This is a genomic window from Bifidobacterium sp. LH_416 (assembly GCF_056357055.1).
Genome location: NZ_JBKEVJ010000004.1, coordinates 230,685 through 315,025 on the forward strand (window position 1 = coordinate 230,685; position 84,341 = coordinate 315,025).

Here is an 84,341-nt window from a genome sequence, read left to right on the forward strand (position 1 = left end):
TTGCGCCTACGCCTGTTGCCGCCAACGGCGATCGAGTAGAGTCCATCAAACGCATGAGCCCTGAGCAGTTGGCTAAGGTCAAGCAGCAGATCGCATTGGCGAAAGCTGGTCTTGCCGCAGCAAGCTTGGGATCTGGACTAGGCATGCATACTGCCAGCGAGCCCAAGGAACAGAAGTCTGCGACTTCCAGTCATGCCGAAGAAGCTGAGGATGCCCATCGAGGGTCTGCGCAGCTTCCTGACGACGACCCTTGGGCTAAGCCGACAGGTGCGTCTCCGGTACAGAACCAGCCATACGCGGCCGGAAACCTTAGCACACCGGAACCTGCAGAAGAAGAGCATCATAAGAAGCACGTTGCAGTACCTGATACCAGTGATGGTATAGACCCCTGGGCTCAACCGGCCACGGCTCAGCCTCAGCCCCAAGCCAAGTCTCAGCCGGCAGTTCCGGATGCTATGCCTCCATCGGATATGGATCCGTGGAATCAGCCCAGCCCTGCGGCCACTGCGGACAATGATCCGTGGAACCAGCCAGCACCTCAAGCTCCAGTTGCTTCCGTGAATGATGATCCGTGGAATCAGCCAGCGCCAGCCATGCCGAATGCAGCGCCAGACCCTTGGAATCAGGCTCAGAATATGGCCGGGCCGAGCGGCTGGGAGCAGGCTCAGGAAGCACCGCAATCGCCACAATATAGTGCGGAACCCAGGGTGGAAGCAGACCCTTGGAATCAACAGTCAGCCAACTCCCGCATAGGTTCACAGCAGGATTCATCTCCCGAGCCGCCGATCGACCCGGAAGAAGACGAATACTCGATGAGCGACCAATCGCTCGGTGACTCTCGAGCAATGAGTTTGGACGATTTAAAGAAGATGTTTGAGGTGAAAGAGGTCAAAGAGTTTTCGGCTGATGATCCGCACAATCCTAAGAACATTCAGCCAGCCAAGAAGCACCTCGGCGAATAACGGTAAGGAGCAGTAAGCATGGCACTCGCCTATGATGGCGCCATTCAGCGTTTGATTGATGCGTTCGGAAACCTGCCCGGCATTGGGCCTAAGGGAGCGCAGCGTATTGCATTTTATCTGCTGTCCGCGCCGGACGATGAAGCGCGAGAACTGGCCGAAGCCATTGAAGAAGTGAAAGATAAAGTCCGGTTCTGCGATATTTGTGGCAATGTGTGCGAGACGAGCCCCTGCCCGATTTGCGCCGACCCTCGCCGCGACCACTCCGTAATCTGCGTAGTGGAAGAGCCCAAAGATGTGATGAGCATCGAACGTACGAGAGAATACCGTGGCCTTTACCACGTGCTCGGTGGCGCAATCAATCCAATGGCTAACGTGGGTCCTGCTGATCTTAAGATTCCAGGTTTGCTCAAGCGCTTGGAAACCAAGGAAGTCGCGGAAGTCATCATGGCACTTGACCCGAATATCGAGGGTGAGGCGACTACCAGCTATTTGACTCAGCTATTGCGCCCTGTGGGAGTAAAAATCACGCGTCTTGCCAGTGGCCTGCCAGTTGGCTCTGATTTGGAATATGCTGACGAAGTCACGCTTGGCCGCGCTCTTGCCGGCCGCCGCGAGGCCTGAAACCGCAGGCATAACTCCCCGTGAGGGCGCGGCAGTTACTTGGCGTCATCCAATAACGTATTATTCGGCTCGGAACCTTGACTCTTTTGCCACGGCCAGAATGCCGCATGCCGCATAATACGAGCCACGTGCTTCCTCCGCGCAAGCCACACGAAGAACCAGCCGAGCAGCAGTACGGCCAGTGCTGCTGCAATCGCTATGTTGCGAGCATCATGCACATCATTCGGTTCGGGAGCCGGCAGAGGAATTGCCACACGATGCCCGGAAACCAACAGACGATGAGTGTTCACGCCATACGGGGTGCAGGTCATTAACGTGACGCGATCCTCGCCCTTCACAATCTTGAGCTGTGACGTGTCATTAGGCAGAATCACGGAAATGCGATCGACCTTGTATCCCAGTGTTTGCCCCATAACCTCAATGTAAAAGAAGTCGCCCTTCTTTACCTCATCGAGTCGCGTGAACATCATGGCCTCAACGAGACCACGGTGACCCGTAATCACCGAATGGGTGGACTCGCCGCCCACAGGCAGCGAAGTGCCATACAAATGCCCGGCTCCGGATGCCAAGGCTTCCTCAGAGGTGCCATGGTAAATCGGCAGATTGATTGATTGCTTGGGTACTTTGATTGTGCCCATTACTTCGTCGCCAGTATTCAGCAGCTTCTGATATTCGGTGTCCTTCTTGGACGCGGAATCCTCTCCGCTGGCCTGCGAGCCACCTTGTGCTCCTGAGAACGGATCCACTGCTTCACCCAAAATAGGCTGGCCTGATTCCGCAAGCTTCTTGTTGTACTCATGAGCGGCTTTGAGCGCATCATCAGCTTGCGGGTATGGCCAGTTCGCTACGTTCTGGGCGCTGGTGGCCGCGGTTTTCGCAAGCTCCATACCGGATTGGAATTGCAGTGCCAGGGGGAAGCATGCCACGGCGAGTGCTGCAATAAGCAGCAGGATGGTAATCAGACGCATTATTAGAAGATTGCGCCTCAATCGGCGACGCTCAGCCGCTATATCAGCAGTATCCATCGCCTCATTGAATGAAGTGGGCGTGAACGTCTGCTGTTGCTGGTCTGCCTCGGTTCTGCTCGCGGTAGCCGCCTCACGCGTGTGCTGCATTGTGTGCTTATGCTGCAATGCCATCGCTGAGCCTCCCCTTGTATGTGCAGTCTGCTGCAGTCGTTCGCCACGTTACTCTGTGCCAAAGTCGTAGCGCAAACCCCGTAGCTCTCCGCAAATCTCGTACACACCCCCGATATTGCGTCTATAAACCCCCGAATAGATAGGGCTGTGTTGACCTTGCGACTGGCGCTTTGTTTAGCGGCCCATCAATTCAGTTGGCTGATTGCAATACCGAATGCCCACGAAAGACACTGATTAAAGAATCGATATAGGGGGTAAATACGCTAGGAGGGTAAAACTGCAAATGCCCAGTATTCGATTGACTGAAACCCGGGCTCAGAGCATCGAGTGACAGAACATAACAAAAGGTCCGGTTGCGAGGTGCTGCAACCGGACCTTTGAGAGAAGGAGAGAGGAAGAAGAAAGGGGTTCAATTATAGTTGTGGGGTTTGCCGGCCGGCTGGCGTTTGCTGCGGTCAATCGCCTGCCTTCCGGGAGTGTGCCTCGCCGGTTCGCTGGGCCTGCGGTCCGCGATCCTTGTCGGATCGTTTTCCTTGGGCTTTGCTTGCCGGTAGTTCTTATATAAGCCGGCGAACCTGAGCGGCTTGATGCGTTTGTCTCAAAACCCCAGAGCAATCACCTGAAAGAATCTTGAGAATTGATTTCCTCAGTAGACTCCGTATTTTCGACTACTGCATAGAGCTACTGCACAGTACTACTGCACAGGGCAGCTGCACAGTGGTACTGGATGCAGGCTAGGCAGTAACGCTTACTGTGCAGTATTGCTTGGTGCTTGTGGAGTGGGAGGAACTGGCGCAGACAGCGACTGCTGCGGTGGCTGTGGCTGCGCATATTGTGCAGGTGCAGCATATGGTTGCTGGGTATATTGCTGAGCGTATTGTGGCGCAGCCGGATTGGGCTGCACGGGTGCGGCCTGCGCTTGAGCACGTGCCTGCGCAGCTTCTTGGGCTTCCTCTTCCTCAGCTTTCTTCTTGGTGAAGAAATATTGCGCTACGCCAATAACCAAGATGAGAACGATCCACAGCAATGCCTTCCCAAGCTCGTCGGAGAGCACGCCAAGAATCAGCAGCAGCACGCAAAGCCCGATGATAAAAGGCATCATCTTTTTGGTGCGGCGGAACCTGCCCCGGTAATTCATGCTCCAGTAGTTGAATGAATGATCCTTCTTGCCGGCCATCGTGGCCTCCTTGCTGCTGGGTGGTGCGTCGATTGCAACCTCCACGACGTACTTTAACGGTACGGCGCATGGGCGTGCTATGGAATACGACAAGCCGGGAAACTACGTAAGTTCATGCAGTATTCATGCTGCGTGCTGTCGCTCGTAGCGGCTTGGGATGTCTCTCGTGCCTCATTCCGGGGAATGCGCCGCGTAGTGGGTGCAATTACGCCGCATTCCGGGTATTGCGTCGCAAACGGTATGTTTCATGGTATGTTCCACGGCGCATTTCCCGGAATGCGGTGCGTGAGGGGCGGTTATGCGGCGCATTTCCCGGAATGCGGTGCGTGAGGGGTGGTTATGCGGCGCATTTCCCGGAATGCAGTGCGTGAGGGGTGGTTATGCGGCACATTTCCCGGAATGTGGCGTGCGAGGGGCGGTTATGCGGCGCATTTCCCGGAATGCAGTGCGTGAGAGGTGGCTGTGCAGCACGTGAGAGGCGGCTGTGCAGCGTAAAACGTCCGCATGATGGGTGTGCGTCCATGTGGCAACGCTAACAATCCTTATAATCGTGCCGCTTACGTAGAATGAAGCGCAAAACCCGGGATGGTGAGCGGTACCGAAATATCGGATGAGCCTACCGTCCGCAGCCGAGAGAAGAACGAAGGACAACAGTGGCTCTCATCGTGCAGAAGTACGGCGGTTCGTCGGTCGCCGATACCGATTCGATCAAGCGTGTGGCCAAGCGCGTTGTTGAGACGGAGAAAAAAGGCAACAAGGTGGCCGTAGTGGTTTCCGCTATGGGCGACACCACTGACGACCTCATCGATCAGGCCTTGAGCATCGACTCCAATCCGCCTGAGCGCGAGATGGATATGCTCATGACCGCAGGTGAGCGTATCTCCATGAGCCTGCTCGCCATGGCCATTCACGCCGAAGGTAGCCGCGCGCACTCCTTTACCGGTCAGCAGGCTGGCTTCTTCACCGATGCTCGTTACGGTGCTGCCCACATCAAGTCGGTCAAGCCGGATCGTGTGAAGAACGCGCTTTCTCTGGGAGACATCGCCATTGTGGCAGGCTTCCAGGGCATCAACGCCAAGGGCGATGCCACTACGCTCGGCCGCGGTGGTTCGGATACTTCCGCAGTGGCTCTTGCTGTGGCTCTCGGCGCTGACATCTGCGAGATTTACACCGATGTGGATGGCATCTTCACCGCCGACCCGCGCATTGTGCCTGCCGCACGCCGCATTCCGGTAATCGATTACGATTCCATTCTCGAAATGGCGTCCTGCGGCTCCAAAGTGCTGGCACTGCGCTGCGTGGAATATGCTCAGCGATTCAACATGCCGCTGCACGTGCGCTCTTCGTTCTCGCATCGTCCGGGCACATTGGTGGTGCCGGAGGGTGTGGATCCTCGCACGCTGCCGAATATCGACTGAGTTCGGCCGATTGGTTGCATCGGCCTGCGGTCAATCATCACGATTCGCATAAGACCTAAGTAAACGTAACAACTGCAAACAAGACAAGGTAAGACATGACTGAAGAAGAAGCGAAGTCCATGGGAGAGCTGTTCCCCGATCTTGGCCCTGAGGCTCCGGTAATTTCCGGCATCGCCCACGACCGTTCTGAAGCGCTCGCCACTGTTCGTGGCGTGCCGAACGAGCCGGGTATGGCTGCCAAGGTGTTCACCGAGCTCGCCAGCGCTGGCGTGAACGTGGACATGATTGTGCAGGCTGGCGCATCTGTGGGAACTGCTGATATTTCCTTCACTGTTCCGGAGGCTGCGGTTAAGCAGGTGCAGGATACGCTGCTCGATAAGCAGGAGGAGCTGGGCTACCATTCCTTCGACATCAACACCAACGTGGGCAAGGTGGCCGTGGTGGGTGTCGGCATGAAGACCCACTCCGGTCTGGCCGCCAAGTTCTTCCGCGCGCTGAGTGCTAAGGACATCAACGTGCTGATGATCTCCACGTCCGAGATTCGTATCGCTGCTCTTGTGCCGCTTGATCAGCTCAACGAGGCTGTGAAGGCTCTGCACACTGCGTATGGCCTCGACGCCAAGCAGATTGAAGCCGTGGTGTACGGCGGCACCGGCCGCTGAGTTTGCACGGATATCCGGTTAACTTCACCTGCATATCCGCGGTACAGCATACGAAAGCCCTCCATATGGAGGGCTTTCTTGTAAAGCATTACTTCTTGGTGATGTAGCCGAGTGCCTTGAGCATTTCGGCGCATTCCAGAGCGCCGCCGGCGGCGCCGCGCAGGGTGTTGTGCGCGAGGCCCACGAACTTCCAGTCGAAGATGGAGTCCTCACGCAGACGGCCGATCGAGACGCCCATGCCGCCTTCGTAATCCACGTCCAGCTTGACCTGCGGGCGATCATCCTCGGTCAGGTACTGGATGAAATGCTTCGGCGCATGCGGCAAGCCCAGCTCGGCAGCCTGAGAAGTGTAGTTCACCAGACGGTCGATGAGCTCTTCCTTGGTGGCCTTCTTACCGAAGTTCAGGAACACGGTTGCGGTGTGGCCGTTGAGCACAGGCACGCGAATGCACTGTGAGGTGATCTTCAGCGGACCGTCAAACGGCACGATTTCGCCGAGTTCGGCATCCACGTGGCCGAACACCTTCAGCGGTTCCTTCTCGCTCTTGGCTTCCTCACCGGAAATGAACGGGATGATGTTACCCACCATCTCAGGCCAATCCTTGAACGTCTTACCTGCGCCGGAGATGGCCTGATACGTGCTCACCACCACTTCGCGCGGCTCAAATTCCTTCCAGGCAGCCAGGGCTGGCGTGTATGCCTGAATCGAGCAGTTCGGCTTGACGGCAATAAAGCCGCGGGTAGTGCCGAGACGCTTGCGCTGATGCTCGATCACCGCAAAATGCTCTGGGTTGATCTCCGGCACCACCATCGGCACATCCGGAGTCCAACGATGAGCGCTGTTGTTGGAGACCACAGGAGTCTCAGTCTTGGCGTAACGCTCTTCAATGGCGCGAATCTGATCCTTGGGCATGTTCACGGCGGAGAACATGAAATCAACGCCACCGGCAACCGCTTCGGCATCATCGCCGTCCACAACCACCATATGCTTGGCGTATTCTGGCATAGGCGTTTCCATCTTCCAACGGTCGCCCACGGCCTCTTCGTAGGTCTTACCGGCGCTGTGTGCGGAAGCGGCAAGGGTGACCACCTCAAACCACGGGTGATTCTCAAGCAACGTCACGAAACGCTGACCCACCATACCGGTGGCGCCAAGAATGCCGACCTTCAATTTTTCGGACATGATTACCTTCTGGGTCCAAGGAACAGGATTGATTCGCACGGCCGCGCAGTGTAGCTACGCAGTGCAACTAAGCAGTGCGGCTCCACAGTGCAGTCGGACACGGGTCAATATTGTACGGAATCTCAGCAGTTCCGGTGCCGTGTTTCCCATATGATGATGGCACCTGTGCCGCCACGTTGCTAGTCTGGTAGCCATGTCTATTGCATCAGTAGAGGCGCAAAAGCAGCTTGATCGTATCGTGGCTCTCGGCTACCCGGATGTGGCGGATATGTCTGCCGCCGCATTTCGTGCGCTGGCCCGCCCGCTTATTGGCGCACTCGAGCATTCTGATCTTGGCTCGAATATTCTGCTGGTGCCGACCCGCGAGCTGGTTTCGCCTGAATCGCTGATCGCTCGAACCTCCATCAATCGCATGGCCGGCTTTACCACGATGCCGCCGCGCGATATCGCCAGCTTCCTGCCCGTCAGCGGCTTCACTCCGCCTGAAGGCCCGTTCTATTTGGTGGTCGATCCGCACACTGGAACTTGCTATGTCAATCGTGAGCCGGATGTGGCTCGTAAGCTGCTTGATTCCGATGATCGCCTGCCGCTCACGCTCGAGGAGGGACTTGCCATCGCCACCCAGCATCCGGAATGGTTGATGGTCAAGAATGGCTTCAATCTGTTGGGCTCCCGTTCTGCAGATGGCCGCGTGCCGAGCATTTGGATGAGCCAGAATGCGCCGCGTCTCGGCGCTGTGTGGCCGAATTCTCGCCACACGTGGCTTGGTAACGCCTACTGCGCCGCCCGCCGCGGAGTCAGTCTCTTCCGTTAAAGAAAGCAAGGCCTGCTCATAAACCCTTGTGCTGCATAAGGTGCGCCTCTCCCAGAGATTAGACATCAGACGTCTGATGATAGTAGGATAGGTATGTCAAGGCACCAGCATTTCAAGGAGGAAACTAGCATGCCTTCATTTGTCGTGGGCGCGTATGCGTCGCTTCCTCAAGGGCGGGAAGCCCAAGAGGACTATTACAATCTGCTCGGCCGGCAGCCGTGGATTGCCGGTACCGAGCTACCGTTCCCCGGTGATTTTGCGGAAACCGCAGGCCGCATTTGGATGGCAGGTATTTTGCCTGCGCATTGGCGGGGCAATACCATCACCGTTATTCCCGGAACCATGCAGCACGTATGGAAAGACCCAAACTTCGGCCTCGCCAGCCCCAACGAAGATGGCCGAGCCGCAGCGCTCGCCATGCTGAAGAAAGTGCGGAATGCGCTCGCTGACTTCACGCAATGGCGCGGAAGCCAAGATGTGCGATTCGTCGAAGTGCACTCCGCCCCCACGGCGGCGGCCAGCAAGGACGCTATGGCCGCCTCACTGGAAGAGCTTATGCAGCTGGACTGGTCCGAGGCGTCGCTGGTTATCGAGCATTGCGATAAGTATGTGGAGGGTCAGAAGCCGGAAAAAGGATTCCTGCCCATCGAAGACGAAATCGAGCTATGCCGCGAGGCTGGTATTGGCTTGACCGTGAATTGGGGCAGGTCTGTGGTGGAGGGGCGCACTGCCGCTACCGCCGTTGATCATGTGCGCAAAGCCGCTCAGGCCGGCGTGCTGAGTGGTCTTATGTTCTCTGGGGCTGGTCCTGAGGAAACTCAGTATGGCTACGGTTGGATTGACGGGCATCTGCCGATGAGTCCGGACGAGCCTACCTCGCTGATGGATGCTGCTGCGATTGCGGATACTGTGCGCGCTGCTGGCGAGCAGGAAACTCCGCTCGACTATATGGGTGCCAAAGTGTGTGTGCCAAAGAATGCGACGCTTGAGGAAAGGCTCAGCTATCTGGAGCACATTTACGATGCGGTGGCTGATGCGACAGCCGAGACATCAGCCAAGGCGGGCGATGCATGAGCACATATCTATCGTTTGATATCGGCGGCACCAAAGTCGCCTCAGGATTTGTAACCTTACCGCAGCCGCTCAATGGCGAGCAAGAGCCGGTAGTAACGAATCGTTGTGAAATTCCAACTGAAGCATCGCGCGGTGGCGATGATCTCAAAGCTCGTATTGTGGCGCTCGCTGCTCAGCAGCTGGAGCGTGCATCTGCCGAAGGCATAGCAATCGCAGGCATTGGTATTGCGGCGGCTGGAGTGCCGGATAGCGAAACCGGCGTGATTGTCTCCGCCACTGATATTCTGCCCGGTTGGCGCGGCCAGCATATCTATGATGCGTTTGCTGAAATCACCGATCTGCCAGTGCGCATGATTGGTGATGTGGGCGCGCATGGTCTTGGCGAGGCGAGCTATGGCGCAGGCCGCAACAGTGACGTAGTGCTCTCAATCGGTGTGGGTACTGGCATCGGCGGGGCGATTGTGATGCATGGTGAACTATTCACCGGTGCACACGGTGTTGCCGGCCATGCTGGACATGTGCCAAGCGCGCTCGGGCAGGGATTCCTCTGCTCATGCGGCACTCGCGAAGGGCATATTGAACCGGTGGCATCCGGTACGGGATTGAAAGATCTCTACAACCACCGTTGTGAGGAACTCAGTGCAGCTGATAAGCCAGCGCCGGTTTCCAGTGGTGCTGAGGTGGCTTCGCGTGCCGCAGCGGGGGAGCAGCTGGCTTGCTCGGTGCTGGCCGACAGTGCTCATGCGCTCGGTGAATGCATCGGCGGCATGGGTAACCTTATCGATCCAGATGTGATTGTGATTTCCGGATCGGTGGTAAAGGCGGGAGCACTGTGGTGGGATGCGTTGCGCGCCGGATTTACGGATTCGGCATTGGCGTTGGTCAAGCCCACCCCGCTTGTCGAAGGCGAACTGGGCGGTGACGCGCCACTTATCGGAGCGGCCGCAGCCATAGACCGATATGTGCGAGCGAATCATATGGAACCGAGCAAGGCATAGGAATAAAAAGAGCAAAGGAGCAAGACTATGCATCAGGCAATCGAGCGTATTAAAGGCGGACTGGTGGTGAGCTGCCAGGCGTATCCCAATGAGCCGCTGCGTCACCCGGAAACAATGGCGCAGATGGCTATGGCTGCTGTGCAGGGCGGAGCGGTGGGCATCCGCTGCCAAGGCCTGGCTGATATCGCGGCTATCAAAGGGCAGGTAAGCGTGCCGGTTATCGGCATTTGGAAGGACGGCGAGGAAGGCGTGTACATTACGCCGACGTTGCGTCACGCCAGGTGCTGCGCTGCCGCCGGAGCGGATATTGTTGCTATTGATGCGACCGGCCGCCCGCGCCCAGATGGATTGACGTATGCGGATACTGTGCACGCGCTGCATGATGAGGGTGTGCTGGTGATGGCTGACTGCGGCAGCTTTGCTGATGCTGAACGCGCTGTTGAAGCCGGCACGGATATTATTTCCACCACGCTATCCGGGTATACGGGTGACCGTCCGAAAACCGATGGTCCGGATTTCGAACTGCTCGGCCAGATGATTGCGGCATTCCCTGAGGTTCCAGTGCTGTGCGAGGGCCGTATTCATACGCCTGCGCAACTGCATCAAGTGATGGAAGCCGGCGCATGGGCTGCCGTGGTAGGCACCGCAATCACTCATCCCACAAGTATTACTCGCTGGTTTGTGGCACAGCTCTGATTATCTATGCGATGAGCCAGCAAATTGTCTGATGTCTGATTTCAACACTCCGAGTTTGAAATCAGACATCAGACGTCTTATCATTAAGAAAGTTCGACGACGACGTCAAGGGTTCTCGACTGGACCTCCACCCGAGAGATCGGAATGGTGAGCAACCCACAATCACAAATCACATGACATAAGGAAAGGAACCGTCTCGGTTCGAACGATGGTCCGATATTCACTCAACGACGAGGAGAACACATGATCAGGAGAAATGGAAAGTTCAAGGCTGCCATGGCGGCAACCGTTGCGGGCCTCATGCTGCTCGCCGGATGCGGCGGTGGCGGTAGCACCCAAGGCGCGTCGAACACAGGCACATCAGTTGCTGACACCATTACGGCGCAAGTCGCATACGCAACCCGCGATTTCTCGCCATCCACCACATCCAGCGCACTCGCCATGGCCGGCAACTGGCACGTGACCGAACCGCTGTATGCACTCAACTACACGGATTATTCCGTATTCAACGCACTTGCAGCCGGTGAGCCGGAGCAGGTATCCGACACCGAATACGTGGTCACCCTGCGTGACGGAGCCAAGTTCTCCGATGGCACCGCAGTCACCGCCGACGATGTGGTTTCCTCCTACAAGCGCACCACCGCCGAAGGCAGCCTCTACATTTCCATGCTCGATTTCATCGATTCCGTGGAAGCCAAGTCGGACACTGAAGTGACCTTCAAGCTCACTCGTGCATTCCCGATGTTCAAGCAGCGCCTGGCACTCATCCAAATCGTTCCTTCCTCGATGAGCGATGAGGACCTCAAGGCACAGCCGATCGGTTCCGGCCCGTGGAAGTACACCGAGATCACCGATCAGCAGGTCAAGTTCGACAAGAACGACCAGTACAACGGCGACTACCCTGCTCAGGCAGCACACATGGTGTGGAACGTGTCCGTCGATGACACCGCCCGCGTCACCGCAATGCAGGCCGGCAAGGTCGATGTGATGGAAATGGTGCCCGCCAACGCCTTCAAGACCCTTGAAGCTTCCGGCTCCGAGCTTGAAACCGTCCAGGGCTTCAACCTGCCGTTCCTCATGTTCAACACCAAGAAGGCTCCGTTCGACAAGAAGGAAGTTCGCCAGGCAGTCTTCTACGCCATCGACACCCAGAAGCTCATCGACAACCAGATGTCTGGCCAGGCCACTGCAGCCACCAGCTTCCTGCCGGAGAACTTCTCGAACTACCACAAGGCCAGCAACGTCTACACCAAGAACGTGGAGAAGGCCAAGTCCCTGCTCAAGGAAGCCGGCGTCACCGGTGAGCTGAACTTCACTCTCTACACCACCGACCACTCCTGGATCACTCAGCTGGCTCCGCAGATCAAGAACGATCTGGCCGAGATTGGTATGAACGTGGACATCCAGTCCATGGCATCCTCCGCTCTCTACCCGAACATCACCGACAAGGCAGATGCCGACTTCTCCATGGTCCTCGCTCCTGGCGATCCGTCCGTGTTCGGCAACGACCCTGACCTGCTGATGAACTGGTGGTACGGCGACAACGCTTGGACCAAGACCCGTACCTTCTGGAACGGTTCCGAAGGCTACACCCAGCTCCACGAGCTGATGGATCAGGCTCTGGCAGCCTCCACCGACGATGAGCGCCAGGACTACTGGAACCAGTGCTTCGACCTGCTCAGCGAGGAAGTTCCGCTCTACCCGCTGTTCCACCGCCAGACGACCACTGCCTTCAAGAAGGGCGTGTTCAAGAGCGTCGACGCCATCGGTTCGACCGGCATCAACCTCGTGAACGCCAAGCTCAACGAGTAAGTAGCCGCCGAGCAATCGTCCACAATCCACAACTATCACAGGCCCTCCCGTCCGCAGCGGGACATCTGAACGTCCGCGCGGCGGGAGGGCCTTGCCATTCTTGCACCACCTGACAAGGGAGTCCCATTGAATAACCTGCTACGCCTTCTTGGCAGACGACTGATCGCCTTGCCGTTCATGGCATTCGGAGTGACCTTGCTGGTCTACTTCCTGATGTCTTTCTCTCAGTACGACCCCGCCGTCGCGGCCCTCGGTGAAAACGCCACCCCGCAGGCGCTCGCCCAGTACCGCCATGAGATGGGCTACGATCGCCCCTGGTGGGAACAGTTCTTCTCCTACCTCGGCGGCCTGCTGCGCGGCGACCTTGGCGTCTACGGCGTCAACAAGGATTCGGTGAGCGGCCGTATCGCCACCGCATTCCCCATCACTCTCCAGCTGACCTTCATCGGCTTGCTTATCGCCATCGTTTTCGCTGTTATCTTCGGCGTGCTGGCAGCCCTTTACCGTGACACTTGGGTTGACCAAGCCATTCGCGTTGTTTCCATCATCGCCATTGCCACCCCGTCCTTCTGGCTCGGCGTATTGCTTATCTACGTACTGCAGATCAAGATGGCTTGGCTGCCTGGCGCTGGCGATTTGCCCGCCTTCACCCAGGATCCGGCCGGGTATATGGCCCGTATGGCTATGCCTAGCTTCGCGCTCGGCCTGCCGGTGGCCGGCTCCCTCACCCGTATTATCCGTACCTCCATGGTTGAGGAGCTGGATAAGGACTATGTGCGCACCGCCATTGGTGCCGGCGTGCCCAAGGGTGTGGTCGTGGCCCGTAACGTCTTCCGCAACGCTCTTATCACCCCGGTCACCATGCTCGGTATGAAGATCGGTTACCTCATGGGTGGCGCTATCGTCATCGAGGTCATCTTCGCGCTGCCCGGCATGGGTACCGCAATGTTCGACGGTATTAACAACAACCAGCCGACCCTCGTGCAAGGTGTGGCATTGGTCGTGGCACTGGCCTTCATGGTGGTCAATGTGATCGTCGATCTGCTCTATGTCCTCATCAATCCTCGAATCAGGACGGTGTGACGATGTTCGGAAGCAACAACGCAACCCGCGAATTCAGCAAACCCAATACCAAAGTCAAAGTCAAGCGTTGGTCGAGCATGAGCATCGGCACACGCATCTCCGTTATCGTTATCGCGCTGCTCGCGTTGGCCGCCATCTTCGCGTCCGTCGTAACCCCGCATAACCCGACTGAGATCACCATGAGCTATCAGGCCCCAACCGGCGACCACTGGTTCGGCACTGATAACCTGGGCCGTGATGTGTTCTCCCGCGTTATTTATGGTGCACGGTACTCGCTGGTTATCGGCCTGAGCTCCATCGCATTCGCTTTGGTGGTCGGTTCCATCATCGGTGCCATTGCAGCAGTGTCGCGCACTTGGGTATCCGAAATCATCATGCGACTGATTGATGTCGTGATGTCTGTGCCGACCATTGCACTCGCTGCAGTGTTCGTCTCCATCCTCGGCCAGTCGATGATCGGCATCATCATCTCCATCGGTGTGCTGTACGTGCCTCAGGTGGCTCGTATTGTGCGAGCGAACATCATCAGCGAATATGGCAAGGACTATGTGCGTGCGGTCATCGTTTCCGGTGCTCGAGCTCCATGGATTCTCTTCAAGCACGTCACGCGCAATATCGCCGCCCCGGTGATGGTGTTCACCACGCTGTCCGTGGCTGACGCCATCGTCTTCGAGGCCTCCCTGTCGTTCATCAACGCAGGCATTCCGGAGCCGACTCCGACCTGGGGTAACATTCTGTCTTCCGCAAAGGCAGGCGTGCTCTACGGCTACTGGTGGCAGGCCATGTTCCCCGGCTTGGCAATCATGATTACCGTGCTGTGCCTGAACATCCTGTCCGAAGGCATCACCGACGCCATGGTGGCCGCTCCTACCGCCCCAATCAAGCAGACTGAGGAAGGCAAGGAACTGAGCCGCAAGGAGGATCGCCTGCTGGTGGATCCGGTGGCAGCATATGCTGCTCAGAAGGAAAGCCTCGACAAGCGTCTGGAACAGCTGCGTGAAGCAGAGCTCAAGCGCAAGGATCGCTTCATTCCGCTGTCCACCGCCAAGCCGGTTATCGAAGTGCGCGATCTGTGCATCAAGTTCCCGCGCCACGGCGACGTGAACGTGGTCGATCACCTGTCCTTCGCGGTGCGCGCTGGCCAGACCATGGGCCTGGTGGGCGAGTCCGGCTGCGGCAAGTCCATCACCTCGCTCGCCATCATGGGCTTGCTCGACCCGAGGGCAGAAATCAGCGGTGAAATCCTGTTTGACGGCAAGAACCTTGTTGGTATGAGCCCCAAGGAGCACAATGCTCTGCGTGGCCACGAAATCGCCATGGTGTACCAGGACGCACTCTCCAGCCTCAACCCATCTATGCTCATCAAGGCACAGATGAAGCAGCTGACCAAGCGCGGCGGCACTCGCACTGCCGAGGAACTGCTCGAACTGGTGGGTCTCGACCCGAAGCGCACGCTGGAATCCTATCCGCACGAGCTTTCCGGTGGCCAGCGCCAGCGCGTGCTCATCGCTATGGCCCTGACCCGCGACCCGAAGCTCATCATCGCCGACGAGCCAACCACCGCACTTGACGTGACCGTGCAGAAGCAGGTTATCGATCTGCTCAACGAGCTGCGTGAGAAGCTCGGCTTCGCGATGATCTTCGTCAGCCACGATCTGGCACTGGTGGCCAAGGTCGCCCACTCGGTGACCGTTATGTACGCCGGCCAGGTTGTTGAGCAGGCCTCCACCAAGGAGATCCTTACCGATCCTCGCCACGAGTACACTCGCGGCCTGCTCGGTTCCGTCACCTCCATCGAGGCCGGACAGGGTCGCCTCCACCAGGTTCCCGGCACCGTGCCTTCGCCGGCCGACTTCCCGAAGGGCGATCGCTTCGCACCGCGCTCCTCGCACCCGGACCGCGGACTCGACATCCACCCGGTGATGAAGCGCGTGCCTGGCACTCAGCACATGGTGGCCTGCCTACCTGATGATCCGGATCCAGCACCGGCACCAGCCTTCACCTATGACTGGTTCGCGCCCACGCCAGAAGTGGCCGCTCAGGAGGCTGCGGAAGCCCTGAAGGGAGCACAGCGATGAACAACACAACCAACAACAACGAAACCCCAATCATCGAATTGCGGGACGCCGAAGTTGTGTTCACCACACGCGCCGGAACACTCTTCCACCCGAAGAAAGTGACGGCGGTTAACAAGGTGAACCTGAAGCTCATGCCCGGGCGCACGATCGGCATTGTGGGCGAGTCCGGCTGCGGCAAGTCCACCACGGCCAACGTGATGTGCGGCTTGCAAACCGTTACCGGTGGTCACGTGTTCTTCAAGGGGCAGGATGTGACCAAGCGCACTGCCAAGGAACGCATGGATATCGGCCGCGTGGTCTCCGTGGTGTTCCAGGATCCGGCCACTGCATTGAACGCTCGCATGAGCGTGCAGGACCAGCTCATGGATCCGCTCGTCGTGCATAAGCTCGGCAATGCGGCAGAGCGTCGCAAGCGCGCATATGAGCTCATCGACATGGTCGGTCTGCCGAAGTCTGCGCTGAACGCGTTGCCTGGTCAGCTGTCCGGCGGCCAGCGTCAGCGTGTGGCTATCGCCCGTGCACTATCGCTCAATCCTGATGCGATTATTGCTGACGAGCCGACTTCCGCACTGGATGTGTCTGTGCGTGCACAGATTCTCAACCTGCTGTCTGATCTGAAGAAGTCACTTGGCTTGTCGATGGTGTTCATCAGCCACGACATCCAAACGGTCCGCTATGTTTCCGACGAAATTGTCGTAATGAATCACGGCACCATCGTCGAGCATGGCGAAGCCAAGGATGTGCTGAATAATCCGCAGGATGATTACACGAAACTGTTGCTGGGCGCAGCGCCGTCGCTGTTGCATCCAACGCCAGAAGAGTGCATCTGATCGATAGTCCACTACCAGAACTTTCAACAATAAGGAAACATCACTATGAACACCACTTTCCGCGGCGTGATTCCACCGGTCGTGACCCCATTGACCGCAGACCGCCAGCTCGACCGCGTCAGCTTCAAACGCTCCATTGATAGGCTTGTTGACGCTGGTGTGAACGGCCTGTTCTTCCTCGGTTCTTCCGGCGAAGTGGCCTTCAGCACCGACGCTCGCCGTCGTGAGATCATCGAAGCTGCCATCGAATTCACCGCCGGCCGTGTGCCAGTACTGATTGGCTGCATCGATACGGAAACCGAGCGCGTTATTGAGCATGCCAAGGTAGCTGCCGAACTCGGCGCCGATGCCATTGTTGCTACCGCACCGTTCTATGCGCTTGGTGGTCTACCGGAAATCGAGAACCATTTCCGACTGATTCACGAAGCTGTGGATCTGCCACTGTTCGCCTACGATATTCCGGTCTGCGTGCACGTGAAGCTGCCCGGCGATCTGCTGATTCGTCTCGGCCTTGACGGTGTGCTCACCGGTGTGAAGGATTCCTCCAACGACGACGTGTCCTTCCGCTTCCTGTGCGACGCCAATCGCAAGGCCGGCCATCCGCTGGTGCTGCTCACCGGCCAAGAAGTCGTGGTGGACGGCGCTTACATGGCCGGTGCAGACGGCAGCGTGCCTGGCCTGGGCAACGTGGAATGCACGGGCTATGTGCGCATGTGGCAGGCCTACGAATCCGGCGATTGGGCCACCGTGCGCACCGAGCAAGACAAGCTCGCCGCTCTGATGAACATTGTGAACGTGACCTCCGGCGTCTCCGGATTCGGAGCCGGCGTGGGTGCGTTCAAGACCGCTATGGCACTGCTTGGCGTGTTTGAAACCAATCAGATGCCCAACCCGGTACGCGCGCTGACCGGCGCGAACGTGGAGGCTGTGGCCTCGGTGCTGCGCGAATGCGGTCTGGAACCGGTGCGCACTGCCGAGGAAGTCAGCGCTTCCACTGCGGTCTGATTTGGTCTGATGTGATTTGGGTCTGATGTAATCGGACCCAAATCACAACCTCTCGCGAATCTATTTCTAACTTCATCTCGTCTCTTCTTTTTCCTCCTCCTTAACGAATGCGGGGCGAATCACTCGGAAAAAATTCCGGTGATTCGCCCCGCATTCGTTGTATTGAAGTGAGGATTGGCGAAGAGCCGATTACTCGTTGCCGTCGAGGATTCGCTGCTTCAGAATGGATTCGATTGGCTCGTAATGATCGATGACAGCGCGGCGGTATGCCTCAACATCGCCGGCCAGCGCTGCGTCGAGCATGCGACGGTGGGCTGATGCGGTGCGGTCAAGTTCGCTGGATACTGGCAGTCCGAGCTGGGGGAGTACCGCCATATGAACCAGCCACAATGAACGGACCATCTGCTTGACAATGGTGTTGTCCAATGAGTCGAGAATGCCCATATGGAAGTCAATGTCGAGCGCTAGGAACGTTTTGCCACCTTTGGCCGTTGCGGTCATGGAGTCGGCGAGTTCCATAAGATGCGGTTGTTCGGTGTTCGCCAGCGACGCCACCACTTCGTCGGCGCAGCCAAGGTCGAGGAATCGCCTCAATTGCACCACATCCTGCAGATCAGCGAAATTCTTGCCTACGGACACCATGGAACGGAAGGCCAGTGTTTCCACCATCGGGTCCAAAGACAGTGACCCGACAAAGGTACCTTTGCCGTGTTCCACTTTGACGATGTTCAGAGCTTCAAGCTTGCGTACGGCCTCGCGCACTGAAGAGCGAGAAGCGCCAATGGTATCGCACAGTTGCGCTTCGGTGGGAAGCACGTCACCAGGCTGCAGGTGCTCGTGCAGAATATAGGATTTGATGGCGTCCATCGTCTCATCGCAACGGCTGCGCTGAGAGATAGCGGATGTGCCGCCCTGTAGTGATAGTCGAGCCAACAACGCCAGCTCTTGCTGGGTATAGGTATATTCCTCCGGGGCCTCGCCATTCTGCGGCTGGGCCGACTCCCCGGTCTGGTTCGGCGTCTCAAGTGCGGCCGGACCGGATGGGTTGCTCATGATACGCTCCTTGTCGTGTTCGTCCTTGCGGGGCCGTGACGTTGTTGTCGCGGTTGAGAAAAGCAGTTTCCCCGGTGGTATTGCCCACCACAATAGTGCGAAACGCAAAGGGAAACTAGGTTTTGCGCCTATTGCGATACGGGTTGGCCCGATAGAGGGTGCAACTTGTATTTCGGGGGTGTCTGTCGCTGGTTTACGGTTTGCCGACTACTTGCATGCAATGGTTGGTGTGCTGGGGTGCTCTGCATACTCGTCGTTGAGATGGCAAACATTAAGTTATCAGACATCAGACAACTCTATGGTATCATGAATGAAATATAGCCGCGCGGCCAATCTGTAATCCCGCATATTTCCGGAAGCAAAACGTGCTGTGCCGGTCCTGTGAATAGCGGGGCGTTCAACTGCACTCGCCCCTACACTGAAGAACCATGACAAGCTTGCGATTCCGCGAAGACGGCAGCTTCCGCGTGCTGCAAATGGCCGACGTACAAGACGGCCCTGATGTGCAAAAAGACACCATCCGCCTCATCCGTGAGGCCATCCGCAAAGCCGACCCTGACCTTGTGGTATTCACTGGCGACCAAATCCGCGGTTATGATCCCGCTTATATCGACACATTCCTGCGCCGCCGCGGCGAAGAACCTGGCGCTCGCGTGCGCGTAGTCACCGAAGTTGAAGCCAAGTTGCGTGGAATCAAGCGCCATGCCGAGTCGCAGTCCGCTGCGCAATCTGCTGCACAGCCTGCTGAGCCTACGATGGACGAGCTCATGGATCAAACTCGCGATAAAGTCCGCCGCACATTCGCCGGATTCCTCGGCCCGGTCATCGAGGCAAACGTACCGTTTGCTGCCACCTACGGTAATCATGATTTCCAGTGCGGCATCCTCGCGGATGAACAGGATGATATCTACCGCGAATTCCCCGGCTGCCTTAATCCAGAAGACAGCCTTGAACCTGGCACTTTTGCGCTACCGATTGAGTCATCCGATGGGTCCGGGCGCGTGGCCATGTCCGTCATGATGGTGAACTCGGGCGATTACGCCGCCGACACCGATGCGGCCAGTGAGCGCGAAAATGATGCACAATACCCCGCGTACGTAGTCAACTCACGCGGCCTTGATCTGGCTGATTCCGATGGCTACGGCACTCCTACGCCAGAAGCCTTGGAATGGTTGGGTGCAGTGCAAGATGAGCTTGGCGCTCGCAACGGCGACGGCAAACCGGTGCCGGCCATCGCCTTCCAGCACATTCCGCCGCAGGAGTTCTACGACTGCCTCAAAGAGGTGCCCGCGTGGACTCCGAACGCCGTGGAAGGCGCACGCTCGCACGCCGGCCACTGCTATGTGCTCAATCACGAAGTGTGCCGCCCGGGCTCTCGTCTTGGCGAAGCCATCGGCTGTGCGGACGAAAACGTGGGGGAAGTGGCTGCACTTACCGCAGCTGGCGGATACTTCGCGCTGTTCTGCGGCCACGACCATAAAAACGCGTTTGTGGGCCATGTGCACGGCATCGATTTAGGCTACGCGCCCACCTGCGGATTTGAATGCTATGGCCCGAAGTCCCGTTACCGCGGCATTCGCCTGTTCGAATTCCATGAAAGCAATCCGGCCGGCTACGTGACCCGCATGCTCACTTGGGGTGAACTCGTCGGCCGCTACTCCAGCAACGAGGTACGCGTCTGGTTCGAGGATCATTGCATCACCGGTGCCATCAGCGCTCGCAATGAACTGCGCCGCCCGCAGGTATTCGCTGTGCTCGCCGGAGCAGTCAGCCTGGGCTTTGTGGCGATTATCAAATCATTGATGAAAAGCGCTCGATAACCCAGCTCAAACCGCCGCAATGTGCCGAATCCGCCACAATACGGCGGTTTTCGCGGGTGTTGCCCTCGCTGGCTTGTAGTATGTTTCGTGCACATTAACAAAGCCGCGAAGCTCTTGACAAACCATAGGAAACGAACTTCGCGTACATCAATAGAAAAGGAGGAACGATGGGTCAGGATCAATCATCCGTTTTTGATCTCGCAGCGGTTGCCGCAGCGTCCAATGGGGGTAATAATGACCCGCTGCTGCCTCCGGCACGATTCATCGGTGATCCGCAGAAGCCGAGCCGCATGCCGTACAACAAGTACGTGGCATACGACAAGCAGGTCCCGTTTGATTACCCGGAGCGTACGTGGCCGGGTAAGCGACTGCAGCGCGCACCGCGCTGGTGCTCTGTGGATTTGCGCGACGGCAACCAGGCACTCGTCAACCCGATGGATTCCGAGCGTAAGCTGCGCTTCTGGAATCTCCTGGTCTCCATGGGATTCAAGGAGATCGAGGTAGGCTTCCCGTCCGCTTCTGAGACTGATTTTGACTTTATTCGCATGCTCATCGAGCGTGAGCTGATTCCGGACGATGTGACCATCGTGGTGCTCACCCAGTGCCGCGAGCACTTGATTCGCCGTACGTACGAGGCACTGAAGGGTGCCAAGCGTGCCATCGTGCACTTCTACAACTCCGTGTCTGTGCTGCAGCGCGAAGTCGTGTTCCGCAAGAACAAGGAAGAAATCAAGAAGCTCGCCACGGACGCCGCCGAACTGTGCAAGGACCTCGAATCCGAAGCCAAGGGCATCGACCTGTACTACGAGTACTCGCCGGAATCCTTCACCGGTACCGAGCCGGAGTACGCAGTCGAGGTGTGCAACGCTGTGATCGGCGTGATTAAGCCCACCCCTGAACATCCGATGATCATCAACCTGCCGGCCACCGTGGAAATGACCACGCCGAACGTGTTCGCCGACGAAGTGGAGTACGTGTCCACTCACTTGGACGATCGCGATGCTGTGGTGCTGTCCCTGCATCCGCACAACGATGAGGGCATGGGCGTTGCCGCCACCGAGCTGGCTGTGCTCGCTGGCGCTGATCGTGTGGAAGGCTGCTTGCTGGGCAACGGCGAGCGTACCGGCAACGTGGACCTCGTCACGCTGGGTCTCAACATGCTGACCCAGGGTCTTGACCCGCAGCTGGACCTCTCCAACGTGCCGGAAATCCGCAAGACCGTTGAGTACTGCAACCAGATCAAGATTTCCGAACGTCACCCGTACGCCGGCAACTTCGTGTTCACCGCCTTCTCCGGCTCCCATCAGGACGCCATCAAGAAGGGTCTCGAGGCTCGTCAGGTGGCCGCCGAGCGCGCTGGTGCCGATTTGGACAACTTCATTTGGCTCGTGCCGTACCTGCCGATCGATCCGAAGGATATCGGCCGCACCTACGAGGCCATCATCCGCGTCAACTCCCAGTCCGGCAAGGGCGGCATGGCCTACCTGCTCAAGACCAACCACAACCTTGACCTGCCGAAGCGCCTGCAGGTGGAATTCGACAAGATCGTGCAGAAGTACGCGGACGACACCAAGAAGGAAGTCAAGGACGAGGATATCTGGCGTCTGTTCAAGGACGAGTACCTGCCGGTCGAGCAGTCTGGTATGACTGCCGCTGGCGTGGTCGTGGGCGATACTCACGACGCTTCGCTCGCTCCGTGGGGCCGCTTGAAGCTGCTCAAGGTGGCTATCAGCTCCGGCGAAGACGGTTCCGATACTGTGCTCAAGGCTCGCCTGCTCGATCGCGGTGTGAACGTGGGCGTGGATGAGCCGGTGGAGCGCGAGGTTTCCGGTATGGGCAACGGTCCGATTGCCGCCTTCCTCAACGCCATCTCCAACTTCGGCGTGGATGCCTCCGTTATGGACTACGTGGAGCACACGATGTCCGTGGGCACCAACGCTATGGCAGCCTCCTACGTGGAATGCCAGGTTGGCGAGGCCGATGATGCACAGATCGTTTGGGGTGTGGGTATCGATTCCTCCATCACCACCAGCGCACTGAAGGCCATCATCTCCGCCATCAACCGCTCCCGCCGCGCACGCTGACCCTCCTTCTGGCTCCCCTTGTCAGGGGAGCTGGCGGCGAAGCCGACTGAGGGGTAGTCATCAGCGGTAAGGTCAATACGGCTATAGCCGCATAAAACCCAATGTGGGCTCCTTGCAAAATCTGCAAGGAGCCCACAGTCATATATGCAGCAAAATCGGTTTAAGAATTACCTCCGGTCGAGCTGCCATCCCCTGTTCCGGTGTCGCCACCGGAATCGGAGCCGCTGCTGTTGCCGCCTCCGGATTCGTCGCTTCCACTCGAGCCGCCCGACGAATCCGTACTCTCGTTGCCATTACTGCTATTGGAACTATTGGAGCTGTTCTGGCATGCAGCTGAGCTTGGATTCGTGGAACAATCCGGAGTAGAAGACTGGCTGTTCGATCCAGTGCCGGAAGACGACGAGGAATTGCCCTCGGTAGTGGACTGCTGGCTATTGCTGGACGAGTCAGAGGACGATGAAGAACCGCTGCCCAAGCCCCACGTGCCATCAGGTCCGCCGATTTTACCGGTGTCCTTAGGCGTGGTGAACTGCTCAACTGCAGTGCCCTTCAACGCCTGAGACATATATTCAGTGAACAAATGTGCCGGATATCCGGTAGACGTCACGCCATAGCCGCCGAAAGCGGGCACAACCTGCGGATTACCGTCAGCATCCGGGTTCCAAATAGCCCACACATTCATCAAACTTGGCGTATACCCCACGAATGAAGCGGCAAGCTCATCATTCGCAGTGCCGGACTTACCGGCCACCTGGCGGCCGCCGAGCGCGCGAGACACACTAGATGCAGTACCGGTGGTTGTAGTGCCGAGCATAGCCTTCTGCACAAGCTCGCAATCGTTGGCATCGAACACTTTCTTATTCTCACTAGGCGCTTTGTACAGGTTCTTACCATTCGAATCAAGCACCTGAGACACCATGTGCAGCGTATTTTTCACGCCATTATTAGCGATAGTCGAGTGTCCCTGAGCCAAATCCCATACAGTCAGCGCGTTGATGCCCAGCACGTTGTACGGCGAAGTCTCATCAATATCGCCGGTAATGCCTGCCTCATGTGCGATCTTTGCTGTGCGTTGCGGAGTCAGATGTTCGTTCACATTCATGAACACTGTGTTCACTGAGTTCGCAGTGGCCTGATAGAGGTTGATATTGCCCCAGTTGATGTTCAACGCATTATTGACTTCCGCGGAAATACCGGAGAAATGCTGATGCGAGTTGCCGTTGAACTTCGTATCGAAGCTCACGCCCTCCTGAGCTGCGCCAAGTAGCGCGAACGGTTTCATAGTTGAGCCAGGCTCGAATACTGCCTGATTAGCGTTGTTGAGCGGCTTTGTCAGATAATCAGAACCGGCGTAAATACTTACCACGGCACCGGTTTTTTGCTCCACTGCGATGCCACCAACCTGCAAGGTATCTGGCATGCCATTGACGCGCGCGTCGCCCACAGACTGCATAACATCCTGTTTGGCTTTATCAATGGTGGTGACGATCTTGTAGCCGCCGGTATCCAAGTCTTCCTTGGTGAAGGCCTTGGAATCCACCAATTCCTGGCGCACCATGGTGAGCAGATAGCCGTTGGGCCCCTGATACTCATTCTGTTGCGCTACCGCAGCGGTCTCCGGGAAAGCGGCTGCCTTACGTTCTTTGGCGGTAATGTATCCGTCTTCCTGCATGATGTTCAGCACGCGCTTGAATCGCTGCTTGGCAATATTTGGGTTGTCGGCCGGATCCCATGTGGAAGGCGCTGGAATAATGCCCGCAATCATCGCAGCTTCAGACAGCGTCAAGTCCTTGGCATCCTTATTGAAGTAGGCTTTGGCGGCTGCCTGAATGCCGTACGAATTACGGCCCAGATAAATCGTATTCATGTAATTGCACAGCACTTCTTCCTTAGATTCAGTTTGTGCAATTTTGATAGCCAGAATCGCCTCGCGAGCCTTGCCCGCGTACGTGGTGGTTTCGCCGAGATAGTAGCGTTCAGCGTACTGCTGGGTAATAGTAGAGCCACCTTGGCGGGTTCCCGTGGTCACATTGTTCAGGAATGCGCGGGCGATGCCTTTTAAGTCGATGCCTTTATCCGTATAGAATGTGCGGTTTTCGGATGCCACGATGGCGTTGCCGATGTAATCCGGCAAGTCGGTGCAGGAAATAATCTCACGATTCTGCTCTGCATATGAGCCGATGGCGGTAGTGCCGTCCGAGTAATACACCGTGGTTTTCTCTGCCAGCGCGAATTTTTCCGGCTGCGGCACTTCGGTGGTGGCGTACAGGTATGCGAATACGCCGATGCCGGTCAGAATGCCTAGGCCGAGAAGGCCGAGGAAAATCCGAAGAATCCACTTCAATACGCGATGCTTGCCGTTGCCGCCTTTTTTCTTATGATTGCGGCGGTGGCTGGTGCTGTGGCTGCCGGCGGTCTTGCTTTGTGTGGTGCGCGGTTTGCGAGTGGCGGGGCCATTGCTGCCGGCACGTGCGCGACGTTGATATGAAGCCATGCATGACACCGTAACCATGGGTGCTGAAAATAGAGCTAATTTTTGGGTGATTTCCACCTTGGGCGGAGTGTATTTGCGCCGAATTCTCACAAATTTGATGATTGAACGATGCCTGCTGAAAGGCTGCTGGACGCTGGCTGAAGGCATGGGAGTTGTGGGTGAGTTGTGGGTGGAGTTGTTGATGAAGCCGCTGGTGGAGTTGCGATAGTCCACGCATGTCTTTACACTGAACAAAGCCTCCACGCGGCGCTATGTCACCCAACTCCCCCAGGGCAGGAATGCAGCAAGGGTAAGTGGCCTCTTGCGGGTGCGTGGGGGTTTTCTATTTCCTCGCCTCTCTTTCGCATGTGCTGCGCATTGTGACTTTGTACATCGATTAGCTCGCCCACTAGCGTCTGTTTGTGCGGATTTGGCCCTGAGCCACGACTCTTACACGCCACTGTCCGGGGCGCGGCCGTACAGTCATGGGTATGAATGACGCACAGCATCCTGTAATTCGCGATCCGCACGCGCCTGCAAACATGGTCGGCTCTATTGATTCGATTGATTCCGCGGTCCACGATCCGTTGGCGGCGCTCGGCCCAGTATCGAGCCCGGCTCGCAATACCGACGACGCGGATATGTTCGATCATAGATTGAGCGATGATCTTGACCGAGGTCTTGCCCGACTTGATCCGCTGACCGTTCGCCCGCGCATTTCCAGCCGCGTGCTGTGCGCAGTGTTCGGCGTGCTGTTGATTCTGGTCGCATTCGGTATTTGGTGGCTGTGCGTCTACACCGAAAACGGTCAGTCGTATGACGAAATCGTGTGGAGCCAGCTGCCCGCCCATGTGCCGGTCTGGATATCAGGCGTGATTTACGCGGTGGCGCAATCCTGGCTTGTTATTGCAGTGAGCTGTGTGCTTGGCGGCATTGGCGTGATTATTGCCTTGGTGCGTCGCCGCTGGTGGCTGGTCGGGCAGATGGCAGTATTTGCTGCAGTGTGCCTTGCCGTCACCCAAATCAAACAGCTGCTGCCGCGCCCGTTCATCATTCAGACCGACTCACCGGTCGCTAATTCCGCGCCTTCCGGCCACACCATGCTGGCTGCAGCCAGTGCAGTATTGCTGCTGATTGCCGTGCCGCGAGCCGCGCGTGCGCTGGCCGCTGTAGTCGGCGGCATCTGGTCGGTACTGGTAGGCGTATCAGTGATGGTGGGGCAGTGGCACCGCACATCGGACGTGCTGATGTCGATTCTGCTGGTCGCGGGCCTGGCTTTGATTACATTGGCATTCACGCGCACCTCCGGCATGGATGATCCCGGCCGCCGCGTCTCCTCAGTGAGCGTGCAGATTGCAGGCAGTGTGCTGATTACTGGCGGATTGCTGCTTCTGGCGTACAGCGCGTACGTGATTTGGCAGGTACTGCCGGGCTTGAATATCGAAGCTTCCTGGTCAGTAGAGGGTGCCATTGTCAGTGCTGTGGTGAGTGTGTCTGGTATTGCCGCGCTCGCATTCGGTTTGTTGCTGGCGCTGCGCCATATTACTGCAGCACCGCTGAGCCGACTCGGCTTGATCGGTGCGCCGCCTGCACCGCCAGCGCAGCCGAAGTAATACCCAGAAGTACTGCCAAAGATGCTGAAAACAGCGTATTTGGCCGTCAACCGGCCGCAAATTTGGCAGTTGAGCATAAACCATGAGTATTATGACGCCAGAAACACCGTGCGTTTCAAGGAGATATAAGGAGAGGGCATGGCTACCAAGCTCGTGATCGTGGAGTCTCCAACTAAGGCTCACAAGATCGGTGACTACCTGGGCAAGGGATACACCGTCATGGCATCGGTTGGCCATATTCGTGACCTCGCACAGCCCAGTCAGGTTCCCGCGGCGGACAAGGCCAAGTTCGGCAAGTTCGGCGTGGATGTGAACGACGGCTTCAAGCCTTACTACATTGTGGATGGCGATAAGAAGCGCACGGTCAGTGAGTTGAAGTCTGCGCTGAAAAACGCTGACGAACTCTACCTCGCAACTGATGAGGATCGCGAGGGTGAGGCTATCGCATGGCACTTGGTGCAGACGCTCAAGCCCAAGGTACCGGTTAAGCGCATGGTGTTCCACGAGATTACCAAGAACGCCATCAATGATTCGTTGACCAAGACGCGTGATGTTGATGGCAATATGGTGGACGCTCAGGAAACCCGCCGTATTCTCGACCGTCTGTATGGCTATGAGCTTTCCCCGGTGCTGTGGCGCAAGGTTGGACCGGGATTGTCGGCCGGCCGCGTGCAGTCTGTGGCTACTCGCCTGATTGTGGAGCGCGAACGTGAGCGCATGGCGTTCAAGCGTGCACCGTACTGGGATATTGTGGTGACTCTTGCCGCGCCGGATGCGCAAGGGGAGACTGCTGAATTCTGCGCTCGCATGATTTCCCTTGGCGGCAAGCGGCTCGCCGGTTCCAAAGACTTCGGTGCTGACGGTCAGCTCACGCCGGACGGATTCAAGGCCAATGTTCGCCAGTTGGATGAGGCTTCCGCAACGGCCGTGGCTGAAACGCTGAAAAACGCTGATTTTACGGTGATGTCTATGGAGACCAAGCCATACCGTCGCCGTCCGCAACCGCCGTTTACCACCTCGACGTTGCAGCAGACCGCAGGCAATCGTTTGGGTATGGGCGCTCGCGCGGTGATGCGCGCGGCACAAAGCCTGTATGAGAACGGTTACATCACGTATATGCGAACCGATTCGGTGACGCTGTCTCAGGAAGCTATTGCAGCGGCCCGCAATGCGGTGAGCTATCACTTTGGCGAGGCGTTCCTTTCCGCCGAACCTAAGCAGTATGCGACCAAGACTGCAGGTGCGCAGGAGGCCCACGAATGTATTCGCCCAGCTGGTTCGCGCTTCCATGATCCTGATGAGTTGGCATCCAAGCTGCCGGTTGATCAGCTGCGACTGTACACGTTGATTTGGCAGCGTACGCTCGCCTGCCAGATGGCTGATGCCACTGGTTCTACTGCTACTGTTCGCTTGTCCGCTCCGGCTGGTGCCAATGAGGGTGAAGCTGTATTCCAGGCTTCTGGCACGGTGATTGAATTCCCGGGCTTTATGAAGGCGACCGGTGAAGGGCGTAAGAAGGCCGCGACTGGTGCCGCTTCGGGTTCTGCTGCCGCTGGTGCTGCTGAGGCTGCCGCTAAGACCAAGGGCGATGCCTCTGAGTCCAACGCATCCTTGCCGCCGATGACCGTTGGCCAGCGTGTTGATGCCACCAGCGTGGAGCCGGATGGCCACGAAACCCAGCCGCCGGCTCGCTACACTGAGGCCACGCTGGTTAAGACCCTGGAAGCCAAGGAAATCGGCCGCCCGTCTACGTACGCCAGCATCATCTCCACCATCATGGATCGTGGCTATGTCTATGAGCGCGGACGTGCGCTGATTCCAAGCTGGCTGGCATTCTCTGTAGTCAAGCTTCTGGAACAGAACTTCCCGAAGCTGGTGGACTATCAGTTCACTGCAGAAATGGAAAACGGTCTTGATCGTATTGCTCACGGTGAGGAAACCGGCCGCGATTGGCTGACCCGTTTCTACTTCGGTTCTGGCGAGGGCGCTGCGCATAATGCCGACGAAGCCCATGAAGGCTTGCAGCAGCAGGTGGCTCAGCTTGGCGAGATTGACGCACGAGCCATCAACACCATCGATATTGGCGAGGGGCTTCATGTGCGTGTCGGCCGTTACGGTCCGTACTTGGAAGACATGGAGCATATGGATGCCGAAGGCAATCCGAAGCGTGCTTCCTTGCCGGACACTATCGCTCCAGATGAGCTGACGGTTGCTGTGGCGCGTGACCTGATTGACAACCATTCCGGTGGTCCGCGCGAGCTCGGTACTGATCCGGCCACGGGTGGCACGGTGGAAGTGCGCAATGGTCGATTCGGTCCGTACGTGGCGTTGATTCTGCCTACCCCTGAGGGTGCGAAGGAAGCGCCGCGCCCGAAGATGGCTTCGCTGTTCAAAACGATGAGCCCGGAATCGCTGTCTTTGGAGGACGCACTGCGTTTGCTGAGCTTGCCTCGTGAAGTGGGCAAGTATGAGGAGACCAATGCCGAAACCGGCGAGGTCTCCGAATGCACGGTTTCCGCTAATAACGGTCGTTACGGCCCGTACCTGACCAAGACCGGCGCGGATGGCAAGTCCGAAACGCGTTCGCTCGCTTCCGAAGATGAGATTTTTACCGTTGACCTGAACAAGGCCAAGGAGCTGTTCTCCCAGCCGAAGTATGGCCGCGGACGTGGCCGTGGTGCTGCTAAACCGCCGCTGCGTGAGCTCGGCACTGACCCGGCTACCGGCAAGAATGTGACCATCAAGGATGGCCGATTCGGCGCATACATTACGGATGGTGAAACCAACCGCACCGTGCCGCGTCAGTACACGCCGGAATCCATTACGCCGGATGATGCGTTCCGCCTGCTTGCTGAAAAGCGTGCAGCTGGTCCGTCCACACGTGGTCGTGGTCGCGGACGTGGCGCTGCCGCTGGCAAGGGTAAGGGCAAAGCCGCAGCCGCTCCCAAGATGAGCGCTGTTGAGGCCAAGCGTGCTGAACGCCGTGCTGAAGTCAAGAAGCTGGCGAATAAGGGCTGGGCCAATACGCGTATTGCGGAAAAGCTCGGTTCCACCGCTGCCACAGTGAAGGCCGATATCGACTGGCTCACCGCCAACGAAGGCTTCACCCGCCCGGCAGTAGTAGCCGCCAAGCCCAAGAAGAAATAGCCTCACATCATCTTGGCTCTGCTTCAACAAGTCAACACGCAACTCGGTGCCTAACGCTAAGGTCGGTCGTATGACCGGTCTGTTTATTTCGTTTGAAGGCGTTGATGGCGTGGGTAAAACCACGCAAGTTGAGCGGCTGCGCGCATATTTGGAAGCTCATGGCCGCACGGTAGTGGTCACGCGCGAACCGGGCGGCACGGCGCTGGGAGCGGCAATCCGCCAAATGCTGCTGCACGGCGTTAACGGCTCAGCTGATATCGCTCCGCGCGCCGAAGCGCTGCTCTTCGCTGCAGACCGAGCCCAACATGTAGCCGAAACGATTCGCCCAGCGCTGGAACGCGGCGAAGTGGTCATCACCGACCGGTACTTGGATTCCTCCTTGGCCTACCAGGCCGGTGGCCGCGAACTGACTCTCAAGGAAATCCGCGATTTAAGCATGTGGGCCACCAATAATCTGCTGCCTGCTCGCACATATTTACTGGATATGGATCCGGCGATGTCTCATAATCGCCTCCAGCATGCCGAAGACCGTATGGAATCTGCGGGCGATGACTTCCAATCCCGTACACGCCAAGCTTTCCTCGACTTGGCCGCTGCAGAACCGAACCGATTCCGCGTGATTGATGCCAGCCAATCCATCGAGCAGGTATGGCTCGCCATCGAAACGGATATTTCCGGATTGCTACAGTAATTGGAAGGCGAAACAGCGCTGGCAACGGGGACGGGGGAGACGTAATGAGCGTGTGGGATTCATTGGTGGGGCAGAAGCCCGTCGTGGACATGCTGAGCCGCATCGCGCAAGGTGAGCCGAGTCAAATCACACAATCATGGCTGATTTGCGGGCCTCCCGGCTCCGGCCGTTCCAATATGGCTCGCGCTTTCGCGGCAGCGTTAGAAAGCCCGGACCACGGCATGAGTGCCGAACCTACGCGCGTCACGCAGCAGGTGCTTGCCGGTACGCATCCAGATGTTACGGTGCTCACCACTAACAAGGTGACTATTGGTATCGATCAGGTGCGTGACATCATCACCACCTCTGAGCAGATGCCGGCCACTGCACCGTGGCGCATCATCATTATCGAAGATGTCGATCGCATGCTCGAGCGCACCACCAACGTGCTCTTGAAGGAAATCGAGGAGCCGGCAGAGCGGTGCATTTGGCTGCTGTGCGCCCCCAGCGCGCAGGACGTGCTGCCGACCATCCGTTCCCGCTGTCGCGTGGTGAATCTGGCCGTGCCATCCACTGCTGCGGTTGCTGATTTCCTCACTGCCAACACGGGTGCCGAACCGAAGATTGCTCAACGCGCAGCCCGTCTGTCTGAAGGCCACATTGGTATTGCGCGCCTCTATGCCACAAATGAGCGCGTCATGTCCGACCGTGACGAGCTGATTGTTGGCGTATTGAACCTCGCCCGCGCTTCAGATGCCGTGATACTTGCCGGCAATCTGATTGATAACGCCAAAGGTCAGGCTGAAGCGGATGCCAACGAATGGTCCAGCAAGCAGGAGGCGGAATTCCGTCGTATCAATGGTCTTGCTGAAGGGGAGCGTATACCCCCGAAATTGCGTGGCGCATTCAATCAGGTGGCCAAAAAAGATGACGTGAAGCGTTACTCCACTCGTCGCACGCGTGACGTGCTCGACCGTGCGCTGAACTCCGTGGCCTCCATCTACCGTGATGTGGCCGTATTGCAGAACAATGCTGAGGATTCGGTGGGGCTCATCAATCTTGAGAATCGTACGGCAATTACTGAGCTGTCCGTAAGGCTTAATCGCGCGGGTGCTGTGGCTCGCCTTGACGAAGTGGCTCATGCTCGCAAGCGTTTGGCAGGCAACGGTAACCCTCTGCTCACCTTCGAAGCCCTCTTCTGCGCTCTCATTCCGTAGACAGTTGGTGATTTTTGCTTCCCTCTGATGAGGGAGGTTTGTTCATTTTCGCCCCCATGTGTCCATCTTCCGAAACGGTTTTGACCTCGGGGGGGGGGTATTGTTCCGCCTTAGGAGTGTAGTCACGGTGGCTGCACCCTATTTAAGGGGATTTCCATGAAGAAGATGGGCAAAGTTGTTGCCGTCCTCGCCGGTTTGAGCATGATGCTCGCAGGCGCTGGCACGGCGTACGCCGACGATACTGCCGGCACTGATACCACGCCTCAGACAACGCAGTCGCAGCAGGCCACTGCCGATGCACAGGCCACGCAGGCTCAGACCGATGCCGCTCAGGCACAGGCTGATCAGAACGAGGCCGCTAAGGATGCTGCCAAGACTCCGGCTCCGGCTACCGCTGAGAAGCAGCAGGCCAAGAAGACCACCAAGCAGGCTGCGCCCAAGGCTCAGGCTGCAACTGCCGCCGGCCCGACCATCAGCAATGTTGAGGCTCCGTCCACGGCGCTGATTCACGGTGCGGATTATTCCAACGTTGACCAGTCCGCAGCATTCAAGGTGACGCTGACCGGACTGACTCCAGGCCAGCCGTACGGTGTGCTGTCCACCATGAATAATGGCGATTTGCCGGCACTTGGTGCTTCGGCTACTGCGTATAACTACACCGCTCCGGTATTCACTGCTTCCGCTGCCACTCAGACGGTGGATGTGTTCTATCGCGGCCTTCAGAAGCCGTCATCGACGGTAACGTTCGCCCTTATTTCGGGCGATACCATTAGTGGCAGCGGTGACTATACTTCTCTGAACGGCACTGTAGCGAACATTTTTGGTGGCGTGCAGGTGAAGGTCATCGATTTGGAAGGAAAGACCCCGGTGACCCTTGACAGCCAGTCTGTGGCCGACCTGGGTGTGCACACTGCTGGTCTCAAGGCCCATTACACGGTTGACCCGTCGTTGATTAACGAAGTGTCCAAGATTTGCTACTCCACCACGCTGAACCGCATTTATAGCGTGAACGGTACCTTCAACAGTGATGACTGGGCTATTGGCTGGGCCGTCCGCTCTGCGTGGGATTGCACAACTGGTGCCGTCTCGGACGATGAGGACACCTCTGGATCCATCTATAAGGTTAGTGATATCGCCGCTCCATACATCACCGCTCATTCTCAGGCTGTGATTGGTCAATGGTTCAACCGTGGTAATACGGTGAAGGCTGAAGATCAGTCGAATAAGACTCTGCCCGCTTCTGGCGACATTGAGTCTGTGATTCCAGGTTTGCTGGCAAACACCAAGTACGGCAACTGGGGATACAGCGGTACCGCTGATCCTGCAGAAATGCTGTTCAACACTGCTAAGTCTGGAGCCACTGCCAAGGATCCGGCTTCCATGATGTACTCCGGCATTGTGCTGACCTTCAAGGACGGCTCCCAGTTCGTTCCGAATGCGATGGAAAACCCCAAGGCTATGCAGGAAGTCAAGGACTTCACCACCAAGGCCGCCGCTAATGGTCCGGTTGCTTCAGAGCAGCTGACCGATGCCAACAAGAATGGTGTCGAGGGTTCTAACGACGGCAAGGCCACCGCCGGCTCCACCTACCGCGTGTACGTGGACAGCCTCAAGGACACTGCTGCTTGCCAGGCCGCCATCGCCTCCGGCCAGTACTGCTACTGGACTGGCTACATTTACTCCACGCCGAAGCAGCTGAGCTCCGCCGACGGCAAGGCTTCTGCAGTGCGCGTGGACAAGGATGGCAAGGCCTACGTCGAGTATCAGATTCCGTCCGACACCGTAAATGGCGACCACAAGATCGCCCTCTACGACAACGACGGCAACCTCCTCGGTTGGACCCCGGTAACCGTTGTTGCAGGCCAGAACAATAACAATCAGGGCAACAACAATAACAACAGTGGTTCCAACGACCAGAACAACGGTGGCGATAACAACCAGAACACCACCAAGCCGAGCGGTACCACCAACAAGAACAACACTGCCAATAAGCAGCAGAAGCTGACCAATACCGGCAGCAGTGTGCTGGTGATTGCATTCGCCGCAGTCGCATTGCTGGTTGCTGGCGCTAGCGTGGTGATTTACCGCCGTCGTCAGGCCTGATGCAGTAATTAGCTAGGCAATCATCGCCTAATCACGAGGGTTTCTTCCGCTTGGAAGAGACCCTCGTTTGATATGCGCGACAGTGCCGGCTGCAATATCAGTCGCGCAGAAAGGATGCGAAGCTGTTATCGCAGCAGATTTGGCGGTAACATGCCCCGCGATACACTGGAGCGTATGAAGATTTCCGCTGATTTCACGGTGGTGCCTGACGATTTCGCCAAGGCAGCCGCGCCCGAATATCGGGCGGGCGGCGTCCCAGTCATCTCCTTCCCGTTCTACGTGGACGAGGTGAACCCGGAGGCCCGCTATCTGCACTGGACATTCACTGACCCTGATTCCATTCCGGTCTGCGGCTTTGAATGGATTCATTGGACTGTGGCGAATCTGCCCATCGACGCATTGATGTTCGATTTCAATGATTCGCATGCGCTTGCCATTCCGCCGGACTTCTCCCGCCAGATGCCGGCCATGATTCCCGAAGCCGTGCAGGGCCGCAATTCCTCCGCATCCAAGTTCGTGGGGCGCGATAACGATCCGGCCGTGATTATGCGATACAACGGCCCGCAGCCGCCGGACAAGGATCATGATTACTACCTGCACGTTTGGGCCACAAAGGAACCACTGCCTGGCTTGAATCAGGGATTCTGGATGAACGAGCTGCTGCACAAGCTGCGCGAATGCGGCGAAGCCCCTGACCAGGGCGGCATGTTCGTCACCGGCAAGGCGTGATTTTTATAAGGAATCGGCTTTAGCCGATAGTTTTTCTGCAGGCTTTCGCCTGCTATAGAACTACCCCTCAGTCGCCTTCGGCGCCAGCTCCCCTGACAAGGGGAGCCAAGGTTCTAGAGGGGAAGTCGAGATTAGAAAGGACATAACAGCACATGGCCTGCACCACCATTCTGGTAGGCAAGGATGCGAGCTACGACGGCTCCACCATCATCGCTCGTAACGAGGATTCCGCAAACGGCGAATTCAACCCGAAGCGCTTCATCGTGGTGAAGCCGGAGGAGCAGCCGCGTGAATACAAGTCGGTCATCTCCCATCTGACCATCAATCTGCCGGACAATCCGCTGCAGTACACTGCAGTGCCGAACGCCGACCTCAAGGAAGGCATTTGGGGCGAGGCCGGTGTGAACGAGGCAAACGTGGCCATGAGCGCCACCGAAACCCTGACCACCAACGAGCGCGTGCTCGGTGCTGATCCATTCGTGGAATACACCCCGGCCAAGGGCAATGAGCCCGAAGTGGCCGGCGGCATCGGCGAAGAGGACTTCCTGACCATTGTGCTGCCGTACATCAAGACCGCACGCGAAGGTGTGCAGCGTCTCGGCGCTCTGCTCGAGGAATACGGCACCTACGAGATGAACGGCGTCGCCTTCTCCGATGTGGACGAAATCTGGTGGCTGGAGACCGTGGGCGGTCATCACTGGATCGCCAAGCGCGTGCCGGATGAGGCATACGTGACCATGCCGAACCAGCTGGGCATTGACGAATTCGATCTGGCCGACGCTCTGGGCGATCAGGAAGATCACATGTGCTCCGCCGATCTGGCCGAGTTCATCGAAGCCAACCATCTGGATCTGGCCGTGGAGAACACCACCCCGTTCAACCCGCGCGACGCTTTCGGCTCCCACTCCGATTCCGACCACGTCTACAACACCCCGCGCGCATGGTCCATGCAGCGCTTCCTCAACCCGTACGACGAGGTCTGGGACGGCCCGGATGCCGACCACAAGCCGGAATCCAACGACATTCCGTGGGCTCGCCAGCCTGAGCGCAAGGTGACCATCGAAGACATTAAGTACGTGCTGAGCTCCCACTACCAGGGCACTCCGTTTGACCCGTACGGGCAGCTGGGCGATGAGCGCACTCGCCACATGTACCGTCCGATTGGCATCAACCGTCAGAGCCAGCTTGCCGTGCTGCAGATTCGCCCATACCGCCCGCAGGCATCCCGTGCTGTGCAGTGGATGGCTTACGGCTCCAACCCGTTCAACACGCTGGTGCCGTTCTTCCCGAACGTGGACACCACGCCCGCCTACCTCGAAGACACCACCACCCGTGTGACCTCCGAGAACTTCTACTGGGCCAACCGCATCATCGCCGCCCTGTGCGATGGCGCATTCCGCTCCACCGCCAACGCGGTCGAGCGTTACCAGGAGAAGACCGGCGCAATGGGTCACCGTCTGGTGGCCGCCACCGATGAGCAGGTGGCTCGTCTTGGTCTGACCGCCGCTGAGGAAGCCGCACAGTCGGCTGCCGAAGAGGAGTTCGAGGCAGACAACGTGGACGGTGACGTGCAGCCGATGACTCCGGACGAGATTATTGAAGCCACTCGCAACACTGAGGTGCGCGGTATTCTCGCCGCCGCCAACCAGACGATGGCTGACCAGCTCAAGGAAGAAACTGAGAAGCTGCTTGACTCCGTGCTCTACACTCGCAGCATGGAGATGAAGAACGGCTTCCACATGTCCGATTTTTAATCCGCATCAGATCAAATAGAAAGGCCTATCAATGACCACTATTGAAGACTTCACCAGCCAGTACGGTCTGGTCAAGAAGATCGACGCCTTCGGCTACATGAAATACCTGGCCGAAAACCCGGATGCCCCGCGCAAGCACGGCAAGGTGGTGCTTGTCACCGCCGATACGCCGCTCAAGGCATCCCGTGGCGAGGGCAAGACCACCACCACCATTGCCCTGATTGACGCTCTGAACAAGCGCGGCATTGACGCAACCGCAGTGCTGCGCCAGCCGAGCATGGGCATCACCGCAGCTGGTTCCAAGGGCGGTGCCTCCGGTGGCGGCAAGGCATCCCTGACTCACCCGGAACTCATCGACTGGGGTCTGTGCGGTGAAATGGGCTCTATTGAGGCCGCCCAGAACCTGCTCGTCTCCTTCGCTGAGAAGGCTGTGGACGAAGGCAAGCTGGACGATATTCTCGTGCCGCGCGTTTCCGAAGTGCCGAGCCGCTCCCTGCGCTCCATCGCCGTGGATTACGGCAAGGGCAACGTCAAGGAGAAGATGGTGCTCACCCCGACCTGCGAGCTCATGCAGATTGTGGTGCTCTCCCGCTCTATGGATGAGATCGCCGATCGTGTCTCCAAGATGATCGCCGGCACCAAGGATGGCAAGGCCGTGACCTTCGGTGAATTCGTGGATCTGTGGCGCATCACCGGCATCCTGGCCGATGCCGTCAAGCCGGCCCTGACCGAAACCGTGAACGGCTCCCCGGTCTACGTGCACGGCGGCCCGTTCGCCAACGTGTCCATCGGCATTCCGACCTTGATCGCCGTGGAAATGGCGTGCGCCCTGCACGATGTGGTCATCGTCGAAGCCGGTTACGGCACCGACGCTGGCGCCCAGAAGTGGTTGGATATCGCCTGCCGTGAATACGGCGCTCAGTGGCCGTCCGCCGCCATCGTGGTGACCCGCGCCTCCACTTGGCGTGACGACGAAGAACTCGCATGGCGCTACCCGTTCCATGTTGATCGCTTGGAGAAGCTCGATATTCCGGCATTCCCGCTCATCAACCTGTGGGAAGGCGAGGACGATCAGATTCCTGAACTGCGTGAAACCGCTGCCAAGCTGGAGTTCCGTGACCCGATTATCGGCAACCTGTACCGTGATGGCGGCGATGGTCTCGCCGACCAGATTGACGCTTTCGTGGACGTGCTGACCAACGGCTCCATGCCGCCGGCCCAGCACAGCCACAAGGGTATGCCGATCATCGACAATGCCAAGTGGGTTGCTGAGCATGCCTACGGTGTGCCGGCTGAGCGCGTGCTGCTTAAGGACGGCTTCCTGGATTCCTTGGCTGAAGCCAACAAGCTGTGCCAGTCCGCTGGCATCTCGCTGGATGATCTCGCCTTCGTGGCCGTCAAGTCCCCGGCTACCATGACCGACAACGATCGTGCTCCGGAAGACGAGCGCACCGTGACCCTGAAGAAGGTGGAAGTGCACGCTGGCGCCGGTCTGGCTCACGTGAACCTGACCACCAGCCTCACTACCCCGATGCCGAAGATCGTGTGACGAAGAGCCCAGTGGGCTCTTCGTAGCAGCGAGCAGCGATAGCGTCGCGAGCGTCGCAGGGTAAACGCAGAAAGCCCGCCGTGTGGCGGGCTTTCTTGTATGGAATCGCACTGCGTGCGATGCTGGTTTTCTGCAGGCTGCGCCTGTGCTTCTCTCCCCCACCCGGCTTCGCCGGGAGCCCCCTCGTCAGAGGGGGCCAAGGTGACTGTCATTAGGCTCCCTCTGACGAGGGAGCTGTCACGGGCTCTGCCCGTGACTGAGGGAGAGAAGAGAGCAGGCGCAGCCTGCGGGAAAATCTGCTGTCAGCCTATGGCTGGCAGCTCCGTTCGTCAGAAGGAATCAGAAATTCCCGCCATTCCAGCCCCAGTCGGTGGTGGCGGTGTAGCGGATGTAGGTGCGGTCCTCTGGAATGCCGAGCGTGGAGTTCAAGGCGGCCATAATAGACTCGGTCAGCTTCTCCCATGCGGAGCCCGGCACGGAACGGCCGAACACGTTCACCTCAACATAGGCAGCCGGCTTGTCGTCGGAACCACCGAAGTAAATCGGCATATTGTCTTCAAACGGGCACATCAGCCAGCCTTCGGACTTGCCCGGCACAGCGGTAATAGCCTTGCCATAAGCAGCCTTCAGTGCTTCGCGCTGCTCAGGAGTAGTGGATACGGAAACGTGAGTGTGAATAACAGGCATAATTCCTCCTTGATTCGGTTCGCTTCCTAGTGTAGGCCAATCTCAATTGCGGAGATTATTGGCCGGAAGCCTCGAACATGCTGCAACGGTCAGCCCGATAGTGTTGAATACCCACTGTGAGAAAACTGATTGCACAGCTTATGAAGTTCGGCATTGTGGGTGTTATCGCCTTCATCATCGATTGGGGTATTCTGAACCTCTTGGTCGGCGTATTCCACATGCATAATGTGATTGCCGCTACCATCTCCTTCATTATTTCGCTGATTTTCAACTATCTGGCGAGTATGAAGTTCGTATTCAAGCATCGCGACGATATGGCCCGCTGGATGGAGATTCTCATCTTCGTGGGTGCCGCGATTATCGGTCTGTTCATGAACGACGCAATCATTTGGATTTCCACCTACGGCATGAACCGCGACGCATTCGTCAGCCAGCATGCTGAATACCTGCTGCGCACGAACATCGGCAAGCTGGTGGCCACCGCCGTGGTGATGGTGTGGAACTTCCTCATCCGTAAGTGGCTGCTCGACGATACGCATACTAATGCGATGAACCGTTTGAAGTCCAAGGAGAATCGCCTCACTGCCGAAGAGCTCGAAGCCAAGTGGCAAAACAGCTTCTCTCATAAGCTTGGCGTCTGGTCCATTGAGCACACTCCGAAGGGTTGGCCGAAGTAATCTGCGAGTCTGTTTTCGTTATAAAAGCCCAGTCAATTGACTGGGCTTTTACCGTTTTGAGGCTTTGCCAGTTACTCTGGAATTTCTCTAGAGTGATTTTGACGGAGATTGAATTATCGGACATGTTATCGGACATGTCCGATAACAGTGTCACACAGCCACTTCGGTGAGGGTGGGCTGTTCGGTGGAGGCCTTGATCTGCTTGAAGCCGATTAGAGCAATCACCAGTGAAGCGATAGCCAACGTGGTGACCACCATAAAGCCGCCGTGCGAGCCCATGCGGTCGATGAACTGGCCGGCAATCGCGGAACCGGCTGATGAACCAATGGAATTCATTGCGCCCATCCAAGCCATACCTTCAGTCAGACGAGACGGCGGCACCAAGTGCAGCATCAGCTGATTGCCGTTAATCCAAGTAGGGGCCTGGCACACACCAATCACCAAGTAGATGAGCATAATCACCCACAGATGCTTAGCGAACAGGAAAGTACTGATGCCGATGTTCACCACGGCCAAGCAGAAGTAGAATCGCTTCCACAGTGCAATCGACCAATTCTTAGCGCCATATACCAGCGCACCCATCAAGGAGCTAATCGAGAAGCAGGCGAACACAAAGCCGGTGTACTGCTTCATATTTGATTCAGTGGCAAACGCGATGATGGAAATACCGGTAGCCGACTGGAATGCGCCCAAGCCAAACCAAGTCACGCATACGGCAATCAAGCCCGGGCCCCAAATGGAAGCCTTCTTGCCGCTGCGAGCTTCGGCAACGGCAGTGTCAATAGCGGCCTGAATCTGCTTCTCATCGGTCACGCCTTCGCGCTCCATACGGCGGCGGGCTTCCTCAGCGGCGGTTTCCACCTTCAACGCTTCAGCACGGGCGGCCTCACGCTCACGGTATTCCTTACGAGAGATGCCTTCTGCGCGCGCCAAATCGGTCTGCGACGGCGGCTCGGTAGTCAACTCGGTGAGGAACATCAGCGCACCTACCACCACGCACATGCCGGTGAAGGAGAATGCGAGCAGACCGGAGATCACGGCCAGCGTGGAAGCCAGCGGGTTGCCAACCACCCACATGCATTCGTCCAGTACGCCGCACAGGGAGAGCGCGCGATTCGTGCGCTCGTGATCGCCCTTCAAAATCTTGGTCCAGCGGGCGCGGCTCATTGCACCCCACGGCGGAATTGCGGCGAGGAATGGTGTTAAGCAATACAGCACCCATTCCGGCGCACGATTGGTGATGGAAGTAGTCAGTGCAATGGCGGCGGTAATCCACACGATGATGGTGGGGATTGACACTTGACGCTGGCCGAATTTATCGGTGAGTTTGCCCAGCAGAGGCGTTGCCACGGCTAATGCAATCGCCTGAATGGCGGTGAGCATGCCAGCCAACGAATAATTGCCGTAGTAATGCTGCACGGAAATGGTGATAGTCATGCCCACCATCGGGAAAGGCATGCAAGCGATCACGCCGCCAATGGAATAGCGTGCGGTATGCGGAATTCGCAGCAGTTCAGCATATCCGCCAAAAACCTTATGGCTGACTTCCTTGATGGCGGCCGTAACAGTGTTCGTATTGGACATAACAGCACTACGCTCCTTTCCGCTCCCGATTGGATGTCCCTCGCTGCCCGTGGCGTTGGGTGGCGAAGCCCTCATCGAATGATGTGTTTGTCCATGGTCGCGCAAAGTTTGCGTGGATTGAACTGGCTTGCACGATGGTTTGTTGTGCGCGATCGTCTCGCGAGTCCACCGTGGACCGAACCCCAGCCCGCATATTTGCGTCACGGATACTCTATGCGTTTAACTATGTTGACACGCGGTAATTTAGAAGTTATTCATATGGCTTAAGTCGTATTACTACAATGGCTTACACTTTGTGATTGTTCTGAAGGAAGGCCCCAGATGACCGCAACCACCATCCATTTCGTCCGCCACGGCAAGGTGTACAACCCTGATCATCTGCTCTATGAGCGTCTGCCTGACTTCCATCTGTCTGATGTAGGCCGCCGTATGGCTCAGGCTACGGCCGCATATCTGGCTAATAATCCGCAAACCAATACGATTGCGGCTGTATATTCCTCCCCGCTTGATCGTACGCGCGAAACCGCCGGTGCGATTCTTGAGGCATTGAACACTGTGCGCGAAGACCGCGGCGATGCGCCGCTCGAATTGACGACCGACGAACGAGTGATTGAGGCCGGCAATGAATTCCGTGGCAAGCGCATTGGCCATGGCGAGGGCGCGCTGTGGAAGAACGGCAACTGGAAGCTGGTCCTGAACTTGTACAAGCCGAGCTGGGGCGAGTCATATCAGCATATTGCAGCTCGTATGGATGCGTTCGCGCGTGAAAAGGTCGCGCAGCACCCCGGCCAGCAGATTGTGGTGGTGAGCCACGAGTCGCCCATCTGGTCGTACCGTCATTACTTGGAAACCGGTCATCCGGAACATTGGATGTTCCTGCGTCACACAGCGCTCGCATCTGTCACCTCGGTGACCTATGACAACGAAACCGGCCGTGTGATGTCTATCACGTATGTGGACCCTGCAGCCAACGTGCAGTAACCGCAAACCCTTGTAATTGCAGTGTTCTTGGCTTCCCTTCCCGAGCAGAGCTGTCAGCAAAGCCGACTGAGGGAGCGGGCGTGAGTGAGACTCGCGCTGCACGAACACTACAATCATGAGGTAGACATGGCCGGCCCACTGAGGGGCGTGGGACTTGAAGCAAAGGAGCATTTATGACTGTTGATCTCAATCGTGAGGCAATCGCACGTGTAGCTGCGCTGCCGGAAGTCACCAAAGCCGCTGAAGCTGGCGCTTCGCTGATTGCATTGTGGCCGCTGACCATTGCCATGCAGATGGATAACGATGCGAAGTACGCAGAAAATCTGCAGGTGCGAGTCACTCGCGCATTCGCCCGTATTTTGACCGGTGATGATGTGACTGTGCCGGATGCCGAGTTCGTTTATGAGGGTGCCGATGCGATTCCAGGCCGTCCGCAGGAGATTGTGGATACGCTGCTCGCCGCCAACGACGCCTACGATACGATGCTCGACTACTCCGAAACCGGTAACGCAGCGCTCGTATTCACCGCAGCCGAAGCGCTGGGCGTGGATTGGGATGCGCCTATGCAAACCGAAATTCGAAATACGATTGCCGCAGTCGAGACGCATCTTCAGGCTGATGCTGCGGCTGAGGGGGAGAGTGAGCCTCGTCTGGCTGGTTCTTCCGATGCCGCTGCTGTGGCATCCCGGTTTGCTACCGCGCTCGCTGTGTGCGATACATTGCTGGGCGTAGTGGCTGGTGATAAAGGTACTGCTGCGGAACTTGATGATGCCGCTGCCCGCCGTATTGCCGTCAAATCGCTGCCGATTCTGCTGTATGTGAACGAGCTACGCGAGCAATGCTCGATTCCGCGTATTTGCCTGACCGATGACAAGATTATTGCGCTGGTTAAGGCTCGCGCTGCTGCCGCGGATTCATTGCAGGTCACGGCAACATTCATCGCTCCTCTGGCTGAAGCCGAATGGAACAAGCATCGCGAAGACGTGCTGTGGGATCCTGCCGAAGCCAAGAAGAAGGCCAAGGAAGAGGATGAAAAGCGCAACAAGGAGGCGCTGGCCGCCAAGTTCGCGCATGTGAAGAACGACAATACGGAAACCGTCGAGCTGTAATCAGCAACGCTTCTCGACCAGTTCCTCGGAAACTGGTAACTCTGTGTGACCAGTTGAGGAAGCGCGGAATTCAAGAGGTGTGCATCCGAAGCGCTGCTTGAATGCGGCGCAGAAAGCACTGGTGGAGGAGAAGCCGCATTCCGCGCAGATTTCCTTCAACGTGGCGCCTCCGGTGAGCAGCATGTATTTCGCCGCATGCATACGCGCATTGATGATGTAGGTGTGCGGCGTATAACCAGTGACCTGCTTAAAAACGCGAATGTAATAGTATTCGCTCATTAACGCCATATCGGCGAGCTGCACAAGAGGCAGTGGTTCGCTCAAATGCGTGGCAATGTAGGAGAGCGTTTCCTCGATGGCGTGCTGATTGTAGGCGTTGCCACTACCGCTGCCTTTGCTGCTGCTGACTGACCGCTCGCGCCCACTGCTGCGTACGCTAGCACTTGCATTAATACCGTCGGATAAGCATTCGGTGAGCACTTCGGTGATGATAAGCGACATGCGTGCCTCGTCTACCTTGCGTTCTTCGGCGAACGTGTCATAGACCATGCGGAAGCGACTGATGGCGTAAGTGGCTCGTCTCAACGTAATGACATTGCCGAGTTCGTTATGAATCGTTTCGAAATAATCTTGCGCAAGCTTGCCATCGAAATGCATCCAGAGCAGTGTGCAATCGGTTTCGGCTTTGGCCTGGTACACGTTGGGCTCATGGCAGTCGAGCAATACCAGATCGCCAGTGCGTGCCACCGAACGCTGACCGTTCACCGTGAACACGAACGTGCCGCTGTACACCGCCATCAGAATGAAACTATCGAATGAACCACGGTTCAGCCAATATCCTTTGAGATATCGGTACAAGCCGATGCGCGTGGGGTACAGGAACATGCGCATCGCATTGCGGCTCGGCACATACACGAAATAATGCGAAACCGCCGCGTCCACATGATGCTCAACCGGTGTCATCCTTCGTCCCCTTCCGCAGCTCCATCTACCATATCAAAAAATTGTTCTGATAGTAATGGAAATTGTGGTAAGTGTACCGTGGTAACTATCGAATAATAAGCTCATAATCCTTGATATATCAACGATTATTGATGATTTTCATCATGCTGATGCTGCCGGTACCTGTGTTTCAATAGTGCTGAGCGATATCAGTAGATTGCTGACCGGCGAAGAAGTCGGCAGCAAGAAGAAGGACTAAAAGGAAACAATCATGGCAATTGCGGATACCGAGCTGATGGCAGTGGCGAACCTGTTCCAGTTGGAAGGCGAAGTCGAAAGCGTCAAGCCTTACGGTGACGGCCACATCAACGTAACCTACCTCGTTACCACCAGCGTGCGCCGCTATATTCTGCAGAAGATGAACACCAGCGTCTTCCCGGATACTGAAGGCCTGATGCGTAACATCGCACTGGTGACCAGCTTCCTAAAGGAACGCGGTCAGGAAACGCTCGACATCATCCCCACCACGAGCGGCGAAACGTACGTGACTCGCGAGTCCGGCGCTTGGCGGGTATACGCCTTCATCGAGAACACCAAGTCGTACAGCCTCGTGCCGAATGCCGACGTATTCCGTGAGTCCGGCCGCGCTTTCGGTGAATTCCAGCAGACCCTCGCCGAGTTCGACGCATCTCAGCTCACCGAGCCGATCGCGCACTTCCACGACACCCCACATCGTTTCGCAGACTTCAAGGCTGCGCTCGCAGAAGACAAACTGGGCCGCGCTGCCACCTGCCAGCCGGAGATCAACTTCTTCCTGGAGCATGAGAGCCAGTATTCCGTGGTGATGGATGGTCTGGCTGACGGTTCCATTCCGCTGCGCGTAACCCACAACGACACCAAGCTCAACAACATTCTGATGGATGCCGAAACCGGCCAGGCCCGCGCCATTATCGACCTCGACACCATCATGCCGGGCTCCATGCTGTTTGATTTCGGCGACTCCATTCGCTTCGGCGCATCCACCGCGCTCGAGGACGAGAAAGACCTTGACAAGGTACACTTCAGCACCGAGTACTTCCGTGCGTACACCGAAGGCTTCGTGGGCGCTGTGCGCGAAAGCGTCACCCCGCGTGAGGGCGAACTGTTCGCCTTCGCCGGCAACCTGCTCACCATGGAATGCGGCATGCGTTTCCTCGCCGATTACCTGGCCGGCGACACCTACTTCGCCACCAAGTACGCTGAGCACAACCTGGTTCGCGCCCGTACGCAGATCAAGCTGGTGCAGGAGATGGAAGCCAAGGCCGGCGAAATCAAGGCCATCGTGGCTGACGTGCTGGAAGGCGAGGCTCGCTGATGACTACTGCTACTGCTGAGAACCTGGCCAAGGTGTATGCATCAATCGATGCATTGGTGGCCTTCGCCGAACGCAATCTTGGCTTGGATGAGCGCGATGCCGACTGGACGCGCAACAACATCTTCGCCCTATTCAATCTCGACTCCTATGCTGCGCCCGCCGCTGCCGATACTGATGCCGCTGAGGCTGAAGCCGGCGAATCCGACTTCGCCTACCCAGATGCTCTGATCGCCGACTTCCGTGCCGCAGCAGTCGCAGCCGGCCTGTTCGAGCCTGACGAAGGCCCGGTATACGCGGACATCATCATGGGCTTGCTTTCCGGCACCCCATCTTCCATCGAAGACAGCTTCGAGGAAGAAGAAAGCACGGATGACGGCATGGAAGCCATGCATTGGTTCTACCGTTACTGCGTGGCCAACAACTACGTGAAGAAGGCCGTGCTCGACAAGAACCCACGCTTCGACTCGCACGGCTTGGTAGTCACCATCAACTTGGCCAAGCCTGAGTTCAAGAACATGAAGAAGGCGGCTGCCGGCAATGCGGTGGCTGGCGGCTACCCGAAGTGCACGATCTGCCATGAGAACGAGGGCTTCGCAGGCCGCAATAAGCGCACGCTGCGTACCATTCCGGTTGCGCTCGGCGGTGAGCAGTGGTTCTGGCAGTTCTCTCCGTACGGCTACTTCCACCAGCACGGCATCTGCGTGAACATGGAGCATACGCCGATGCATGTGGATCGTGACACGTTCGGTCACCTGCTCGATTTCGTGGACCGTTTCCCCGGCTACTTCCTCGGCTGCAACGCCGCACTGCCGCGTATTGGCGGTTCAGTGCTCGCGCACGACCACTATCAGGGTGGCGGCGAGCTGTTGCCGATGCACAAGGCTGCAACATGGGCGTCGTTCACTGTGCCGGAGTATCCGGATACGGTTGTAGAAATCCTCGACTGGCCCGGTACTGCGGTACGCGTGGTCTCCAAGAACCGCGATTCGATTGTGGAAGTCAGCGACAAGATTCGCCTCGCTTGGCAGCAGTACGATGATGCGGCAGCCAACATTGCTAGCCATGATGCTGACGGCAATCGCCAGTCTGCGGTTTCCCCGAGCGCCATCATCACCGAGCGTGGCTATGAGATGAGCCTCATCTTCCGCAACAATGCAGTCAGCGAGGAGTATCCGGAAGGTATCTTCCATGCTCACCCTGAGTTCTGGCCGATTAAGCAGGAGCCGGTTGGTCTGATTGAGGCACAAGGTCTGTTCATTCTGCCGGGCCGACTGGTTGATCAGCTTGGTGTTATTGAAGATGCGCTCGCCGCTGGCGAAGCGTTGCCGGAATCGGTGAGCGAGTTCAGCCTGGAATGGGATGAATTGACTGCAGCTTTGAACGGCAACCGTGATCGTGATGCCATTCATGCCGCCGTGCAGGATGAGCTTGGTAGTGTCTGCGAGCGTATTCTTGGTAACACCGCAGTCTTCAAGACCAAGGAGCAAACCCGCGCCTTCCTCACGAACCTCGGTTTTGTCCAAGCGTGAAAACTAGTAGGAGACAATTATGAGCAGTAGTTTTGCTCTTCGTAACCTCAATAATGATCGCGGCAGCGCATCCGTAAGCGATTACGGTGCACACGTGCTGCGCTGGCGTCCGACTGGTCAGGCCGAGGACGTGGTATGGAGCCCGTCTTCGATGGTGCTGGCCGATAACAAGGCGATTGTTGGCGGTGTGCCGATTGTGTTCCCATGGTTTGGCCCGGGATATGCGGACGGTCATGGCCTCGGCAAGAAGCCGAATCATGGATTCGGCCGCATTCGCACGTGGCAGTTGGATGCTGAATCCTTCACCCACGAATACGCGCACTACACGCTTGATTCCTCCGATCTTGAGCCCGGTGATTTGCCGTGGCTTGAGCCGGCTGAGGAAGGCGCTCCGGCTCCGCAGTTCCACGCTGATTTTGAAGTTCGTGCCACAGATTCACTGGAGGTGACTCTGACCGTGGCCAATACGGGTACGGTTGCATTCTCCTATGAAGCGGCACTGCATACGTACTTCCGCGTGAGTGACGTTGCTCAAGTGCGTCTTTCCGGTCTGGAGGGAGCTTCATACGCTGATGCCACCGATGAATTCAAGCCATGCGAACAGGGCGATTCAGCCGTAACATTCGACGGCACTGTGGATCGTGTCTACGAATCTGATGCCACGCTTGAATTGCATGATGATGGTTTGGATCGCACGATTCGCATCGCCAAGTCCGGTTCCCCGCAAACCGTGGTCTGGAATCCTGGCAAGCCGTACGGCATGTTAGTCAACGATGTTGTAGCAAGCGAATGGCGCACCTTCGTCTGTGCTGAAGCCGCCGCCTGCCGCGACCACGCAGTAGTTCTGGCACCAGGCGAATCCCACGCCCTCAACCAAACCCTGACCGTGGCTTGATGGCACCTTTTTGGCTCCCCTTGTCAGGGGAGCTGTCGGCGAAGCCGACTGAGGGGTAGTCCATCCACAGTGTGAAGCGAACGTATCTGACAGTGATACGAAAAGAGTCCCCACCCGAGATAATCGAGTGGGGACTCTTGCACATCCTATGGTTTATTGATCACTGACCTTGCCAAGGCTTCTGCTCGCTGGATTCGTTACCAGTGTTGGCATTGGCGTTGGAAGAATCAGATGATCCATATGTTGGTACTTCCGGAGCGGGCTGGGTATAAGACTGCGGCTGCGGAACCGGGGTGCCATACTCAGGAGTCGGCACTGGGCCATTGAATCCCGGAGCTGGCGGAACCGGAGCCGTAGGAGCTGCCGGAGCGCCATACTGCGGATCATACTGTCCATACTGTGCATCTGCAGGGGCGGCCGGAGCCGGAGCATAACCTGCAGGATCGGCATCCTTATCGAATCGTGCACCTTCGGGCTTGCTCGGCATAGCCATGAACACAATGAACACGATGAGCGCCGCCAGCATAATCACTACACCAACAACAAGCAAACCAATGCTGCCTGCTGCAATAGCACCATAACCCTTGCTGTAGGTGCCGCCGTATGCCATGCCGCCGAGGCCGCCAAAGAGCGCGCCTGCGCCGCCGGCCACCAGCAGAATAAAGGCAACTACAAAAGCTCCGTAGTAGATGGCGATCCACCAACCGGGCTTATTAATATCGTGCAGACGGCGAACGGCAAGTGCCAAGCCGGGCACAATAATGGCCAGGCTCCAGATGTAGCCGAGGAACGACAGCTTGTCATCGGTTACATTGGCGAGGATATCGAGCACAAACGTAATACCAAACTGAGCCAGAACCCACCACCAGTATTCGCTGCGGGAAGCGCGGCCGGAGAAGACGGCGTACTTCTTCCAGAAGCGCAGGAAGGCCTCCGGGAATGAGCAGCCGTAGTACGGCTTATCCAGCGGGACTGCGGCGGCGCCAGGGGCTGGCGTAGACGTGGAATACACAGGAACCGACTGCGGGGCACCGTACTGTGCGTTTGATGCATCGCTGTATGGTGCGTTGCCATAGGGTGCATTACCGTACTGGTTGGCGTACTGATTATCGCCGTACGGATTTGCGTACGTGGGCTGTGTGTACTGCGGCTGTTCGTACGTGGGCTGAGTTGGCTGACCGTAAGCCGGAGTCTGCTGCGGCTGGGATTGCTGACCGTATTGGCCGTACTGCGGCTGGTTGTACTGCGGCTGAGCGTACTGCTGCTGCCCGTACTGAGGCTGTTCATACTCGGGCTGCCCGTATTGCGGCGTTGCAGGAGCGTCCGTGTTGAATGGATTCTGATTTTGTGGTTGTGGAACTGCGCCGTTAGCGTTGCCAGGCGCGGGCACCTGCGGCAACGGCGTATTGTTGGGATCGGTCATTGATTCCCCTTTCATCAAGGACGATATCGTCCCTGTCTATTCTTCCAGCTTTTTTAGGAAAACCAAGCAAATCAGCGGAATATTGTCTGAATTGTGGGTGTAATGCTGTCTTGCGCTGATTGTTATGAAATCGATATCAAACAAAGATGTGCGCTTTTCTGTGATTTGTTATCGTTAAACAAGATTTGCACATGGCTGCGGAGACGGGGCCAGGGAAGCAATGGGTGCTTCCGGTACAGACATGCATAAGGGGAATAGCAATGAACAACGACTACCTGAACGCAAACAGCGTTACTCCTGACTTCCACGAGGTTCGTGAAGACGATTCTCAGGATTGGGCTGAGCTTTTCAGCGGTCTCGCCTGCTGAGGGGTTGCGCGGCCTAGTGCGTCCGGCGCGCGGGGCACAATAGGGGACTATGACTGATGCTGAAAACACCAAACCTGAACTCCCCGCGAACGTTCGTGTTCGCTTCTGCCCGTCTCCGACCGGTACGCCGCATGTCGGTATGATTCGTACCGCCCTGTTCAACTGGGCTGAGGCTCGCGCCACCGGTGGCAAGCTGGTCTTCCGTATCGAAGATACCGACGCCGCTCGTGACTCCGAAGAAAGCTACAATCAGATTCTCGAATCCCTGCGTTGGTTGGGCATCGACTGGGATGAGGGCATCGACGTGGGCGGTCCCCACGGCCCGTACCGCCAGTCCGAGCGCACTGCCATCTACAAGGACGTTGCTGCCAAGCTGCTCGAAGCTGGCTACGCATACGAGTCCTTCTCCACTCCTGAAGAAATCAAGGAGCGCAACCTGGCTGCCGGCCGCCCGGCTGAGTTCGGCTACGACGGCTACGACCGTAACCTCACCGAAGAGCAGAAGGCTGCTTTCCGCGCTGAAGGCCGCAAGCCTGCACTGCGTATCCGCATGCCTGACGAAGACATCGCGTTCGATGATCTGATTCGTGGCACCATCGAATTCAAGGCCGGTTCTGTGCCGGATTACGTGATCGTTCGCCCGAACGGTGACCCGCTGTACACGCTCACCAACCCGGTAGACGACGCGATGATGGAAATCAACGTGGTGCTGCGCGGCGAGGACCTGCTGAGCTCCACCCCGCGTCAGATCGTGCTCTACCGTTACCTCGAAGAACTGGGCATCGCCAAGACCACGCCGCTGTTCGGCCACATGCCGTACGTGATGGGTCAGGGCAACAAGAAGCTCTCCAAGCGCGATCCTGAATCCAACTTGTTCAACCACCGTGACGCTGGCTTCATTCGTGAAGGCCTGCTCAACTACCTGGCTCTGCTCGGCTGGTCTATCGCCCCCGACCGCGATGTCTTCTCCATGGACGAGATGATCGCCAAGTTCGATGTGCGCGACGTGAAGGCCAACCCGGCCCGCTTCGATCTGGACAAGGCCATCTCCATCAACGCTGAGCACATTCGTATGCTCGATGCTGATGATTTCCTGCGCCGCTCGGTGCCGTACCTGCACCGCGATGGTGTGGTCTCCGCTGATTCTTGGGATGCGCTGACTGCTCGTGAGCAGGAGATTCTGACTGCTGCTGCTCCGCTGGTTCAGCCGCGCGTGCGCCTGCTGGGTGAGGTTGCTGGCATGGTCGGCTCTCTGCTCTCCACTGAGGAGTATCTGGAGCCTGCTGATGATGCTCGCAAGCAGCTCAAGGATTCTGCAGGCGAAGTGCTTGACGCTGCCATTGCTGCTCTTGAGGGTGTGGATGAGGCTGATTGGAAGACCGACAACCTGCACGAGACCCTGAACAAGGCTCTGGTTGAGGACGGTGGCTACAAGCCGCGCCTCGCATTCGGCCCGGTGCGTGTGGCTATGTCCGGCCGCCGCGTGAGCCCGCCGCTGTTTGAGTCCATGGAAATCGTCGGCAAGCCGATTTCCATCGCCCGCCTGAAGGGCCTTCGCGCACACCTGTGATTCTTTTGAGAGCCTCCCTCTGACGAGGGAGGTGGCGCGCGAAGCGCGACGGAGGGAGAGAAGGCGGGCATCTGTTGAACAGATGCCCGCCTTTCGCATGCTTAGTGCAGGGTCCGGCCGTTACCGCGTGTTCCAATCGATGGTGGTGGCGCGACGGGTAATGCCGGCTGGCTCAATCAAATCGCAGTGGGCATCATCGGACGTGCCGTTTAGTCGGTCGAACAACAATTCCACTGTTCGATGCGACACTTCTTCGGGTCTTGTCGACACATTCGTCACTGGCCATTGGAATGAGACTGCGGACAAATCTGAACAGTGAGAGACCACAGAAAGATCACGTCCCGGCACGAGACCGCGTTCGTTCAGTGTACGGAGCAACCATTCGGTGGGTTGTGGCTGTCGCACGATAATGCCCAGTCGATCGTCTGCGTGGAATAACAGTTGATCGGTACTGCGCCGAATACCTTCCCAGCCGTCGGCCATACGAGGCACAACGGTGAAATTCAGTCCGCGTTGTTCTGCGCGGTCATGGGCTCCGGAGAAGAACTCGCTGGCGAATCGAAACTCGTTGGCATTCGTTCCCAACTGGGATCCGACCATTGCAATATGGTGATGACCCGTATCTGCCAGTTCGTCAACAGCAAGACGGGCAGCCTCGCGAGCATCAAAATCGACCACGTCGAGTCCCATAGCATTATTGGGGCGGCCTACCAGTACCACAGGCATATTGAGGTCCGTGGCGGTGGGAATCCGTTCATCATCGCACCGCACATCCATAAGAATGAATGCATCGCAGATTGATTTTCCAGCGAGACGTTTCAGCGCAGCCGAGCCTTCGCGCGTGGTATTGATGATGACATCATAGTCATGCTTTCGCGCCAACTTGACGATGGTGTCAATGTACGGTGTGGTCTCGTTGGCGTCAGAGGTTTCATTCATCTCCACAAACAAGGCGATGATGTTGGTCTTACTGGTTTTAAGTGTGCGAGCTACAGCGTTAGGCTGATAATTCAGCTTGCGCATCGCATCTTCCACGCGTCGTCTGGTTGCTTCAGCAACAACACTCTTGCCGTTGATGACGAAGGATACCGTACTTTGCGATACGCCAGCCAGTGCCGCAACGTCTTTGCTGGTGGGAGGTCGGGTACCTGTACGTTTGCCGGTCATAAATCCTCTTGGTTATATAGGGGTGATTATTTTCAATGGTAGTAATACTATTCTTCGCGGGTGAAACGTGGCAGTCTGTTGAGTGGGCATGAGGTTTCGATGGTGGCCGGTCCCTTGATGATTTGCCCGGCATCCGAACGCCAGCGTCCTGCGGGAATAACAACATGGCGGGATTGAGCGTTGCGCTCGACGCAAGGAGCAACGATGATGCCATTGCCCAGCATGAACTGGTCGGTAACGGACTCCATGCCAGGGAAGTGATAAGACATCGGGCGAATAATAGGTTCTCCGGTTTGTGCTGCATGGTTAGCCAGTTGAAGAATCGTGGGAAGATACTGTTCTCGTATATCCAGTGCCTGACGGACAGCCATGAGATGTTCTTCGTCCAGAACTCTGGATGGAGCGACGGAGAACTGCATCATCGGAGCGAGTGCGGCGATTTGTGCATAGCGAACAAAGAACTCCTGATCGACCCCAGAGTGCTTGGTGCTGTTCACTTCACCGCCGCCAATCATATCGGGGCAGACGAAAGCATGCCCAATCATGCCCTGTGCCAGCATCTCGGGAATCAGAGACTGAATGCCCTGCTCATCCCAAGATGACGGTTTGTCTTGAAGCCGCTGAGCAAGCGGCTGGCCGCCCATCTTCCAGCAGGCGCGGAATTCATTGAATGGGTAATCGACGCCGATTTGCGCCCATCGTTCACACATATCGTTGGGGGTCATACTGGCATATGGGCGGTCATCGGCATGGAAATCATAGAGATCGCCGCCGTCGAATTTGAAGCCGTCGACGCCCAGTGCGCATAGTGCGTCGAGCTTTTCTCGAACCCACGCGCAGGTTGCGGGATTGCTGAGGTCGAGTACGGCGCTGAGACCATTCCACCATCGACGGATTGCGGTGCGGCCATACTTGTCCTGAAGCATCAGCCCTTGAGCTTCAAGCTCTCGGAATACTGCGGAATCAGGGCTGACAAAAGGTACCAGCCATACGATGATATTGAATCCTTGCCCGTGCAACTGTTCAAGCATTGATGCAGGGTCAGGGAAGGCTGCTGGATCGAAGGTCCAGTTGCCGTAGTCAGGACTCCATTTGTCGTCGATCATCAGCACGCCGGCGGGCATGCCTGCGTCGAGCATGGAGTCTGCATAATCCAGCACAGCCTGCTGAGTGGGATGGTATGGCATTTCAATCCAAGTGTTGTATTGCGGTTTGGCAAACATTGCTGGTGCGGGAGTGTGGTTGGAAGGTTGGAAATGTTCTTGACAGGCTGCGAGATAGGCATCTCGCAGTGTTCCTCCCGCTGTTGTTTGTACTTCGATGCTGTGATCAGAGCTGATTGTCAGTGTGTCATCACGGAACATGAACATGAATGGATCGTCGTCCCACAGGTATCGCCCGGCCGTGGAAAGCAACAATGGTGCGCTTTGGTTGGAAGCCTCTGGTAGCTGCCCTGGAACATGGTGCCAGGTCGCGAGATTGCATTGGAAAGGTTCTGATCCGTATGGCATGAGACGTCCATCGGCGACTCTGCCTCCCCACCAGCGCTCGCCGGGGAGTAGATGGATTGTGGTGTTGATTGAAGTATTCATAAGTATTCCTGTTGCTCTGTTGTTTTGACAATACGTCAGCGCATCGCCTTTAATACGTATTATTACTTTAATAATATTTACGTGCAAATTGCGGCGTGCCGACTGGCTGGACGTAATCTCCAGCGCAACAGACTTTCGGTTTGAAAATCAATAAAACACTGTAATTGAGCTCTTTCTTAGCGGTTGACAATATTCGACACGCCGTTTTTGCGCTCATATTTCCTTGGTGGCATACTGAAGTCACGTAGTTGGTAATACGTATTAAATAAAAGAAGCTGGCATTGATGGTTTACAGGCGCAGATGCTTGCGAATACTCAATGATCCGCCCTATTTTTTCGGTAGTACCAAAGTTGGTGCTGCCACAGAAAGGAAAGATCAACCATGAAGTTCTCCAAAACTGTGATTGCTGCGGTAGCTGCCGCGGCAATGCTGGTACCGCTGGCTGCATGCGGTAGCGGCACGGCCGGTTCCGGCAAAACCACCATCACGTATTTCGCATGGGAAAACGAAAAGATGACCAAGCCGATCATTGATGCGTTTGAAAAGGCGAATCCAGACATCCATGTAGAGATGAGCACCGCACAGGGCGCGGCTAATGATTATGCGCAAACGCTGACCACTCGTGTTGCGGGCGGTCAGGTTCCCGATGTGTTCCATATGTCTATTGAGACTCGCAATGAGGTTCTTGATGCCGGTTTGGCCCGTGACATCACTGATGAGCCGTTTGTGAAGAACCTGCCTTCCACCGCTACTGATCTGTACACTCGTGACGGCAAGATCTACGGCATGGCACCGACTGCGTGGATTGGCGGAATCGTATACAACAAGGATCTACTCAAGGAAGTGGGGTACGATTCCGTTCCTGAAACATTGGACGAATTCATTGATCTTGGCAAGAAACTGCAAGCTAAAGGCGTCACTCCATATATGGAAGATATGAGTGTGGTCTCCGGTTCCTTCCAGCCGATGCTGGGTGGATACTATGCCAAGCAGGGCATCAAGACCAGCGATTGGCCTGAGCAGGATGAGGGTGGCACCTTCACCAAGCAATGGACTCCGGTGCTGGAGCAGTGGATGAAGCTCATTGATTCCGGTACCCTGCCCAAGGAGAACGTTGGCGTCAGCAACGATCAGATTAAGCAGAGTTTCATGACCGGACAGTTGGCAATGTTCCGTTCCGGTCCGTGGGACTTCGCCGACCTTGACTCATCCGGCGTGGATTACGGCATGGCCGCGTTCCCCGCGGTTGACGGAGGCCAGCCCTACGTGGGCGGTGGTCCGGACTCCCCGTACGTCATCAGCTCCAAGATTGACGGAGACAAGCTCAAGGCAGCTGAAAAGTTCCTGTCCTTCATCAACAGTGAAGAAGGTCTGAAGCTCAAGGAGAAGAACATCGGCCAAATCTCCATCTCTCCGGAGTACAAGGCGAATGTTGCTCCACAGCTCAAGGATCTGTATGACCAGTACGTGACCAGCGGTGATTTCTACTGGGTGAACTGGACTCGTAACGGCACTGTGATGGGCCAGGAGATGGCCTCCCAGTTCCAGCTTCTCGTTCAAGGTCAGGCCACCATCGCTGATGTCACCAAGGATCTTGACGCCAAGTGGGCCGATTCCAAGTGATTGGAGTCGAGGCTAACTGACCTCGCATATCGAATAATCCTTTTATCTCCCTCCTTCTACTCGTCCGGGCAGGTGCGCCCGCCCGGACGAATCCTCTTCAATACTCTTTAGAAAGGCAACGCTGACATGACCTCTCATGACCAGTCGCAGGAAGTGCCTGCCGGTGCACCATCGGCTGGTACTGACAGCGCCAAAACGCCATGGTACAAAACTGGCAAATTTGCGGAATCCGCAGCTTCTACCGGCTTCCTGTTCCCCATCATTGTGGTGTTTCTCGTACTCACCGCCGTTCCCCTTGTACAGACCATTTATTATTCGTTTACTGACTACAACGGTTTCCAGCAGCATCCGAACTTCATTGGTCTGACCAATTACCAAAAAGTGTTCACTGACCCGTCACTGCTTGTCGGTCTTGGTTTCACGGTGTTGTTTGCAGTGGCAACCACGCTGATTACCACTGCACTGGCCATACCGCTGGCAGTCGCGTTGAATTCTAAATTCTATGGACGCTCTTTCGCTCGATCGCTGTTCTTCTTCCTTGGTGTTCCCTCGTTGATTGTGCTCGGCCTGGTGTGGCAGTACATCCTGTCTCCAATGAAAACTGGTGCACTGAATTCGGTGTTGGTGTCCATGGGATTGAAATCAGTGCCGTGGCTGGCCGATAGCAACTTGGCTCGTGGTGCCGTGATTTTTGTGGCTATTTGGGCCGCCGTCGGTTGGCATGCCACCCTGTACCTTGCTTACCTGCAAGCTGTGCCGAAAGACCTGTATGAACAGGCGTCGGTTGACGGTGCGAACGGTTTCCAGCAGTTTATTCACATCACGTTGCCTCAGCTGGTGCCCGGCATCGTAGTATCCACATTCCTGCTGATTACCAATGGTCTAAAGGTTTACGATCTTCCATTTGGCATGACCAAAGGTGGTCCTGGCTATGCGACCAACACCATCACGCAATCCATCATTGTTCAAGGTATTTCGCAATCCCAATATGGCTTGGGTTCGGCACTCGCCGTACTTTTCACCGTCGCTTGCATGATTGTGGTTCTTGGTCAGCAGGCCATTACCGGCATCATCACTAGGAGGTTCGCATGACACCGTCGCAACGTGCACAGGTCGGTAAGATCGTTCGCACCATTCTCATTAATGGCTTGGCCATTATTATGGCCATCCCGCTGTACTACATCGTTATTAACACGTTCAAAACCACGTTCGATATGGCCAAGTCGCCTTTTGGTCTCCCCGAACACTGGACATTGCAGCACTATGCTGATGTGTTCGGCACATTGCCTATTGTGCAGAGCTTCATCAACTCAATCATCGTGACTGTGGTTGCTGTGTTCTTTGAAGTGATGATTGGCGCACTGGCCGCCTATGGCATGATTCTGAAAAACAGTAAGTTCACCGCCGGCGTGGGTGCCGTGCTGATGATTGCATTCTGCATCCCTGTGCAGGCCACGCTGATTCCGCTGTACAAGATGGAGGCGAGGATCGGGCTGGTTGACTCCCTGTTGGGTCTGATTATCCTCTATCTCGCAAACTCAATCTTCTGCTACATGCTCACCATTGGATACATGCGTAAGCTGCCGATGGAGATTTTGGAAGCGGCTCGCATTGACGGTGCTGGCCCATTCCGCATCTTCCGCGTGATTGTGCTGCCGATGATCACCCCAATTCTGGCTACTGTGGTGGTCTTCCAGACGTTGTCCACATGGAATGACTTCATGCTGCCGAACATCTTCCTGACCTCCACTGACCTGCGCACCGTGATTTTGCAGGTGTACAACGCCATGGGGCAGTTCACGACCGATTGGCCGGCCTTTATGACGATTACGGTTATCGCGCTCATTCCGGTAGTGATTTTCTTCATCTTCTGCCAGCGATGGATTGTTTCCGGTCTGGTGGCTGGTTCGGTCAAAGGCTGAGTTGGTCGAGGCGGAGGGATGCAATGAATCCTTCCGCCTTTTATGTATTTCGGGATTGTGCATGTCGAGATGCACGGAAGAGAGAGGGGGTTGTATTCCCGTCGATGAAGACGGGTTGCGGACAATCGCAATCACATTCAATACACAATAATTACGCCGCAATAACGTAGCGTAATGAGAGCAGGAAGATAACAATGAAGTTACAGGTTTCATCATTTCGATGGCGCAAAGCAGCGGCTATTGCAGTAGCAACGGCTATGTCGCTGTCCATGTTCGGACTTGGAGCACATACTGCCAATGCAGACGAGGCATCCAACAAGGTAGTGGTTTCGCAAGTCGCAAAGAACGGCGATAAGGGATACCTCGAAGTCGACGGCAAACCGTTCTTGATGCACGGTGTTCAGTTCTTTGGCGAATGGCAAACGTTTGGTAGTGACAAGGATCCAATTCCAACGAATCAGAAGAACCGAGTGCTGCCACAGGATTGGTTGGAAAACGGCTTTGAGAAAACCAAAGCGGCCGGTTTCGACACTATTCAGATCGAGCTGGCTTGGAATCAGATTCAGCCCACTGCCGAAGGGGAATACGACTGGACCCTACTTGACAAATATGTGCAATGGGCAAAGAAATATGATCTGAAAATTGATATTGTCTGGTGGGGAACCAACGGCTGTGGCGGCGGCATTCGCGAGAATACGGTGCATGGCTTTATGGCTGATATTCCGGACTATTTGGAAGACGATAAATATTGGGGGCAGAAAAACAACGGTGATGAAAACGAAATCCCGTATCTGCCCAATGACAGCGATCCAAATATCGCAGCGAATGCAGATTATCTGTTTGGCGAAGAGCGCAAAGCGGTCAATGCAATGTTCGACCATCTTGCCGATGTCGACACTTCCCACCAGACCATCTTGTTCCAAATTTGGAATGAACTGAATTGGAATGGGTGGAAGGATGGTCATGGCAAGGCTCAGAAGAGTGAATGGCTGCGTTTGGCCGATGAGCTCGGCAAAGCTGTGAAGACAGCCGATTATGTTGTGGCGACCCGTTTGAACTATCGAGGCAACTCCATTGACGCTCGCTCGGTATTGGATCAGTACGAATACATTGACTTCTCCGGTCCGGATGCATATACCAAGAGCTTGTCCAGCATGGCGAACATCGTCAAGGACACTGCGAAGAAGTCTGACATTGCCTACATTCCGGAAACTTTCAGCGGCAATAACAACCTCTCGGGTGTTACGGCCACAGTGCTTGCCAGTGGTGGATTCGTCGACTTCTGGCAGTTGAACGAGTCCTGGGCCGGCAGAGATTATTCGCTATACGGCATCCCTGATGATGGATATCCGGAATATACGACGTGGAAAATCGGCACTATCCCAGCTATGCCAGCTGAAACGCAAAAGCTTACCCGTCTTAACACTGGACTGAACAAGATAAGCCAGTTGGTTGCTGCGGCATTGCCGGAGAACATGACATCCTTTAATACAGATGCTGATACCCCGGTGAAGGGATATACCGGCACACAATCGATTGCCGGCCAGAATATCGTATTCTCGAATGCAGCTGATGCCGATGCAATCGGTTTTGCTGTGCGAGATGCTGACACGGGCGATATCTATGTGACCTCTGACGCAGATGGGCATACGGCGGTGAACCTCGGTCGTTATGCCATTGCTTCGGTTGGCTCTTTCGACGCATCAGGCAAGTGGACTGGCGAGACTCGTGACACAAGCGCGAATGGTGATATCACGCTGAATGCCGGCGAAGCCGTGCGTGTTGTGCCGATTACTGACCTGCGGTTGGCGGTTGACGCGGCGTATGGTCTGAAGTCTTCTGATTACACAGCGGATTCGTGGAAGACGTTTGAGAAGGCCTACGCGAATGCCAAGAGTACACTTGCCGACACGAGTGTTACCGCAAAACAGGCCGCCTCCGCTGCGGCTGATTTGACCAGTGCGCAACAGGCGCTAGTTGTTACAGGCAAGCTGACCATCACTGATCCAGCGTCGGTGACAGTAGCCTCTGGAACTCCTCTGGCTGATGTGCAGGCACAGGCTCCAAGTACTGTGAATGCGCGTGCCGGTGCTTCTAAGGCCGAATCCGTGCCGGTTGTTTGGGATTGGTCGGGCGTTGACGCCGCTATTACGGATAGCGTCACTGTGCATGGCGCGGCGACCTCCGCGGATGGTGACACATTGTCGGCGGTGCTGCATGTATTGATTGGCGCCAAGTTGGGCACCAATATTGCTTCGGCTGATCAGTTCTCCGCCACGTATGCTGAGTCGAAGAAATTCGATACCACATTCGACGGCAAGGTCGGCAACAAGGGCTGGACCACGTGGGGCGATAAGACCGATACCAAGACCACGCCCACTGGCACGTTGACATTTGATGGCGCCAAGGAAATCGGTGAAATCAAGATCTACTACTACAAGGATGGCAATGGTACTTGGCCTGCAACCGTGACGGCCGAGTACCAAGATGCTTCCAGCGGTGAGTGGAAGCCGTTCGGCGACGCGGTTGCACTCCCGGACGCAGCCGATGCAGCACCAACTGCTGACTTCAACGTTGCCGAGCCGGTGAAAGCGACTGCGGTGCGTATTGTCAACGATCTTGCTGACACCAATGTGCATCCCTATATCTCGGTCTCCGAGATTGAAGCATACGAGATGAATCGCGTTGCCCCATCCTCTGACTCCACGCTGGCTGATCTGCGTGTGGATGGTGCGAGCATCAATGGGTTCGATCCGGCCGCAACCGAATATGATGGTGCTCTTGCGGGAGATGCCGAATCCTACCCACTGGTACAGGCCTTCGCGCGTGATACCGCAGCGACTGTGAGCCTCGTGCAGCCTTCTGCCGACAATGATGGTGTGGCTACAGTCACGGTTGAATCGGCGGCCGGTGATGCTACCTCTACATACACAATCAACTTCGGTAAGCTGCCGCAGCTCACTGGGCTGAAAATCGTTACCGACCCTTCGAAGAACATTTACAAACCGGGCGAAGCCTTGAGCCTAGATGGTCTTCGTGTGGAAGCGGTATGGACTCGTGACGGTGAGGTAACCGCACAGCCTGCAGTAGACGTCAAGAATCTGTCCATATCTGGATTCGATTCGTCCAGCGAAGGTTCCAAGGTAGTGACGGTTTCCTACCGGGGGCAATCGGCAACGTTCACGGTAACGGTGGCCAAGGATTCCTCATCTCAGCCGACGAAGCCTGGTGCTGGCGCAACCAATATTGACGGTCATGGTCAGCACGGCCAGAAGCAGGACGTCAATCAGCAGTCGGGCAACGAAGCATTGAGCAACACTGGTGTTTCGGTGGGCTCGATTGCCGCTGTGGCGGTGCTGCTTGCCTGCGCCGGACTTGCTTGCGCAGTACGCCGCAGCCGTCGTTAGTGACAGCGGCATATGGCGGAATTGGACTCAACGATTCCGCTGAGACCGATTGATTGCTGGGCTGTCTGCTGCCAACGCAGTGGACAGCCCAACAATCTGCCCGTGTAAACAATCCATTATTTACGTAAGCATTGGTGCATTCGTTCCCTGTGACGCCAGAAATGAAAGCTATGATGCTGCCAACCATAATTCAGGAGGAAAAAAACATGTCCCAACAGCCTCTCATCGTCAGTGGTGTGCCTTGGTTTGATGATCGTGGATTTACGGTCAATGCGCATGGCGGTTGCATCGTCGAAAATGATGGCCTGTATTACCTGTTCGGTGAGTACAAAACCGATAAGGAGAACCGGTTCGCGGGGTTCTCCTGCTATTCGTCGCCGGATCTGGTGCATTGGACGTTCCGGCGCATCGTGTTGCCGCAGCAGACTGATGGTTTGATGGGTCCAGGGCGCATTGGAGAGCGCGTCAAGGTCATGCGCTCGCCGGTCACCGGTCAATACGTGATGTTCATGCACTCCGACGATCTGGAATACTATGATCCGCATATCTGCTATGCGGTGTGCGACACGATTGATGGCGAATATGCGTTTGCCGGGCCTTTGACTTACCGTGGCGAACCGATTCGACGCTGGGATCTGGGTGTGTTTCAGGACGAGGACGGTACCGGGTATCTGCTTGTGCATGAGGGGGATATTTATCGGCTGGCCGATGATTACTGTTCCGCTGTTGAGCAGATTGGCGAGGGTATTGCTCTAGGTGGTGAGGCTCCAGCTGTGGTTCGGTTGGACGGGCGGTATTGGATGTTGTTCTCGGGCAAGACCTCTTGGGATTGCAATGATAATTATTGTCTGTCTGCACCGTCGATGCGTGGACCGTGGACCTATCAGGGCCTATTCGCTCCTGAAGGCAGCATGACCTGCAACTCGCAGACATTGTTCGTGCTGTCGGTGCGAACTGATCGCGGCGCGATTCCTATGTTTATGGGCGACCGGTGGTCATTCCCGCACCAAGCTTCTGCGGCCACGTATGTATGGCAGCCGCTGACGGTGGAGCGTGGTCGGTTACGGCTCGAGGAGTACTGGCCTTCATGGAATCCTGAGACGGGTTTGGTGCAGCCGTTTGCTGGGAGGCCTATTGATGTTGGCTTCCGATCGGATGTGCTGGGTGACTCGGTATGCATCCCATTTCATGGCTCCCGTGTGGCGTTGGTTGGACGTGCCGATCCGTGGGGCTCCTATGCTCAGATTGGCATTGAACGGGCGTCCGGGGATGGTGTTGAGGTGATGCCTCCGATTTTCGTGAGTTTCTATGCCAAATCTCCGGACGAAGGGTATCGGTATGTATCGCCTGAATTGCCTGAAGGCGATTACGTAGTGACGGTGACGGTCACCGGTGAAATCCCGCAGTGGAGTGATAAATCTGGCCAGCGCTTCGGCTCGGTTGGTTCGGCGGTCGACGTGCGCAGCGCCATTGTGGTGTGAATATCAAAACCGCGGAAAATGGCGCGACACGCCGTAAGTTGCGTTCGGGTGAATACTTGCGTATATTAATCACTCGTTGCGCGGTTCACCTCGCAGCCGGTTGAAAAACTGAATATGCCCCCATCGTCTAGCGGTCTAGGACTACGCCCTCTCACGGCGCCAACACCGGTTCAAATCCGGTTGGGGGTACGACGAACAACTCTTCGGAGTTGCTACGCCAAGCCAAATTGGGATGTGGTGTAATTGGCAACACAGCTGATTCTGGTTCAGCCATTCTTGGTTCGAGTCCAGGCATCCCAGCCAATGACCCTCGCGGAATGCGAGGGTTTTTTGTTTTCCTACGTATTTTTTAAATATCCCTTTCAGGGGTGTGTCGTGTCGAAAGCTATTCGATAGTCCATCCGGCAAGTGTTCCGCTGATTGAGGTTTAGCGCTAACAATTTTCGCTTTTAAGAGTCGAATCTGTGCATTTGCTTAAATTGCACTTAGTAAAGCCTTCTTGTAAAGTATCTTTCCGTAATTGCAAATGCGTATTTTTCAATGAAGAATGCATTTGTCCCGACTCGAAGAAGAGATTAAGGAAAATATAGTTAATGAAAAAGAAGAAGACCCTTTCGGCTGCGCTGGCAACAGCGTTAGCCGTAACCTGCATGGGCAGTGGAGGGGCGACTGCGTTTGCGGTTCCGCTTTCTGATGCTGACTTGCAGACTTTGGCAAGTCAGATTCAACAGATCAACGATACTTCTGCTTCTGAGACTCCTTCCGCACAAGCTGATGCTGTTGAAGGATGGACTATCGATTCCAACATTGCCAAGGGTGGCGAAATCCTGGAAATGTCGGATGGCTGGCTGCATCTCAAGTCCACTGCAGCTAACGGCAATGCAGCGGCAAACCCCAGCGCCAGCAATGACTGGCCGGCAGTAGCCGTTTGGGGCACGGATTATGACTTCTCCAAGGCCGGCTCCTTCCATGCCACAATCAAGTCTCCGCAAGAAGGCTCGGCAAACCGTTTCGGATTCTACCTGGGTTACAACGATCCTGGTAGCGGTCTGTTCATCGGTTATGATGCACAGGGCTGGTTCTGGCAGACCTACACCGGTGGCGGTAACGGTGGCTGGTACAGCGATGCTCGTATCGCTGCGCCTTCTGCCAACGATGAGCATGACATCCAGATTTCTTGGACCGACGCCAAGGTCGCCACGTTGACCGTGGATGGCCAGAAGGCATTCGACGTCGACTACTCCGCGATGACGAACCTGTCCAACAAGGTCGCCATCAAGGCAGGTTCTTGGAAGTCGCTGAACCAGGTCACTGATGTGTACATCAAGGACTTCCCTGAGGTCGTTGAGGCTGCCAAGCATGCCGTTTCCGGCAAAGTGGTTGACGCTGAAGGTGCTGCCATCGACGGTGCAACCGTGCGCTTGGGCAAGACCAAGGTGACAACCGGTGCCGATGGTGCCTTCTCCTTCTCTGATATCGAAGCCGGCGAATACACGCTTTCGATTACCAAGGACGGCTATGAAGACGTCTCCCAGCAGGTGACTGTTGCGGACGCCGACCTTGCCATTGATGCCATCACTCTCAACAAGACCATCCCGGTTGCTTCGGAAACGTTGAAGACCAAGAAGATGGAAGTTCAGATCAAGAAGAACTTCCCGTCTGTTCTCCAGTACACCATGACCGATGGCAAGGTGATGTACGGCCAGACCAAGGATGTTCGCACCGTTGAAATCAACGGCACCAACATTGAACTGGGCGACGATGACGTAACCTTCAAGAAGGTCTCCGACACTGAGGCCACCTACACGCTGAAGGTCAAGAACGAGGCCAAGAAGATCGACGCGGTCATCACCGTGCAGATCAAGGTCAAGGCTAACCAGCTGCACCTCAACGTCACCGACATCAAGAACAACCTGTCCACTGGCATTCCGGAAGGCAATGGCGTTGAGAAGAATGCCATCGCAACCCTGTCCTTCCCGAACCAGAGCCTGGTCTCCGTGCGTTCCAACCAGGATAGTGCTCAGTTCACCGGTACCACGATGTCTTCTGACACGCAGACCCCTGGTGATGAGAACTTCGCAGTGACCGAAGATACCTCCTACACCGACCGTGATTACACGTATGGCTTTGTTTCCGGTGCTGGCCTGAGCGCTGGCCTGTGGAGCAACTCCGAGCATGACGGTCGCGCCGCCTATGCAGGCGTGCGAGGCGGTAGCCAGAACACCCGCGTATACGCCACCACCCAGCAGGCTGGTGACGCTACCTCCCTCGGCCTGGCCAGCGCTCCGTGGTACTACCACCGCACTGTCACCGATTCCAAGGGCAACAAGTACACCGTCGCCGAAACCGAAATGCCGAAGATGGCAGTGGCCATCGCCGGTGATGAGAACGAAGACGGCGCAGTCAACTGGCAGGATGGCGCGATTGCATACCGCGACATCATGAACAACCCGTACAAGTCCGAGGAAGTTCCTGAACTGGTGGCATGGCGTATCGCCATGAACTTCGGTTCCCAGGCACAGAACCCGTTCCTCACCACGCTTGACAACGTCAAGAAGGTGGCTTTGAACACCGACGGCCTCGGCCAGTCCGTGCTGCTCAAGGGCTACGGCAACGAAGGCCACGACTCCGGCCACCCGGATTACGGTGACATCGGCCAGCGCATCGGTGGCGCTGAAGATATGAACACCCTGATGGAAGAGGGCGCTGAGTACGGTGCTCGCTTCGGTATTCATGTCAACGCTTCCGAAATGTACCCGGAGGCTAAGGCCTTCAGCGAGGACATGGTTCGTCGCAACAGCGCCGGTGGCCTCAGCTATGGCTGGAACTGGCTGGATCAGGGCGTCGGCATCGACGGCATCTACGATCTGGCATCCGGTTCCCGTGTGAGCCGCTTCGCTGACCTGAGCGAAGAAGTCGGCGACAACATGGACTTCATCTACCTCGACGTGTGGGGCAACCTGACCTCTTCCAGCTCGGAAGATTCTTGGGAAACCCGCAAGATGAGCCAGATGATCAACAACAACGGCTGGCGTATGACCACCGAATGGGGCTCCGGCAACGAGTATGATTCGACCTTCCAGCACTGGGCGGCTGATCTGACCTACGGTGGCCAGAAGCTCAAGGGTGAGAACTCCGAGGTGATGCGCTTCCTGCGCAACCACCAGAAGGACAGCTGGGTCGGCGACTACCCGTCTTACGGCGGCGCTGCCAACGCTCCACTGCTCGGCGGCTACAACATGAAGGACTTCGAAGGCTGGCAGGGCCGCAACGACTATGCCGCCTACATCGAGAACCTGTTCACTCATGACGTGTCCACCAAGTTCATCCAGCACTTCAAGGTGACCCGTTGGGTTAACAACCCGCTGCTGACCGACGGCAATGGCAACGGCAACGCCGTGTCCGATCCGAACACGAACAACGGCAACGAGCAGATCACCCTAAAGGACGATAACGGCAACACCGTGATCCTCTCCCGTGGCTCCAACGACACCTCCAGCGCAGCCTACCGTCAGCGCACCATCACCTACAACGGTGTGGTAGTCGCTTCCGGTGCTGTCTCCGCAGGTGATGGCACCTCCACTGGCGATGAGTCCTACCTCCTGCCGTGGATGTGGGATTCCTCCACCGGCGACGTGCTGAAGGACTCCGAGCAGAAGCTGTACCACTGGAACACTCAGGGTGGCACCACCACCTGGACTCTGCCGGACAGCTGGAAGAACCTCTCCAGCGTGAAGGTGTACCAGCTCACCGATCAGGGCAAGACCAACGAGCAGACCGTTGCCGTTTCTGGCGGCCAGGTGACGCTCACCGCTGATGCCGAAACCCCGTACGTGGTGTACAAGGGCGAAGCCAAGCAGATTCAGGTCAACTGGAGCGAGGGTATGCACGTGGTGGATGCCGGCTTCAACGGTGGCTCCAACACCCTCACCGACAACTGGACCGTCACCGGCACCGGTAAGGCTGAGGTCGAAGGCGAGAACAACGCCATGCTGCGCCTCACCGGCAAGGTTGACGTCGCTCAGCGTCTGACCGACCTCAAGGCTGGCCAGAAGTACGCACTGTACGTCGGTGTTGACAACCGCAGCACTGGCGAAGCCTCTGTCACCGTGACCAGCGGCGGCAAGGTGCTGGCAACCAACTCCACCGGCAAGTCTATCGCCAAGAACTACGTCAAGGCATACGGCCACAACACGAACAGCAACACGGAAGATGGCAGCAGCTACTTCCAGAACATGTACGTGTTCTTCACCGCGCCTGAGGATGGCGACGCCACGGTAACCCTGTCTCACAAGAGCACTGACGAAGCCCACACGTACTTCGATGATGTCCGCATTGTCGAGAACAAGTACTCCGGCATCTCCTATGAGAAGGACGGCACCCTGAAGTCCCTCACCAACGGATTCGAGAACAACGCCCAGGGCATCTGGCCGTTCGTGATCGGCGGTATCGAGGGCGTTGAGGACAACCGTACTCACCTCTCCGAGCTGCATGCTCCGTACACGCAGGCCGGTTGGGATGTCAAGAAGATGGACGACGTGCTCGATGGCAACTGGTCGCTCAAGGTCAATGGCCTGGCCGGCTACGGTGCTCTCGCTTACCAGACGATTCCGCAGAACGTGAAGTTCGAGGCTGGCGAGCAGTACAAGGTGTCCTTCGACTACCAGTCCGGTTCCGACGACATCTATGCCGTCGCTGTGGGCCAGGGCGAGTTCTCCCCGGCTTCCACCGAGTTCCAGAACCTCAAGAAGGCACTGGGCGAGGATGGCCACTACGAGTTCACGCTCACCGGTGGCGTCAACGGCGATTCCTGGTTCGGTATCTACTCCACCACGAACGCAGCTGACACCCAGGGCACGAGCGGCAACGAAGCCAACTTCGGTGGATACAAGGACTTCGTGCTTGATAACCTCAAGATTGAGCATATCGAGTCTGAGGCCCGCACTAAGGCTGAGGCAAATGACAAGCTCGATGAGGTCACCAGCACCTACGACTCCAAGCGTTCTGAGTTCTCTGATGCCGCATGGCAGCAGTATCGGGACACCTTGGTCAAGGTCCGCGTACTGATCAACAAGGATGGTGCAACCGCTGAGGACTTCACCAAGGCATACAACATCCTCGTTGCTCTCGACGAGTACATGAAGACCGCTCCCGGCAACGAGAGCAGCGACAAGTACGACGTTGCAGCTGACGGTTCCGACAGCCTCGGTGGCTACACCGTGGAAGCTGGTAGCGAGCAGTCCAACTACGGTAACTACGAGGGCCCGAAGGAATTCGCACAGGACGGTTCTGACAGCACCTATTGGCACACCAGCTGGAGCGCCAACGCAGTTGGTGCAGGCACGGCTTGGTACCAGTTCAACCTCAACGAACCGACCACCATCAACGGTCTGCGTTATCTGCCTCGACCGGGTGGAGCTAATGTCAACGGCAAGATCAAGGGCTACAAGATCACGCTGACCTTGGCTGACGGTTCCACTAAGGATGTTGTTACCGATGCTGAGTTCTCCACCTCCACCATTTGGCAGAAGGCTTCCTTCGATGCCGTCAAGGATGTGACTGCTGTTCGCCTGACTGTGCTGTCTTCCGCGGGTGCCAGCGCTAACCAGGAGAATCAGTTCGCTGCGGCTGCCGAGCTTCGTCTTACCACTGACCGTGAAGTTGAGGAAGAGGTAGTTGCTCCGAATAAGACCGATCTGAACGACACCATCGCTCAGGCCAACGGTCTCAAGGAATCCGACTACACGGCTGAAAGCTGGGCTGCACTGGTCAAGGCTCGTGACGCTGCGCAGACCGTGGCAGATAACGACAAGGCATCTGCTTACGACGTGGAGCTGGCTCTGGCTAACCTCAAGTCCGCCATCGCTGGACTGGAACAGAAGGGCGAAGAGCCCGGACCTGGCCCGGTCGAAGTGGACAAGACCGATCTGCAGGCCACAGTGAACAAGGCAGACAAGCTCGTTGAGACCGATTACACGGCCGAAACGTGGAGCGTGTTCGCCAAGGCGCTGGAAGCCGCAAAGCAGGTGCTTGGCAACGAGAACGCCACCCAGGATCAGGTCAATGAAGCGCTGAACACGCTTCAGGACGCCATCTCGAAGCTGGAGGCCGCCTCCACTCCGAAGCCGGATCCGGAACCGGGTGTGGTGGACAAGGCTGCTCTGAACGCGACCATCAACAAGGCCGCCGCCATCAACCTGGGCCTCTACACGGACGACTCCGCCAACGCACTGCGTGCCGCCTTGAAGAAGGCTCGTGCAGTTGCCGCTGACGACGAGGCTACGCAGAAGCAGGTCGACGCAGCTCGTGAGGCTCTTGAGAAGGCCATCGCTGGCCTGGTCAAGCGCAGCGCCGCTACGCAGGACAAGGTGTCTGACACCGGCTCCAATGTGGCTGCAGTCGCCATGATCGGCATGCTGATGGCTGGCGCAGGCGCTGCAATCGCCTACCGCCGCAATCGCGAACAGATGTAATAATCTGCGGACTGGTTGATCAGCTCACCTAGCTGATCAACCCCCTATACGAATGGCGGGTGGTACCTGGATTCCCAGGCGCCACCCGCCATTTGCTATTGAGCAGTAGTAATTACTTCTTGGATGCGTTTACTGCATCCACAGCCTTCTGCAGAGACTTGGTGTGCTGCTGATACCAGCTGGCCTGCTCGTTGAGCTTATCGGTTGCGGACTTGAAACCGGCGGTATCATCGGCCACGCAGCCTTCGTACACCGGCAGCTCCACGCTCAGTTCCTTGTTCAGCGCGTCCAGCGTGGAGGAGTCCTTCACATCCTTCTTGGTCAGTGCGGCAGCTTCGGAAGCGTCACCGTTCACCAGATTGTTGTAATCATTAGTAGCGTTGCGCACGGTTTCAGAAGCGGCAGCACAATCAGCCATAGCCGTGTTGTACTGTGCTTCGGAGTAAGCGCGGCTGCCGAAAATGCCGGCTACAGCCACCACAGCGATCACCGCAATCACGATGACAGCAATCGCCCACTTAGGCATATGCTTCTTCGCTTCAGCGGTTGCGGCTTCATTGGTGTTTGCAGTCTCAGCGTTCTGCTGGGCAGTCATGAGTTTCTGATCTCCTTTGTTCAATGGGATGCCAAAGCACCCCTTGAGAAAACAACGGACATCAACAGTAGCGGTAACGTGCGAGATTGCTTAGTTTTCGCCTTATGCCATTGCGAATAGTGCATTTTGCGATTGCAAAAGTTTGATTGCATAAGAACCAATTGCATAAGAACTTTGAGAGAGCCCCGAGTGAGAATTGGACTCACGACCTCTTCCTTACCAAGGAAGTGCTCTACCACTGAGCTATCGGGGCATGACGACTAAGCGCGTCAAGGCAACTTGAACATCATGGCACGGAATCCCCCATCGCGCAAGTCGGCGTCGTTGCGCCAGTCGCGTGATGATTCAGTATGTCCGGCGAGACGAGCGCATGTTCTGCAAGCTCACCTATGAGAATTTCTGGGACATCATGGGGTGGATTGGCAACGGTGTGTTGAGCTGTTTTTAGAGGTTTTTCCTTGTTTGGTGAAATCCACGGGGCTCACTGCTCGACGATGACGACGGGGCATTGATGATTGGATGTCGTGAGCTACCGAGATGAAAGAAGATGCTTGCGTACCTGTTTCAGATAGTTCTTCTTGAAGGTGCGTGCGGTGCCGAAAAAGCGTTCGTCGGTGGCTGTCTGTTCGTGGTTTTCGTATTTGCGGGCGGTTAGTTCGACGGTGCAGATGAAGTCCGCCACCTGCGCGAGCCGATAGTCGATTGGAGATCCCTGACGGTATACGATGGCCTGCTTCGAGATCGCATATTCCACCGCTCCGCGGATGGCCTGTGTGATGAGGCTTTGGCCACCGTCGTAATACACTTTGACGGCATCGAAACTCTGGAAGAGTTCAAGATGGTCGAACACGATGTCGACGATGTCGCGCTTGATGCGCAACCCCAGCTGTTCCAAGGTCGTGTAATCGGCTTTTCGATAGATCAGCGTCACGTATCGTACGGGCAGCTTGAACAGCATGGACAGGAAATAGGCGAGCAACCGTTTGCGCTGACTGACACTGAGATGCCGGTAGTCGTCATGGCCGTTCAGAAGCGGCGACGTGTGCAACGGGATGTCAGGCAACCCGGCATTACGCAGCGTTTGCTCGTATCCCTCGAACACGGGGATGACGGGGTCAGATTGGTCATGGAACACCAGCGTCAGCGCGTAGTACTCGGACTGGAAGCCCTGTTCGCCGGATTCGTCCGCGAATATCGAGCCGTCCGCCATCATACCCCCTGAAACGAAAAATGCCGGGGGATTACCCCCGGCTCTTGGAAGTCTCACATTGCTGCGGACCTGTGTATTGAATACCCTAGCAGATTTCGAAGGGGGCGCAAAGCGTGACTGACCGCGGTGGCCGTGAGCCAATCTGACGGCGTTCAGCTAAGGCCACTAATCATCGGCTCGGTAATCGGTCAGATTGAGGCCGGCAGCCACACGATTGGAGGCGAACACACCAATCGTGACCAGTGCATAACACAGCGCAAGACCGCCGAGGAAACTGAATAACGTGGCCGGGCTAGTCATAGACGCAGCGAATAGCGGCGCCATAAGCAGCATTGAACAGCCGCCCGCAACGATTACCACGATATTGAGCGGTGTGAGGACTTCGATGAATCGCGCGCGGTTCAGGGTCTTCACGTCTGTGCCTTCGAGCATAAGCATGCGATATTCGTCCGCCTGATCGTAGACGCTGCCAGCTTGCATCACACCTGAGCTGACAGCCGCTAGCACGGCGGCGAATGCCAGTGTCAGCAGTCCGCCGGTACCGATGTCGTGCAGAAACAGCGTCGCTGAGTCATCTGGACCGCCGGCAGACGCAGCCGAGCCGAGGAATCCGCAGATCGAAGTGATACCGGCAATGAATACAGCTAGCGCAATGCCGGAGACGTTGCGCCAAGCGCGTTTGGGATTGTCGAGGATGCGACGCATAGCAATCATGGTCGCAGCATCCTTGGGATGGCGGGCCTTGGACTTAGCGCGGGCTGTAACCACCCACGAACCGATGAGGTTGAACAGCATGAAGCAGAGCAGCACGAAGCCAATCACCACAACATAAATCATCGTTTCGCCTGCACCAAGGCTTGCTAGCATCGCCGGATTCTTGAACACGATTACAGCAACGAGCATCACGGCGATGAACATTACCGTGCGCCAGGCCGACGGTAGTGGGCCTGCCGTACGGCTCGTGACGCCAAGCGGCTCAATGGCCACGCGGCGCAACGTAATCAGCGAAGAGACCAGCGCCAGCATAGCGACGCCTATGACGGTGACAACCAAAACCGGGAATCCGACCCAGAGCTGTTCGAACGTGAACCCCTGATTCTGGAAGCGCAATAGCATAATCAGTGGCATGAGCGCGCAATAGCCAAGGATGCCGATAAGCGAGCCAATCAAAGCTTGACCGGCAGCATCGAACGCAGTGAGACGGACCACTTGACCGGTGGTGGCACCGGCCAGTCGCAGAGCAGCGAGGCGTGCATCACGGCGGGATGCGGCCAGTCGGGCTGCGGAACCGGCAAGTGCCACGAATGGCACGATGAGCAGTAGGCATGCGAATCCGGCGAGCATCACGTATGTGGAAGCGTAGGAAGCAGGGTCAGCGGGATTGGCAACTCGGTGATGCCAAACAGCCAGCGTTCCAGGTCTGCATGCGGTTTCATTGAATAGACACCCGAGCGTGTGATCGGCGGAGGCGCGCCATATGAACCCATGTACGCCTCCAAGCACTGTGAGGAAGATAGCTGTGGCTGCAGCGAACGCGATGATTGCCAGTACCGAGGTGTGTTCGGACGTGTCGCTCAACCGGCCGCTGCGGTGGAACAACCGCCAGAGTGCGAACGTGCTCATCGTGCAGCTCCTTCCAATCGTCCGTCCTGCATGGTCACGGTGCGTGAGCAGAAGGCGGCCACATTCGGGTCGTGGGTGACGACGACCACGGCAGCACCGTTGTCGCGCGCGGCGGCCATGAGGATGCCCATGACTTCGCGGCCGGTGGCCTGGTCGAGCGCGCCGGTTGGCTCGTCGGCGAAGACAACTGCTGGTCGTACGGCAAGTGCTCGGGCGATAGCGATGCGCTGCATCTGACCGCCGCTCATCTCGCCGGGCCGGTGCGTGGCGAACGCTTTGAGACCCATACGCTCGAGCCAGAGCATGGCCGCGTCTGTTGCGGTTCGGTATGGTGTGCCGTCAAGCATCATTGGCAGGGCGATATTCTCCACGGCCGGCAGCTCGGGTAGCAGCTGGCCGGATTGGAACACGAAACCGAAGGCGTTGCGACGCAGCTTGGTACGGTCGATGTCGGTCATGGTCCCGAGTTCTGTGCCGCGGAACGTCACGGTTCCGGATGTCGGGCGGATGATGCCGGCGAGTGCATGGAGCAGTGTCGATTTGCCGGAGCCAGACGGGCCCATAACGGCTACTGTCTCACCTTCGGTGAGCGTGAAGTCCACATGGTTCAAGGCGAGCGTGTGCAGTCCGAATGGTGGGTTTGGCATGGTGGAAGCGGCGGAGACCGGGCCTGAGCCCGCCAGAGGTGCTCCTGTGATCTCGCGACCGGCCTGCGTTTTCAACATTGCGGTGGTGTAGTCCATCACGAGATTGTGTGCTTCGAGTATTGGCGTCTGCTTACCTGACTGATGGAGTTGGAATTGCTGTGTTGTTGCGTTCATGCTTCCGAGGCTACGGGCCTGTCATCGGGTGCTCCATCGGATTAAGGGATGAATTGGCGCATGGAATCGCGCTTCATCTCATTCGCAAGGATTACTTGCCAAGATGAGGCTATGTAGACAGAACAGATATCTGCACTCGCTGCACTCTGCTGCACTGCTGCCGACGAAGGTGGGCGTTCGATGACGCTTGGATGCACATATCATTCCGCCGATTGATGCCGGGCAGAACAATCAGCCGATACAGTGGCATATCGCCGCTGGCTGCCAACAGATGATGAGCCGCATAGAGAAGAAGGAATCGGAAGAGGAAGATCCATGGGATACATCGCATATTTCAGCCGACCGTTCATACTGGCGATCGCGCTATGGCCGTTCGTGTCGGCAGCTCTCACCGTGCCGGTGCTTGCGCTGCTGTACCACCGCTACAATCGTATCCGTTTCTCACAGGCGCTCGTTGCGTATGGTACGGTGCTGTATGCCATCGGACTGCTCTGCTTCACGCTGTATCCGATGCCGGAGGATCCGGCTGCGTATTGCGCCGCGCATCATCTCACCCCACAGCTCAACCCGTTGCAATTCATAGGCGACATTCGTACTGATGGACTATCCGCAATCATGCAGCTCGCGTTGAATGTCGTATTCTTCCTGCCGCTCGGTTTCATCATGGGTCGTGTGTTCCGCTGGCCAATCGCAGCAGCGCTGCCATTCGGTTTCGCGACGAGCTTGACGATTGAAACGCTGCAGTTGACCGGTTTCCTTGGTCTGTACCCGTGCTCATATCGGTTGTTCGATGTGGATGATTTGATGACGAACACGCTGGGTGCGATGCTTGGTTATACTGCGGCCAAACTGTTCGACCGTCTCGTGCCGCCACGAGCAAACGATCTGACGACGGTGACACAGCCGGGATTCCTGCGTCGTTGCATTACGTATGCGATTGATCTGACGGTAGTTACGGTTGTTGCGATGTCGGTGACCGCGCTGATCACTATTGTTTACGACATAGTGGTGGTGCGTGATATCGCGACATGGCAGGCGATTCCGGCTGTCGGCCGTGTGTTTGGCAATGAGGTTACAGTCTCCGATGCGGCGATGCTGATTTCGCTGCTTACGTTTGAACTGCTGGTGCCATGGCTGCGCGGCGGGCGTACTCTCGGTGGCGGGTTCACGCATATGACGTGCGAAACACGGCCTCGTTCCGGCTGGCGGCGCATGCTGTTTTATGCGGTGCGAACGGTGGTATTCGTAATCGTTGTGTTCGCGCTACTGATTCCGCGATTCGGCCTACTCACGTTCGCACTGCTTATTTTCTACTGGGTGAAAAAGCAAATGCCGTATGATCTGCTGCCGGCCGATAATGAGCTGCGCAATACAGCGGCAGAATAAGCAAAACCCCGAAACCATGCGATTTCGGGGTGATGGCGGAGGATACGAGATTGATTCAAAACCCCGAAAACCGTTGAAATTCCAGCGTTCCTTTCTCTCGAATCTCGTGTCGGCACGCATGTCGGCACGTTCCGCCTCGGCTTTGTATCCAGTATAGGGTTGCGTCGGGATGTTGGAAAGTGCTTGGTTCCAACTTAAGAGGCCGAGTGACCAAAGAATACCGCGCCATGTATTCGGCGTCGAAAGACGAGACGTTTGATGGAAGGCACAGGTACTACGGGGGTACTACTCAGTGTAACAACACGCCGACACTTGAACAAACATTTATTTTATGATAAACTATCTTCACGGTTTCTTTACGCTTTCTTCTTGACAATGCGATTTTGCTTTCCCTATCATCGAAATCATCGAGCGGTTGGGGAACGAAGAAGAGCCGTTGCTGCTCGGTGCAGAGCAACGATGATTTTGCATGAGAAGGAGAAAACAAAACATGGATACGCGAGATATCAGGGCACACGAGTTCCAAGGTGAACACTCGGGCTGGTTCTCCCCGTGCATCTTTTCTGGATGCCAGCTGCCGCATGTGGTGTTCCCAAGCGTTGGTGCGGTGTGTAGGTGGAACATGCTCATGGCACTGGACAACGGATGGAAGTACCTTGGGCTTAGAGGCCAGCCATCCATCGACCGGATGCCCAAGGTGCTGAACCGTGCCGAAACGCATATCTGCTACATTCCGGAGGAGCGGAAAGGTGTATGTGTTCGCCGAGATGCTCCGAAGGTGCTCAAGGATGGGGTCTTCGACGCGTACGCTGCGAGCTTTTTCAAGGACCCCGCCACCTCGCTGGCGACTCTTGCTGACTTCGAGTCGTTGGTGAAGGAAACGCGTGCCCTGCGTTTCTCCGTGGTCAAAGAAATGCTGGGCGATACGGACATGCCACTCGAACTCCTCATTGAGGACATCAGGGACCAATGGGGCGTAGACGCTGTTGTTTCAGCCTTGTCCAGCATCGCGCCCGACTTGACGTACAACGTCCCCTTCCAAGAGGCAGTGCAAAGGTTCCATGATAACTCCGTCAATGAGGAATCCATCAGGATGGCGGCATCGGCATATGCCCGATTGGACAGGCAAGACGCAAAGAAAACGACAAGAAGCCTCATCTCCGTCGCCGGAATCTCGCTGCGGCGCGCATTGACGGTGTCATGGACTGACCAGAATCTCGAAAACTGGCATAAAGGAGTGGAGACCGAGTTCGATGCTTACCTCAAAGACCATCCCTGCGCGCGGTCCATCGCGGTTATCCCAGCAGAGCCAGGGTACCGAAAGTACTGGTTGTTCGGCGTATCCGCGGTTACGTCGTTCTGGACGGACTGGCGCGGATTGCACGACGTAGTTTATGAAGCTGGAAAGCACAAGTCAACTTTGCTGCGCGACTACCTCACGAACGCGTACTTCCACCCGGGCGACGCTCGCTATCTGTCGTTCCATGGTACGGAACACACGTTGAAGGAGTGCCGTAACCCACGCACGAAGCAGAACTTCACTGATAAGGATGCTGCGTTGCTGGGGACGTTGCTCGACGCCCGCAAGTGAGCATATGCCGGCGATGGTTCGACAGCTTCTCCCATCCGTCCTGCCGGGTACCGTTAAGGTATCCGGCAGGACGGCGAAGGGAGCGGGAGCATGGACGCGACGTTGACGCTTGAGGATATCAAGCCCGGCATTGCCATCGCCGGCGTCATTCCGGGGCAATCGGTAACGGTAGTTGCGGCTATGCCGATGGGCGCTGCCATCGACTTGTTCTATACGACGGCTGATGGTGGCACCGGTCGTGAAATCATCGACGCGGATGCCGTCGGCCGGCTACGCATCGTCCGCCCGGAGAGCGGCGGCCCCAAGTTCGATGCCGACCCGGATGAGTTCCGTCTGGCGGCTGAAGCGCTGCGCATCCGGTACGCGGCCCTGTACGACCCGATGGCAGCGGTGTATTCGTCAGACATTGACCCGCTGCCGCATCAGATTCGCGCGGTCTACGAGGACATGCTGCCAAAGGTGCCGCTGCGCTTCCTGCTCGCGGACGACCCGGGTGCCGGCAAGACCATCATGGCCGGCCTGTATATAAAGGAGATGTTGCTGCGCTCGGCGGCCGAACGCGTGGCCATCGTCTGTCCGGGAGGTTTGGCCGAGCAATGGCGAGACGAACTGTCGCAGAAGTTTTCGCTTGACTTCGAGGTGTTCGAGCCGGGCATGCGGTTCGCGTCGCCGTCGGGCAATCCCTTCCGTGACCACGACCGTCTCATCATTCGCATGGACCAGGTGGCGCGCAATAATGAGCTGACCGCCATGATTGGCGAGGTGCGTTGGGATATCGCCATCGTGGACGAGGCACACCGGATGAGCGCGCATTTCAAGAATCAGTTCGGTGAAGTGGACCGGACCAGCCGGTTCCGTCTGGGCGAAACACTGGCCGAGACCGCCGAGAACCTGCTGCTGATGACGGCAACGCCGCACTCCGGCAAGGAACAGGATTTCCAGTTGTTCATGTCCCTGCTGGACCGCGACCGGTTCGCAGGCCGCTACAAACCGGCCAAGCATCGCAAGACCGACACCAAGGGCCTTATGCGACGCATGGTCAAGGAAGACCTTTTGACGTTCGACGGCAAGCCGCTGTTCCCCGAACGGCATGCCGAAACAGTGGCCTATGAGCTTTCGGAGGGCGAAGCGGGCCTGTACCGGGATGTGACGAACTACGTGCGTTCCGGGATGAACGCGGCCGCCAAGTTGTTGCAAGCGGATGGCAGACGCGCTAATAGCATCGGTTTCGCATTGACGATTCTGCAACGCCGTCTGGCGTCCAGCCCGGAGGCGATTCTCCAGTCATTGACCCGCCGTCGCGACCGGCTTTCGGAGCTGCTGCGCCGCATCGAGGAGAACCCGGAATCCATTGCGGACATGTTCGAACCGACGTCAAACGAGCCGACCGACATGGATGCCTATGACGACATGTGGGATGAGGCGGATGAAAACGGCCAGCAGCAGCTTGAGTTTGAGCTGGACCAAGTAGTTGATTCCGCAACCGCCGCTCGCACCAAGGAAGAGCTCGCCGCCGAAATCAGCGTGCTTGATGGGCTCGTGAACAAAGCAAAGACGGTGCGTGCGTCCGGCGTGGATGCGAAATGGTCGCAGCTGAGCGACATCCTTCAACAGCACGTGCTGGACGTGGGCACCGCCGAACTGCCTCACAAGATGATTGTGTTCACCGAGCATCGTGACACGTTGACTTATCTGGAGCGGCGCATCGCCACGCTGCTTGGGAAACCGGAATCCGTGACGGTGATTCACGGCGGTATGAACCGTGACGAGCGCAAAGCCGTACAGGAGCGTTTCGTCAACAACCCCGATGTGCGTATCCTCGTGGCCACCGACGCCGCCGGCGAAGGCCTGAACCTCCAGCGTGCCGATTTGATGGTCAACTATGACCTGCCATGGAATCCAAACCGCATCGAACAACGCTTCGGACGTATCCATCGCATTGGTCAGAAGCGTACGTGCTTCTTGTGGAACCTTGTGGCGAAGAACACTCGTGAGGGCGAGGTGTATGGCAAGCTGCTAGGCAAAATCGAGACCATGGGCAAAGCCTACAGCGGCAGGTTGTTCAACGTGCTGGGCGACGGCAAGGCGTTCGACGGTGAACCACTGAAAGAGCTGATGATTCGGGCCATCCGGTACGGTGACGACCCCGCAGTACAGGCCAAGCTCGACCAGGTCATCGATAGCAGCGTGCAGCAGGGCTTGGATGAGCTCATCAACGAACGGTCCGCGCATCCGGAGATGTACCCGAGCCTCGACGTGCAGGAAGTCCGCAAGCTCATGGAGCAGACCCGTGAGCGCAAACTTCAGCCGGGCTACATCTCCGCATTCTTCCTGCCGGCTTTCCAACGACTCGGCGGCACCGCACGGCAGCGCGAAGCAGGACGGTGGGAACTGACCCACGTACCAGCTGGCATACGCAAGTGCGCCGAACGACGTGACCGGCATCGCACGGTGTCGGATGCTTACGAGCGCATCACGTTCGAGCCCAGCCGCGCGCATATCGGCAACGGCAAGCCTGATGCGTTGCTCATCGCGCCGGGAACGCCATTACTGGATGCTGTCACCGAGCTCATCATCGACAGGTACGGTGAGGCACTGGACCACGGCACGGTGTTCGTGGACCGTACCGATACTCAGCCCGATGAACCGACCCTGATGATGGCGGCCGAGCAGACCATCACCGATGCGAAGGGCGAGCCGGTTTCCCGACACTTCGACTACCTCCAACTCAGTGAGCACGACCAGCCTGTATTCTCGCCGGCTCCACCGTATTTGGACTACGAGAGTCCCAACGACAGCGAACAGAAGACCGTGGCGGAACTGCTCGACGCGGCATGGCTGCGTGGCGACCACATGGACGAGATGCGCCGTTTCGTCTACGAGCAGGGCACCAAGCCTCGTCTCGCTGAGTTGCAAGCGCGTAAGACCGCCGAGAACGAGCACGTGCTTGCCCAGGTCAGGAGCCGTCTGAACGCGGAAATCGAATACTGGTACGGCGAATACAACAAGCTCTCCGAAGACGAGCGGCACGGCAAACACGGCAAACGTATGACAACTGGTTTGGCTCGGAAGCGTGCCAAGGAGATGGAAGACCGACTCGCCCAGCGCGAACGGGAGCTCACGGAAGAAGTGCGGCTTCGGGCCAAGCCCGCCGTCATCCGTGGCATGGCGCTTGTCGTACCGGAACGACTCATCGCCACTGATTCGGCGGCCAGCGAGATGGAGTCCAAGCCGTTCACCAGGAGCAGCGAGGAAGTGGACCGCCGGGCAGTCGCCCTGACCATGCGCATAGAACGTCTGCTTGGCCATACTCCTACGGAGATGCCGCACAACAACAAGGGTTACGACATCAAATCCATTGATGCCCAGGGCTACGTGCACTTCATCGAGGTCAAGGGGCGCATCGACATGCCGGAAGCGGACACGTTCACCGTCACGGCCAACGAGGTTGCCTTCGCCCAATCTCAGGGCGACAGGCACAGACTCGCGCTCGTTCGCGTCAGCCCGGCCGGCCCGGAGCATGACGCCATCCGATACGTCGCGCACGCCTTCGACCACATCAGCCCTGCCGATTCCACGCGTTCGTTCAACGAGAAACTGGCCGACTACTGGAAGCGAGGCTATGTGCCAGACGTGAGTCGTTTTTAGGCGAAGTACCTCTGTTGGTGGATAATCATAGACAATAGTAAACGCATAAAGGACACCAACAGCTATGACGGACGCACCCCGCAAGAAGAAACTCATCGAGACCGGCATTCCGCTGAAGAAAATCAACGAGGAATCCGCCCGCGAGAAGTCTCTTCGCCATGGCCTGCCGTCCACGCTCCATCTGTACTGGGCGCGCCGTCCGCTGGCCACGACCCGTTCGATACTGTTCGCTCAGCTGGTGGACGACCCCTCCGCCCATCCCGACAAGTTTCCCACTCAGGAAGCACAGGACGCGGAACGCGGCCGTCTGCACCGCCTGATGGAACGCCTTGCCCGGTGGGAGAACATCGGCGATGCCGACCTCTACCGTGAGGCTAATCGTCTCATCACGGAATCTTGCGGGGGGGCTTGCAGTTTTGGACCCGTTCGCGGGCGGCGGCTCGATACCGCTCGAAGCGCAACGTCTGGGTGTGGAATCACATGCGTCCGACCTTAACCCGCTGCCGGTAATCCTCAACAAAGCGCTTATCGATTTTCCGGCACGATTCTGCGGGCAGGCTTCCGTCAACCCGGACAGCAACGTTGATTCCCGTAACCGCGCCGAAGGCATGGCCGATGACATCCGCTACTACGGCAACATGCTTCGAGACAAGGCTTTCGCGAAGGTCGGCCATCTCTATCCCAAAGTCAAGGACGAACATGGGGATGAGCACACTGTCATCGCGTGGATATGGGCGCGAACTGTCACGAACCCGAACCCAGCAAACCCTGTGCAGGTACCGCTTGTGCGTTCGTGGTGGCTCAACAAGAAAAAGGGCCACGAAGCATGGGTAAAGCCTATTGTCGAAGATGGTGCGATTCGCTATGAGGTCCAGCACAATGTCGATGGACCGAAGGACGACGAGGAATGGACCATTAAGAACGGCAAGGGCGGTAAATCCATTGTTGATGGCACGCCGTTCACCTATGACTATGTTCGTCAGGAAGGCGAAGCTGGCCGTCTTGGCGCTGCGCTCATAGGCGTGGTCGCGGAAACGAAGCGTGGACGCTTGTACTGCTCGCCAGATGAGATGCAAATCAACGCGGCTAAAGTTCCACGTATCGAAGACGCCGGTATCGATGTACCGATTGCAGAGAACCCGCGTTGGTTCTCTCCTCCACAATACGGTATGCGTACGTTCGAGGATTTGTTCACAAACAGGCAGTTGGCAGTGTTGACAACGTTGGCGGATACAGTGACCGAGGTGCGCGAGCAGGTGCTCGCAGATGCGCTGGCCAAGGGCATGCCACAGGGCGAGCCGCTGGATGTGGGCGGCACCGGCGCGCAGGCGTACGCGGACGCCATCAGCGTGTACCTGTCCATCGCAGTCAGCCGTTTGACTGATTACAGTTCGTCTATTTGTGGATGGAACATCAATCGTGAAGGCTTGCGAAACGTATTTGCACGACAGGCGATACCAATGTCGTGGGATTACGCTGAGGCCAATCCGTTTTCTTCGTCAACTGGTAACTATCTGGGTCAAGTGAACTGGGTGGCGGAAGCTATTCAGAACGTTCCTGCTCGTCCTCAATGTGAGGCCCATCAGGCGGACGCGGCCACGCGTGACTACACGAATGTGGTGGTGTCCACGGACCCGCCGTATTACGACAACATCGGCTACTCCGATTTGTCCGACTACTTCTATGTGTGGCTGCGGCGCATGCTGCATGATGTGTTGCCGTCCACGGTACGCACGATGCTCACGCCAAAAGCTCAGGAACTCGTTGCCAATCCATACCGTCATGGTGGCAAGGAAGGTGCGGCCGAGTTCTTTGTGGACGGATTCAACCACGTGTTTGCCCATATTCGCGAAACGGCGAATACCGATGTGCCGATGACGGTCTATTACGCCTACAAGCAGCAAGATACGAAAAGCGGCACTTCGACCGGCTGGTATGCGCTGCTCGATGGTCTCATCAAGGCGGGCTGGGAAATCACGGCTACCTGGCCAGTGCGCAGTGAACGCGGTGGTCGCATGATTAGCGTCGGCACGAACGCGCTTGCCTCATCTATCGTGCTTGCCTGTCGGCCGCGTCCGGTGGATGCTCCGTCGGTGACGATGCGCGTGTTCAACAGCATGCTGCGTTCGGAGCTGACCGAGGAGCTCAGAACCCTGATGGCTTCGGGCATCGACCCGGTGGATTTGAACCAAGCGGCCATCGGCCCCGGCATCAGCGTGTACTCACGGTACTCGCGCATTCGTGAGGCGGACGGTTCGGATATGCCTGTGCAGAAGGCGTTGGAAATCATCAATCGTACCGTCGATGAGGTGATGGGCGACGCTGATTCCGATTACGACGCGGACACCCGCTTCGCCGTGAAATGGTACCAGTCGTACGGCTGGACGCAGGAGAACACGGGCATGGCCGACCAACTGGCCCGTTCCTGCGGCACGTCACCCGATGCGCTGGTTCGCGGCGGTATGTTCGAAGCGTCTGGTGGTAAGTCCCGTCTGCTCACCCCCGCCGAGATGGCCGACGAGCACTGGCATCCGTTGCAAGACGACCATGTGAGCCTGTGGGAGGCGTGCATCCGCATGGCCGGCATCCTCGATGCCAAGGGCGTGGATAAGGTCGCTCCGGTCATGGCGGAGGCCGGCGAACTGCTGCCGTTGGATGGCATCCGCGCATTGGGCTTTCGCATGTACCACGAGGCGGAGAAACGCAAGGACACCGAGGGGGCCATTCGTTTCAACAACCTCGTCTCCATGTGGGACGACCTGTCGCTTATGGCATCCAAGGAGACCGTCACGCGTCCGGCGCTTCAGGGCGAACTGGACGTGTGAGCAAGGAAGAGTTTCGGGGATAAAGGAGTTCCACCATGGCAATCAACAATCGAGACCGTGTAGGCAAGGCGTTCGACTTCCTCTCCGAAGGACTGGTGGACCCGGTCGATGAAGTGATGGCCGGTGTGTTCCATACGCCGGATTGGACCGATGCGTGGGCGCGTGCCGACCAGCAAAAATACGGCACGCCGCTGCGCACGCTGAACAAGAACGACGTACAGGTGCAGCTGCGTGCCATCACCGAATACGGGCGCGAGTTCAACAGCATCCTGTCGCGAGCCCAGCAATCGTATGCGTCCGAGCTGCGCGAGACGCGCAACCAGTGGGCCCACAGCCAGCCGTTCACGTCCGATGAGACCATTCGTGCCTTGAGCACCATTGAGCTGCTGCTCAATGCGGTCAATGCGCCGGATTCGGCCGCCGATGTGCGCAGCCTACGCGACACATTGCAGCGCACCGTGTACGAGGACCACACGCGCAAGGCCAGCCAGCGCAAGATTCTCTCCGTGGATGCCACGCAGGGCATGAAGCCGTGGCGCGAAGTCATCAAACCGCACGGGGACGTGGCCAGCGGCAAGTTCACGGCCTCGGAGTTCGCCGCGAACCTTTACGATGTGGCGGTCTCCAAGAGCGCGTGCGTGCCGGGTAATGCGTATGGCGACCCGGTCGAGTTCTACAACCGCACCTACTTGACCGAAGGTTTGCGTGACCTGCTCACGCGCGCCATCCGCAGGTTAGTGGGGGATAACAGCGGCTCGCCCGTGGTGAACCTGCAAACCAACTTCGGCGGCGGTAAGACCCACTCATTGCTCGCCCTGTACCACTTGTTCGGTGAGAAATCAGTGGTCGAACTGTCCTCGGACGTGCAGAACCTCGTGGCGGGACTCGGTGTCCCTGCATGGGCTCCCGGTCTGGTGCATCGCGCGGCCATCGTGGGCAACCAGCTCAACGTCGCCAAACCGAGCGTCAAGCCGGACGGAACCCAAGTGCATACCATCTGGGGAGAGCTTGCATGGCAGCTTGGCGGTGCCGAAGGATACGCCATGGTCGCCGAGAACGACCGGGCCGGCAAACCGCCGGCGGATTCCCTCGACCAGTTGTTGCGCCGATACAGCCCGTGCCTCATCCTCATCGACGAGTGGGTAGCATACGCGCGCCAGCTCGTCGGCCGCGACGACCTACCGGCCGGCACGTTCGAGGACCAGTTCACGTTCGCCCAGACGCTGACCGAAACGGCGTCGGCGGTGCCGCATTGCATGCTTGTGGTCTCTATTCCCGCGTCCGAGGACGGCGGCAAGGCCAGCAATTTGGAGGTCGGCGGCGAAAACGGCCAGGCGGCGTTGCGTCGCCTTCAAATGGTGGTGCGCCGCCAAGCCGACCAATGGCGTCCGTCCACACGCGACGAGTCATTCGAAATCGTACGCAAGCGCCTATTCGAGGAACCCGACGCGGAAGCGCAAGCCCAAATCGCGCTTACGGCCAAACGGTTCGTGGACATGTACCGGGCCGATGCGAAGTCGTATCCGACCGAAGTGACCAGTACTGACTACGACAAGCGCATCCGCGCGTCGTACCCCCTGCATCCCGAACTACTGGAGAGGGTGTCTAATTGTTTGTGTATGGGTTGCCATTCTGGAAGGATTGAATCATGGTGGCCTTGAAGAGCGATAATGGGGTCGTGGGTTCCGGTGGCGCGGTTGCCGTGGGGCCGGCGCGCGAGCTGGTGGATGGTCTGGTCTCGTCGGGGGCCCTGGATTCCCTGTTCGAGCGCATCGACCGTGGTGATGTGGGGCTGACCGGCGACGGCGGTCTGATCCCGGAGTTGGTCCGGGTGGCCTTGGAGCGTGGCCTGGAGGCGGAGATGACCTCGCATCTGGGCTATGAGTCCGGCGACCGGGAGGGCAGGGAGGCGAGCGGCACGGCGAATTCGAGGAACGGCTCGTATCCCAAGACGCTGGCGACCGAGGTGGGGCCCGTTGGATTGGCAACGGTGTGTTGGACTGTTTCTAGAGGGTGTTTCCTTGGTGTGTGAACTCCACGGGGCTCATGTAATTGAGGGTCGAGTGGAGTCGTTGGTGGTTGTACCACCATAC

General features: G+C 57.1%; 60 protein-coding genes, 3 tRNA genes, 1 other RNA gene and 1 pseudogene (1 of these 65 only partly in view). 47 read left to right on the plus strand and 18 right to left on the minus strand.

Going from position 1 to position 84,341, the window contains the following annotated elements; translation table 11 throughout:
* Together AC1AY0_RS09260 and recR are read left to right on the plus strand one after the other, a co-directional pair.
* A protein-coding gene (locus tag AC1AY0_RS09260; protein WP_034534698.1) for a DNA polymerase III subunit gamma and tau crosses the window boundary here: on the plus strand, positions 1-962 show its final stretch. 1,765 nt of this gene lie to the left of the window's left edge; only the last 962 of its 2,727 coding nucleotides appear in the window; the start codon falls outside the window, past its left edge; its stop codon occupies positions 960-962.
* An 18-nt stretch (positions 963-980) separates the two neighbouring features.
* Positions 981-1,583, plus strand: a complete 603-nt coding sequence (gene recR / locus AC1AY0_RS09265) for a recombination mediator RecR (protein WP_033890743.1) — start codon at positions 981-983, stop codon at positions 1,581-1,583.
* Positions 1,584-1,618: 35 nt separating this feature from the next.
* Here the strand turns inward: recR and AC1AY0_RS09270 are convergent, their stop codons facing one another.
* Both AC1AY0_RS09270 and AC1AY0_RS09275 read right to left on the minus strand, forming a co-directional pair.
* Entirely contained in the window at positions 1,619-2,722 is a 1,104-nt protein-coding gene (locus tag AC1AY0_RS09270; protein ID WP_051917362.1) for a class C sortase, read from the minus strand.
* 748 nt (positions 2,723-3,470) lie between these two features.
* A complete protein-coding gene (locus tag AC1AY0_RS09275) occupies positions 3,471-3,899 on the minus strand; it encodes a hypothetical protein (protein ID WP_033890742.1) in 429 nt (142 codons plus the stop codon).
* A 653-nt stretch (positions 3,900-4,552) separates the two neighbouring features.
* Here AC1AY0_RS09275 and AC1AY0_RS09280 point away from each other — a divergent pair.
* Positions 4,553-5,317 carry an aspartate kinase gene (locus AC1AY0_RS09280; RefSeq protein ID WP_051917361.1) on the plus strand — a complete coding sequence of 255 codons (765 nt, stop codon included), beginning with the start codon at positions 4,553-4,555 and terminating at the stop codon, positions 5,315-5,317.
* 95 nt (positions 5,318-5,412) lie between these two features.
* Positions 5,413-5,979 carry an ACT domain-containing protein gene (locus AC1AY0_RS09285; protein ID WP_033890741.1) on the plus strand — a complete coding sequence of 189 codons (567 nt, stop codon included), beginning with the start codon at positions 5,413-5,415 and terminating at the stop codon, positions 5,977-5,979.
* 88 nt (positions 5,980-6,067) lie between these two features.
* Here AC1AY0_RS09285 and asd read toward each other — a convergent pair whose 3' ends face one another.
* Entirely contained in the window at positions 6,068-7,162 is a 1,095-nt protein-coding gene (gene asd / locus AC1AY0_RS09290; protein ID WP_033890740.1) for an aspartate-semialdehyde dehydrogenase, read from the minus strand.
* 193 nt (positions 7,163-7,355) lie between these two features.
* On the opposite strand from asd, the gene AC1AY0_RS09295 reads away from it, so the two are divergent.
* From AC1AY0_RS09295 to AC1AY0_RS09335, 9 genes are all read left to right on the plus strand, one after another.
* Positions 7,356-7,976 carry a DUF5701 family protein gene (locus AC1AY0_RS09295; RefSeq protein WP_033890739.1) on the plus strand — a complete coding sequence of 207 codons (621 nt, stop codon included), beginning with the start codon at positions 7,356-7,358 and terminating at the stop codon, positions 7,974-7,976.
* Positions 7,977-8,105: 129 nt separating this feature from the next.
* Positions 8,106-9,050, plus strand: a complete 945-nt coding sequence (locus tag AC1AY0_RS09300) for a DUF4862 family protein (protein ID WP_033890738.1) — start codon at positions 8,106-8,108, stop codon at positions 9,048-9,050.
* Positions 9,047-10,048: an ROK family protein gene (locus AC1AY0_RS09305; RefSeq protein WP_033890736.1), complete on the plus strand. Its 1,002-nt coding sequence runs from the start codon at positions 9,047-9,049 to the stop codon at positions 10,046-10,048. The genes AC1AY0_RS09300 and AC1AY0_RS09305 overlap by 4 nt, the downstream gene beginning before the upstream one ends.
* A gap of 27 nt (positions 10,049-10,075) precedes the next feature.
* Positions 10,076-10,744 carry an N-acetylmannosamine-6-phosphate 2-epimerase gene (locus AC1AY0_RS09310; RefSeq protein ID WP_033890735.1) on the plus strand — a complete coding sequence of 223 codons (669 nt, stop codon included), beginning with the start codon at positions 10,076-10,078 and terminating at the stop codon, positions 10,742-10,744.
* Between the two features lie 243 nt (positions 10,745-10,987).
* Complete coding sequence (locus AC1AY0_RS09315) at positions 10,988-12,556, plus strand: ABC transporter substrate-binding protein (protein ID WP_033890734.1); 1,569 nt, start codon at positions 10,988-10,990, stop codon at positions 12,554-12,556.
* Positions 12,557-12,682: 126 nt separating this feature from the next.
* Complete coding sequence (locus tag AC1AY0_RS09320) at positions 12,683-13,639, plus strand: ABC transporter permease (protein ID WP_476526285.1); 957 nt, start codon at positions 12,683-12,685, stop codon at positions 13,637-13,639.
* A gap of 2 nt (positions 13,640-13,641) precedes the next feature.
* Positions 13,642-15,717 (plus strand): dipeptide/oligopeptide/nickel ABC transporter permease/ATP-binding protein, encoded by a 2,076-nt coding sequence (locus AC1AY0_RS09325; RefSeq protein WP_081890033.1) that lies wholly within the window; start codon positions 13,642-13,644, stop codon positions 15,715-15,717.
* Positions 15,714-16,547, plus strand: a complete 834-nt coding sequence (locus AC1AY0_RS09330; RefSeq protein WP_033890733.1) for an ABC transporter ATP-binding protein — start codon at positions 15,714-15,716, stop codon at positions 16,545-16,547. Before AC1AY0_RS09325 ends, AC1AY0_RS09330 begins: the two co-directional genes overlap by 4 nt.
* Positions 16,548-16,592: 45 nt before the next feature.
* Entirely contained in the window at positions 16,593-17,552 is a 960-nt protein-coding gene (locus AC1AY0_RS09335) for a dihydrodipicolinate synthase family protein (protein ID WP_033890732.1), read from the plus strand.
* 189 nt (positions 17,553-17,741) lie between these two features.
* On the opposite strand, the gene AC1AY0_RS09340 is transcribed toward AC1AY0_RS09335, so the two are convergent.
* Positions 17,742-18,605 carry a FadR/GntR family transcriptional regulator gene (locus AC1AY0_RS09340; RefSeq protein WP_081890032.1) on the minus strand — a complete coding sequence of 288 codons (864 nt, stop codon included), beginning with the start codon at positions 18,603-18,605 and terminating at the stop codon, positions 17,742-17,744.
* Positions 18,606-19,033: 428 nt separating this feature from the next.
* Here AC1AY0_RS09340 and AC1AY0_RS09345 point away from each other — a divergent pair, with 428 nt between their 5' ends.
* Together AC1AY0_RS09345 and leuA are read left to right on the plus strand one after the other, a co-directional pair.
* Positions 19,034-20,425, plus strand: coding sequence for a metallophosphoesterase family protein (locus AC1AY0_RS09345; protein ID WP_033890731.1), 1,392 nt, complete (start codon positions 19,034-19,036; stop codon positions 20,423-20,425).
* A gap of 167 nt (positions 20,426-20,592) precedes the next feature.
* On the plus strand, positions 20,593-22,509 hold the full coding sequence (leuA, locus tag AC1AY0_RS09350) for a 2-isopropylmalate synthase (protein ID WP_033890730.1): 1,917 nt from the start codon (positions 20,593-20,595) through the stop codon (positions 22,507-22,509).
* Positions 22,510-22,669: 160 nt separating this feature from the next.
* Here leuA and AC1AY0_RS09355 read toward each other — a convergent pair whose 3' ends face one another.
* Entirely contained in the window at positions 22,670-25,003 is a 2,334-nt protein-coding gene (locus AC1AY0_RS09355; RefSeq protein WP_165781884.1) for a transglycosylase domain-containing protein, read from the minus strand.
* 16 nt (positions 25,004-25,019) lie between these two features.
* Between AC1AY0_RS09355 and AC1AY0_RS09360 the strand changes: the two genes are divergently transcribed.
* The 10 genes from AC1AY0_RS09360 to AC1AY0_RS09405 all read left to right on the plus strand — a co-directional run bounded on the left by AC1AY0_RS09360 (position 25,020) and on the right by AC1AY0_RS09405 (position 37,764).
* Positions 25,020-25,211, plus strand: a complete 192-nt coding sequence (locus AC1AY0_RS09360) for a hypothetical protein (protein ID WP_476526287.1) — start codon at positions 25,020-25,022, stop codon at positions 25,209-25,211.
* A gap of 22 nt (positions 25,212-25,233) precedes the next feature.
* Positions 25,234-25,330, plus strand: an RNA gene (gene ffs / locus AC1AY0_RS09365) — signal recognition particle sRNA small type.
* 143 nt (positions 25,331-25,473) lie between these two features.
* Positions 25,474-26,595, plus strand: a complete 1,122-nt coding sequence (locus tag AC1AY0_RS09370; RefSeq protein WP_476526289.1) for a phosphatase PAP2 family protein — start codon at positions 25,474-25,476, stop codon at positions 26,593-26,595.
* A 138-nt stretch (positions 26,596-26,733) separates the two neighbouring features.
* On the plus strand, positions 26,734-29,742 hold the full coding sequence (gene topA, locus AC1AY0_RS09375) for a type I DNA topoisomerase (RefSeq protein ID WP_476526290.1): 3,009 nt from the start codon (positions 26,734-26,736) through the stop codon (positions 29,740-29,742).
* A 70-nt stretch (positions 29,743-29,812) separates the two neighbouring features.
* Entirely contained in the window at positions 29,813-30,433 is a 621-nt protein-coding gene (gene tmk, locus AC1AY0_RS09380; protein ID WP_476526321.1) for a dTMP kinase, read from the plus strand.
* Between the two features lie 44 nt (positions 30,434-30,477).
* Positions 30,478-31,629 carry a DNA polymerase III subunit delta' gene (locus tag AC1AY0_RS09385; protein ID WP_476526291.1) on the plus strand — a complete coding sequence of 384 codons (1,152 nt, stop codon included), beginning with the start codon at positions 30,478-30,480 and terminating at the stop codon, positions 31,627-31,629.
* Between the two features lie 156 nt (positions 31,630-31,785).
* Complete coding sequence (locus tag AC1AY0_RS09390) at positions 31,786-33,732, plus strand: hypothetical protein (protein WP_476526292.1); 1,947 nt, start codon at positions 31,786-31,788, stop codon at positions 33,730-33,732.
* A gap of 174 nt (positions 33,733-33,906) precedes the next feature.
* Positions 33,907-34,461 carry a YbhB/YbcL family Raf kinase inhibitor-like protein gene (locus tag AC1AY0_RS09395; RefSeq protein WP_033890810.1) on the plus strand — a complete coding sequence of 185 codons (555 nt, stop codon included), beginning with the start codon at positions 33,907-33,909 and terminating at the stop codon, positions 34,459-34,461.
* A 152-nt stretch (positions 34,462-34,613) separates the two neighbouring features.
* Positions 34,614-36,215, plus strand: coding sequence for a C69 family dipeptidase (locus AC1AY0_RS09400; protein WP_476526294.1), 1,602 nt, complete (start codon positions 34,614-34,616; stop codon positions 36,213-36,215).
* A 31-nt stretch (positions 36,216-36,246) separates the two neighbouring features.
* Entirely contained in the window at positions 36,247-37,764 is a 1,518-nt protein-coding gene (locus AC1AY0_RS09405; RefSeq protein WP_476526296.1) for a formate--tetrahydrofolate ligase, read from the plus strand.
* Between the two features lie 339 nt (positions 37,765-38,103).
* Here AC1AY0_RS09405 and AC1AY0_RS09410 read toward each other — a convergent pair whose 3' ends face one another.
* Positions 38,104-38,451 carry a phenylpyruvate tautomerase MIF-related protein gene (locus AC1AY0_RS09410; protein WP_033890723.1) on the minus strand — a complete coding sequence of 116 codons (348 nt, stop codon included), beginning with the start codon at positions 38,449-38,451 and terminating at the stop codon, positions 38,104-38,106.
* A gap of 140 nt (positions 38,452-38,591) precedes the next feature.
* On the opposite strand from AC1AY0_RS09410, the gene AC1AY0_RS09415 reads away from it, so the two are divergent.
* A complete protein-coding gene (locus AC1AY0_RS09415; protein WP_476523102.1) occupies positions 38,592-39,128 on the plus strand; it encodes a GtrA family protein in 537 nt (178 codons plus the stop codon).
* A gap of 150 nt (positions 39,129-39,278) precedes the next feature.
* Here AC1AY0_RS09415 and AC1AY0_RS09420 read toward each other — a convergent pair whose 3' ends face one another.
* Positions 39,279-40,712, minus strand: coding sequence for an MFS transporter (locus tag AC1AY0_RS09420; RefSeq protein ID WP_476523019.1), 1,434 nt, complete (start codon positions 40,710-40,712; stop codon positions 39,279-39,281).
* 321 nt (positions 40,713-41,033) lie between these two features.
* Between AC1AY0_RS09420 and AC1AY0_RS09425 the strand changes: the two genes are divergently transcribed.
* On the plus strand, positions 41,034-41,693 hold the full coding sequence (locus AC1AY0_RS09425; RefSeq protein ID WP_476523018.1) for a histidine phosphatase family protein: 660 nt from the start codon (positions 41,034-41,036) through the stop codon (positions 41,691-41,693).
* Between the two features lie 173 nt (positions 41,694-41,866).
* The gene (locus tag AC1AY0_RS09430; protein WP_476523017.1) at positions 41,867-42,802 is read left to right on the plus strand and encodes a hypothetical protein; all 936 of its coding nucleotides are present in this window, start codon (positions 41,867-41,869) and stop codon (positions 42,800-42,802) included.
* Here AC1AY0_RS09430 and AC1AY0_RS09435 read toward each other — a convergent pair whose 3' ends face one another.
* Positions 42,803-43,765 carry an AraC family transcriptional regulator gene (locus AC1AY0_RS09435; RefSeq protein WP_476523016.1) on the minus strand — a complete coding sequence of 321 codons (963 nt, stop codon included), beginning with the start codon at positions 43,763-43,765 and terminating at the stop codon, positions 42,803-42,805. It abuts the gene before it with no gap.
* 250 nt (positions 43,766-44,015) lie between these two features.
* Between AC1AY0_RS09435 and AC1AY0_RS09440 the strand changes: the two genes are divergently transcribed.
* From AC1AY0_RS09440 to AC1AY0_RS09450, 3 genes are read left to right on the plus strand one after another with little or no spacing between them, the layout of a single operon-like run.
* Positions 44,016-45,098: a phosphotransferase enzyme family protein gene (locus AC1AY0_RS09440; RefSeq protein WP_476523015.1), complete on the plus strand. Its 1,083-nt coding sequence runs from the start codon at positions 44,016-44,018 to the stop codon at positions 45,096-45,098.
* Positions 45,098-46,627, plus strand: a complete 1,530-nt coding sequence (locus AC1AY0_RS09445) for a UDP-glucose--hexose-1-phosphate uridylyltransferase (protein ID WP_476523014.1) — start codon at positions 45,098-45,100, stop codon at positions 46,625-46,627. The genes AC1AY0_RS09440 and AC1AY0_RS09445 overlap by 1 nt, the downstream gene beginning before the upstream one ends.
* Positions 46,628-46,646: 19 nt before the next feature.
* On the plus strand, positions 46,647-47,522 hold the full coding sequence (locus AC1AY0_RS09450; RefSeq protein WP_476523013.1) for a D-hexose-6-phosphate mutarotase: 876 nt from the start codon (positions 46,647-46,649) through the stop codon (positions 47,520-47,522).
* A 160-nt stretch (positions 47,523-47,682) separates the two neighbouring features.
* Here AC1AY0_RS09450 and AC1AY0_RS09455 read toward each other — a convergent pair whose 3' ends face one another.
* Positions 47,683-48,945, minus strand: coding sequence for a DUF805 domain-containing protein (locus AC1AY0_RS09455; protein WP_476523012.1), 1,263 nt, complete (start codon positions 48,943-48,945; stop codon positions 47,683-47,685).
* Between the two features lie 417 nt (positions 48,946-49,362).
* On the opposite strand from AC1AY0_RS09455, the gene gltX reads away from it, so the two are divergent.
* On the plus strand, positions 49,363-50,883 hold the full coding sequence (gene gltX / locus AC1AY0_RS09460; RefSeq protein WP_476523011.1) for a glutamate--tRNA ligase: 1,521 nt from the start codon (positions 49,363-49,365) through the stop codon (positions 50,881-50,883).
* 120 nt (positions 50,884-51,003) lie between these two features.
* Here gltX and AC1AY0_RS09465 read toward each other — a convergent pair whose 3' ends face one another.
* Positions 51,004-52,050, minus strand: a complete 1,047-nt coding sequence (locus tag AC1AY0_RS09465; protein WP_476523010.1) for a LacI family DNA-binding transcriptional regulator — start codon at positions 52,048-52,050, stop codon at positions 51,004-51,006.
* A 47-nt stretch (positions 52,051-52,097) separates the two neighbouring features.
* The gene (locus AC1AY0_RS09470; protein ID WP_476526298.1) at positions 52,098-53,642 is read right to left on the minus strand and encodes a glycoside hydrolase family 31 protein; all 1,545 of its coding nucleotides are present in this window, start codon (positions 53,640-53,642) and stop codon (positions 52,098-52,100) included.
* 382 nt (positions 53,643-54,024) lie between these two features.
* Here AC1AY0_RS09470 and AC1AY0_RS09475 point away from each other — a divergent pair, with 382 nt between their 5' ends.
* The 8 genes from AC1AY0_RS09475 (at position 54,025) to AC1AY0_RS09510 (ending at position 68,549) form a co-directional block, all read left to right on the plus strand.
* Positions 54,025-55,266 carry an ABC transporter substrate-binding protein gene (locus AC1AY0_RS09475; RefSeq protein ID WP_476523008.1) on the plus strand — a complete coding sequence of 414 codons (1,242 nt, stop codon included), beginning with the start codon at positions 54,025-54,027 and terminating at the stop codon, positions 55,264-55,266.
* A 126-nt stretch (positions 55,267-55,392) separates the two neighbouring features.
* The gene (locus tag AC1AY0_RS09480) at positions 55,393-56,358 is read left to right on the plus strand and encodes a carbohydrate ABC transporter permease (protein ID WP_476523007.1); all 966 of its coding nucleotides are present in this window, start codon (positions 55,393-55,395) and stop codon (positions 56,356-56,358) included.
* The gene (locus AC1AY0_RS09485; RefSeq protein WP_476523006.1) at positions 56,355-57,188 is read left to right on the plus strand and encodes a carbohydrate ABC transporter permease; all 834 of its coding nucleotides are present in this window, start codon (positions 56,355-56,357) and stop codon (positions 57,186-57,188) included. Before AC1AY0_RS09480 ends, AC1AY0_RS09485 begins: the two co-directional genes overlap by 4 nt.
* A gap of 194 nt (positions 57,189-57,382) precedes the next feature.
* The gene (locus tag AC1AY0_RS09490; protein WP_476526300.1) at positions 57,383-60,595 is read left to right on the plus strand and encodes a bacterial Ig-like domain-containing protein; all 3,213 of its coding nucleotides are present in this window, start codon (positions 57,383-57,385) and stop codon (positions 60,593-60,595) included.
* A gap of 206 nt (positions 60,596-60,801) precedes the next feature.
* The gene (locus tag AC1AY0_RS09495; RefSeq protein ID WP_476523004.1) at positions 60,802-62,076 is read left to right on the plus strand and encodes a hypothetical protein; all 1,275 of its coding nucleotides are present in this window, start codon (positions 60,802-60,804) and stop codon (positions 62,074-62,076) included.
* Between the two features lie 116 nt (positions 62,077-62,192).
* Positions 62,193-62,265, plus strand: a tRNA-Glu gene (locus AC1AY0_RS09500).
* A gap of 39 nt (positions 62,266-62,304) precedes the next feature.
* A tRNA-Gln gene (locus AC1AY0_RS09505) sits at positions 62,305-62,379 on the plus strand.
* A 290-nt stretch (positions 62,380-62,669) separates the two neighbouring features.
* Entirely contained in the window at positions 62,670-68,549 is a 5,880-nt protein-coding gene (locus tag AC1AY0_RS09510) for an endo-alpha-N-acetylgalactosaminidase family protein (RefSeq protein ID WP_476526302.1), read from the plus strand.
* 112 nt (positions 68,550-68,661) lie between these two features.
* Here the strand turns inward: AC1AY0_RS09510 and AC1AY0_RS09515 are convergent, their stop codons facing one another.
* The 5 genes from AC1AY0_RS09515 to AC1AY0_RS09535 form a co-directional block, all read right to left on the minus strand.
* A complete protein-coding gene (locus tag AC1AY0_RS09515) occupies positions 68,662-69,144 on the minus strand; it encodes a hypothetical protein (protein ID WP_476523002.1) in 483 nt (160 codons plus the stop codon).
* Positions 69,145-69,325: 181 nt separating this feature from the next.
* Positions 69,326-69,397 (minus strand) — tRNA-Thr (locus AC1AY0_RS09520).
* A gap of 276 nt (positions 69,398-69,673) precedes the next feature.
* Positions 69,674-70,357: a DUF3800 domain-containing protein gene (locus AC1AY0_RS09525; RefSeq protein WP_476523001.1), complete on the minus strand. Its 684-nt coding sequence runs from the start codon at positions 70,355-70,357 to the stop codon at positions 69,674-69,676.
* 162 nt (positions 70,358-70,519) lie between these two features.
* Positions 70,520-71,977 carry an FtsX-like permease family protein gene (locus AC1AY0_RS09530; RefSeq protein ID WP_476526304.1) on the minus strand — a complete coding sequence of 486 codons (1,458 nt, stop codon included), beginning with the start codon at positions 71,975-71,977 and terminating at the stop codon, positions 70,520-70,522.
* Positions 71,974-72,798, minus strand: a complete 825-nt coding sequence (locus tag AC1AY0_RS09535; RefSeq protein WP_476526306.1) for an ABC transporter ATP-binding protein — start codon at positions 72,796-72,798, stop codon at positions 71,974-71,976. The genes AC1AY0_RS09530 and AC1AY0_RS09535 overlap by 4 nt, the downstream gene beginning before the upstream one ends.
* 315 nt (positions 72,799-73,113) lie before the next feature.
* On the opposite strand from AC1AY0_RS09535, the gene AC1AY0_RS09540 reads away from it, so the two are divergent.
* Positions 73,114-74,184 (plus strand): VanZ family protein, encoded by a 1,071-nt coding sequence (locus AC1AY0_RS09540; RefSeq protein WP_476522998.1) that lies wholly within the window; start codon positions 73,114-73,116, stop codon positions 74,182-74,184.
* A 289-nt stretch (positions 74,185-74,473) separates the two neighbouring features.
* On the opposite strand, the gene AC1AY0_RS09545 is transcribed toward AC1AY0_RS09540, so the two are convergent.
* A complete protein-coding gene (locus tag AC1AY0_RS09545) occupies positions 74,474-74,767 on the minus strand; it encodes a hypothetical protein (RefSeq protein ID WP_476526308.1) in 294 nt (97 codons plus the stop codon).
* Between the two features lie 45 nt (positions 74,768-74,812).
* On the opposite strand from AC1AY0_RS09545, the gene AC1AY0_RS09550 reads away from it, so the two are divergent.
* The 6 genes and pseudogenes from AC1AY0_RS09550 to AC1AY0_RS09575 form a co-directional block, all read left to right on the plus strand.
* Positions 74,813-75,775: a hypothetical protein gene (locus AC1AY0_RS09550; protein ID WP_476526310.1), complete on the plus strand. Its 963-nt coding sequence runs from the start codon at positions 74,813-74,815 to the stop codon at positions 75,773-75,775.
* Between the two features lie 90 nt (positions 75,776-75,865).
* Positions 75,866-79,423: a helicase-related protein gene (locus AC1AY0_RS09555; protein WP_476526311.1), complete on the plus strand. Its 3,558-nt coding sequence runs from the start codon at positions 75,866-75,868 to the stop codon at positions 79,421-79,423.
* 64 nt (positions 79,424-79,487) lie between these two features.
* A complete protein-coding gene (locus AC1AY0_RS09560; protein WP_476526313.1) occupies positions 79,488-79,919 on the plus strand; it encodes a DUF1156 domain-containing protein in 432 nt (143 codons plus the stop codon).
* Positions 79,894-82,248, plus strand: coding sequence for a DUF1156 domain-containing protein (locus AC1AY0_RS09565; protein ID WP_476526315.1), 2,355 nt, complete (start codon positions 79,894-79,896; stop codon positions 82,246-82,248). The genes AC1AY0_RS09560 and AC1AY0_RS09565 overlap by 26 nt, the downstream gene beginning before the upstream one ends.
* Before the next feature lie 35 nt (positions 82,249-82,283).
* Entirely contained in the window at positions 82,284-83,909 is a 1,626-nt protein-coding gene (locus AC1AY0_RS09570; RefSeq protein ID WP_476526316.1) for a Swt1 family HEPN domain-containing protein, read from the plus strand.
* Positions 83,897-84,232: pseudogene (locus tag AC1AY0_RS09575) on the plus strand (transposase); the annotation flags it as partial. The gene AC1AY0_RS09570 and the pseudogene AC1AY0_RS09575, both read left to right, overlap by 13 nt.
* 22 nt (positions 84,233-84,254) lie before the next feature.
* On the opposite strand, the gene AC1AY0_RS09580 reads toward AC1AY0_RS09575, so the two are convergent.
* Positions 84,255-84,341: IS3 family transposase (locus tag AC1AY0_RS09580; protein WP_476524578.1), on the minus strand; the 87-nt coding region annotated here is incomplete at its 5' end.

What these genes read in the sequence shown, in the direction of transcription:
- AC1AY0_RS09495 (WP_476523004.1), top strand. Translation starts at nt 60,802, where the DNA reads ATGTCCCAACAGCCTCTCATCGTCAGTGGTGTGCCTTGGTTTGATGAT.
- AC1AY0_RS09480 (WP_476523007.1), top strand. Translation starts at nt 55,393, where the DNA reads ATGACCTCTCATGACCAGTCGCAGGAAGTGCCTGCCGGTGCACCATCG.
- AC1AY0_RS09515 (WP_476523002.1), bottom strand. Translation starts at nt 69,144, where the DNA reads ATGACTGCCCAGCAGAACGCTGAGACTGCAAACACCAATGAAGCCGCA.
- AC1AY0_RS09525 (WP_476523001.1), bottom strand. Translation starts at nt 70,357, where the DNA reads ATGATGGCGGACGGCTCGATATTCGCGGACGAATCCGGCGAACAGGGC.
- topA (WP_476526290.1), top strand. Translation starts at nt 26,734, where the DNA reads ATGGCTACCAAGCTCGTGATCGTGGAGTCTCCAACTAAGGCTCACAAG.
- AC1AY0_RS09420 (WP_476523019.1), bottom strand. Translation starts at nt 40,712, where the DNA reads ATGTCCAATACGAACACTGTTACGGCCGCCATCAAGGAAGTCAGCCAT.
- AC1AY0_RS09560 (WP_476526313.1), top strand. Translation starts at nt 79,488, where the DNA reads ATGACGGACGCACCCCGCAAGAAGAAACTCATCGAGACCGGCATTCCG.
- AC1AY0_RS09405 (WP_476526296.1), top strand. Translation starts at nt 36,247, where the DNA reads ATGACCACTATTGAAGACTTCACCAGCCAGTACGGTCTGGTCAAGAAG.
- leuA (WP_033890730.1), top strand. Translation starts at nt 20,593, where the DNA reads ATGGGTCAGGATCAATCATCCGTTTTTGATCTCGCAGCGGTTGCCGCA.
- AC1AY0_RS09475 (WP_476523008.1), top strand. Translation starts at nt 54,025, where the DNA reads ATGAAGTTCTCCAAAACTGTGATTGCTGCGGTAGCTGCCGCGGCAATG.
- AC1AY0_RS09330 (WP_033890733.1), top strand. Translation starts at nt 15,714, where the DNA reads ATGAACAACACAACCAACAACAACGAAACCCCAATCATCGAATTGCGG.
- AC1AY0_RS09410 (WP_033890723.1), bottom strand. Translation starts at nt 38,451, where the DNA reads ATGCCTGTTATTCACACTCACGTTTCCGTATCCACTACTCCTGAGCAG.
- AC1AY0_RS09400 (WP_476526294.1), top strand. Translation starts at nt 34,614, where the DNA reads ATGGCCTGCACCACCATTCTGGTAGGCAAGGATGCGAGCTACGACGGC.
- AC1AY0_RS09450 (WP_476523013.1), top strand. Translation starts at nt 46,647, where the DNA reads ATGAGCAGTAGTTTTGCTCTTCGTAACCTCAATAATGATCGCGGCAGC.
- AC1AY0_RS09300 (WP_033890738.1), top strand. Translation starts at nt 8,106, where the DNA reads ATGCCTTCATTTGTCGTGGGCGCGTATGCGTCGCTTCCTCAAGGGCGG.
- AC1AY0_RS09385 (WP_476526291.1), top strand. Translation starts at nt 30,478, where the DNA reads ATGAGCGTGTGGGATTCATTGGTGGGGCAGAAGCCCGTCGTGGACATG.
- AC1AY0_RS09430 (WP_476523017.1), top strand. Translation starts at nt 41,867, where the DNA reads ATGACTGTTGATCTCAATCGTGAGGCAATCGCACGTGTAGCTGCGCTG.
- AC1AY0_RS09535 (WP_476526306.1), bottom strand. Translation starts at nt 72,798, where the DNA reads ATGAACGCAACAACACAGCAATTCCAACTCCATCAGTCAGGTAAGCAG.
- AC1AY0_RS09425 (WP_476523018.1), top strand. Translation starts at nt 41,034, where the DNA reads ATGACCGCAACCACCATCCATTTCGTCCGCCACGGCAAGGTGTACAAC.
- AC1AY0_RS09295 (WP_033890739.1), top strand. Translation starts at nt 7,356, where the DNA reads ATGTCTATTGCATCAGTAGAGGCGCAAAAGCAGCTTGATCGTATCGTG.
- AC1AY0_RS09390 (WP_476526292.1), top strand. Translation starts at nt 31,786, where the DNA reads ATGAAGAAGATGGGCAAAGTTGTTGCCGTCCTCGCCGGTTTGAGCATG.
- AC1AY0_RS09310 (WP_033890735.1), top strand. Translation starts at nt 10,076, where the DNA reads ATGCATCAGGCAATCGAGCGTATTAAAGGCGGACTGGTGGTGAGCTGC.
- gltX (WP_476523011.1), top strand. Translation starts at nt 49,363, where the DNA reads ATGACTGATGCTGAAAACACCAAACCTGAACTCCCCGCGAACGTTCGT.
- AC1AY0_RS09270 (WP_051917362.1), bottom strand. Translation starts at nt 2,722, where the DNA reads ATGGCATTGCAGCATAAGCACACAATGCAGCACACGCGTGAGGCGGCT.
- AC1AY0_RS09360 (WP_476526287.1), top strand. Translation starts at nt 25,020, where the DNA reads ATGGGTGCTGAAAATAGAGCTAATTTTTGGGTGATTTCCACCTTGGGC.
- AC1AY0_RS09490 (WP_476526300.1), top strand. Translation starts at nt 57,383, where the DNA reads ATGAAGTTACAGGTTTCATCATTTCGATGGCGCAAAGCAGCGGCTATT.
- AC1AY0_RS09530 (WP_476526304.1), bottom strand. Translation starts at nt 71,977, where the DNA reads ATGAGCACGTTCGCACTCTGGCGGTTGTTCCACCGCAGCGGCCGGTTG.
- AC1AY0_RS09455 (WP_476523012.1), bottom strand. Translation starts at nt 48,945, where the DNA reads ATGACCGATCCCAACAATACGCCGTTGCCGCAGGTGCCCGCGCCTGGC.
- asd (WP_033890740.1), bottom strand. Translation starts at nt 7,162, where the DNA reads ATGTCCGAAAAATTGAAGGTCGGCATTCTTGGCGCCACCGGTATGGTG.
- AC1AY0_RS09550 (WP_476526310.1), top strand. Translation starts at nt 74,813, where the DNA reads ATGGCACTGGACAACGGATGGAAGTACCTTGGGCTTAGAGGCCAGCCA.
- AC1AY0_RS09540 (WP_476522998.1), top strand. Translation starts at nt 73,114, where the DNA reads ATGGGATACATCGCATATTTCAGCCGACCGTTCATACTGGCGATCGCG.
- AC1AY0_RS09395 (WP_033890810.1), top strand. Translation starts at nt 33,907, where the DNA reads ATGAAGATTTCCGCTGATTTCACGGTGGTGCCTGACGATTTCGCCAAG.
- AC1AY0_RS09315 (WP_033890734.1), top strand. Translation starts at nt 10,988, where the DNA reads ATGATCAGGAGAAATGGAAAGTTCAAGGCTGCCATGGCGGCAACCGTT.
- AC1AY0_RS09355 (WP_165781884.1), bottom strand. Translation starts at nt 25,003, where the DNA reads ATGGCTTCATATCAACGTCGCGCACGTGCCGGCAGCAATGGCCCCGCC.
- AC1AY0_RS09305 (WP_033890736.1), top strand. Translation starts at nt 9,047, where the DNA reads ATGAGCACATATCTATCGTTTGATATCGGCGGCACCAAAGTCGCCTCA.
- AC1AY0_RS09555 (WP_476526311.1), top strand. Translation starts at nt 75,866, where the DNA reads ATGGACGCGACGTTGACGCTTGAGGATATCAAGCCCGGCATTGCCATC.
- AC1AY0_RS09275 (WP_033890742.1), bottom strand. Translation starts at nt 3,899, where the DNA reads ATGGCCGGCAAGAAGGATCATTCATTCAACTACTGGAGCATGAATTAC.
- AC1AY0_RS09510 (WP_476526302.1), top strand. Translation starts at nt 62,670, where the DNA reads ATGAAAAAGAAGAAGACCCTTTCGGCTGCGCTGGCAACAGCGTTAGCC.
- recR (WP_033890743.1), top strand. Translation starts at nt 981, where the DNA reads ATGGCACTCGCCTATGATGGCGCCATTCAGCGTTTGATTGATGCGTTC.
- AC1AY0_RS09545 (WP_476526308.1), bottom strand. Translation starts at nt 74,767, where the DNA reads ATGCGGCAGCTGGCATCCAGAAAAGATGCACGGGGAGAACCAGCCCGA.
- AC1AY0_RS09370 (WP_476526289.1), top strand. Translation starts at nt 25,474, where the DNA reads ATGAATGACGCACAGCATCCTGTAATTCGCGATCCGCACGCGCCTGCA.
- AC1AY0_RS09335 (WP_033890732.1), top strand. Translation starts at nt 16,593, where the DNA reads ATGAACACCACTTTCCGCGGCGTGATTCCACCGGTCGTGACCCCATTG.
- AC1AY0_RS09435 (WP_476523016.1), bottom strand. Translation starts at nt 43,765, where the DNA reads ATGACACCGGTTGAGCATCATGTGGACGCGGCGGTTTCGCATTATTTC.
- AC1AY0_RS09415 (WP_476523102.1), top strand. Translation starts at nt 38,592, where the DNA reads ATGAAGTTCGGCATTGTGGGTGTTATCGCCTTCATCATCGATTGGGGT.
- AC1AY0_RS09465 (WP_476523010.1), bottom strand. Translation starts at nt 52,050, where the DNA reads ATGACCGGCAAACGTACAGGTACCCGACCTCCCACCAGCAAAGACGTT.
- tmk (WP_476526321.1), top strand. Translation starts at nt 29,813, where the DNA reads ATGACCGGTCTGTTTATTTCGTTTGAAGGCGTTGATGGCGTGGGTAAA.
- AC1AY0_RS09445 (WP_476523014.1), top strand. Translation starts at nt 45,098, where the DNA reads ATGACTACTGCTACTGCTGAGAACCTGGCCAAGGTGTATGCATCAATC.
- AC1AY0_RS09485 (WP_476523006.1), top strand. Translation starts at nt 56,355, where the DNA reads ATGACACCGTCGCAACGTGCACAGGTCGGTAAGATCGTTCGCACCATT.
- AC1AY0_RS09570 (WP_476526316.1), top strand. Translation starts at nt 82,284, where the DNA reads ATGGCAATCAACAATCGAGACCGTGTAGGCAAGGCGTTCGACTTCCTC.
- AC1AY0_RS09340 (WP_081890032.1), bottom strand. Translation starts at nt 18,605, where the DNA reads ATGAGCAACCCATCCGGTCCGGCCGCACTTGAGACGCCGAACCAGACC.
- AC1AY0_RS09345 (WP_033890731.1), top strand. Translation starts at nt 19,034, where the DNA reads ATGACAAGCTTGCGATTCCGCGAAGACGGCAGCTTCCGCGTGCTGCAA.
- AC1AY0_RS09470 (WP_476526298.1), bottom strand. Translation starts at nt 53,642, where the DNA reads ATGAATACTTCAATCAACACCACAATCCATCTACTCCCCGGCGAGCGC.
- AC1AY0_RS09325 (WP_081890033.1), top strand. Translation starts at nt 13,642, where the DNA reads ATGTTCGGAAGCAACAACGCAACCCGCGAATTCAGCAAACCCAATACC.
- AC1AY0_RS09440 (WP_476523015.1), top strand. Translation starts at nt 44,016, where the DNA reads ATGGCAATTGCGGATACCGAGCTGATGGCAGTGGCGAACCTGTTCCAG.
- AC1AY0_RS09285 (WP_033890741.1), top strand. Translation starts at nt 5,413, where the DNA reads ATGACTGAAGAAGAAGCGAAGTCCATGGGAGAGCTGTTCCCCGATCTT.